This is a genomic window from Aeromicrobium sp. CF4.19, from assembly GCF_051262555.1.
Classification (GTDB): domain Bacteria; phylum Actinomycetota; class Actinomycetes; order Propionibacteriales; family Nocardioidaceae; genus Aeromicrobium.
In genome coordinates, this window is sequence record NZ_JBIMEU010000003.1 from 114,193 (window position 1) to 225,402 (window position 111,210).

Sequence of the window (111,210 nt, forward strand, 5' to 3'; positions counted from 1 at the left end):
GTCGCGCCTGATGCGGATGGCGGGGACGTCGGCGTCGGCCTCGATCGTCGCCTCGGCTGCAGAGATGTTGCGGGTCGTGCTCATGATGCGGTCCCTTCGTTGTTGGTTGTTTCCTCGTCCATCTGCGCCAGGACGGTGTCCAGGCGCTGGTAGCGCTGCTCCGCCTCATGGCGGTAGCGCTCGATCCACTTCTCCATGAGGTCGAACACCTCCGCCTCGAGCCGGACCGGACGGGTCTGGGCCTTGCGCCCCTTGCTGACGAGACCGGCGTCCTCGAGCACCTTGAGGTGCTTCGAGATCGCCTGGACGCTCACGTCGTAGGGCCCAGCAAGCTCGCCCACCGTGGCGTCGGCGACGGCCAGGCGCGCCACCATGTCGCGTCGCGTCGGGTCGGCCAGCGCCGAGAACACCCTGGAGAGCTGGTCGGTCATCGTCATCCGTCCTCAACTGATTGGTTGAACACCATGATGGTGCAGCACGCAGACAGCCCTTGTCAACCATGTGGTTGACAAGGGCTGTGGCCGCGGAGCGCCGGGGTCAGGCCGGCACGCTCTCCTTCTTCGGCTCCTGCGTGCGTGCCGCGAGCGACTCGCCCTCGATGTCGAGGTTCGGCAGGGCCCGGTCGAGCCAGCGCGGGAGCCACCACATCCGGCGGCCGACCAGCGCCATGAACGCCGGCACGAGCGTCATCCGCACCAGGAACGCGTCGGCGAGGACGCCGATGGCCAGGCCGAACCCGATCGACTTGATGATCGCGTCGTCACCCAGCGCGAAGCTGCCGAACACGCCGATCATGATGGCCGCGGCCGCGGTGACGACCCGGGCACCGTGCTGGAAGCCGTGCACCACGGCGTCGGTGGCCTCGGCCCCGTGGACGAACTCCTCGCGCATCCGGGAGACGAGGAAGACCTCGTAGTCCATCGCGAGGCCGAACAGGATGCCGGTCAGCAGCAGCGGCAGCATGAACAGCACCGGACCGGGCTTGTCGATGCCCAGCAGGTCCGCCATCCAGCCCCACTGGAAGACCGCGACCGTCGCGCCGAGGGCCACGCCCACCGACACCAGGAAGCCGGCCACCGCCTTCAACGGCACCAGGACGGAGCGGAAGACCACGGCCAGCAGGACGAACGCCAGGCCGACGACCACCAGCAGGTAGACGGGGAAGGCATCGGCCAGCGACTCCGAGATGTCGACGCCGAGCGCCGTCTGGCCGGTGACGAGTGCCTGCGCGCCCGTCTCGGCCTCGAGCGGCGCCAGTGCCTCGCGCAGGTCGTCGACGAGCTGCTGCGTCGCCGCGTCGGACGGCCCGCTCTCGGGGATGACCGTGACGGTTGCGTACTGCGCCTGGTCGAGCTGACCCTCGAACGCCTGCACGGCCTCGGCCGGGCTGCCCTCCGGCGGGATGGGCGAGACGACGGTCGCCACGTCCTCCTCCACGGACGACGCGATGGCCGTGGCCTGCTCGACGGCGGCCTGCGGGTCGTCGGCACCGGCGGTGTCGACCACCAGGAGCAGAGGACCGTTGGTCCCGGCGCCGAACTCCTCGGCGATCAGGTCGTACGCCTCGCGGGGGCCGGAGCCGTCGGCGGCGGTGCCGTCGTCGGGCAGCGCGAGCTGCATCGAGGCCACCGGGATGGCCACGACGGCAGCCACCGCCAGGCCACCGACGAAGGTGACGATCTTGTGCTTGGTGATGAGCTCGGCCCAGCGACGGCCGATGGTCCGGCGCCGGTCCGTGGACTCCGGATCGCGGGCCTTGAGGAACGGCAGGCGCCCGGAGGCCACCCGCCGGCCGGCGAAGCCGAACAGCGCCGGCAGCATCGTCAGCGCGATGAGCACGGCCACGGCCACGGTGGCCGCGGCGGCCAGGCCCATCTCGGTGAGGAAGGAGATGCCCACGACCGACAGGCCGGCCAGCGCGATGATGACGGTGAGCCCGGCGAACACGACGGCCGAGCCGGCCGTGCCCACGGCGCGACCCGCCGCCTCCTCGTACGAGCGACCTGTGGCCACCTCGTGCCGGTAGCGCGAGACGATGAACAGCGCGTAGTCGATGCCCACGGCCAGGCCGAGCATCGTGGCCAGGATGGGTGTCGTGGAGCCGAGGTCGACGAAGCCGGTCAGGGTGGTGATACCGGTGACGCCGATGCCCACGCCGACGAGTGCCGTCAGCAGCGGCATGCCCGCGGTCAGCAGGGAGCCGAAGGTCAGCACGAGCACGACCACGGCCACGGCCACGCCGGTGAGCTCGGCCGTCCCCGTCTCCGGGATCTCCTGCAGCGCGTCGCCACCGATGAACACGTCGAGCCCGGCCTCCTGGGCCTGCTCGGGTGCCGACTCGAGTGCGTCGCGGTCGGCCTGGGTGAGCTCGATCGACGTCCGGTCGTAGGAGACCGTCGCGTAGGCCGCGCCGCCGTCCTCGCTGACCGTCCCTGTCTCGAAGGGGTCGGACATCTCCAGGACGTGCTCGGTCCTGGCCTCCTCGAGCGCGTCGCCGATGATCTGCTGGTTCTGCGGCGACTGCAGCGACTCGCCCTCGGGCGCCTCGAAGGCGATCCGGGCCGTCGCGCCGTCAGGCGCGGCGTCCGGGGTGCGCTCCTCGATGAGGTCGAAGGCCTGGGTCGACTCGATGCCGGGCACGCTGAACTCGTCCGACGTCGTGCCGGACAGCGTCGCCGCGCCCGTGCCGCCGAGGATCAGCAGCAGGACCCAGGACACGACGACCATCGCGCGGTGCCTGAAGGCCCAGCGGCCGAGTCGATAGAGGTGCCACGCCATGGGATTCTCCTGGATGGTTCGGGGATTGAGGGGGGGGTTCGGGTGGTGGTCTGGTCAGCTGATGCCGAGGGCGGGAAGCACGACGGCGTCGAGGTAGGCGATGAGCTCGGCATCCTCGGGCTCGGCGCCGCACAGCGTGTGGTGCAGGACGAACGGGGCCATGAGCGCCGTGCCGATCTGCTCGATCGACGCTGCCGGTTGCGGGATCTCCCCGCGGTCCACCGCTCGGCCCACGACGAGCGCGAGGTCGCGCAGGACGCCGCCGGTGATGTCGGAGCGCACGGCGTCCGCCAGGTCCGGGTCGGTCTTGACCGCCTGCAGCAGCGAGGCGATGAGGTCGGCCGCGATGCCGGTCTCGTCCGGTCGCGGGCGTCGGCGGATCATCTCGTGCAGGTCGCCGGGGAGCGTCCCGGTGTCGGGCAGCTCGTCGTCCTTGCCGGCCATGGCCGCGATCGCCTCCACGACGAGCGAGGCCTTGCTGCCCCACTGCCGGTAGAGCGTTGCCTTGCTGCTGTGCGTCCGTTCCGCGATCTGGTCCATCGTGACGCGGTCGTAGCCCAGCTCGGCCACGAGCGCGAGCGCACCGCGGTGCAGCTCGGCGCGGCGGGCGGCGGTCAGGCGTGACATGGACTTCTCCGAGGAACGAAACTGTTTCGTTTCGATGCTAGGTCGCGCCTTCGGCCCACACCAGCCGGCTCGGCATGACCTCCGTCACGCGGTCGGCCATACTGTTCCCATGCCCGAGGACGTCGACCCGTTGCTCACCGGCCGCGGCGGTCTGTCCTACGTCGAGCTCGACGAGGCCGCTCACCGCCTGCACGGTCTGCTGACCAGCGTCGCCGAGGGACAGATCGGCCGCCCGCTGCTGCACGAGTTCCACATCGACGTCGACACGGCGGCCTCCCAGGAGCCGACCCCGCCGCCGGGCTACCGTCGCCCCGCCAGCGGCGCGATCACCACCACGGTCGACGTGCGCTCGCGCTCGGTGCCCGCCGCGCACACCCACGTGCGGGTGACGGTGTGGCCCGCACTCGGCGGCGCCGACGTCGTGGACCTGCTGGCCGAGCGCGAGGGCACCGACCACCGGCTCGAGGTCCGTCTGGACGAGATCCACCCCGAGGCCACCGACGCCGTGCGCGGCCGCGTCAACGACTTCGTCGCCCGCCAGGTCGCCCTCGTCGTCACCGAGCTGAACGTGGCGATGCAGCGAGCCCTCGGCCGCCCCGACTGACCCGGGTTCCCGCCGAGTGGCGCAGCCTTGCGATTCTGAGACGGCGTGTCGCGCAGATCTGCGCCACTCGGAACCAGGTTTGCGCCACTCGCGGTGCCCGTCGTCCTCGACCTGACCCGCGGTCGGTCCGTGGAGCGGCCCTGACAGGATCGGGCCGTGAGCCCGACCGATGCCGCCATCGCCCTGCTCGCCGGGCTGTGGGCCGGGACGATCAACACCGTCGTCGGCTCGGGGACCCTCGTCTCGTTCCCCGTGCTGCTCGGCCTGGGCCTGCCGCCCGTCGTCGCCAACGTGACCAACACGGTCGGCCTGTTCCCCGGATCGCTCGCCGGCGCCTGGGGATACCGGCGCGAGCTGCGCGGCCAGGGGCGTCGCATCGCCGTGCTCAGCGTCTTCACCGTCATCGGCTCCGTCACCGGCGCGATCGTCCTGCTGGTGCTCCCGCCCGACGCCTTCGAGCGCATCGTGCCCTGGCTCATCGCACTGGCTCTCGTGCTGGTGGTCGGTGGGCCACGCCTGACCGCCCACCTGCGTCAGACCCGCTACGCCCCGACGGAGCGCACCACGGTGGCGGTGGCCGTCGTCGCGACCCTGTGCGCCGTCTACGGCGGGTACTTCGGCGCGGCACAGGGCGTGCTCATGATGGGCTTCATGGGCATGCTGCTCGCGGAGGACCTGCAGCGCCTCAACGCCCTCAAGAACGTCCTCACCGGGCTCACCAACCTCGTCGCGGCCGTCGTCTTCGCGATCGTCGCCGACGTACAGTGGGGACTGGCCGCGATGGTCGCCGTCGGCGCGGTCATGGGCGGCCTGCTCGGGGCACGCATCGGGAGGCGGCTCCCGCCGAACGTCCTGCGCGGCGTGATCGTGGTCGTCGGGGTCGTCGCGATGTACGCGCTGCTGCGCTGACGCCCGGGTCAGGCGTGGGCGTCGCAGCGGTGGTCGACTGCGGCACAGGCGGAGCAGCGCACCATCCGGCGCACGCACGCCAGGTCGGCGCAGTCGACGACGTCCTTGCTGGCCGTCTCGCAGGCGTCGCAGCGGCCGACGACCGCCGTGTGGTCGGAGAAGTCCACCGTCGTGCGGTCGTCGAAGACGTACATCGAGCCCTCCCAGAGCCCGTCGTCGCCGTAGGCCTCCCCGTAGCGGGCGATGCCGCCGTCGAGCTGGTAGACCCGCTCGAACCCGCGGCGGCGCATGAGAGGGGTGAGCACCTCGCACCGGATGCCCCCGGTGCAGTAGGTGACGACGGGCCGGTCCTTGAGGTGGTCCCACGCCCCGGACTCCAGCAGGTCGACGAGCCCGCGCGTGGTCTCCACGTCCGGGACGACGGCGTCACGGAAGTGCCCGACCGCGCCCTCGACGGCGTTGCGCCCGTCCACCATGACGACGTCCTCGCGCTCGACGAGCTCGTGCAGCTGCGCGGGCGTGAGCCGCTGCCCACCCCCGACGACGCCCTGCTCGTCAACCTCCAGCTCCTCGGGCCGGCCGAAGGTGACCACCTCGTCGCGCACCTTGACGCTCAGCCGGGGGAACAGCGCCGTGGTGACGCCGTCCTCCAGCGCCCGGCCGACGCTCCACTTCACGTCGGCTCCGCGGAACGGGGTGTAGTCGCGCAGCCCGCGGACGTAGGCCTTGAGCGGCGCCAGGTCGCCACCCAGGGTGGCGTTGATGCCGTGCGGAGAGATGATGACGCGCCCTCGCAGGCCCAGCGACGAGGCGAGGCTGCGCTGCCACGCCCGGATCGCCTCGGGGTCGGTCAGGGGCGTGAAGACGTAGAACAGGATGACCTTCGGCGTGCCCACGCACCCCATTGTCCCTGCCACGAGCAGCTCAGTAGGGGCCGGTCAGCGACCAGGTGCGTCGGGCCTCGGAGTCCCAGCGACGCACGCCGGCCGCCGAGCCCGTCAGCATGCGCGGCTCCTCGGCCAGGGCCCGCATCGCCGCGTCGAGGTCCTCGCTGCGCAGGTGCCGCGAGGGCGTGACGTGCGGGGTCCACGCACCGGGCCGGAGGGTCGGGGGTCGGCCCTCCGCCTCGCCGATCGCCTCATCGACCCGTGCGTGCAGCGACAACAGCTCCGTCGCGGGAACCACGGCTCGCGACAGCACGCACCGGCGTCCCGGGAAGACGAGCAGACCACCGAGCGTCACCGCCAGTCCCTGCACAGACGCCACCGCTTCGCGGACCGCCTGCTCCTGCGCGTCGTCGAGCGTGGTGGCCACGGTCAGCGTGACGTGCGGGGCGTTGGAAGCGCCGGTGTGGTCGGCCTGGCCGGCCAGGCCGACCCGACGCAGCGCCTCCCACTCCCGGCGCACCCGGGCGTCGAGGGAAGGGTCGAGGACGATCTCCACCGACTGGGCCATGACCGTCAGCATGGCAGCCGGCCGCCGCGGTCACCCGGTGGTGCGCGGGTGGACACCCGGCGTCCACGTCGACCTCATCGGGTGGTCCCCCGGTGGGCCTAGCGTCGCGACCCATGCGTGCGACGACGAAGGCCCTCCTGCACCACTACGTCGATCACCTCGACCTCTCCGGCGAGGTGCTCGAGATCGGCGGGCACCGCTTGGCGAGCTGCCTCATCGAGGAGTTCCCTGAGCCGCGCTTTCGCTACCACGACCTCAACCTGGAGGCGTCGGACATCCCGAGCACGATCATCGCCGACATCACCGGGTGTGCCGACGAGATCGAGGACGACCGCTTCGACCTGGTCTTCTCCTCCGACGTGTTCGAGCACATCGACCGGCCGTGGCTCGCCGCCGAGGAGATCTCACGCATCCTCAAGCCGGGCGGGATCGCCGTCACCCACACCCTGTTCTCGTGGCGCAACCACCCCTGCCCCATCGACTACTGGCGCTACTCCGCCGAGTGCCTGGAGTTCCTCTTCTCCGGGCTGCAGACCCTGGAGAAGGGTTACGACCTGAGCCAGCGTCGCAACGACCAGCCCGGCTTCTGGGAGTCCGGCAACGACTCCGTCCCCGTGGACGGCCTCGGGGGCTGGCGCGAGCACTGGTCCGTCTGGCACGTGGGGCGCAAGGGCGACGGTCCGGACGTCCCGGCGTTCAGGGAGTCCGACCACCCCCAGGCGCACTGGTTGCGGATGGACTCCCAGGGCACCGTCACCAACCCCAAGCTGCTGGGATCACCCGCCGTGGTGCCGGCCGACGACGCTGCCCGTGAGCTGCGCGCGCTGCGGCAGGAGGTCACCGCCCTGCGCCGGCAGGTGCGCCACCAGGGGCCCGTGGGCGCGGTTCGCCGCGTGGCGGGAACCGCCCGCAGGGCAGCGCGCCGCGTCGGCATCTGAGGCCGGGGAGACTCAGTCCCGCCCCGTCAGTCGCGCAGCGTGAAGATGACCGGATCGTCCTCGGTGATCGCGATCGTGTGCTCGGAGTGCGCTCCCCGCGAGCCGTCGGCGCTGCGGATCGTCCAGCCGTCAGGATCCATCATGATCTCGTCGGTGGAGTGCAGGAACCACGGCTCGATGGCGATCACCAGGCCGGGCTCGAGCTTGAGCCCCCGGCCGGGCCGGGAATCGTTGGGGATGTGCGGATCGCCGTGCATCGTGCGACCCACGCCATGGCCACCGAACTGCGTGTTGATCGTGAGTCCGTGGCTGCGCCCGACGTCGCCGATGGTGGCACCGATGTCGCCGATCCGGTTCCCGGGGCGTGCCACCGCGATGGCGGCGTCCAGCGCCTCACGGGAGACGTCGATGAGCTTCAGGTCCTCGTCGCGCGGGGTGCCCACCACGAAGGAGACCGCCGAGTCGCTCACCCAGCCGTCGACCGAGACCGCGAAGTCGAGGGTGAGGAGGTCCCCGTCGCGCAGTCGGTAGTCGTGCGGGAGGCCGTGCAGGACGGCGTCGTTGACCGACGTGCACACGACCTTGCCGAAGGGCCCGCGGCCGAACGAGGGCGCGTAGTCGATGTAGCAGGACTCGGCGCCGCGCTCGGTGATCATCCGGTGCGCGAGGGCGTCGAGGTCGAGCAGGTTCACCCCGACGTCGGCGTGCTCCATCAGGGTCGTGAGCACCTCGGCGACGAAGCGACCCGCGGGTCGCATCTCGTCGATCTGTGCGGGGGTACGGAGCTCGATCGCCATGGCCCCAGCCTACGGACGGTCCGAGCGCAGCCGCGCATCGAGGCGCATCGTCACCGCCGCGGTGACGACGCCGACCAGACCCAGCAGCGCCAGCGGCAGCGAGCCGAAGAGCACGCCGCCCTCGGACCCGACGACGGACGCAGTCAGGGCGGCACCGCCCACAAGCCCACCGATCATGCCGATCGTGAGCAGCTGCGTGCGCGGCTCGACCGTGCTCCACGTCTGGTACGGCAGAGCCGCAGCCACGACGGCCGCCACGATGATGACGCCCTTGCCCGCAGTGAGCGCAGCCCCGGACCACGTGGGCTCCAGGAGCCGGTCGACGACCAGCAGCGCGAGGACGACTGCCTCGACCACGCTGACGATGATGGAGCGAAGGACCATGCGGCGAGACTACCGGCGGTGCGTCAGTGGGCGGTGAGCGCCGACAGCGCGGACGTGAACAGCCCGAGCCCGTCGGTTCCCGGGCCGCAGAGGTCCTCCACGGCGTGCTCGGGGTGCGGCATGAGGCCGACGACGTTGCCGCGCTCGTTGGTGATGCCCGCGATGTCCGCGACCGAGCCGTTGGGGTTGACGCCGACGTAGCGGAACACGACACGACCCTCCCCCTCGAGCCGCTCGATCGTCGCGGCATCGGCCACGAAGCCGCCCTCACCGTTCTTGAGCGGGATGGTGATCTCGGCGCCGGACTCGTACTGCGACGTCCAGGCAGTCTCGGTGTTCTCCACGCGCAGCGCCTGGTCGCGGCAGATGAAGGTGCGATGGTCGTTGCGGATGAGCGCTCCGGGCAGCAGGTGCGACTCGCACAGGATCTGGAAGCCGTTGCAGATGCCGAGCACGGGCATGCCCCCCTGCGCCGCCGCGACGACCTCGGTCATCACGGGGGCGAAGCGAGCGATGGCGCCGGCACGCAGGTAGTCGCCGTAGGAGAAGCCGCCGGGCAGGACGACGGCGTCGACACCGTGCCGACCTTTGGGCAGGTCGTGGTCGCCGTGCCACAGCGCGACGGGCTCGGCACCGGCCAGACGGACGGCACGTCGAGCGTCGACGTCATCCAGCGATCCGGGGAAGGTGACGACGCCGACCCTGGTCATGCGGGCTCCTCCACCCGGACGGCGTAGTCCTCGATGACGGGGTTGGAGAGCAGCGTCTCGGCGATCCTGCCCACCTCGGCGAGCGTGGCCTCGTCGGCCTGCTCCACCTGCAGCTCGAACCGCTTGCCCTGACGGACGTCGCTGACGCCGTCGAAGCCGAGCCGCGGCAACGCGCCGTGCACGGCCTTGCCCTGCGGGTCGAGGATCTCGGGCTTGGGCATGACGTCGACGATCACACGGGGCATATGACGATCCTACCCACTCGTTGAGTGTGACGTTGCGGCCCCATTCTGGCTGTTCCGAGGGCGATGACGTCACACTCAGCGGGGGTGGGGGCTCAGCTGATCTCGCGCTTGAGGATCTTGCCCGTCGCCGTCATGGGGAGCTCGTCGCGGAACTCCACGATGCGGGGGTACTTGTAGGAGGCGAACTGCTCCTTGCCCCACGCCAGGAGCGTGTCCTCGGTGACGTCGTCGTGATCCTTCTCCTTGACCACCACGGCCTTGATCTCCTCGCCGTGGGACTCGTGCGGGACGCCGATGACGGCGACCAGCGAGACGGCCGGGTGGGAGATCAGGATCTCCTCCAGCTCGCGCGGGTACACGTTGTAGCCGCCGCGGATGATCATGTCCTTGGAGCGGTCGACGATGAAGTAGAAGCCGTCGGCGTCCTTCTTGGCGAGGTCGCCGGAGCGGAACCAGCCGTCCTTGATCGAGTCGGCCGTCGCGTCGGGGCGGTCGTGGTACCCCTTCATGACGTTGTGGCCCTTGATGGCGATCTCACCGACGGCCTCGGGATCATCGGGGACGTCGGTCCAGTCATCGTTGATGAGCTTCATCTCCACGCCCGGGATGGGGACACCGATCGAGCCGACCTTGGGCTCCTCGCCGAAGCGGGCGAAGGAGGCCACGGGCGAGGTCTCCGACAGGCCGTAGCCCTCCAGGATGGTGACGCCGAAGCGCTCGGAGAACTGGCGGTGGATGTCGACCGGCAGGGCCGAGCCGCCGGCCGCGGCGACGCGCAGGTTGGCCGCGATCGTGGCCACGTCGGTGTTCTCGTCCAGCGCGCCCAGCAGGCCCCAGTACATCGTCGGGACGCCGGCGAAGTAGGTGACCTCCTCGGCCAGCATGAGCTTCAGCGCCGCCTCGGCCTCGAACCGCGGCAGCATCACGACCGTGCCACCGAAGGCCATCGAGCCGTTCTGGATGCAGGTCTGGCCGAAGGAGTGGAACAGCGGCAGGACGCACAGATAGGTGTCCGGGTTGTCCTCGCTCGCGCCGAAGAGGTCCTTGCCGGCGAGCGCGTTGTCGCGCATGTTGCGGTGCCTCAGCTCGGCGCCCTTGGGCTGGCCGGTGGTGCCGGAGGTGTAGAGGATGACGGCGGTGTCGTCGTCGTCGGTCTCGATGGTCTCGAACGTCGGCGGCTGCTGGGCGACGAGTGGTGCGTAGTACTCCGGCGGCTCCATCGGCTCAGGCGCGGCGGAGTCGAGCTTGATGAGGAAGAAGTCGGTGCAGGAGTCCGTGGCCTCGAAGCCCTCCCACGCGGCCTCGCCGATCGGCAGGTCCGGCGTGCCCTCGAAGGCGAAGAACGCCTTGGCGTCGGAGTCGTCCAGGTGGTAGGCCACCTCGCGACCCTTCAGCAGCACGTTCAGCGGGACGACCGTCGCTCCGGCCTTGAGGATTCCGTAGTAGATGATCGTGAAGTACGGCAGGTTCGGGCAGGACAGCGCGACCTTGTCGCCAGGCTGGATGCCACGCGAGACCAGCAGGTTCGCGACCTGGTTGGCGGCCCCGTTCACCTGGGCGTAGGCCAGGCGCGTGTCACCGAAGACGATCGCGGTGCGCTCGGGGTACTTGGTCGCGGACTGCTCCAGCAGGGCGGCGAGATTGGCCACGGTGTCTCCTCCGACGGGGATGTGCGTTGTGGATCACAGCCTACCGGCGAGTTCGACGCGTGGCCGGTGGGCCGACGGTCTGCTCGACAGGCTGGTCTCGACAGGCTGGGGCCGGCCCGCGACCATGGTCCGGTGCTCCCCCTGCGACTGGCCCCGAACCTCGTCGACCACTTCTACCGCGGGGGTGAGCGCATCGCGGCTCTGCGCGGCATCGCGACGACCTCGACCCACCAGCCGGAGGAGTGGCTCGGCGCCACTGTGGCCCGTGCCGACGCCTGGCCCGTCGGCCTGGCCACAACGCTGACGGGCGACGTCCTGCGCGACCTCGTGGCGGCGGACCCCATGGCCTGGACGGGTGCAGGCTCGGGGCCGGACACCGGGGTCCTGGTGAAGCTCATCGATGCGGGCCAGCGCCTGCCCGTGCACGTCCACCCCGATCGCGCCTTCGCCCGTGACCACCTCGACTGTCCCTACGGCAAGACCGAGGCGTGGTTCGTGCTCGAGGCCGAGCCCGACGCGTGCGTCCACCTCGGGTGGACACACGCCGTCGACCCCCTCGAGCTCGCACGTCGTCGAGACGACCAGGACGGCGCGTGGATGCTCGACCGGATGCACCGCGTGCCCGTTCGTCCGGGCGACGGGTTCCTCGTCCCGGCGGGGACACCACACGCGATCGGCGCCGGCGTGCTCGTGGCCGAGGTGCAGGAGCCGACCGACTTCTCCATCCTGCTGGAGTGGTCCGTGACGACCTCGACGCGCGAGGAGTCCCACCTCGGGATCGGCTTCGAGACCGCGATGACGGCCGTCTCGCACGAGGCCCTCTCGCCGCAGGACCTGTCGGCGCTGCGCACCCACGTCGACCTCGCCGCGCGTGACGACACGCCGCTGCCCTGCCTGCCGGCGGAGGCCGAACCGTGGTTCCGTCTGGACGTCGTCGCCCCGTCCGCGCGGTCCACCACGGTGCCCGCGGGGTTCGCGGTGCTCGTGGTCCTGGACGGGCCCGGACGGCTGCTCGCAGGCCAGCACGAGGTCACGCTCCACCAGGGCGAGGTCTGGGCCGTGCCCGCGGCCTTCGGGCCGTGGAGGGTCGACGGCACGGCGCGCGTGCTCGCCTCCCGCCCGGGGCAGGGCTGGCCCGACTCGCTCGGGGTGGGCTAGAAGCTCTCGCCGGTGAGCTGCTCGTACGCCTGGACGTATCGCTCACGCGTGCGCTGGACGACCTCCGCGGGCAGTGACGGCGGGGGGTCCTGCCCGTGCCTGTCCCAGCCGGAGTCCGGCGAGGTCAGCCAGTCGCGGAGGAACTGCTTGTCGTAGGAGGACTGCGCTCGACCCGGCTGCCACTCATCGGCCGGCCAGAAGCGCGAGGAGTCCGGAGTCAGGACCTCGTCGCCCAGCACGATGGTGCCGTCGGCGCGGGCACCGAACTCCAGCTTCGTGTCGGCCAGGATGATGCCCTTGGAACGGGCGATGCGCTCGGCGCGCGAGTAGACCTGCAGCGTGAGGTCGCGGAGGCGTTCGGCGACGGGCGCCCCGACGGCCTCCACCATCTGCTCGAAGCTGATGTTCTCGTCGTGGTCCCCCATCTGGGCCTTCGTGGCGGGGGTGAAGATGGGGGTGGGGAGCCGGGAGCCGTCGACGAGCCCGTCGGGCAGCGGGACGCCGCACACCTCGCCGGCCGCGTGGTAGTCCGTCAGGCCGGAGCCGGTCAGGTAGCCGCGGACGACGCACTCCACCGGGAACATGTCGAGCCGCTCCACGACGACAGCCCGATCACGGACCCGCTCCGGGACGTCCGTGGAGACCACGTGGTTCGGCACGACGTCCTGGAGCTGCTCGAACCACCACAGCGACATGCGGGTGAGGATCTCGCCCTTGTCCGGGATGCCCGGACTCAGCCCGAAGTCGTAGGCGGAGATGCGGTCGGAGGCGACCATGAGCAGGTGGCCGGTCTCCAGCGAGTAGAGGTCACGGACCTTGCCGGAGTGCAGGTGGGTCGCTCCGGGGACGTCGAGGGGCACGGCGCCAGCGTAGTCGGCCCCGTCCGCCGGTTTACCACGGTCCCGTGGCAAACCCGCACTCCCCGCGGGAAGGTCCCTTGGGGAGGTGCCAGTTCACCACGGGATGTGTTCCGGGAGCCCGCGGTGCGAGGGCTCAGAGGATGGAGCCGGGGGTGTAGCCGGCGGCTTCCGGGTCGGTGGCGAGCAGTGCCTCGACGGCGGAGACCACTCGAGCCACCTGCTGCGTCGCGGCACCGGTGAACTCCAGCGGGGCGGCGACCAGAGAGGCCAGGTCGGCCTCGGTGAGCGAGAGCCGGTCGTCGGCCGCGAGCCGGGTGAAGAGGTCGTTCTCGGCGGCGCCCGTCTCGCGCATCGCCAGGGCCACGCCCACGGCGTGCTCCTTGATCGCCTCGTGCGCGACCTCGCGGCCGACCCCGGCGCGCACCGCGGCCATGAGCACCTTGGTCGTGGCGAGGAACGGCAGGTAGCGGTCGAGCTCGCGCTGCACGACGGCCGGGAACGCCCCGAACTCATCGAGCACCGTCAGGAACGTCTCGAAGAGCCCGTCGGCGGCGTAGAAGGCGTCGGGCAGCGCGACGCGACGCACGACCGAGCACGACACGTCGCCCTCGTTCCACTGGTCCCCGGCCAGCTCGCCCAGCATCGAGGCGTAGCCGCGCAGGATGACGGCCAGGCCGTTGACCCGCTCGCAGGAGCGCGTGTTCATCTTGTGCGGCATCGCGCTGGAACCGACCTGGCCGGGCGCGAAGCCCTCGGTGACCAGCTCGTTGCCGGCCATCAGGCGGACCGTCGTGGCAAGATTGGACGGCGCCGCGACGAGCTGCACGAGCGCGGTGACGACGTCGTAGTCCAGGGAGCGTGGGTACACCTGGCCGACGCTGGTCAGCACCTCGTCGAACCCCAGGTGAGAGGCGACGCGGCTCTCCAGCTCGGCGAGCTTGTCCGCGTCACCGCCGAGCAGGTCCAGCTGGTCCTGGGCCGTCCCGACGGGGCCCTTGATGCCGCGAAGCGGGTAGCGGGCGAGCAGGTCGTCGATGCGTCCGACGCCGACCAGGAGCTCGTCGGCGATCGTGGCGAAGCGCTTGCCGAGGGTGGTGGCCTGCGCCGGGACGTTGTGGCTGCGACCGGCCATGACGAGCTCGGCGTGCTCGGCTGCCAGCCGACCGAGTCTGGCGGCCGTTGCGACGGCGCGTGAGCGGAGCACCTGCAGCGACGCACGGACCTGCAGCTGCTCGACGTTCTCGGTGAGGTCGCGGGAGGTCATGCCCTTGTGGATGTGCTCGCTGCCGGCCAGCGCGGCGAACTCCTCGATGCGCGCCTTGACGTCGTGCCGGGTGACCTTCTCGCGCTCGGCGATCGAGGTGAGGTCGACCTGCTCGACGACGGCCTCGTGGGCCTGGACCACCCCGTCGGGCGTCGCGATGCCGAGGTCGCGCTGCGCCTTCATCACCGCGATCCAGAGCTGCCGCTCCAGGACGATCTTGTGCTCGGGGGACCAGATGCGGGCGATCTGGTCCGAGGCGTACCGGGAGGCCAGGACGTTGGGCGTGGTCACGGCCCTCATCCTCCCACCCCGGCCGCCGCGACGGTTTACCACGGTCCCTCGGTAAACCGGCGTCGCGGGTCAGACCTCGATGTCGCCGAGCTGGGCGGCCAGGGCGATGTCGGTGCGGTGGTGTGCGCCGTCGATGATGATCGCGTCGACGCCGGCGTAGGCGCGGTCGCGGGCGTGCTCGAGCGTCTCGCCCGTCGCGGTGACGGCCAGCACGCGGCCCCCGGCCGTCACGAGGTTGCCCTCGTCATCCAGCGCGGTGCCGGCCTGGATGACGTCGACGCCCTCGATCGCCTCCGCGGCGTCGATGCCGAGGATGCGGTCACCGGTGCGCGGGGTGTCCGGGTAGTTACAGGAGGCCATCACCACCGAGAGAGCCACCTCCTCGCTCCAGGCGGGCAGGCCGACGTCGGCCAGCGTGCCGGTGGCGGCCCCGTGCAGCAGGGCCGAGAGCGGCGTCTCCAGCAGGGCCAGCAGCGCCTGGGTCTCGGGGTCGCCGAAGCGGGCGTTGAACTCCACGACGCGCACCCCCCGGGACGTGAGCGCGAGCCCGGCATAGAGCAGTCCTTGGAACGGCGTTCCCCGACGCGCCATCTCCAGCACCGTCGGCACGAGCACGCGGCGGCTCACCTCGGCCACGAGGCCGTCGGGCGCCCAGTCCAGCGGCGTGTAGGCACCCATCCCGCCGGTGTTGGGTCCCTCGTCACCGTCGAGCGCACGCTTGAAGTCCTGTGCAGGCTGCAGCGGCAGCACGGTCTCGCCGTCGGTGATGGCGAACAGGGAGACCTCCGGGCCGTCGAGGAACTCCTCGATGACGACCCGACCGCACGCGGCGGCGTGCTCGACGGCGACCCGCCGGTCCCGGGTCACCACGACGCCCTTTCCGGCGGCGAGCGCGTCGTCCTTGACGACGTACGGCGGCCCGAAGGCGTCGAGCGCTGCTGCGGCCTGCTCAGGGGTCTCGCACACGTGCGCCATCGCGGTGGGAACCTCGGCCGCCGCCATGACCTCCTTGGCGAACGCCTTGGAGCCCTCCAGCTGCGCCGCGGCCCGCGAGGGCCCGAAGCAGGCGATGCCGGCCTCGCGCACGGCATCGGCCACGCCGGCGACGAGCGGGGCCTCCGGGCCGACGACGACGAGGTCCGCGTCCACGCGCATCGCGAGGTCGGCGACGGCAGCGCCGTCCATCGGGTCGACGTCGTGCAGCGTCGCCACCGATGCGATCCCCGGGTTGCCCGGCGCGGCGTGCACCTCGGTGACGGCGGGATCGCGGGACAGGGCGAGGGCGAGGGCGTGCTCACGTCCCCCGGTTCCGATGACGAGGGTCTTCACGGCTGCGAGCCTAGCCGGAGCCAACCGTCACGCCGGCGACAGGCACCGATCTTCGAGATCAGACGATCCCGAAGATCTGCAGCACCCCGAGGGCGCCGACACCGACGACGACCAGGCCGCCGAGGACGTTGGCGGTCACGGTGTTGACGTGGTCGCCCAGGACGTCGCGGCGGTTCATGACGATGATCAGGAAGATCGCGAGCACCGGCAGGGACAGCCCGGCTGCGTACTGGGTGGCGATGATGAGCGCCACCGGGTCGGCGCTGAAGAAGGCCATGAGCGCACCACCGATCAGGACGGTCAACCACACGGCACGGAACCGCATGTCGGTCATGTCCCGGCCCCAGCCCAGGACTCCCGAGACCGCGATGGCTGCCGCGAAGGGGGCGGTGATCGCACTGGTGAAGCCGGCGCCGAAGAAGCCGAGGCCGAAGAGGACCTCTGCGGCGGTGCCGAGCGTCGGCTCCAGCTGCTGCGCCATGTCGACGGCGTTCTCGATGTTGCGGTCGCTGCCGAAGAAGGCGGCCGCGCCCGTGGCGAGGATGGCGACCGTGATGAGGCCACCGATGGTGATGGAGAACCACGTGTCGGTGCGCGCCTCGGCCAACGCCCTCTCGGTCGGCACCGAGGCCGGCCACTGCTCCTGCACGGAGCGGGAGTGCAGGAAGAGGTTGTAGGGCACCACGGCGCTGCCGATGAGACCGATGAGGACGATCAGGGAGCCTGACGGCACGCTCGGCACCACGAGACCGCGGAGCATCTCGCCCACGTCGGGTCGGACGATGACGGCGGTGGCGAGGAAGGTGATGCTCATCAGCATCACCAGCGCGATCAGCACCCGCTCGATCACCTTGTAGCGACCGAACCACAGCAACGAGGCGACCGCGACGACGGTGAGGACGATCGCGATCCGGGAGTCGATCCCGGTGAGGATCGAGATGCCCTGCGAGGCGCCGGTGACGTTGCCGGTGGCGAAGGAGAAGCCTCCGACGCCGATCGCCAGGAGCGTCAGACCGATGAGGAACGCCTTCACGATCGGGTTGGCGAAGGTCGTGCGCAGCGCCTCACCGAGGCTCTGCCGACCGACGACGCCGAGCCGAGCCGCCATCTCCTGCAGGATGATCGTCGCGACGGTGGCGAACACCACGGACCACAGCACCACGAAGCCGTAGTCAGCCCCCGCGACGCTCGCCGTGGTGACCGAGCCCGGGCCCATGAAGGCCGCCATGACGATCAGCCCCGGGCCCAGCTTCTTCAGCCGCTGGGGGAAGGTGCCGCGACCGCTGTCGTCGGTGTGCTCGGCGGACGACGAGCTGGCTGGGCGGTCGGACCCGTTCGGGTCGGAGGTCATGGCATGTCCTTCCGGGGGTGTGACGCAGGTGACACTTTATAAAATGCAAGATCGTTGGCGATCCGTCAACCCCACCCTCAGCGGCTGCCCTCGCCGATGACGTTGCGCAGGACTCCCAGGTTGGTCGCCGAGACCTCGACGACGTCGCCGGGCACGAGGTAGCGCGGCGGGTCGAAGCCCAGTGCGACGCCGGCCGGCGTCCCGGTGGCGATCACGTCCCCGGGCGCGAGGGTGATGCCGGCCGAGAGCGTCGCGACGAGGGTCGGCACGTCGAAGATCAGGTCGGTGGTGCACGCGTTCTGGCGCAGCTCGCCGTTCACCCGGCACTCCAGCCACGTCTCGGAGAGATCGACCTCGTCGGCGGTCACCGCCCACGGGCCCATGGGGCAAAAGGTGTCGAGGGACTTGCCCAGGAACCACTGCTTGTGTCGCTCCTGGAGGTCGCGCGCCGTGACGTCGTTGACCAGCGTGTAGCCCCAGACATGGTCCATCGCGTCCTCGGGGCGGATCCCGCGCCCGCCGCGACCGATGATGACCGCGATCTCTGCTTCGTAGTCCAGGGCGTCGGTCAGGCCCAGGTGGGGGTCGACGACGTCGTCGGGACCCACGACGGTGCTGGGGGCCTTGGTGAAGAAGATCGGCGCGGACGGGACGTCAGGACCCGAGCCGGTGGCGTCCCGGCCACTGCGGGCGAACTCCGCAGCGTGCTCGGCGTAGTTCTTGCCGACGCACACCACGTCGTGACGCGGGCGCGGCAGCGGCGCGAGCAGGCGGACGTCGCCGACCGACACCGGGGGCTCGGTCGCAGCGGCCGGCTCGCCGGCGGCGGCGTGGTCGACCACCGACAGGAGCCCCTCGGGTGCCGCGTCCGCGGGGAGCGGCGCGATCGTGCCCGCCTCCGCGTCCAGCACCCCCACGCGTGGCGTCCCGGTCCCCTGCTCGGCATAGGTCACGTACTTCATCGTTGGCCCCTCCCGGCGGTGTGGCCGCCTTCGTCGTCGGTGGTCCGATCCTATAAAGTGCAATCCTTCGACGAGACGGTAGCAAGAGCACGTAGGAGGCGCACATGCCCGCTCCCAAGGTCGCGGTCGGCTCGCTCGGCGGCACCATCGCGATGACGCCTGGGGCGAGTGCCCCGTCCCCCGGCAGGACCGCCGGCGCGGTCGTCCCGACCCTGCGTGCGGCCGACCTGCTGGCCGCCGTGCCCGCCCTGGCCGAGATCGCTACGGTGACGGCCGACGACGTCCGCACAGTCCCCGGGGCGAGCCTGACCGAGGCCGACCTCCGCGAGGCGCTGCTCTGGGCCCGGGCGCAGGTCGACGCCGGCGCGGTCGGCGTCGTGCTGACCCAGGGCACCGACACGCTGGAGGAGACGGCCTACCTGCTCGACCTGTGGTGGGACCGCGCGGCGCCGCTCGTGCTCACCGGTGCGATGCGCTCGGCCGCCGTCCCCGGCGCGGACGGACCGGCCAACCTGCTGGCGGCGGTGCGGACCGCCTCTGCACCCGCCGCTCGTGACTGCGGGGCCCTCGTCGTGATGGACGACCGGGTGCATGCCGCGTCGAGGGTCCGCAAGAGCCACGCCACCACCACCGGCGCCTTCACCTCCCCCGACACCGGCCCACTCGGGTCGGTGCACGAGGGCCGGGTGCTGGTCCGACCCTCCCGACGACACCCGTCGCTCCCGCTCCCGGTCCGCACCGCGCGCGTCGCGCTGCTGGAGACTCACCTGGGTGACGACGGCGCACTGCTGCGCGCATCCGCCGAGCTGGACCACGACGCGGTCGTCCTCGCGGCGTACGGGGTGGGCCACGTGTCGGCCGATCTCGCCGAGGTGGTCAGCGAGGTCCAGGCCCGGATCCCCGTGGTGGTGGCCTCACGGACCGGAGCGGGCAGCACCGCGCGCGCCACCTACGGCTTCCCCGGATCCGAGACCGATCTGGTGCGTCGCGGGGCGCTCCTGGCGGGCTGGTTGGACCCGCGCAAGGCGCGGGTGCTCACCTGGGCGGTACTTTCGTCCACGTCGTCACCAGACCGGCTCGCCAGCGAGCTGGCCACTCGCGGAGAGGAACCGATGTGAGCCTGGACCAGCGCGCCGACCGATCGCGGGCGCGGACCGCCCACGAGTACGTCCGCAAGGAGCTGCGCGCCGCCATCCTGGACGGCGAGCTCCCCGGCGGGACCCGGCTGCTGCAGTCGGAGATCGGCGAGCGGCTCGGGGTCAGCACCACTCCGGTGCGGGAGGCGCTGCGCGACCTGGTCACCGAGGGCCTGGTGTTCTTCGACGCCCACCGGGGTGCGGTCGTTCGCGCCCTGCAGCTGGACGAGGTCCGTGAGATCTACGAGCTCCGCATGACCCTGGAACCACTGCTGGTCCAGCGCGTCCTGGACCGCATCGACGACGCGGCCCTCGACCGCGCCCACGTGCTCTGGCAGCAGATGGAGGAGGAGACCGACCCGGCGGTGTGGGTCGAGCGCAACCACGCCTTCCACGCGATCTTCGCCGAGCCCGACGCCGACAGCCGCTTGAGCCAGATCCTCGCCGGCCTGCGCGACAGCGCCACGGCCTACGTCGCGCTCTCGCTCAAGGCTCGCCCGCAACAGATGCGGCAGGCCAACGCCGACCACGGACGGATGCTCGCCCTCTTCCGCGAGCGCGACGCCGAAGGGCTCGCCACGTTGACCGTCGACCACCTGCGCTCCACCCTCGCCGCGATCGAGAGTCAACACCCCGACGAGGAGTGACCGGCGACGGGCGGACGGACCGACCCGCCTCGACCCGGGCGCCGTCGCCCCGAGTCGGCGGGCCGCCAGGGGCTCAGAGCAGGTCGTGCACGACGATCGTCTGCTCGCGGTCGGGGCCCACCCCGATGGCCGAGATGCGTGAGCCACTCATGGACTCCAGCGCCTGCACGTAGTCCTGGGCGGTCTGCGGCAGGTCGCCGAGCTCCCGGCAGTGCGAGATGTCCTCGTGCCAGCCATCGAAGTACTCATAGATCGGCTTGGCGTGGTGGAAGTCGGTCTGCGTCATGGGCATCTCCTCCACCCGCTCGCCGTCGACCTCGTAGGCCACGCACACGGGGATGCGGTCCCACCCGGTCAGGACGTCGAGCTTGGTGAGGACGAAGTCCGTGACGCCATTGATGCGTGCGGCGTACCGGGCGATGGGAGCGTCGTACCAGCCGCAGCGGCGCGGCCGGCCCGTCGTCGTGCCGAACTCGCCGCCGTTGGCGCGCAGACGCTCGCCGTCACCATCGGGATCGTTCCCCTCACCGAGCTCGGTGGGGAAGGGGCCCTCGCCGACACGCGTCGCGTACGCCTTGACGATGCCGATGACGCGGGTGATGTCCGTGGGCGCGATGCCTGAGCCGGTGCAGGCGCCGCCGGTGGTGGCCGACGACGAGGTCACGAACGGGTAGGTGCCGTGGTCGACGTCCAGCAGCGTGGCCTGTCCGGCCTCCAGCAGCACGGTCTCGCCCCGGTCCAGCGCCTCGTGCAGGACGAGGGCGGTGTCGGCGACCATCGGGCGGAGGCGGTCGGTGTAGGAGGTGAGCTCCTCGACGATCTCCTCGACGTCGACCGCACGGCGGTTGTAGACCTTGGTGAGGATCTGGTTCTTGAGCTCCAGCGCGCCCTCGACCTTCTGGCGCAGGATCTTCTCGTCGAAGAGGTCCTGCACGCGGATGCCGAGCCGGTTCATCTTGTCCGCGTACGTCGGCCCGATGCCCCGACCGGTCGTGCCGATCTTGCGGCTGCCCAGGAACCGCTCGGCGACCTTGTCGAGCGTGCGGTTGTAGTCGGCGATGACGTGCGCGTTGGCGCTGATCAGGAGCTTGCTCGTGTCAATGCCGCGTGCCTCGAGCCCGTCGATCTCCTCGAACAGCACCGACAGGTCCACCACGACGCCGTTGCCGATGACCGGGGTGCAGCCCGGGCTCAGGATGCCACTGGGGAGCAGGTGCAGGGCGTACTTCTCATCGCCGATGACGACGGTGTGGCCGGCGTTGTTGCCGCCGTTGAACTTGACGACGTGGTCCACCCGACTGCCGAGCAGGTCGGTGGCCTTGCCCTTGCCCTCGTCACCCCACTGGGCTCCGACGATGACGACTGCGGGCATCGAGATGCACCCCTCGAACAGGAGACAAGCCCCGCGCGACGGGGCTCTGACCGCCACAGCCTACTGTCCGACCACGTCCGGCGACCAACCCGTGCACGCTGAGCCGCGCCCTTCCCCCGTACGCATAGGCTCTGCTCGGACAAGGGAGCGCACATGAGCGAGCGCGAGCGAGCGAACAAGGGAACACGAATGCGATCACGTTCCTACGGTGGTTCTTCTGAGGACGTGGTCGCATGAGCGAGCGACAGCTGGGGGTACCCCCGCGAGTTCTACGAGCAGGGGGCGCGAACAAGGGATCACGAATGCGATCACGTCCCTACGGTGGTTCTTCCGAGGACGTGGTCGCATGACCGAGTGGGTGGCGATCGCCAACGCGAACGCGGGCACGAGCAGTGCCGACGAGGTCGGCACCGCGATGGAGATCCTCCGGGCGGCGCATGACGTCCGGCTGGTCGAGACCGAGGACGCCGACGACCTGCGCGAGGCACTGGAGAAGGTTGCCACGGGCTCGACCATCCTGGCCCTGGGCGGCGACGGCAGCCTGCACGCCGTGGTGACCGTGCTGGACCGGATCGGCCGGCTGGGGGACGTCGTCCTCGCCCTCGTCCCGCACGGCACCGGCAACGACTTCGCCCGGACGATCGGGATGGACCGCGACGACTCAGCTGCCGCCGCTCGACAGCTGCTGGAGGCACGGGAGGTCTCGATCGACCTCGTGCGCGACGACCAGGGCCGACCCGTCGTCAACGCCGTGCACGTGGGCATCGGGGCCGAGGCGGCGGAGGAGGCCCAACCCTGGAAGAAGGCGCTGGGCCCCGTCGGGTACGGCATCGGCGCGATCATCTCGGGTGTGAAGCATCGCGGCTTCCACGGCACCGTCCTCGTCGACGGCGAGGCCCTGCCGCACCGGGGCCGCATCATCCAGGTGGCGATCGGCAACGGCCGGTACATCGGCGGAGGCGCCCCCCTGCTGCCCGAGGCCGACCCGGGCGACGGGTTGCTGGACGTCGCCGTCTCGTGGTCCAACCCGCGCCTGCACCGGGTCGCCTACGCCTGGCGGCTCCGCAAGGGCCGGCACCCGCAGCGCGACGACGTCACCTACACCAAGGCGACGTCGGTCAGCGTGACCGGCGACCCGACGCCCGGCAACCTCGACGGCGAGCTCTGCCCACCGTCGAGCAGCCATTCCTGGCGGATCGAGCCCGGTGCGTTCCGGATGCTGGTGCCCCGCGACGAGGACCGCGCCGAGCCGTCGGGCTGACGCGAGGTCGTCCGGTCGAGGTGTCCGGGACGGGCCTAGCCCGCGCGATGACGTCGGGCCGCTCGGGCCCAGTGCACCCCGGCGACGACCAGCAGCACGAGCAGACCGCGGGCGGCCCAGGTCGCCGCGAGCCGCCACGGCTCCTCACCGGTGTCCGTCAGGAGCAGCAGGGTCCGCTCCAGCCCCTGGCCCGCGGCGGTGCCGGGGCCGACGTCGTAGCCAGAGGTGGCGATGACGCCGGCCACGGCGAAGGCGACCGTGAACAGGAGGAACAACGATCCGGCCGTCACCAGGTCGTCCTCGTCGTCGCGCTCCCACCGCGAGGGAAGCACTCGACGGACCAGGTGGATGACCGGCCAGGCGACGAGCATGCCCACCAACGTCCCCAGCAGCCAGGCCAACGACATGAGCAGCCCCACCACGAAGAGCGCTGTCGGCACGATCGTCCCGTCGACCGAGTCGCCAACGACCACCTGGGCCACCATCACCAGCACCGAGACCACCAGCGCCACCACCAGGTGCACGGCGACCGTCGCGCCGAGCGGGCCGAACATCGCGAGGGCGACTCGACGGTCCGAGCCGTCGTACCGACCGACGTGGCGCATCGGGTCCCACCCGAGAGCACACGTCAGACCGCCGACCAGCCCCAGTCCCGCGTAGAGGGACAGCCCGAGGTCGAACCACCAGTCCTGTCCGGCCAGGTCGCTGACGAGCGACCCCACCAGACCGACCAGCGAGAGTGCCGACGTTGCCTGCGAGGTGCGAGGGGCCCATCGCTGCGCGATGCCCGTCGGCTCGGGCCACGCGCGGGCCAGGAGCCTCACCCGACGAGCGCGGCGTACGCCTCCGGGCTGGACTCCCGCAGGAACTCGCGGCACCGGTGGGCCTCGGCCTCGTCGCCGAGCCGCTCGGACCCGGTGGCCAGCGTCGCGAGCGATCGAAGGAAGCCCTGGTTGGGGCCGTGGCTCCACGGCACCGGGCCGTGGCCCTTCCAGCCGTTGCGTCGCAGCCCGTCGAGCGAGCGGTGGTAGGACGTGCGGGCGAAGGCATAGCCCTCGAGGTCACGTCCGTCGGCCAGTGCCGCCTCGGCCAGCAGTGCCCAGGCGAGCGTCGAGTCCGGGTGTGCCGAGGCGACCGACTGCACGTCGTCGCCGGCATCGAGGGCGGCGGCCCCGGGGTCCTCGGGCAGGAAGGTCTCGGGCGGCTCGCCCAGCAGGTTGGTCATGCTCCGACCCTAGCCGTGGGGCCCCGGCGTCCCGCGCGCCCGATGCGTCAACTCATGGTTGACACGCGTCCCGTGTCAACTTACGGTTGACGCATGGCCGACACCATCCGATCCCGCTGGACGCCCACCGTGCTGACCGCCGGCGTGGCCGCCGTCCTCCTGGGCGTCGGCTCCGGCGCCCTCTCCACCCTCTTCGACGGCTTCGTCAAGGGTCTCTTCCAAGGGGCCGGCGTCATGCTGATCATCGTGGGCGTCTATGCCGTCGGTCGCGTCGTGTTCCGCAGCGATGACGGCACGACGTCCGACGGCTGGCTGCCCAGCCGCGACGGCGACCGATGACCGTCACCGGCGGCCCCGACCACGCCCTGGCCGACGCCGTCGGTCGGGCCATCCTGGACAGCGGCGACGGGCCCGCGGGGCCCGACGACCCGTTGGCCCTCGTGCGGCGGGCCGCCGAGGCCGACGCCGTGGTGGGCGACCTGCTGCGCCAGGCCGTCGCCAGCGCTCGTTCGGCCGGACAGAGCTGGGCCAGCATCGGGCACGAGCTCGGGATGTCCCGACAGGCCGTGCAGCAGCGCTTCGGAGTGGTCGCCGAGCTCGACGATCCCACGGAGCGCTGGCTCGGACCCGTCACGGCCTTCGACGAGATGGCCGAGCTCGAGCTCGCCGGGCGGCTGGGGTGGCGCACCGTCGAGGCCGGCCTGCTGCGGCACCGGATGGTCCGCACCAGCACGCAGTGGGAGCATCGCCGGGTCGTCTGGACCAGGCCACCCACGGCGTTCGCACGGGACGGCTGGCAGATCGGCTGCCGCGCCTTCCCCTGGCTCTACCTCGTCCGCGACACCGGCCGTCCCGTCGAGGACTGACCGGGAGGCACGACCGGGCGAGATCTCGACTCAGGGGGTGACGGCCTCCATCGCCGAGACCGGGAAGCCCTCCTCGTCGAGACCCACCAGGGAGAACGGGAGCTCGGAGACCCCCTCAGCCGCACGCTCCGGAAGAGGAACGAACCCGATCAGGCCCGTGGCGTCGACGTCGCGACGGCCGACCCGGAGCTCCAGCGAGTCGACCTCCGAGGACGCCGCGTACAGGAGGAACGGCTGACCCTCGTGTCCCTGGTCCGGACCGATCCACGACGCGGCGAGGACCGGGCGGGGCGACGTGCCCCGACTCTCTCCCACGACGTAGGCCGCCAGGTCCGAGGAGTCGCCCACGGCAACGGCCACGACCGCGCCCGGCGAGCCGCGCGGGGGGTCGAGCGTCACGCGGACCGCAACGGCGACCGCCCCGCCCTCGGGGAGGCCGACGCCCTGCGGGCCCGGGCCGGTCCCGAGGACCTCGACCACGACGTCGTCCTGCACCCGGACCCCCGCGGCCGGACGTGGGCTCTGGATCCGGTCGAGCGCGTCGGCAACGGCTGCGGCGAACCCCACGCCGTCCGGCGACACCAGCGTCCCCCACACCTGCTCGGGGTCGCCCCTGTCGATGACGGCGACGTCGTCGACGGCACCGAACCAGAGGGTGGGCGTGTTGCCGGCCTCGCTGCCTCGCGCCACGCAGCCCGCAGCGACGGAGCTCACCAGTCCGTCGTCCACGGGGATGCTGGAGAGGAAGCCGCCGGCCGCCGGCTCCGCGTCGAGGGAGTCCTGACGCTCCGGGCACCAGATCTCGAGCTCGGTCTCGGCGAGCGTCTCGTCGAGCAGGAAGCCGGTGCCGGTGGCGAGCACCTCGCGCGAGCTCACGGTGGACTGGCCCTCGCGGATGTTCCAGCTCCCGTCGCCGTCCGGCTGCACCGCGGAGACCACCCCTCCACCGCCGGCGAGCACCACCGTCGTCGTCGGACCGAAGGGGCCGTCGGCCTCGCCCTCCCAGAGCACACGGATCTCGTCCAGGTCCTCGTCCTGCGCCCGCCAGGCCTCGACCGCGGAGAGCGCACGCTGCGACGTGACCTCCTGCCGGTCGGCGTCGAGCACCGGTGGATCGTCCTCGCCCAGTGCCACCACCCCGACCACCGCCGCCAGCACGGCGGCCACGACGACCACACCGACGACGATCACGAGGCGTCGGCGACCTGCTCCCCCGGCCATCTCATGCCCCCGAACCGTGCCCGGCCTCTAGAGTCGGGTGCCTGCGGAACGGAGGTTCTGGCAGGCCTCGACGACGCGGGCGGCCATGCCGGCCTCGGCGGCCTTGCCCCAGGCGCGCGGGTCGTAGACCTTCTTGTTGCCGACCTCGCCGTCGACCTTGAGCACGCCGTCGTAGTTCGCGAGCATGTGCCCGGCCACGGGGCGGGTGAAGGCGTACTGCGTGTCGGTGTCGACGTTCATCTTGACGACGCCGTAGTCCACGGCGGCGGAGATCTCCTCGGGCAGCGACCCGGAGCCGCCGTGGAAGACGAAGTCGAAGGGTGCGATCGCCCCGTACTTCTCGGCCACCGCGTCCTGGGCGGCCTTGAGCACCTCGGGGCGCAGCTTGACGTTGCCGGGCTTGTAGACGCCGTGCACGTTGCCGAAGGTCAGGGCCGTCAGGTACCGGCCCTTCTCGCCCAGGCCGAGAGCCTCGGCCGTGGCCAGTGCATCCCCCGGCGTCGTGTAGAGCTTGTCGTTCATCTCGGCCTCGACGCCGTCCTCCTCGCCACCGACGACGCCGATCTCGACCTCGAGGATGATGTGGGCGGCGGCCGCCTGGGCGAGCAGCTCCTGCGCGATCTGCAGGTTCTCCTCCAGCGGCACCGCCGAGCCGTCCCACATGTGCGACTGGAAGTAGGGCAGCCCCCCACCCTCGACGCGCTCGAGCGACGCGGCCAGCAGCGGGCGCACGAAGCCGTCGAGCTTGTCCTTGGGGCAGTGGTCGGTGTGCAGGGCGACGTTGACCGGGTACTTCTTGGCCACCTCCTGCGCGAAGGCGGCGAAGCCGAGGGAGCCGGAGACCATGTTCTTGACCGTCGGGCCGGACCAGTAGTCCGCGCCACCGGTGGAGACCTGGATGATGCCGTCGGACTCGGCCTCGGCGAAGCCCGCCAGCGCCGCGTTGAGCGTCTGCGAGGACGACACGTTGATGGCCGGGTAGGCGAACGAGTCACGCTTGGCCTTGTCGAGCATCTCGGCATAGGCCTCGGGTGTGGCGACGGGCATGGGGACTCCTCGGGCTGGTCGGTGCCGACCCGTTCAGCCTAGCGCCGGAGGAACGCTGCGTGACCGGTGCCTCAGGCCGGGTGGGGCGACCCCTCGGACAGCTCCTTGGTGAGGGCACGGGCGATGACCTGCACGGGGCTCCAGACCGAGGAGAACGGGGGAGCGTAGGACAAGTCGGTCATGACGATCTCGTCGACGGTGAGCTCGGACCACAGGGCCATCGCCGCCGTGTCGATCCGCAGGCCTGCGCCCTGCCCACCGGCGACCTGCACCCCGAGCAGGCGTCGCGTCTGCGCATCGGCGATGCCCAGCCCCCACATCGACTCCGCCCCCGGGTAGTACCCGGCCCGCGTGGTCGTCTCGATGGTCGCGACGACCGGGGTGAAGCCGGCCTCGCGCGCCTGCTCCTCACCCAGTCCGGTGCGGGCGATCTCGAGGTCGCAAAACTTGGTGATGGCCGTCTGCACGACCCCCGGGAACGTCCGTCTGCTCCAGGTCGCCCCGAGCGAGGCAGCGATCGACTCCCCCGCCACCAGCCCCTGCTTGTTGGCGTGGGTGCCGAGCGGGAGGTGCACGAGGCCGCCACTGATCCGGTCGAGCGTCACGACGCAGTCGCCCGCGGACCACACGTGCTCGCTCTCGGACACGCGCTGCTGGTCGTCGGTGACGATGCCGCCCTTGACGCCCTTCTCGGCGTCGGGCAGGAGCTCCGAGCGCGGGGTCACCCCGAAGGCGGCCACCACGATGTCCGCCGCATACGTGCCGTCTGCAGTGCGGACGGCCTGCACCCGGCCTTCGGCGTCGACGTCGAACCCGGTGACCTCCGCGTCGGTCACGAGCGTCACGTCACGCTCGGCCATCCGCTTCGCGATGACCTCGCCGACGTGGTCCTCCACGATCGGCAGCGGCGTCGAGTCACGCTCCAGGACGGTCGTGTCCAGGCCACGCGCCGCGAACGCCTCCGCCATCTCGATCCCGATGTAGCCGCTGCCGACGACGACGGCCCGGCGCACACCCTGCCCGAGATGGTCGAGCACGGCGTGCCCGTCGTGCAGGTCCTTGATCGTGTGGATGCCCTCGGCGTCGATGCCGGGCAGGTCGGGACGCACGGACCGGGCGCCGGTGGCGACGACGAGCCGGTCCCACGAGATCTCGTGCGTCCCGGCCTCGTCTGACCAGGTGACCGTCCGGCCCTCGACGTCGATGCTCTCCGCCGTCGACTCGAGCCGGACGTCGATGCCCAGCTCACGGTGCTGCTGCGGCGTGCGAGCGACGAGGTCGTCGCAGGAGTCGATGTCGCCGGCGATCCAGTACGGGACGCCGCAGGCCGAGTACGACGTGTAGGTCCCCCGCTCCAGCACGACGATCTCGACGTCGTCGACGAGGCGGTTGATGGCCGACGCAGCGGTCATCCCCGCGGCGTCGCCCCCGATCACGAGCACGCGTGGAGCCATGCCGCCGAGCCTACGAGGGGTGTGGCCCCTCCGCAGGGTCGACCGGCGTCTCGCACCGGTGCCCGCGTCGGGGCCGGTCGTCGTGACCGATGCTCACCCGGCGTGCTGTCGTACCCAGGCATGCATCGCGATGGCAGCGGCGGCGCCGGCGTTGATGGAGCGTGTGGACCCGAACTGCGCGATGCTCAGGGTCGTGGCGCACGCGGCCCGAGCGTCCTCGGAGAGTCCCGGCCCCTCCTGCCCGAGCACGAGGACGCACTCTCGGGGCAGGTCCGCGGCCTCCAGGGGGACGGCGCCGGGCAGGTTGTCGACGCCCAGCAGCGGCAGGCCCGCGTCGGCGGCCCATCCGGCGAGCGTCGGCACGTCGTCGTGGTGGTGGACGTGCAGGTAGCGGTCGGTCACCATCGCGCCACGTCGGTTCCACCGACGTCGGCCCACGACGTGCACGGCGGCGGCGTTGAAGGCGTTGGCGGTGCGCACGACCGAGCCGATGTTGAAGTCGTGCTGCCAGTTCTCGATCGCCACGTGGAACCCGTGCCGGCGCGAGTCCAGGTCGGCGACGATCGCCTCCACCGTCCAGTAGCGGTAGGCGTCGACGACGTTGCGTCGGTCGCCCAGCTCCAGCAGCTCCGGGTCCAGCCGCGTGTCGTCTGGCCACGGCCCTTCCCACGGGCCCACGCCGACGACGGGCTCCGTCACCCGACCCCGAACTCAGAACGGTAGGCGCGGACGGCCTCGAGGTGCTCGCCGTGCCGGCCGGTGGTCTGCAGGTACTCGATGATGTCGTCGAGCCGGATGATCGCCGTGACCTCCACGTCGAGGTCCCGCTCGACCTCCTCGATCGCCGACAGGGTCCCGGTGCCGCGCTCCTGCCGGTCGACGGCCACCACGATCCCCGCGATCCTGGCCCCCTCGGACTCGACCACCTGCTGGACCTCTCGGATCGCGGTGCCGGCGGTGATGACGTCGTCGACGACGAGCACACGACCCTGCAGTGGCGATCCGACGATCAGACCACCTTCGCCGTGGTCCTTGGCCTCCTTGCGGTTGAAGCACCACGGGACGTCACGGCCGTGCCGGTCCGCCAGCGCGACCGCCGTGGCCGAGGCGATCGGGATGCCCTTGTAGGCGGGGCCGAGCAGGACGTCCATCTCCACCCCGCTGCGCACTATGGCCTCGGCGTAGGACCGTCCCAGAGCGGCGAGCCGCTCGCCGGTGTTGAAGAGTCCGGCGTTGAAGAAGTAGGGCGAGCGTCGGCCGGACTTGAGCGTGAACTCGCCGAAGCGCAGCACCTCGTGGCGCAGGGCGAGCTCGATGAACTCACGCTGGTAGTCCTGCATCAGACCGGGCTCCTCAGGCTGGGCTCATCCGACTGGTCATCACGCTGGAGCCTCGGACTTGTCGACCGTCTCGACCAGGTCGCCGAAGACGACGTTGCGGTTGCGCGTGTGGAACAGCTCGGAGCACGTCAGCAACGTCAGCCTGGCCTCGGTGGGCTGCTCGCCGCGCAGGTCAGGATCCGGGACGGGCTGGAGCGGCCAGCCGACGGTGAAGTCCAGGGTGATCTCGTCACCGTTGTTCTCCAGCTCGTAGGTGTAGACGTGGGTCCGCGTTTCGACCTCCACGACGTCACCGGCGCGGAGCTCCAGGAAGTCCCGGAACGGCTCACCATGGGTGACGCGGTGGCCGGCGATGGCGAAGTTGCCGACCTCACCGGGAAGGACGCCCTCCTCGTACCAGCCGACACCGCGGGCGAGGTCGTCGTCGTCGAAGCCCTTGACGATCGGCACCTCGTAGTCGTCGCCGAAGCGCTCGACGCGCAGCAGGCCGATGGCGTCGGAGTCCAGGCCTTGGCCCCAGTCGTCGGCGATGACCTGTCGGATCTCGTTGTGCTCGGCCTTGGCGACGACGTTGGTTCCCCAGTACTGCCAGGCGCCCCACCCGAGGATGCCGAGACCGCCGAGCATGAGGGCGAGACCGAGCGCGGTGACCACGGGGTTGCGACGGCGCCGCGTGCTGCGGCGTCCGGGGCGGGAGGGGGCAGCGGCGCTCATCGAACCCATCATCTCACGCGGCACCGCGGACCTCCGGAGGGAATCTGCCAAATCGCTTGAACCACACGGGCACTGACCTAGACTGATGGTGCACGCCCCGCCGTTTCACCCCCCGAGAACGGCGGGGCGTTGCTTTGCCCGGAAGAAGTACCCAGCCACCCGCCGGTCTCGCCGGGCGAAGCCCGCAACCAGCACCCGAACGGCGGGGCGTTGCTCTGCCCGGAAGAAGTACCCAGCCACCCGCCGGTCTCGCCGGGCGAAGCCCGCAACCAGCACCGGAACGGCGGGGCGTTGCTTTGCCCGGAAGAAGTGCCCAGTCGCCGGCTCCCGGACGTGCGTACAGTCGATGCGATGAGGACGAGCAGTGAACGCCTGGCTGGGCTGGGGACGACGATCTTCGCGCGGATGAGCGCCCTCGCGCTGGAGACCGGCGCGGTCAACCTCGGCCAGGGCTTCCCGGACACCGACGGTCCCGACGCCGTCATCGAGTCCGCGGTGCGAGCCCTGCGCGGGGGTCGCAACCAGTACGCGCCCGGCTCCGGGGTTCCCGAGCTGCGTCAGGCGGTGGCCGATCACCAGCGTCGCTTCTACGGCATCGAGCTCGACCCCGACTCCGAGGTGGCGGTGACCACCGGTGCCACCGAGGCCATCGCGGCGGCCCTGCTGGGCCTGGTCGAGCCGGGCGACGAGGTGCTCGTGCTGGAGCCCTACTACGACTCCTACGTCGCGGGCCTGCAGATGGTCGGCGCGGTGCGTCGGCCGGTGACCCTGCGCGCCCCCGACTTCAGGGTGCCGGTGGAGGAGCTGCGCGCGGCCGTCACCGAGCGGACCACGGCCATCCTGCTCAACACCCCGCACAACCCGACCGGGACGGTGCTGACCCGCACCGAGCTCGAGGCCATCGCGGACGTCGCCCGCGAGAACGACCTGCTGGTCATCAGCGACGAGGTGTACGAGCACCTGACCTTCGACGTGCCGCACATCCCGATCGCCACCCTCCCGGGGATGGCGGAGCGGACGCTGACCATCTCCAGCGGCGGCAAGACCTTCTCGTTCACCGGGTGGAAGGTCGGCTGGGCGTCCGGCCCTGCCCCGCTGGTCTCGGCACTGCTGAGCGCCAAGCAGTTCATGACGTTCACGTCGGGCTCGCCGCTGCAGCCGGCCATCGCCGACGCTCTCGTCCTGGGGGATGAGTACTTCACGTCGTTCACTGCCGGGATGCGGGAGCGACGCGACCAGCTGTGTGCAGGTCTGGCCGACATCGGCTTCGACGTCACCATCCCGGAGGGCACCTACTTCGCGACGACGGACATCCGGCCCCTCGGGTTCGACGACGGCCTGGAGTTCTGCCTCGGGCTGCCGGAGCGGGCCGGCGTGGTGGCGGTTCCGCACCAGGTCTTCCACGACGACCAGGAGGCCGGCCGCCCGCTCGTGCGGTGGGCGTTCTGCAAGCGTCCCGAGGTCATCGACGAGGCGCTCGAACGCTTGTCCGTCCTGCGTTGACTGCCGTCGCGGTCAACCGTCAGCGGTAGCGGGGGGCCCGGCCACCGGCGGTGACGTCCCGGGCGAGCATCGGCAGGACGCGGGGGGCGACCAGCTCGCTGAGCACGACGACGCTCGTGGACCGCACGATCGAGCCGGACGTGCTCATGTGCAGCAGGACGTCCTGCAGGTCCTCGTGCGACGCAGCGGCGATCTTGCACAGGACGTCGGCGGACCCGCTCGTCACGTGGGCCTCGAGCACGTTCGGCAACGAGTCCAGCTCGGATCGGACGTCCTCCAGGCGGCCCTGGGCGATCTCGAGCGTCGCGAAGGCCAGGACGGGGTGGCCGGCGGCTGCGAGGTCCACGTCGGGGCCGTAGCCCGTGATGACGCCGGCGGCCTCCATCTTGGCCAGCCGCGACTGGACCGTGGCTCGCGCCACCTCCGTCAGGCGGGAGAGCTCCAGGTCGCCGGCCCGCGGGTGCTCGCGCAACGCGCGGACCAGGGCCAGGTCGAGAGCATCCATCGTCATCACTCCTGTGCAGATTGCCGAGACCACAACCACACTACGTGCGAGAGATGGCCAATTCGTGGAGCCGGACTACGCAGGGTTGTCATCGGTCGTGGTATCGGGTGACCTGAGCACATGACTCCCCCCACGGCCGCCACCGCCCTGACCGACTTCGAGCGCCTCGCCGACCTCGACCTGGACCAGCTGCAGCAGCTCGTGGGCCTGGTGGAGTACGACGCCTCCACCGACCCGTTCCCGGTCACCGGCTGGGACGCCATCGTCTGGGCCGTCGGCAACGCCACACAGTCGGCTGCGTTCTACCAGAGCGTCTACGGGATGGAGCTCGTCGCCTACTCCGGGCCCGAGACCGGCAACCGCGACCACCACGCCTACGTCCTGCGCAGCGGAGCGGTGCGCTTCGTGCTCAAGGGCGGCGTGGACCCGGACAGCGCCCTCCTGGACCACCACCGGCGGCACGGCGACGGTGTTGTCGACATCGCCCTGGAGGTCCCCGACGTCGACGCGTGCATCGAGCACGCCCGTCATCAGGGCGCGACGATCCTCGCCGAGCCCGAGGACCTGTCCGACGAGCACGGCACCGTGCGGACCGCCGCCATCGGGACGTACGGCGACACCCGGCACACGTTGGTGGACCGCAGCCGCTACGACGGCGCCTACCTGCCCGGCTACGTCGAGCGTCGCTCCGGCCTGCAGCGTCCGGAGGGGGCTCCCACCCGCGTCTTCCAGGCGCTCGACCACGTCGTCGGCAACGTCGAGATCGGTCGGATGGACGAGTGGGTGGACTTCTACCACCGCATCATGGGCTTCACGAACATGGCCGAGTTCATCGGCGACGACATCGCCACGGACTACTCCGCCCTCATGAGCAAGGTGGTGGCCAGCGGCAACCACCGGGTCAAGTTCCCGCTCAACGAGCCGGCCGTGGCCAAGAAGCGCTCGCAGATCGATGAGTACCTGGACTTCTACCGTGGCCCGGGTGCCCAGCACCTCGCGCTGGCCACCGGCGACATCCTCGCCACGGTGGACCACCTGCGCGCGCACGGCGTGGAGTTCCTGAACACGCCGGAGTCCTACTACACCGACCCCGAGCTGCGGGCCCGCATCGGCGAGGTCCGGGTGCCCATCTCCGAGCTGCAGAAGCGCGGCATCCTGGTGGACCGCGACGAGGACGGCTACCTGCTGCAGATCTTCACCAAGCCGGTCGGAGACCGGCCCACCGTGTTCTTCGAGCTGATCGAGCGGCACGGCTCCCTCGGGTTCGGCAAGGGCAACTTCCAGGCCCTGTTCGAGGCCATCGAGCGCGAGCAGGAGCGCCGCGGCAACTTCTGAGGCTCAGACGTCGATGCCCTGACGAGCGCCCATGGCGTCGGCGAGCGGAGAGGTCGCCTCCGCGCCGAGGCGGTGCCAGCGCACGAAGTCCGTGGCGAGGCCGGTGAAGGTGCTGCTGCGCGAGAGCATCGCGTGCTTGCCGCCGGAGACCCGGACCAGGCCGACGTCGGCGGAGCGGGAGAGGTCGCGCGCCACGAACTCGGCGTTGGTCAGCGGCGCGATCCGGTCGGCCGTGCCGTGGACGATGAGGATGCGGCGGGCCTTCAGGTCGGTCGCACCGTCGGCCGGGTAGAGGTAGGGGTTGAGCGCGACGACGCTGTCCACCGCCGGGTGGTCGGCGGCCAGCAACGCGGCGCGCCCCCCGAGGGAGTGCCCGACGAGCGTCGCGGGCAGGTCGGTCCCGAGGTCGTCCCGTACCTGGCCCAGTGCCCACTGCGCGTCCTTGACCGGCGTGTGCGTGGAGTCCCAGCCACGGACGGAGTTCAGGAGGCGGTAGACGGCGAGCCGACCACGTCCCACCCGGGCGAGCCTGCGGGCGATCGGCACCATCCTGAGCACCGACAGCTGCGTCGGGCTGACCATCATCGCCTCGCCGCGACTCCCCCCACCGTGCAGCACGAGGGCGACCCCCTCGGGACGCGTCGGGACCGTGACGGGGATGAGTCGGGGTGAGACGTCCATGGGACGAGTCTCGTGGCGAACGCATCCCCGCACACGTCGAGACGCGGTGCGGATCGAGCACCTTTGACGGTGACGGCGACCCGCGGCTGGACTTGCGGAGCCCTGCAGGTCCTCACAGATTGGACCCATGACAGATCCCACGCTCGAAGACGGGCTGCGAGAGTTCGTCGCGGACCGCGTCCGAGCCGTCGCCGCCCGCGATGCTGCTCCGCTCGTCGACGCTCACTCCCAGGACGTCGTGAGCTTCCCGGTCCTCCCACCGGCGGAGACCCACGGCACCGGCGATGTGGCCGACGCGCTGACGGCCTGGTTGGACTCCTACGAGGTCGGCCCCGGGTACGAGGTCCATCACCTGCGCGTGGCGGCCGGCGGCGACCTCGGCTACTGCTCCTTCCGCTACCACGTGAGCGGCACGCTCCACGGCGGTGGCGAGGTCGACATGTGGGTGCGCGCCACCCTGGTGTGTCGCCGCGACGACGGTCGGTGGCGGATCATCCACACCCACGAGTCGGTTCCCTTCGACCCGGAGACCGGCGCCGGACTGATCTCGGCCGGCCCCGAGGACGACTAGGCGTACTCAGCAGGGACGTTCATGACAGTCGGCTGATCGGCGGCTGATCTCAAGCTCTGCCGCATCGGTCGAATGGGCCGTGAGCGTGCAACCAACCCCAAGGCGATCGCTAACGACGTATCGCTGAGCGCGCGGCCTCCAACAGGCGCTCCGCAGCACGCTCCACGCGACCACGAGTGCTCACACTGATCGCACCCGCGGCATATTGAGCCTTGGTCTTGTTCTGGACCAGCAGCGTGAGGTCCTTCTTCAGTCCTTCAGCCCCCTGCACACCCCCTAACAACTTCACGGCCTCGGCGTGATTCCCACCCGAAGCTCGCTCGCCCAACGCGAGTCCGCAGACCACATCAGCGCCGGCGATGCCCGCCAGCACGAACGAGGAGACCGAGGCCCGGACACTGGCCGGCTCGTCACCCTGCAGATCCCGCGTCTCCAACCCCTGACTGAACAACGCCTCAGCGTCCGAGAGTCGGGAAACGCACTCCGCGCGTGAGACCTTAACCGTCTTCATGGCTTCGCCTTCAGCGCCGCCCTGGCAGCCTGGGAAAGCTCCAGCGTCCTTGTCATGTTGGCCAGGCTGCTCTTCATCTCCGGCGTGAACTCGATCGACGGCGCGAGCTCAGCCAGCATTCGCCTCATCGAATCCGAGATCTGCAGCTCAGCCACCGCGGGCAGTCCCTTGGCGAACGCCTCCAAGAAAGCCTTCGGAAGTAGCTCAGACGTCGAGACCCCGGCCACACGATGCCGTGCATCAGTCATCACCGGCGCTCCTGCCACCGCCAGATCCACGAGCTCCATCGGGCCCACATCCAATATGTCGACATCGTTGCCCGTCCACACCTGAACCGACTCCTGCAAGTCCTGGAGCTGCGACTCCCATCTATCCCGCTCCGCATCCTGCAGAGCAGGAGCGGCAACCAGAATGTCGACATCACTCTCAACGGTCGACTCTCCACGAGCCGAAGACCCGAACAACTCAACCGACAACGGCTGAATCTCCCACCCCGACACCTGGCCAGCAATGGCCTCATCGAGTCGATCCAGAGCGTTTGCCAACAGCTCGACCGCGGGCCAGGCGATGTGCTCCCGGTTCGCAGAGTAGGCATATGACTTACCCACGCGCAGCTCGCTGATCACGCCCTGCTCCACCAGCCGATGCAACACCTTCCGGATACCCGCCGGACTACCCTCCGCACACAGGTCAATCACCTGCTGCGTCGACAACGACCCAGCAGCCTGCGACAGCACGCGCAGCACGTGCCCATCGAGAGTGGGCGTGACCGCAGCGAACGGATTCCGGAGATCCATGTCTCTACTTTAGTAGATAATTGTGCACAAAAGTAGAACCAAGTCGGTCGAGGACACCCCCATCTGCGATGGAGTGAGGCAGCAGCCCTCCAGCGTCGAGACGTCGATAGTGGCGGAGGTCAACGTCCGGCGGAACTCGCGCTGGAGCGAAACGGTGGACGCAGTCGGCCCACCGGGCATTCGTGTCCACGATCTGCGGCACGCGGCCGCCAGTCTGATGCTGGTCCGGGCGAGCGGCGTCGACGTTGCCGCCGTCCTCGGGCACGCGAACAGCCACACCACTTTGACAGTGCACGCCCACCTGGTGGGTAGTCGTCTGGATGACGTGAGCACCCGGTTGAACCGGCTGCTCGAGGCACCGCACGGCCAAGAAGCGGCCAAGAACGCCACCGACTGATCCATCTGAACGCTGGATCTGAGTCCAGCCGCCTCGCTGACCAGCGAGACTGTGTGGAGCCGCCTGTCGGAATCGAACCGACGACCTTTTCATTACGAGTGAAACGCTCTACCGACTGAGCTAAGGCGGCGACGGTCCGCCGGGGATCGCCCGCCGAACCTCGATGAGTCTATCCGTCGGGCGGTCGGGGGACGAATCCGACCCTGTGCGTAGGATCGGCGCCGTGGCTGTCGAGGACGAGGACGTGCGAGCCGAGCTGGAGAGCATGCGCTCGAGCATCGACAACATCGACGCCGCGCTCGTGCACCTGCTGGCAGAGCGGTTCAAGTGCACCCAGCGCGTGGGCCGACTCAAGGCCGAGCACAACCTCCCTCCGGCCGACCCCGAGCGCGAGGGGCGCCAGATCGCCCGACTCCGGTCGTTGGCACTGGACGTCGACCTCGATCCTGCCTTCGCGGAGAAGTTCCTGACCTTCATCATCGATGAGGTCATCCGCCACCACGAGGCCATCCGCGACTCCTGACGACCGCCGCGCGCCGTCCGGGTCGCGCCCGACTGCCTCGACAGATCAGTCCGCAGGCCCCGTCGAGCGACGCAGGACCAGCTCGGTCGGCAGCGCGACGCGTGGCGCCTCCCCCGTCACACCGGAGCCCGCAGCCTCCATGAGCAGCTCGACGGCGGTCCGGCCGGCGTCGACATGGACCCCGCCCAAGGTCGTCAGGCTCGGCGTGCACAGGTCCGAGGCGAAGATGTCGTCGAAGCCCACGACGCTCATGTCCTCGGGGACCTTGACGCCCCGTTCCGCCAGTCGCTGCATGACGCCGATCGCCAGCAGGTCGTTGTGGGCGACGATCGCGGTGCACCCGGTGTTCAGCGCACCGTCGGCAGCGGCTCCGCCCTGGCTGACCTTGGGGGTGAACGGACCGATCCGCCGGGCCCCCAGTCCGAGGTCGTGGGCAGCGTCCTGCAGGGCGCTCCACCGCTTGGCCGCCATCCAGGCCTCCCGCGGCCCCGCCAGGTAGACCAGCTCACGATGACCGAGGGAGCCGAGGTGCTCCACGATGTGCCGGCACCCCTCGTCGTGGTCGAGCACGACGCTGGCCAGACCGGGGAGCTCGCGGCTGACCAGCACGACGGGACGCTGGCTCGCCACCTGGCGCAGCTCGTCGTCCGGCAACCGACTGGCGGCGAGGACGAACCCGTCGACCGACGAGACCAGGCGCTGGATCTGGTTCATCTCGACCCGGGCCGACTCCTCGCCGTTGACCAGCACCAAGGTGTACCCCGAGGACCGGGCGCGCGACTCCGCACCCCGGATCAGCTCGAAGTAGTGCGGATTGGTGATGTCCGAGACCACCATCGCCACCGTGTGGTGGCGGCCCGAGAGCAGTGCCCTGGCATGCGGGTTGGGACGGTAGTCGAGCTCGGCCGCCACCTGCAGGACCCGCTCCCGGGTCGCTCGACCCACCCGTTGGGGGTCGGAGAAGGCCCGCGAGACCGTTGACGTGGCAACGCCGGCCTCACGGGCCACGTCATAGATGGTCGGCCCTGGCACAGGGACATCGAAGCCGATGATGGCAACTCTTGGCAACCCCTTGCCGTGTCGTGGGTCACTTTCCTACGGTCAGGGCTGTGACCACCGCCACGGTGCGGCACGACCGTCCACGAGGAAGGAGCTCCAGTGGGGGCCTCGACGTTCTTCTCCGACCCGCCGCCGGCGGTGCGCCGTGTCATCCGCGTGGTGACGGCGATCGAGCTGTCGATCGGGTGCCTCGCCCTGGTGCTGATGTTCGCGCTCGTGCTCGTGCAGGCCGGGCAGCGCTACCTGCCCTTCCAAGGCTGGTCGTTCACCGGCGAGCTTGCCCTGTTCTGCCTGGTGTGGCTGACGTTCGTCACCGCCGGTGTCCTGGTCACCAGCGATTCCCACATCGCCATCGAGGTCATCGACGCCGCCCCCTCTCCGATCGTGCGACGCGTCGTGCGGGTCTTCGCGAGCCTGGTGGTCGCCGCGGCGGGCCTGGGCCTGACCGTGCAGGCCTGGGACCTCGTCGGCACGCAGGGAGTGATCTCCTCCCCGGCCATGGGCATGCCGATGTCCTGGCTCTACGCGATCTCCATCATCGGGTTCATCAGCACGACCATTCGAGCGCTCATCGCCGCCGCGCGGTTCGCCGTCCTCGGGGCTCCGGAGCGCGAGGACGACACGACTGCCGCGCCGGCACCCACTCATCCTGGAGGTCTCGCATGAGCGAGCGTCAGCAGAAGAACCTCATGCGGGCGCGCTCCTACGGTGGGGTGTCTGAGGACGTGACCGCATGAGTGTCCTGCTGCTGTGCGCCGTGATCGCGCTGCTGCTCCTGCTGCGCGTGCCGGTCGCCTTCGCGTTCATCGCCCCGTCCTTGGCCTTCATGCTCCTGACCGGGCAGTCGTTGGGGCTGGCGCTGCGACTCGTCGCGGAGTCGACGGCCAGCTTCCCACTGCTCGCCGTCCCGCTGTTCATCCTGCTCGGGTCCCTCGCCAACCATGCCGGGATCGCCGAGCGGCTCTTCGACTTCGCCCTCGCCCTCCTGGGCCGCGTACGGGGCAACCTCGGCTACGTCGCGGTCGGCACGAGCGTGGGGTTCTCCTGGATGAGTGGCTCGGCCGTCGCCGACGCTGCGGCCCTCGGCAAGCTCCAGATCCCCACGATGGTGCGCAACGGGTACTCCAAGCGGTTCGCGCTCGGCGTGACCGGAGCCTCCTCGCTCATCGCGCCCGTCATGCCGCCGAGCATCCCCGCGGTCATCTACGCCGGGCTCGCCGCGGTCTCGACGGGGGCCCTCTTCGCGGCCTCGGTCGTCCCGGCCCTGCTGATGGCGTTCGGGATGTGCATCGTCGTCTTCCTGCTCTGCCGGAACAACGACGACATCGTGCGCACCGAGTTCAGCTGGGCCAGCGTCGCGCGGACCGGCCGCCGCGTCGTCGCGCCTCTCGGCGCCCCGGTGATCATCCTGGGGGGCATTCTCGGCGGCCTGTTCACCCCCACCGAGGCGGCCGCCGTCGGTGCGGCCTACATGGGCCTGCTCGGCTTCGCGTACCGCAAGCTCACGCTGCGGACCATGCCGAAGGTCCTGGTCGAGGCCGTCGTCACGAGCGCGGCGATCATGCTCATCATCGCCTCCGCCAACCTGCTCGGCTACGTCTTCGCACGCGAGCGCGTCCCCCAGCTGATGTCGGACTTCGTGCTCGGCCTCACCACCAACGCCACGGTGTTCCTGCTGCTGGTCTTCCTGCTCGCCCTCGTGCTGGGAACCGTCCTCGACGCGACGGCGGTCCTCACCCTCATCACACCGATCCTCATCCCGATCAGCGCCGCCTTCGACGTCGACCCGATCTCCCTCGGGGTGTTGGTCATCATCTCGCTCATGATCGGGCTGCTCACCCCGCCGATCGGCACGGTGCTCTTCGTCCTGCAGGCCGTGGCCAAGGCCAGGATGAGCGAGGTGTTCCTCGGGGCGCTGCCCTTCACCGTGCCCCTCCTGCTCATCTGCGCCGGCATCATCTTCTTCCCCGACGCCGTGACCTATCTGCCCGAGAGGCTCGGGCTGTGACGGGGCGGACCACCGCGCGCCGCTCCCTGCTCGCGGGCCTGCTCGGCCAGGGGATCGGCACGTCCCTCACGCCGGAGCTCCACGAGCGCGAGGCTGCCCGCCACGGCCTGCGGTACGTCTACAAGACGATCGACCTCCCTCCCGTTCGTCAGGATCGCGACAGCCTCGCCGCTCTGCTCGAGCACGCCCTCCTGCTGGGGTTCGACGGCTTCAACGTCACGCATCCGTTCAAGCAGTCGATGGTCCCCCTCGTCGACGAGCACGGGCCCGAGGTGACGGCGATCGGAGCCCTGAACACGATCGTCGTCAGGGACGGCAGGACCTACGGCCGCAACACCGACGTCACCGGCTTCGGCGCCGCGTTCGCCGAGGGCCTGGGCGACGCCGACCGCGGGCACGTGGTCCTCCTCGGGGCCGGTGGAGCCGGCACGGCCGTCGCGCACGCCCTGCTCGAGCAAGGCGTGCGGCACCTCGACGTGGTCGATCCCGACGACGTGCGGGCGGACGCGCTGCTCGGCTCCCTGGACCGTGGTCGGGACGGCACCGCCGTCGTGCGAAGGCTCCCCACCGATGCGCTGCCCCGCGCCGTGCCCGACGCCGCGGGCCTGGTCAACGCCACCCCCGTGGGCATGGCGAAGCATCCCGGTGCCCCGATCGACACGGAGCTGTTGTCCTCACGTACCTGGGTGGCCGACATCGTCTACCGCCCCCTCGAGACCGAGCTGCTGTGTGCGGCGGCCGACCGAGGCTGTCGAACCTTGAGCGGCGCCGGGATGGCCGTGCACCAGGCGGCCGACGCCTTCGAGCTCATCACCGGCCGCACCCCTGATCGATCCGCGATGGTCGCGGACTTCGACGACCTGGTCGAGCGCGAGCGCTCGACAGCCCGTCGCGCCTGAGAAAAGAACCCGAGAGAGGAATCATCATGACCAGACATCCCCACCCCACCCTGAGGCGCCGACGTGCCGCCCTGACCTTGGCGGCGGCTGCACCACTCCTCGCCGCCAGCGCCTGCGGAGGCGGTGGCGACGGTGACAGCGTCGAGATCACCCTGGCCCACAGCTACACCGAGGACCAGCCACAGCACCGCTGCGGCGCCCAGGTCATCGCCGACGCGGTCGCAGACGCCGACGCCGGGATGACCGTCGAGATCTTCAGCAACAGCGAGCTCGGCGGTGACGCCGACCGCATCTCCTCCGTCGTCTCCGGCGACGTCGACATCGACATCCAGGGCGCGTCCGGGCTCGGCGCCGTCTACGAGCCCGTGAGCGTGCTCGACGCGGCCTACGCCTTCGACGATGCGGACCACCTCGCGCGGTACTTCGAGTCCGAGCCCGCCGAGGAGCTGATCGAGGCCTTCGCCGACGAGGCCGGCATCCGCACTCTCGGCGCCTGGTCCGCCGGCATGCGGCACTTCACCGCCAACCAGGAGATCCGCGAACCGGCCGACCTCGAGGGTCTGCGGATGAGGTTCCCGAACTCCTCCCAGTTCCTCCTGAACGCCGAGGCGCTCGGCGCCGACGCCACCGAGGTGGCGTACGAGGAGCTGTTCCTCGCCCTCCAGCAGGGCACGGTCGAGGGCCAGGAGAACCCGATCGTCAACGTCGACGCCGTCAGCCTCGACGAGGTGCAGGACTTCATCAGCCTCTCCTCGCACCAGGCGAACTCCAACCTCGTCGTGATCGGCGGCGTCTGGGAGGAGCTGAACGAGGAGCAGCAGCAGGTCCTCTCGGACGCGGTCGCGACCGCGGTCGAGGAGGTGCCCGGCTGTGTCGAGGAGGACGAGCAGGAGCTGCTCGAGGGCTGGAGCTCCGGTGACGAGATGCAGGTCGTGGACGACGTCGACGTCGAGGCCTTCCGGTCCCAGGCCGATGAGTTCCTGCGGGCGAACTTCAACGAGGAGCAGCTCGCCGTCTACGAGGGCATCCGCGAGTCGGCGCAGTGACACCGGCCGGTGAGGTCCAGACGTTCTCCGGTCCGGTCCCAGCCCACGACCTGGGCACGACCTTGGTGCACGAGCACATCTTCGTGACCCACCCGGAGCTCGACCTGAACCTCCCCCACCCGGAGTGGGACCGCGAGCACGCCCTCCGGACGGCTGTCGACGGGCTCGAGCGACTCTACGAGCTGGGAGTGCGCACGGTCGTCGACCTGACCGTGCTCGGCCTCGGGCGCGACGTCGCCCGCGTCGCGGAGGTGGCCCGCCACGTGCGGGTCAACCTCGTGGCCTCGACCGGCTACTACACCTCCAACACCCTGCCGCACTACTTCGGCACGCACGGTCCGGGCCGCCTCGTGGACGGCCCGGATCCACTGACCGAGCTGTTCCTCTCCGACATCGAGGACGGCATCGCCGACACCGGCGTCCGCGCCGGGATGCTCAAGGTCGTCACGGACCGGGAGGGGATGACCCCCGACGTCCAGCGCGTCATCGTGGCCGCCGCGCAGGCGCACGTCAGGACCGGGGTGCCGATCACCACCCACACGCACGCGCCCTCGCACGTCGGGCTCGACCAGCTCGACCTCCTCCAGGAGCACGGCGTCGACCCGGGGCGCGTCGTAATCGGCCACAGCGGAGACACCGACGACCTCGACTACCTGCACGCGCTCCTCGAGCGAGGGGCGTGGCTCGGGCTGGACCGGTTCGGCATGGAGCACGTCTTCCCCGACGATCGACGCATCGCGACGACCCTGCACCTGCTGCGCGAGGGGCACGCCGACCGGCTCCTGCTCTCTCACGACGCCGCGTTCTTCAGCCGCGTCACACCGCCCTCGTGGCGGGCACGCGAGACCCCCCACTGGACGATGGAGAACATCAGCACGCGCATCGTGCCGGCCCTGCTCGCCGGTGGCGCCACCGAGCAGGACATCGACCAGATGCTCGTGCAGAACCCGGCACGGCTGCTCTCCCCGAGCGCCGGGGGTGCGTGAGCCGTGCGGACGTCGATCGCCACCGTGTGCATCAGTGGCACCCTGACCGAGAAGTTGCGAGCCTGTGCCGATGCCGGCTTCGACGGCATCGAGGTCTTCGAGCCCGACCTGATCTCCAGCCCCGAGAGCCCCGAGGAGATCGCGGCGCTCGCCAGCCGGCTGGGCCTCACCCTCGACCTCTACCAGCCCTTCCGCGACGCGGAGGGGGTCGACGAGGCCACCTTCGTGTCCGTGCTGCACCGGGCGCGAGCCAAGTTCTCCCTGATGGAGCGGCTCGGCATCGAGACGATCCTGGTGTGCAGCAACGCCGGCACGGCCACCGTGGACGACGACGCGGTCAGCGCCGACCAGCTGCGTCGGCTGGCCGACGTGGCGCAGGAGCACGGCCGGCGTCTGGCCTTCGAGGCCCTCGCCTGGGGACGCTTCGTCGATGACTACCGTCGAGCCTGGCGCATCGTCGAGCAGGCTGATCATCCGGCCCTCGGCGTGTGTCTGGACAGCTTCCACATCCTGTCCCGCGGCCACGACCCGGCGGCGATCGAGCGGATCCCGGGCGAGAAGATCTTCTTCGTCCAGCTGGCCGACGCCCCCGCGCTCACCATGGACGTGCTCTCGTGGAGCCGGCACCACCGTCTCTTCCCTGGGGAGGGCTCCTTCGACCTTCCCGGCTTCATGGGCCACGTCATGCGCGCGGGGTATGACGGGCCGTGGTCGTTGGAGGTGTTCAACGACGTCTTCCGCCAGACCGACACGCTGCGGACCGCGCAGCAGGCACGACGCTCGTTGACGTGGTTGGAGGACCAGAGCACCGAGCGGGCGGACGGCGAAGGCACGATGGCGCTGCCCGCCGTCGACCAGCCGCACGACTTCGACTTCGTCGAGGTCAAGGCCGACGACACCTCCGCGGTCGAGGAGCTGCTGCGTCAGCTCGGGTTCACCTTCCGGGGACGGCACCGGAGCAAGCCGGTCCGTCTCTGGTCTTACGGGTCGGCGCGTCTGGTGTGCAACGAGCAGCAGGCCCGCGACCTCGAGCCGACCCTCGCGGCCGTCGGCTTCGAGGTCACCGATGCCGACGCCTCGGCCGACCGGGCCCGCCGACTCCAGGCTCCCGCCGTCAGCCGCCGGTCACTGGCCGGGGAGATCGACCTGGCGGCCTTCTCCGCACCCGACGGCACCGAGATCTTCCTCGCCGACGCGCCCGACGGTGTCGAGAGCGCGTGGGTCGGGGAGTTCGACGGTGGGAGCACGGCCGGCGAGCCGGCCCTCATCACGGGCATCGACCACGTCAACCTGGCTCATCCGTGGCAGAGCTTCGACGAGGCCGTGCTGTTCTACTCCAGCGTCCTCGACCTCGGCCTCGACGCCGGGCAGGACATCGCCGCACCCTCCGGCCTCGTCCGCAGCCAGGTCGTGCGCTCCGACGACTGCGCGGTCCGACTCGCCCTGAACGTCGCACCACTCGCCCACGACGGCGTCCTGGCCCAGCACGTCGCCTTCGCGAGCCCTGACGTCGTCGAGGTCGCACGGCGGGCTCGCGATGCCGGCCTCCAACCACTGCCCGTGCCGCAGAACTACTACGACGACCTTGCCGCCCGGTTCGACCTCGGCCGCGAACGCCTCGCCGAGCTCCGAGAGCTGGGAGTCCTGTACGACCGGGACCGGACCGGTGAGTTCCTGCACTTCTACACCGAGACGATCGGCGCGGTCTTCCTGGAGGTGGTGCAACGCGGCGGTGAGTACCGCGGGTTCGGGGCCCCCAACGCCCCCGTCCGGCTCGCCGCCCAGCACCTGCGCGATCGCCGGTGAGCACCCACGCCGTGCTCCCCGCGCTCTCGGCGTGCTGACGGCTGCCGTCGCCCTCGCACCGGTCGTGGGCGGCATGGCCGCAGGCCAGGCACTGCGCCGCCTGGGCACGGCCGGAGTGCGCGACGGCCAGTTCCTGCTGCTCCTGAACCTCTGGGTCTGCATGCCGGCGCTGGTCTTCCGGGCACTCAGCGGGGTCGAGCCGGCACGCGAGCTGGCACTCTTCCCCGCCCTGGCGGCCGGGTCGGTGCTGGCCGGCTACGTGCTCGGCCGTGTCGCCGTCAGCCGGTTCGACGTCGGCGGGTCACCCCAGCGCGGCGTGGTGCTGATGGCGTTCATGGTGGTGAACGCCGCCTTCGCGCTGCCGTTCGTCGATGCCCTGTACGGCGATGCCGGGGTGGCGCGGCTCGCGGCCTTCGACGTCGTCAACAACATCCTGGTGCTCACGGCCGTGTCCACGGTGGCCTCGCGCGCGGGATCGCGCCCGGGGACCCGCGGCTTGTGGCGTCCGCTGGTCGGCACCCCGCCGCTCTACGCAATCGCCGCCGGGCTGGCGGTCAACCTGACGGGGGTGGACGTTCCCGAGATCGCCGGGGGACCGATCGACACCTTCGCCGCGGCCAGCCCCTTCGCCGTGGCCATCGGAGCCGGGATCCTCTTTCGACCCACCCGCGACCGCTTTCGTCAGGCCGCCACGATCGCCGCCGGCCGGATCATCCTGGGTCTGACCCTCGCCGTGACCCTCGTCCTGCTGCTCGACCTGGACGGCGTGGACCGCGGCGTCGTGCTCCTGCTCGGTGCAGCACCCGTCGGTTTCGTGACCGTGGCCTTCGCGGCGCTCGAGCGACTCGACGACGACCTCGCCGCGCAGGTACTGGCGTGGTCGCTCCTGGGCGGTCTGGTGGCCTCCGTCGCCGTCGCCCTGGTCGCCTGAGGAACCAGGGCTACTCGGCGGGGCAGGTGAGGTCGTTCTCCGGGACGGTGCCCTCGGCGAAGAAGGCATCGACCGCGTCGGTGATGCAGGGGTTGCCCGAGGTGTAGGCCGTGTGTCCCTCGCCCTCGCGGGTCACCAGCACCCCGACGTCCTCACCGAGCTGCTCCACGAGCCGGCCGGCGTTCTCGTACGGCGTGGCAGGATCGCCCGTCGTGCCGATCACGACGATCGGTGGTGCTCCGGCGGCGTCGATCTCGACCTGGGGGGTCTGGGACTCAAAGCCCAGGTCGGAGCAGGCGAGCGTGCCCCAGCCCATCGGCCCGCCGAAGACCGGCGAGGCCTCGTCGAAGTCGTCGAGCAGGTCCTTGGTCTCCTCCAGCGAGGGCCGGTCGCGCTGGTCCAGGCACGAGATCACCGAGATGACCTCGCCGGTGTTGCCGGCGTACGTGCCGTCCGGCTGGCGCGAGAAGTAGGCGTCGGACAGTGCCAGCAGGACCGTGCCGTCACCCTCGAGCGCCGCCTGCAGGCCCTGCGTCAGAAGACGCCACGTCTCCTCGTCGTAGAGGGTGACGGCGATGCCGTAGAAGGCCTGACCCTGGCCGAGCTGGCGGTCGTCCAGGCGGCTGGGCAGGGGCTCGTCGGCGAGCCCGTCGAAGACGTCGACGAGGCGGTCCAGCGCGGCGTCGGCATCGCGGCCCAGGGGGCATTCCGCGGACTCCACGCAGTCGGCGATGTACGCCTCGACCGCCTTCTGGAACCCACGGGCCTGGCCCAGGCTGCCCTCGATGCCGTCCTCGGCCGGGTCCACCGCGCCGTCCAGCACCATGCGGCCCACGTTCTCGGGGAACAGCGTGGCGTAGGTGGCGCCGATCTGGGTGCCGTAGGAGACACCGAACCAGTCCAGCTCGTCCTGGCCCATCAAGGCCCGCGCGACGTCCATGTCGCGGGCGACCTCGGCCGTGGAGACGTGATCGGCGAGCTCGCCGGAGAGCTCTCGACACCCCTCCCCGAAGGCTTCGGTCTCCTCGCGCAGCGCCTCGATCCCGGTGGTGTCGTCGACGTCGGGGTCGGACTGGCCGGCGAGGTAGTCGTCGAAGTCTGCGTCGGACAGGCAGTCGATCGGGGTGCTCTCACCCACGCCACGAGGATCGACGCCCACGACGTCGTACTCGTCGGTGACCTCCTCGGGCAGGAGGCCGGCGGCGGTGCCGGCGAAGTCGATCGCCGATCCACCCGGGCCTCCGGGATTGACGAACATGACCCGGTTCCCGTCACCGGACGCCGGGATGCGCCGCATCCGCAGCTCGGTGACCTCACCGTCCGGCTCCTCGTAGTCGACCGGCACCTCGATCGTGGCGCACCGGTCGTCGCCGCAGTCCTCCCAGTCGACGTCCTGGGAGTAGAAGCGCTCCAGGTCCTCCGGGACCCCCTGCGCCACGGGTGCGGGGTCGGCGGCGGAGTCCTCACCCCTCAGGGCGACGTACGCCCCGGCACCGACCGCGGCGACGAGGACCAGGGCCAGGACGGTCCCGACGATGACGGTGCGGGCGGCAACGCCCTGCTCGGGACGACGCGGGGTGCGAGGCAGACGAATCATCGGGGCAGGAACTCCATCATCATGCGTTCGAGGACCAGCAGCGGCGCTGCGTTGGCGGTGAGGGACTCTCGGGCCTCGACGATCGCATCGATGCGGGCGACGGTCGACTCGACCGTCCACACCCCCGCAGCGGAGCGGACCGACTCGGCGACGTCGGCGTTGACCAGGGCGGCCCGGGGCGCCTGCTGGGCGACGACGACGTCGCGGCAGAAGGAGAGCAGGTCCAGCAGGACGCCGTCGATGGCGTCGCGGGTGAGCCTGGTCCGGCGGCGCTTCTGGTCCTTCTCCAGCGACGAGAGCGACCCGGCGTACCCGGTGGGTCGCCGACCACGCTCCTCCACGCCCCAGGACTGCTTGAGGTCGTCGAGCTCGCGCTCGTCCGCGGCGTCGGCGATGGCGGCGGACCGCTCACCCGCCTCCTCGTGGATGGACTGGGCGGCGGCCAGGCAGTCACCCAGCGTGCCCAGCCCGGCCGGCAGCGCGAGGATGCGACGGCGACGCTCCCGCGCCTGTGGGTCACGGGCCAGGCCGCGCGCCCGGCCGATGTGGCCCTGGGACGCGGCCGCCATGGCTCCGGCGAGCTCGGGCTCGACGCCGTCGCGCTCGACCAGCAGGCCGGCGATGGCCTCGGCGGAGGGTGTCCGCAGCAGGACGGGGCGACACCGCGAGCGGATGGTGACGATGACGTCCTCCATGGCGGGGGCGCACAGCATCCACACCGTGTACGCCGAGGGCTCCTCCACCGCCTTGAGCAGGGCGTTGGCAGCCTGGTCGGTGAGCCGGTCGGCGTCCTCGACGACGAGCACCTGCCGGCGGCCCAGCGCCGGCCGCAGCGCCGCCTTGCGGACGTACTCGCGGGCGACGTCCGTGCCGATGGAGAGGCCGTCGGTGCGGATGACGGTGATGTCGGGGTGGCTGCCTGCGCGGGCAGTGGTGCACGAGCGGCAGTGCCCGCACCCGCCCTCCTCGCACTGCAGGGCCGCGGCGAAGGAGAGCGCCGCGTTGGAGCGACCCGACCCCGGCGGCCCGGTGAACAGCCAGGCGTGGGTCATGCTCGCTGCGTCCTCGACCGCACGCTGCAGCGTCTGCACGACCGGTTCCTGACCCACCAGCTCGTCCCAGACACTCATCGGGCCTGCTCCAACCACGGCTGCAGCGCGGCGCGGACCTCGTGGTGGATCCGCTCGGCGGGGCCGTCTGCGGCGACGACGAGATAGTGCGCAGGGTCGGCAGCGGCGAGCTCGAGGAAGTGCTCACGGACGCGGTGGTGGAACTCCAGCGGCTCGGCCTCGATCCGGTCCGGGCTTCCGGCGCGACCCAGCCCGACGGTCGGGTCGACGTCGAGCACCACCGTGAGGTGCGGGCGCAGCCCCGCGGTGGCCCAGCGGGCGACCTGTTCGAGCTCCGCGGCGTCGATGGCGCGGCCGGCGCCCTGATAGGCCAGCGTCGAGTCGACGTAGCGGTCCGTCACGACCACCTCACCGCGCTCCAGGGCAGGGAGCACGACGGAGTCGACGTGCTCAGCCTTGTCCGCAGCGTAGACGAGCGCCTCCGTACGAGGGGAGAGCGATCCGGTGGCCGGGTCCAGCAGGATGCGACGCAGCTGGGCGCCCACCCCGGTGCCACCAGGCTCACGGGTCGCGAGGACCGCATGACCTTGATCGTGCAGCCAGTCCACCAGCAGCGTCGACTGGGTGGACTTGCCACCGCCCTCACCGCCCTCGAGGGCGACGAAGACGCCCGAGTCGGTGAACAACGGCAGCATGGGGCGAGCCTAGTCGGCCCCTGGGACGGGCGGGCCCGCGACGTCGCGGGCCCTCAGCGCCCGAGGGTCGCCCGGCCACGGAACCGCGACGCGAGCAGCAGCCCACCGACCGCGACCAGACCGAGACCGGCCAGCAGCAGCGGCGCAGACGCGCCTCCGGCGCTGGGCAGCCCCGAGGCCGTGCCCGGTCCGGGGGAACCGCCGCCGACCGGGGCTCCGGGAGCCTCCGGCTCGGGTGCGGACGGGTCCGGCGGCGTGGGCGCGACGTCGGTGGTCTCGAGAACGAAGTCGAGCTCGACGTCCGTGCCGTCCTCGTCGATCGTGACGACGCGCTCCCCGCCGCCGACCACCTCCGTGCCCTCGGGTGGGTCCACGGTGACGGTGTACTCACCCGGCGGCAGGACGGGAACCTCGTAGGAGCCGCCGACGTCCGTGGTCGCCGTCTGCTCGGACCCGTCCGGCCCCGTGACCGTGATCTCGACGTCGGCCACCGGATCACCGTCGGTGTCGGCGACGATGCCGCCCACGGTCCCGGTGACGGCCTCCAGCTCGACGTCGACGACGGCGTCGGTCTCGGAGAGGTCGGCGGTCTGCGTCGACTCCCCGACGGTCCGGCAGCCCTCGGGCGTCGCGACGGTGACGGTGTGGTCGTCGTACGTCGAGACGTCGTCGAAGCCGTACGTCCCGTCGTCGGCCGTCGTGGTGGTGGCCAGCTCGGTGCCGTCGGCCGCGGTCAGGACGACCTCCAGGCCGCCCACCGGGCACTCGGGCGTCCCGGCGACGGTGCCGGACACGTCGCGCGAGAGCGCGGCGAACCAGGTCTGGTAGGCGGGGTTGCCGCGCCGCTGCGTCGAGGTGACGGTGACCGTGCTGATCGGGACCGTCGGCTCGAACCACGCCGCCGCGCCGTTGGTGTCGACGTCGGAGGTCGTCTCGAGACGCCCGGTCGTCCCGTCCCAGCTCGGCACCGGCCGCTCGGAGTCATCGGTTCCGCAGACCGAGGTCCCGGGCCGCGGCGGCGCTGCACAGTAGTTGAAGCCCCCGCGGAACCCGAGGTCGGACAGCGCGACCGGCTGACCGTCGGGACCGGTCGCTGCCACGTCGAGGAACTCAGAATCGATGTCGCCGAGCACGAAGGTCCAGCCCTGGGCCGGGGTCGGCTCCTCGAAGGTGTAGGTGGTGGTCGAGGGCGACTGGGGGTTGTTGGCGGCGGGCCGCAGGCTCAGGTAGGGCCGGTCGCGGCTGGTGCCGTAGACCGCGCCGGGGTCGGTGGCCTCACCGAGCCAAGTGCTCCCACCCACGGCCACACGCGCCGGACCGGCGGTGTCCGAGAGAACCTGTGCGTCAGGGAATCCGAGCACCTCGGTGGCCACCACCTGACCGGTCGACTGCCGGTCGGCGTCGTCGAAGACGAACTCGATGTCGGACCAGTGCCCTGTGGTGTCGGCCGTGGCCGGCGCCGCACCCGCCAGCGCCGTCGTGGCCACCATGGACGCCGTCAAGACGCTCGCTGCCAGTCGTCTCATCGACGGCTCCCCCCGGACTCGTGTGTGCCAGAGTCTGGCACGCCCGATGCGGAGCTGACCATCACCCTGACCGCGGAGCGGCATGATGACCTCATGACGCCCTCCCCGGTGAGCCGCTGGACGCACGCCGGCCTCGCTGTCCTGGCTCTCGCAGCGCTCCTCGGGCAGGGCGTGCTGGTGCTGCGCGCGGGCGACAGCGTCGTCGACTTCTTCAGCTACTTCACGATCCAGTCCAACCTGCTCGTGCTGGCGGCCGCCGTGGTCATCGCCTCGGGTCGTCAGCCGGACACCACGTGGTGGCGGCTGCTGCGCCTGGCCGGCCTGGTGGGCATCACGGTGACCGGCATCGTGTACGCCACCCTCATCGGCCCGAACGTCTCCTTCGAGGGCGCGGCCTGGTGGTACGACAAGGTCTTCCACTACGTCGTGCCGATCGTCGCGGTGATCGGCCACGTCGCGTTCCGTCCCCGCACGACGTTCCGACGGGCCGACGTCGTCGTGCTCGTGTGGCCGATCGCCTGGCTGGCGTACACGCTGGTGCGGGCCCGGGTGGGATCGCCGGAGTTCGCGGCCGTCGGCGGTCCGTCGCGCTACCCGTACGACTTCCTGGACGTCGACGCCCACGGAGGCGCTGCCGCGGCCCTCGGCTGCCTCGTCGTCACTGCCGCGATGCTGCTCGTCGCCTGGCTCTACGTCCGCCTCACCCCGGCCCGAGCCTGACGGCTGCGCGCGGGACAGGTCAGCCGTCCTCCGCGGAGGCCGTCTCCTCGATCGTCAGCACGACGCCGAGGTCGGTGGCGCGGGTCCTGGCCGCCGTCAGGCTCCCGCCACCCGCCTCCGGCTCGATGCTCAGGGTCGGCTCCCTCTCGGTGGCGGCGACGGAGACCTGGGCGTCGTAGTGCACGACCGTGGTCTCGGTCGTGACGGCCTCGAGCACCTCGCCGATGTCCTCGAGCCCGGCGCACCCCTCTTCGGCGGGACTCTCGACCCGGGCCGAGTCCCGCGAGACGTCCCTCGGCTCCTGCTCCGCGAGGTCGACCGGCCCCGTCCTGACCTCCAGCCGCCTGACCTCGGACAGCAGGTCGGGGGCCGCACACAGCTCACGCCACACCTCGAGGGCGTCGGCCCCGGTGCTGAGCCGCGTCAGGGCCGGCGAGGGCTCCCAGATCGTGGGCCCGCTGCCGAGGGCCACGATGTCGCGCCCTCGCTCGATCCGTTCGGCGACGAGCTCACGGACCGCGGTCTCGTCCGGGGCGGGACGGCCGACGTCGAACGGCGCGGCCGCGACGGACTCGGCCCCGTCACCGGAGCGCGCAGGGAAGCGGGCGACGAGGTCGTAGCCGACGAAGTCATCGACGTCGTGGTGCATGACCGCCCAGACCTCCTCGACCATCTGCCGGGGCGTGAGGTCGGGCCGCAGGTCGATCGTGACCGTCGCCTCGCCGGACCAGGGCAGCGTGTTCTGCGAGGTGACCTCGAAGTCGGCCAGGCCCTCGCGCTCGACGAGGAAGGGGGTGAACTGGGCCTCGAAGGCCGAGCCGGCGTTCACCGGACCGCAGGCCGCGACCGACCCGAGGGTCAGGACGACGACAGCGGCCCCGACGGTCCGACGGCGCGTGGCCACACCGAGGCGAGGCGGTCCGACGTCGTGCACGTCCGGTCAGCCGGCGGAGGACGACTTCGTCGCGGCGGCCTTCTTCGCCGGAGCCTTCTTCGCGGTCGCCTTCTTGGTAGCGGCCTTCTTGGCCGCCGTCTTCTTGGCCGGGGCCTTCTTCGCCGTCTTCTTGGTGGTCTTCTTCGCGCCCTTCTTGGCCGTCTTCTTGGCTGGGCCCTTGGCACGGCGCTCGGCCAGCAGCTCCTGTGCGCGCTCGGCCGTCAGGGTCTCCAGGTCGTCTTCCTTGCGCAGCGTCGCGTTGTACTCACCGTCGGTGACGTACACCCCGAAGCGGCCGTCCTTGACGACGATCGGCTGACCGCTGACCGGATCGTCACCCAGCTCCTTCAGCGGCGGCTTGGCAGCAGCGCGACCGAACTTCTTCGGCTGGGAGTAGATGGTGCGGGCCTGCTCCTCGGTGAGGGTGAGCAGCTGGTCCTCGGTCTCCAGGGAGCGCGAGTCCGAGCCCTTCTTCAGATAGGGCCCGTACCGGCCGTTCTGTGCCGTGATCTCCGTGCCGTCGACGTCGGTGCCGACGACCCGGGGCAGGGTGAGCAGCGTGACGGCGTCCTCGAGGCTGAGCGAGTCCAGGTCCATCGAGGCGAACAGGCTGGCCGTGCGCGGCTTGGTGCCCTTGGCGGCACCCTCCGGCAGGGCCTCGGAGACGAAGGGGCCGTAGCGCCCGTTCTTCGCGACGAGGTCCAGACCGGTCTCGGGGTGCGTCCCGAGCAGCTTCTCCTGGCCGGCGGGGTTGGCGAGCAGCTCCTTGGCCTTCACCAGCGTCAGCTCGTCCGGGGGGAGGTCCTCGGGCACGTTGGCGCGAGTGGGGACGTCCTTGCCACCCTCGCCCGGCACCATCGGCGGACCCTCGACGTACGGGCCGTATCGACCGACGCGCAGGTCGATGCCCTCGCCGATCGGGAACGTGGCGAGCCCACGGGCGTCGATGTCCGGCAGGTTGTCGATGAGCCGCTTGAGACCCGTGTCGTCGTCGCCCTCGCCGGACCAGAAGCCCTGCAGCACGGTGACGCGGTCCTCTCGTCCACCGGCCACCTGGTCGAGCACGCCCTCGAGCTCGGCGGTGAAGGAGTAGTCGATCAGTCGACCGAAGTGCTGCTCCATCAGGCGGGTCACGCTGAAGGCGATCCACGCCGGGACGAGCGCGGTGCCCTTCTTGTAGACGTAGCCACGGTTCTGGATGGTGCCGATGATGGAGGCGTACGTGGAGGGCCGGCCGATGCCGCGCTCCTCGAGCTCGGTGATGAGCGAGGCCTCCGTGAAGCGCGCCGGCGGCTTGGTCTGGTGCCCGGCCGCGCCGAGCTCGACGGCGGCGACGGCGTCTCCCTCGGCGACGTTGGGCAGCCGGATCTGCTGGTCGTCGCCCTGCTTGTCCGCCTCGTCGTGGGACTCCACGTAGGCCTTCAGGAAGCCGTGGAAGGTGATGGTCCGTCCGCTCGCGGCGAAGACGGCGTCCTGGCCGGAGGTGGCCGTCGCCCCCAGGCGGATGGAGACGCTGTTGCCCTTGGCGTCCTTCATCTGGCTGGCGATCGTGCGCTTCCAGATGAGCTCGTACAGGCGCGCCTCGTCGCCGCGCAGGCCGGTCTGCTGGGGCGTGCGGAACGACTCACCCGCGGGGCGGATCGCCTCGTGGGCCTCCTGGGCGTTCTTGGAGGACCCGCCGTAGGTGCGCGGGGCGTCGGGGAGGTAGTCGCCGCCGTAGAGCTCCTTGACCTGCCGGCGGGCGGCGGTGAGCGCCGTCTGCGACAGCGTGCTGGAGTCAGTGCGCATGTAGGTGATGTGCCCGCCCTCGTAGAGGCGCTGGGCCACCTGCATCGTGCGGGCCGCCCCGAAGCCGAACTTGCGGGAGGCCTCCTGCTGCATCGTCGTGGTGCGGAACGGGGGGTAGGGCTTGCGCGTGTAGGGCTTGGACTCCACCGAGCGCACCCCGAACGCCTGGTCCCGCAGGCCCGTCGCGAGCTCGCCGGCAGCGGCCTCGTCGAGGTGGACGACGTCCGACTTGGCCTTCAGGGCGCCGTCTTGGCCGAAGCTGGAGCCGCCCGCCACGCGCTTGCCGTCGACGGTGAAGAGCTTGGCGGGGAAGCGGCTGGGGTCGTGCTGCTCACCGGCGTCGAACGTGGCCTCGAGGTCCCAGTAGTCCGCGACGCGGAAGGCCATCCGCTCACGCTCACGCTCGACCACCAGGCGCGTTGCCACGGACTGCACACGACCGGCGGACAGGCCGCTCATGACCTTCTTCCACAGCACCGGGCTGACCTCGTAGCCGTAGAGCCGGTCGAGGATGCGCCGGGTCTCCTGCGCGTCGACGAGGTCCATGTCGACGTCACGGGGGTTGGCGATCGCGCGCTGGATCGCCTCCTTGGTGATCTCGTTGAAGACGATCCGCTTGACCGGGACCTTCGGCTTGAGCTCGTCGAGCAGGTGCCACGCGATGGCCTCGCCCTCGCGATCCTCATCCGTGGCGAGCACTAGCTCGTCGGCGTCCTTGAGGAGCTTCTTGAGCTTGGTGATCTGCGGCTTCTTGTCCGCCGAGACGACGTAGACGGGCTCGAAGTCGTTGTCGATGTCGACCCCGAGCCGGGCCCAGGACTCGCCCTTGTACTTGGCCGGGATCTGGTCCGCACCCTTGGGAAGGTCACGGATGTGACCGACCGATGAGTCCACGACGTACCCGTCGCCGAGGTAGCCCGCGATGCTGCGGACCTTGTTCGGCGACTCGACGATGACGAGCGTGGTCACGATTCTCCCTCTGTCCGAACGAGTTGGGGGTCGGACGCGGCATACGCTAACGCGTCCTGTCAAGACTTTTCACATCGAGCCGCCGGGGGCGTGCGCCGGGGCGCAGGCGGAGCACCGGGCCAGACAGGGCACACGGCGACGCTCAGGGGCCCGACGCGGGTCGTCGCGGGGCAGGACGGCCTGCGGCTCACGAGCCCGCTGCCCCTCCGCAACCCTTCGACGCATGCCGCCGTCGCAGGGAGTCTGCGGGTTCGGCTCGCGAGTCGACATCGACCGTCACTACCTTCGTGAGAGGCACCCGACCCCGGTCCCGTGGCGGAGGACCGCGCCGGCGGCTGCGCCGAGGCCGAGGACCAGGTTGAGCCAGAGGGGGAGCTTGACGGGCGAGTCGAAGGTACCGATCGATGCTGCGATCTGAGGGATCTGCGATATGGGTTCGGCCGCCTGGAGCAGCCCGAGAACAACGCCGATGACCAACATGACCACCGAGATCGTCCCGACGAAGACGCTGGCAGTGGGGTGACGGCGAGCGAAACCCATCCGGCGCCCCTCGGCCGACTTCGGATCGGGCACCAGTGGCCGTTCCGTTCCATCATCCGCGACGAAGTGGCAACGTCGCATGCCATTCTGGCTGATGCGTACCTCGATGTGACCACCCTCGACCGGGAACCTCGCGGGCAACCTCGACGTGAACCGTAGAGCTCCATCGACGTACAGCCCGGCCCGCACCACGGAGTCGCTGTCACCACCGTGCCTCACCTCCACGGTGTGCACCACAGGCCGTCCGCTCACGGTGAGAGTGATCGCCAACACGGACCGTCGTGTCAGCTGCCACCACCGGAAGGGCTTGAGCGGGCGTCCGTCGGCGGGCTTCGAGCGCCGCGCCAAACGACGATCATTCCACCTTGGGCTCACGCTCGTCTTCCTTCCATCCGGGGGGCCCTCACTCGGCTCGCCGCCACGACGACTGCGCTCAGGACGCGGGCGTCCGTGCGGGGCCACTCTTGCGCGTCATCCACCAGACGATCGCCGTGGCGACGATGATTCCGGCGCTCGGAATCAGGTTCTCGATCGAGCCGACAGCTGTCTCACGGCCTTCTAGCTCCCCACCGAGGTCGAGGTGCAAGGTCGTCGCGAGCAGCAGGGCCAAGTTGTAGACGCCGTGGAGCACGACAGCGACCTCGAGGCCACCGGTGCGCCACGTCACGATCGCCATCGCCGCGAACAGGACCAGGTACGACGTCAACAGGTACGGGTCGACCGTGCCGTGGACCAAGGAGAACAACACGGTCGTCACGATGACGCCGAGCACGAGACCGACGCGGGCGCTGCGAGCCCATCCGCCCACCACTCGGAACATGAGTCCCCGGAACCCGTACTCCTCACCCGCCGCGGCGAGCGGGCTCACGAGGAGTCCACTGAGGAACAGGACGATGAGGTCCGAGTCCGTCCACTCGATCTTCGCGCCGCCCTGCAACGCCGCGATGGCGACCGTGATGAGGACGAGTGGCCCGAGGGCGAGCAACGTCTTGCCGAGCACTCCGACCCGGAACCGGCCCGTCACCGAGTGCAGGGATCCGGGCGATACTCCGTAGAGCACGCGCTGCAGCAGCATGGCCCACGGGATGAGCAGCGCCAAGGAGAGTGACCCGGCGACGTGACGCAGCGGCGTGAACTCCTCCGTGCGCCCGAACATCTCTTCGTCGATCACCTTCGACAGCTCGACGAAGATCACCGAGAAACCGATCATGCCCGCGAAGAGCAGCACGATGGTCAGCAGACCACGTCCGATCCGCCGCTTGTCACCGGCCAGTACCCGGTGGTACTCGACGTCAGCCGGCACGCCTCGCGCCGGCAACGGCAGATCTTCCCGTGTCAGCCATGGCTGCTCGGTGGTCGTCATGATGCTTCCCCTCAGGTGGTGTCCGGCGCTGTGCGCACTCGGAGGCGTTCAAGCGTTCGACGTGCTCGAGCGTCACCGCAGATGCGTTTTAGTACACTGTGCCAATGGCGCTTCGGACATTAGCACAGTGTACTAAAACGCACCGTGGAGGTAGGACACACAATGCGTGAATCTGCACCAAGCACCAGAGACAAAATTCTCATCGCCGCGGCCACGATGCTCGCGGAGAACCCGACCGCGCGACTCAGCGTCCGGGCCGTCGCTGCCCACGCTGGAGTCAGCGCCGGCTCTCTGCGGAACTGTTTCCCGACACAGCGAGAACTGATCGACACCGTGGTGGCTGGGTTGCACTCGCTCGATCTCCCGGACGATCCGATGGACACCGCCATGAGCCCGTCCGAGCGCCTCGAAGCCTGCCTCCATCTCCTGCTCGCCGAGGTCGGCGCTGGAGAGGCAGCCCGTCGATACGTCGACTCGCTCCACCGCGCCTACGTCGTCTCTCCCCCGGACGATGACGCCGTGCACACGTTCGCCGCACTCGAGCGCCTTGCCGTACAGCGAGTCGAGCGCTGGCTCACCGCGCTCCGCGACGAGGGTGCGCTGGTGACGGCTGACCTCGAGCAACAGGCACGGTTCCTCGTCTCCCTCGTGAACGGCCTCGCACTCGAACGCGCGCTCCCGGGAGCGCGGGCTCGGCACACGTACGAGCTGTCGACCCTGAAGATCGCCGTGTCGTCCGTGGTGATGACCGAGGGGACGAGCTCGCCGTAGGCGGACGACGAGGCGGTGGGCAGCTCAGTGTGTTCCGGTCGCCCTGTCGCCGCGGACGTGGCCGCTGTGTCGGCTCATCAACGCGCCCGGGGCGTCGTCACCTGGGGAGAGGTAGGTGCTGCCAGTGGCACGACTGTCCTCATAGACACCAGCCCGACCGTGCCCACCGTCGAAGTCAGCGCAGGAAGCCCTCGGCGACGAGCTCGTGCACGACGGGTCGGTAGGACTCGCGCAACTCGCCGGCGTCCCGGTCGAGCAGGGTTGCCAGGGCGTCGAGCACCTGGCCGGCCGTGAGGTCTCCGTCGAGCGCGCCCACCAGCCCCGCCTCCACGGTGTCGACCTGGCGGGCACGGCGTGGGCCGGCTCCGAGCCGCAGCACGATGGCCTCGGGATCGGTCGAGCCCGCCGGACCGAAGGTCTCCTCGACGAGCCCATCGCCCTGGCGCCAGTGCACGTCGAGCACGTCGTCCGTCGCCGTCAGGCGGTCACTGCGCTCCGCCCAGGCCAGGACCGCGTCACCCATCGGCGGGACGACCTCGTGCTGCCACGTCTCGAGCCCCACGACGGGAGCCTCCCGACCCGCGGCCCGCAGGCTGATCCAGCCGAAGGCCATCGCCTCGACGCCCTGCTCGGCGAACCAGGAAAGCCACTGGTCGTAGCGCGCCAGGTAGTCGGGACCGTGCCGCAGCCCGGCGTCGGCGAGCCACATCTCGACGTAGGCGGGCAGGTCCACCACCTCGCGCTGGACGACCCAGGCGTCCAGGCCCGTGGGGGCCAGCCAGCCGGAGATCCGCTCCTCCCACGGCTGCCCGTCGACGTGCATCCAGCTCCCCAGGACCTGGCACCAGCCTCCGGGAGCGAGGTGGTCCACCGCGCCGGCGACGACCGAGCGCACCACGTCGTCGCCCGGCAGTGAGCCCTCGCGGTAGACGAGCCGCTCGTCGCTCGGCGGAGAGACCACGAAGGGTGGGTTGGTGGCGATGAGGTCGAACCGTTCGCCCACGACGGGCTCATAGAAGGAGCCCTCCCGCACGTCGACCGCGACGCCGTTGAGCCGTGCCGTGAACCGCGCCGCCCACAGCGCCCGCGGGTTGACGTCGGTGGCGACGACGTCGGCCCCGTGGGCGGCGAGGTGCAGGGCCTGCACGCCGCACCCGGTCCCGAGGTCGAGCGCCCTGCCCCCCGTCTGCCCCGCCTGCCCCGGGCGCGGCGAACGCACCGTGAGCTGGGCCAACGAGCTGGACGCCTCGCTGATGCCGAGCACGTGCTCGGGGCCGACCTCGATCGGCGCAGTGTCCAGTCCGGGCGTCAGGTCGCAGACGATCCACCAGTCGTGGTCCTCGTCGCCATAGGGCCGGACGTCCACGAGGGCCCGGACGACGCCACCCTCCGCAGCGAGCAGTCCCTCGGCGGTCATCGCGTCGACGAGGCCGGGCAGCGCGCGGTCCGCGTCCGACCGCCCCACCGGCACCTGCAGCTGGAACAGCCGCACGAGCGTGGAGAGCGGCGAGCCGTCCCCGGTCGCGCGCCGCGCCGGGGTGGTCTCGTTGCGCAGCAGGGCGCCGTGGGCCGCCGGGCCCAGCAGCGCCTGCACGGCGTCGACGGTGAAGCCTGCCTGCTCCAGGGCGTCCCGCAGCCGTTCGATCATCGCCCCACCCTGTCAGAGCCCGGGACGACCGAGCCCGGCCACGACGACGCGTGGACGGGCCCGGCCGCAGTGGTCACGCGCTGGGCGTCGGCTCCGGGTCGTGCAGCGTCGGATCGACCGCCCCGGGCTCCTGCGCGTCGCCGATGGCGATCGGGCGGCGCTTGGAGATGTAGACCGCGACCACGATGATCGCCGCCGAGACGCCCGCGATGGAGTAGCGCACCCAGGGGCTGTCGTCGGCGCCGTAGCTGTACTGGACGATGAGCGGCACCGCCAGGAGGGCGACCAGGTTCATCACCTTCAGCAGCGGGTTGATCGCCGGTCCGGCCGTGTCCTTGAACGGGTCGCCGACGGTGTCGCCGATGATCGTCGCCTCGTGGGCGAGCGAGCCCTTGCCACCGTGGTTGCCGTCCTCCACGAGCTTCTTGGCGTTGTCCCACGCACCACCGGAGTTGGCCAGGAAGACCGCCATCAGCGTGCCCGCCCCGATCGCACCGGCGAGGTAGGCGCCCAGCGGGCCGATGCCGAGGCCGAAGCCGACCGCGATGGGAGCGAAGATCGCCAGGATGCCCGGCGTCGCCAGCTCGCGCAGCGAGTCCCGCGTGCAGATGTCGACGACCTTGCCGTACTCGGGACGGCCGGTCCCCTCCATGATGCCGGGGATCTCGCGGAACTGGCGGCGCACCTCGTACACGACGGCTCCGGCGGCGCGGCCCACGGCGCTGATCGCCAGGCCGGTGAACAGGAAGACCACCGAGACGCCGATCAGCAGGCCCAGCAGGTTGGCCGGGTCGGTGATGTTGATGACCCCACGCAGGACCTCGGCCGCCGCGGTGGTGTCGACCTGCTCGCCGAGCTCCTCGGCCGCGGCCGGGTCGGTGAAGGCCGCCGTGGCGATGGGGCTGAACGCGTCCCTGATCGAGTTGGCGAAGGCCCCGAACAGGGCCGTGGCGGCGAGCACCGCGGTGGCGATCGCGATGCCCTTGGTGATGGCCTTGGTGGTGTTGCCCACGGCGTCGAGCTCGGTGAGGATCTGCGCGCTCTCCGCATCGATGTCGCCGGACATCTCGGCGATGCCCTGCGCGTTGTCGCTCACCGGGCCGAAGGTGTCCATCGCGACGATCACGCCGACCGTCGTCAGCAGGCCGCAGCCGGCGAGCGCCACGGCGAACAGGGCGATCGTGATCGAGCCCCCGCCCAGCAGGAACGCCCCGTAGACCGCCGCGCCGATGACCAGCGCGGTGTAGACCGCGGACTCGAAGCCGACGGACAGGCCGGAGAGGATCACGGTGGCCGGCCCCGTCAGCGAGGTCTTGCCGACGTCCTTGACCGGACGCGTCTCGGTGCCGGTGAAGTATCCCGTCAGGGCCAGGATCACCGCGGCCAGGACGATGCCGATGAGCACGGCGATCATCGCGATGAGGCGCGGGTCGCCGTCGAACTCGGCGAGGTTCTCGGTCTGGAAGAACTGCACGAGCAGCGCGTCCTCCTGCGTCTCCGGCTCGCCGCCGACGCCCTCGAGGGCGCTGAAGCTGGAGGGCAGGTAGAACCACGCGAACAGCGATGAGGCGACTGCCCCGACGAAGGCCGTGATGTAGAAGGAGCGGTTGATCGTCGTCAGACCGCTCTCGCCGACCTTCCCGCGGGTCAGGAAGACGCCGAAGATGGCGGTGATCGCACCGATCGCGGGGATCACCAGCGGGAAGACCAGGCCCTGCTCGCCGAAGGCGACCGAGCCCAGGATGAGCGCCGCGACCAGCGTCACGGCGTAGGACTCGAACAGGTCGGCCGCCATGCCGGCGCAGTCGCCCACGTTGTCACCGACGTTGTCGGCGATCGTGGCGGCGTTGCGCGGGTCGTCCTCGGGGATGTTGTTCTCGACCTTGCCGACGAGGTCGGCGCCGACGTCGGCGGCCTTGGTGAAGATGCCGCCACCGACGCGCATGAACATCGCGAGCAGCGCGGCCCCGAAGCCGAAGCCCTCCAGGACGGTGGGCGCCTCTCCCTTGTAGATGAGGACGACGGCCGCCGCGCCCAGCAGGCCGAGGCCCACCGTGGACATGCCGACCGTCCCGCCGGTGCGGAAGGCGATGCGCATCGCGGACTCGCGCCCCTCGTTCTGGGCGGCGGCGGCCACGCGCACGTTGGCCCGCACGGCGAGCCACATGCCGAAGTAGCCAATCAGGGCCGAGAAGAGTGCCCCGAAGAGGAAGGCCACCGAGCGACCGATCTTGATGTCGAGGTCGCCGGGCAGCAGGAACAGCAGTCCGAAGGCCAGGACGACGAAGACGGCCAGGGTCTTGAACTGCCGGGTCAGGTAGGCCGAGGCGCCCTCCTGCACGGCCAGGCCGATCTCCTGCATCTTCGCCGTGCCCTCGTCGGCCGCCAGGACCTGGGAGCGGAACAGCACCGCGAAGACGAGGGCGAGGACACCCACTCCCGCGACGAGTGCCACGTAGGTGGTGTTGGCGGTGGAGAGACCCAGGTCCTCCGCCGCTGCTGCCGCAACCAGTGTCGCGTCGGACATGCCAATCCTCCAGTGCTCAGGGACGTACCGGAGCCTAGGCAACCACGAACGGTGTGACGCGCGCTACACCGTGTCCGGCGTGGCGTCGATCACGCGCTCTCGGCGCAGGCCTGCTCGACGCTCCCGTGCAGCCCGAAGACCTTGTCCAGACCGGTGATGTCGAAGATCTTCAGGATGCGCTCGTGCGTGCACACGATGTCCAGCGACCCGCCGTCGGCACGGACGCGCTTGAGGGCACCCACGAGGACCCCGAGACCGGTGGAGTCGAGGAAGTCGACCTGCTCGACGTCGATGATCAGCCGCAGGCGACCCCGGTCCACGGCCTCGATCACGGCCTCGCGCAGGCGCGGAGCGGTCATCACGTCGATCTCACCGCCGACCTCGATGATCTCGAACGGTCCCTCGGTGCGTGTCTTCAGCGACAGATCCATCGGTGTCCTTCCTCCCGCGCACATCCAATCACGCCGTCGGAGAGTCCGCCTCCGCATCGGCATGACCTGACCACGATGCACGCACCCCCGCCCTGTGGAGCCGGGAGGCGGCAGCGACTCCCGCCACGGGAAGGACCCCGCGACGCCGCCGCTCTGCGACCAACGTGCTACGTCGGGGATCTCGCTGCATCGGGATCACGGTCGCGATGCGTGACGACATAGTCATCAAGATCCACCCGCCGCGTCATCTCCCAGTACTCGAGGGTCGTCCACGGCATGTTCGTGGTCACCCGACCGTGGCGGTTGCGATACCACGTCCCCGCGGAGGTCACGCTCCACACCATTCCTGCGAGCCGTTCGTCGAGACTGCGGTTGTACCGTTCCATTGCCTCCGGTCGAACCTCCAGCTCGGACCACTGGCGCTCGATCATCGTCTTGATGGCCTCGACGATGTAGCGCGACCATGTCTCGGCCTGAAAGATGAGACTGCCGCCTGTGGCGATATTCGTGTTCGGGCCGTACATCACGAAGAAGTTCGGAAAGTCCGGGACCGTCATTCCCAGGTGCGCCCGGGGGTCGTCCTCGCCCCAGGAGTCCCGGATCGTCTGACCGCCGCGGCCGGTCACTTCATAGGACGCCAGCATCCTGCTCGCCTGGAATCCGGTCGCCAACACGCACACGTCTGTGGGCCGGCGCACGCCGTCCGGACCAACCACGTCTCCTCCGTCGAAGGCCAGCTCCCTTGCGCCTGGCACCAGCTCGACGTTCGGCCGACGCAGCATGCGATACCAACCGTTGTCACGCAGCATCCGCTTGGAGAACGGCGGATAGTCGGGGACGACTGCCGACACCAGGTCCTGGCGGTCTCCGAGCTCGGCGCGGATGTACGCGGTCAACTCGGCCCGAGCTTGCTCATTCTCGGCGCTGATCGTGTCGTGCTCACCTGTCCACTCAGGATCGACGAGCTGGGCTTGTCGGTTGACGTCGTTCTGCGAGAGCAGGGTCCGAGCCCGGAACCAGCGGGCATAGGCGGGGACGTTCTCCAGAAGCCAATGCTCGCCCTCGCTGACCGAGGTCAGATAGTTGTCCACCCCAGTGATCCAGTGCGCCGTCCGCTGGTAGATGGTCAGCTGCTCGACATCCGCGGCTATCGCCGGCCCGATCTGGTTCGCGCTCGCCCCGGTGCCGACCAGAGCGACGCGTCGGCCGTCGAGATCGATGTCGTCGCGCCACTGCGCAGCGTGCACGACCTCGCCGGTGAAACGCTCGATGCCTGGGTAGTCGGGGACGTGTGGCACTCCGAGCAGACCGGCCGCACTGATGACCACGTCACCGACGACCTTGAACGATTCGCCCGAAGCATCAGTTCCGCAGACGACCCACCCCTGGGCACCCTGGTCGTACGTGGCGGAGGAAACCCGCGAACCGAACCGGGTGTTCTCCGTGATGCCACTGTCACGAGCGGCCTCTTGAAGATAAGCGAGAATCTCGGGCTGCTTCGCGTAGAACTTGCTCCAGTGCGGGTTGGGAGCGAACGAGAACGAGTAGTAGTGGCTTGCGATGTCGACACCACAACCGGGGTAGGAGTTGTGCAGCCAGGTGCCGCCGAACGCAGGCGCGCTCTCGAGGATGGTGAAGGGGATGCCGAGCCGTCGAAGCCGGCGAGCGGCCGTGATGCCCGAGCTTCCGCCACCGATGATCACCACGTGGAAGTCCCCAGCTTCGGGGGGCCGGCCAGTGGACCAGAGGACCTCGTCCTCGGTGGACAGGGCCATCTCCTTGAGCAGAAGGTCTTCGTGGCCTGAAGGGGTCGAGGGGCCCGCGGCCATCGAGACCAGCTCGCGCACGACGTCCTCCGAAGCAGCTGCGCCGTCGTGGGCGAGGAGGGCATCGGCAAGGCGCTCCCGGATCCCCCGGGCGACCTCGTCCGGGAAGTTGTGCTCCCAGGGCGCCGGGCCGGTGACGTAGCGCGACCACAGTCGGACGTCGGGGTCACCGGTGAGCTCGGCGAGAGTCAGGAGCTCGGACGGCAGCTCGCCATGTTCGAGGACTGAGATGAGCTTCTCGCGACTCAATGCGGTCGACTCGGTAGTGGTCGACATGGTGGTTCTCCTCGTCGGTATACGAGCTGATGGCGGGACATCATGACTGCGCGGTCTCATCACGCCCCACCGTCCTCCGCACCCATCGCGTCGGAGATCACCTTGAGACCCACGTGCGCCAAGGTTCCGCCATCGACCGGGATGTCCGCTCCGGAAAGCCAAGCGGACTCATCGGACAGCAAGAAGCTCACCAGCGGTGCGACGTCATCGGGAGTCCCGACCCTGCCCATCGGCACGATGCTGACCCAGGCGTCGATGAAATGTTCCGGCGTCCGGGTCTGCATGGGCGTCTCGATGTAGCCGGGCATGATGCTGTTGACGCGGATTCCAGCGCTCCCCAGCTCCATGCTGGCGATGCGCGACAGTCCCCGCAGTGCCCACTTGCTCACTCCGTAGCCGGCGGCCAGGTGTGCCCCTGCACCGGCGACCGAGCCGATGTTGACGATCGACCCGCCCTCGGTCATCAGCGGGGCGAGCGCCTGAATTCCCAGCATCGGCCCCGTCGCGTTGACGGCCAGCAACGCGTTCCAGTCCTCAAGGCTCACATGCTGCAGACGCCCTGACTGACCCCGGGACCGAAGGATCCCGGCGTTGTTCACCAGTCCATGGACCGGCCCGTGCCGGTCCTGAAGTGTCCGGGCGAGCACGCCCCACTCCTGGGGGGAGGTGACGTCGAGCCGGTGGAACTCCGCACCCGGCGGCAGCTCGTCGACAGGCTCAATGACATCGGTGACCACGACCCGGGCATCATGAGCGGCGAGCACGGCGGTCACACACCTCCCCAGGCCGCCGGCCCCGCCGGTGAGCACCACGGTCTTGTCAGCCAGACTCGTCATCACTGCTCTCCTCCATCTTGGATGCCTCAACCGAGTGATGTGGCCGACTTTCGCCGGCCGAATCGAACCTAGGCGGCCGGATCCGGGCCGTCTAACTCCCATTTCTTCTGTCCCTCATAGGCGGCACTTATCCTCGAGATGGTTCGACGCCGTGGGGCACTGATGACGTGGCAGCATGCGGTCTGCTCCGCCGTCCAGTCGTCAACGTCAAGTCCACGAGGCCAGCACGACCGTGACCAGCGGCTCCGTGCGCGTCGCCAGCATCCAGGCGCGGCGTCGCGGAGGCTCGGACGTCGGACCCGCCGGGCGCGATCTTCCGGCGCCCTCCCTCCCCCGCGGCGCAAGCGTCTTCTCCCGGTGTTGCCGCCTCGGCCGAACCCGGCCAGCATCGAGCCATCCACAGCGACCGAGCAGCGGCACTCCGCACTCGATCGCCCCAGCGACGGAGGAAGACTCCATGGAAGTTCGACAGGCTCGCCATTTTCTGGCCATCGTGGACCACGGGACAACAGGGCGAGCGGCGGCAACGCTGCACGTGACCCAGCCTGCGCTGTCGCAGTCGATCGTGGCACTCGAGCGGGAGCTGCGAGCCCAGTTGTTCGTCCGCTCGACCCGCGGCATGACGTTGACCTCTGCCGGCGAGACCTTGGTCCAACCGGCTCGGAGCCTGATCGAGTCCTCGGTCCGGGCCATCGCTGCGATCGAAGGAAGCATGGATGTCCCTCGCGGTGAGCTGACCCTTGCCGTGACGCCCGCGTTGGCGTCAACTCCCGTCTCTCCCTGGGTCGCCCGTTTCCGAGCGCGCTACCCGCACGTGATGGTGCGCCTGCTCGCCTACTACGGCGACGAGAGCGTCGAGACGTTCTTCGACCGCCACGGCGTCGAGCTCCTCGTCACGTTCGACGGCGCCCCAGGTGCCGACCGGGTGCGGTGCGTGGAGGGTGGTGCACAAGAGATGGTCGTTGCTCTCCCGCCGGGCATGCCTGTCGGTGAGGGCCCGACCGTTCGACTCGACCAGATCGCGCACCTCCCGTTCGCCGTGGCCCCTCCGAACACTTCCATGAGGCGGCTCCTGCTTGCTGCGTTCGAGCAGATCGGCGCCCCGCTCCACGTCTCGGTGGAGTCACCGTTCATGGACGCACTGCCCAGCCTGGTCGCGGCCGGCGCCGGTGCCGCGATCCTGCCTGCCGAGACGGCAGGCACCCTGCGAGCAGCCGGGTCAGTCGTCAAGCATCCGGATCCGCCGATCAACCGGCACTACTACCTCTACTACTCCGAGCACCATCTCTCCTACGCCGCTCAAGCGTTCGTTCGAACGGTCTTGTCGGGCCTGTGACGGTCGGTCGAGGTCCCCGGACCCACACGCTATAAGGACCGGCTATGGGGGCCCTAGGCAGATTCGATTGGATGTGGGCCACCTCACAGCCCCACGATGTAGCAGCCCGGAACCCATCCCCTGTCGTCCACTGAGATCGTCGGACGCTCACTGGGACACCGCTCCGGCCCGCCACTACCAACGAGGTGCTTAGCGTGGACTCAGAACGCGAGACAGTCCGATCCCCACACAGTGGCGAAACGGCAGCTCCGATACAACGGACCAAGAAGGACACACGTCGGGTTGCTACCGCTAGCACCATCGGCACGGCGATCGAGTACTACGACTACTTCATCTTCGGCACGGCCGCGGCGACGGTCTTTCCGGCACTCTTCTTTCCTGCTTTCAGCCCTGCGGCGGGAACGTTGGCGGCCTTCGCTGCCTTCGGTGCCGGATTCCTGGCTCGCCCGCTCGGCGCTGCCGTCGCCGGACACTACGGCGACCGCATCGGCCGCAAGACCATGTTGGTCATCACGCTGTTGGTCATGGGTGTCGCGACGTTCCTCATCGGCCTTCTGCCGCCCTACAGCGCCATCGGCGTCTGGGCGCCGGTGATGCTCGTCGTACTCCGACTCGCCCAAGGTTTTGGAGTCGGCGGTGAGCTCCCTGGCGCACAACTGATGTGCGTGGAACACGCGCCGCCAGGACGTCGGGGCTTCTTCGGAAGCTGGCCACAGAGTGCGTCGCCGATCGGTCTGGCCATGTCGACCGGAGCCTTTCTCATCATGAGCGCCGCGGTGTCGGACGAGCAGTTCACCCACTGGGGGTGGCGGGTGCCGTTCCTGCTGACAGGCGTCTTGGTGGGGGTGGGGATGTTCATCCGGTTGAAGACGCACGAGACCCCGGAGTTCGAGCGCATGCGCGAGCAGAGCGCCCGGGAGAAGATGCCGATCACGGTGTTCTTCCGCGACGCGCGGTTCCAGGCCATGCGCGGGATCGGCATGTACCTCGGCGTCACGGTCGTCTACTACGTGGTCACGACCTTCTTGATCGCGTACGCGACCGGCACCCTGGCCATGCCACGCACGACAGTGTTGTTCGTGATCCTGGCGACCCAGCCGTTCTTCTTCGCCATCTGTCTCGGCGGCGGCGCGCTGTCTGACCGATTCGGGCGGCGATCGATCTACGTGATCGGCACCCTCACCACCGGGGTCGTCGCGTTCCCAGCCTTCGCGCTCATCGATCGGGCGACCCCGGTCTCACTCTTCTTGGGCATCCTGCTGCTCGGAGGGTTCCTGTTCCTCTACGTCGGTGTCCAAGGCGCGTTCTTTGCCGAGCTGTTCGATGTCCAGATCCGCTACACCGGGACGTCACTGTCGATCGGCATCGCAACGCTCGTGGGAGGGGCGTTCACCCCTGCGGTAGGAACACTGCTCGCTGAACGCTTCGGCAGCGTCGGCGTCGCGTTCCTTGTCCTCGGCGTCTCACTCATCGCCGCAACCGCCGCATGGGTCGGGGGAGAGGATCGGGCCGCGGCACAGCGGGAGCTCGGGGCGCCGGTGCCCGCCCGTCCGTCGGGCCAGATTTCCTGACGGGTCCGATGTCCGGAGGCGTACTGCCTCGGAACGGTGGGGCCTTGCTGGTCGTCGGCTCGGGTGTCCTGCATCCGGCGACCAGCCCGGCCCGGACGTGAACGGCTGTCGCTCGCATCGTCGACCTCAACCAGCTCAGCGCGCTCGCCAGGTTCATCGTTGGAGCCGGACGAAGCCTGTCCACGGGCCGTGACTCCGCAGCGACGCCAGACCACCACGTCTGCCACACTTCGCCCGGTGGACCCGGTCGAGCTGCTGACGCACCACGCGGACCGGCTCACGCACGTCGAGCACCGCCCGGCGCAGCCGGCCCGGCACGTGCCCTGGCCCACGTGGGTGGAGCCGCGGGTCCGTGACGTGCTCGTCGCCGAGGGCGCCGAGCAGCTGTGGTCCCACCAGGGCGAGGCGCTGGAGCACCTGCGAGCGGGGCGCGACGTCGTGGTGGCCACCGGGACCGCCTCGGGCAAGTCCCTGGTCTTCCAGGTCCCGGCGCTGGACGCGCTGGCCCGGGGGCGGTCCGGGGCCGCGCTGCACGGGCACCGTACCCCGACGGTCCTCTACCTCGCACCGACCAAGGCGCTGGCTGCCGACCAGCTCAGGCGTCTGCACCCCGCCCGGGAGCTGGTCAGGGCTGCGACGGTCGACGGTGACAACTCCCGCGAGGAGCGGGTCTGGGCACGTGACCACGCCGACTACGTCCTCACCAACCCGGACACGCTGCACCACTCCCTGCTGCCGGGGCACGAGCGCTGGAGTCGGCTGCTGCGGGGGCTGCGCTACGTGGTGGTGGACGAGTGCCACCACTACCGGGGCGTCTTCGGTGCCCACGTCGCGCACGTCCTGCGCCGGTTGCTGCGACTGTGCGAGCACCACGGCAGCAGCCCCCAGGTGGTCCTGTCGTCGGCGACGATCGCGCAGCCCGGGGACTTCGCTCGACGGCTCGTCGGGCGTGACGTGGTCGCCGTGGAGGAGGACGGGTCCCCGCGGGCGCGCCGGACCATCGCGCTGTGGGAGCCGCCCCTCATCGGTGCCGCACACGCCTCCCAGCCCCCCGTCCGCCGCTCGGCCACGACCGAGGCCGCGCAGGTGCTGACCGACCTGGTCGTGGGTCGGACCCGGACGCTCACCTTCGTGCGGTCGCGGCGCGGGGCCGAGCAGGTGGCCACCATCGCCCAGGAGCTGCTCGGCGAGGTGGACCCCGAGCTGCGCGGCCGCGTGGCGACGTACCGCGGCGGCTACCTGCCGGAGGAGCGCCGCGCACTGGAGGAGCGCCTCCGCTCCGGAGACCTGCTCGGCCTGGCCACGACCAACGCACTGGAGCTCGGGATCGACGTCTCCGGCCTCGACGCCGTCCTGACGGTCGGCTTCCCCGGCACCCGCGCCGCGCTCCACCAGCAGCTGGGCCGCGCCGGTCGCTCCGGTCGTGAAGCGCTCGGCGTGCTGATCGCCAGGGACGACCCGCTCGACACCTATCTCGTGCACCATCCCGAGGCGCTGCTGGGCGCCCCCGTGGAGGCCACGGTCTTCGATCCCGACAACCCGTACGTCCTGGGCCCCCACCTGGCCGCCGCCGCGCAGGAGCTTCCGCTGCGCGAGAGCGACCTCGAGCGTTTCGGCCCGCGGGCACGCGAGGGCGTGGACGCGCTGGAGCAGGCCGGCTGGCTGCGACGTCGGTCCGCAGGATGGTTCTGGACCCGTCGCGACCGGGCCAGCGACCTGGCCGACCTCCGCTCGGCCGGGGGCTCCCCGGTGCAGATCGTCGACGCCGACACCGGCCGGCTCATCGGCACCGTGGACGCCGGCACGGCCGACTCCGCCGTGCACGAGGGGGCCGTCTACGTCCACCAGGGCGAGGTGCACGTCGTGGACGAGTACGACGTCGACGAGGGGGTGGCCGTCGTGCACGTCGGGGACCCGGAGCACACCACGGCTGCCCGGTCCACCACCGAGATCTCGATCATCGACGACGAGCGCAGGCACGACTGGGGCGACGCGGCCATCACCACGGGCACCGTCGACGTCACGACCCAGGTGGTCTCCTTCTCTCGCCGGACGCGAACCGGGACGCTCCTGTCGGAGGAGCCGCTCGACCTGCCGGAGCGGACGCTGCGGACGCGGGCCGTCTGGTGGACGTTGCGGCTCGGTGCCGTGGCCGACGCCCTCGGGGACGGCGATCTCGGCGGGGCCGCCCACGCGGCCGAGCACGCCGCCATCGGGCTGCTGCCACTGCTGGCCACGTGCGACCGCTGGGACATCGGCGGCGTGTCCACGGCGATGCACGCGGACACCGGCACGCTGACGGTCTTCGTCTACGACGGCTACCCGGGCGGCGCGGGTTTCGCCGAGCGCGGGTTCGACGTCGCAGCCCGGTGGCTGCAGGTGACGCGTGAGGCCATCGCGGCCTGTGAATGCGTCAATGGCTGCCCCTCGTGCGTGTACTCCCCCAAGTGCGGCAACGGCAACGAGCCGCTCGACAAGGCCGGAGCCGTTCGACTCCTCGACGCCCTGCTGGCCGGCGCGCCCGCCCGGGAGAGACGGGCCGGCTGAGCGGTCTCAGGAGGCGGCCACCACCAGCGCGACGAGCTCCAGCAGGCACAGGACGGCGACGGCGGTCGCCAGGGCGGCGGTGTGGCCCGCGGCACGAGAGCGGCGACGAGGACGCAGGCCCGTGCGGTCGAGATAGGTCCTCCTGCCCTCCACCAGGACCCAGGCGGCCAGGCCGAAGGCGAAGGCCGCGCCGACGAGGGCCCACGCCCCCAGCACTTCGTAGGAGAGCCGGACGACCAGCAGGCTGCCGGCCATCAGGGCGAGCGCCGTGCGCTGCCACGACAAGGCGGTCCGCTCTCGCTGCAGGCCGGGAGGGACCGGTGTCATCGCCCGACCAGCACGACCACGGCCATGATCGCGACGACCAGGGCCACGACGACACCCAGACCACCTCCGGGGAGCGACTGCGACAACCGCATGCGCCGCTCCGTGCGCGCCCAGCGGAACCAGGCGGCGACGGAGATCACCAGCGCGAGGCTGACCAGCAGGATCCCCAGCACGAGCTGGACGGTGGGCGAGAGCCCCAGGTCGACGGCATCCACGGCGACCCCGGCAGCGAGCATCGCGAGCGCCGTACGGGTCCAGGCCAGGAGCGTGCGCTCGTTGGCGAGGGTGAACCGGTAGTCGGGCTCGTCCCCCGCCTGGTAGATCCACCCGGGCCAGCGGTCCATGGGGTCATGCTAGGCCGTGGGGTGGATCGCTCGGCCTCCGGTCACGGCAGGACGTAGGACGTCGGGGTCGCGCGGGCGTCCTGGGTCGTGATCCATTGCCCGCCCCACCAGGGGGTGGACTCCAGACGTGTGGTGACGGTGGCGACGTCGAGATCCATGCGGCACGTCTGCAGCCTCGCGTGGTTGCGACGGGCGATGACCTCGGCCGCGGCGCAGCCGTCGTCACCGCCGACGCTGGCCCGACTGGCGGCGAGGGCCGCGAGGTCCGCCGCGGACGCCGCCCGGTGCCGCAGCTGGACCAGCGCCACGACCTGCACGAGGAGCAGCGCGACGACGGCCAGGCCCACGACGACCCAGATGCCGTGCACGGAGACCGCCCCGCGCTGCGCGGACGCGATCCTCACGGTGCCTCGTCCGCGGCCACCGCGGCGGACGACAGCCGGTGCGATCCCACCTCGCGCAGACCCGGCAGCGGGAGCCGCGACGAGGCCTCGATCCTCACCTCCACGAGACCGTCCTTCCGCTCGACCACGACCGCGGCGCCTGCAGGCGCGAGGCGACGTGCGGTCGCGGTGGCCGACTCGACCGTCTCTCCCCGCGCCACGAGACGCGCGGCCTCCCGGGACGCGTCGACCAGGCGCACCTGGGTGACCCCGAGGGACACGATCCACAGCAGCAGCAGCGCGAGGGCGACACCGAACGGTGCGATGGTGGCGAGCTCGGCCGTGACCATCCCTCGCTCGCGCCTCATGGTGTGTACCTGAAGTACGGCCGGGGCGAGCCCAGCAGGTCCAGGAACGCCGTCGGGTCCAGGGCTCGCAGGATGATGTCCCGCACGATGTCGAGGAACCAGTCGTCCGCACCGAGATGCGCGAGCACACCCGCGAGGGTGCAGGCACCGAGCGTGCCGACGGTGTACTCCGCCGTGGTCATGCCTTCCTCGCCACGACGGGCCGCCGCACGCAGTGCGGCGCGAGGAGGGTGGGGGTGGGACTTGCTCATGGGCTCTCCTTCCCGGTCGGCGGGCCGGCCGGGAAGGGCCGGCCCGCACACCCCTCAGAACGGCAGCAGCGACGGGATGTTGCCGAGCACGTCCCGCACGAGGTCGCCGAACCAGTCGGACTGGCCGATCTTGACCAGCACGCCGCCGACGGTGCAGGCACCGAGCGTGCCGACGGTGTACTCGGCCGTGGTCATGCCGCGCTCGGAGCGCGGACGCAGGAACTTCTTCATGGGTGGTCCTCTCGAATCGAAACTGACACCGGAAGATCGCGTCGGCGAGCGTCACCCGGTCAACAACGCGCCAGGGCTGTGGACACACGGGCGCCGGGTGCCAGCCTGTGGAGGACCCTCAGAAGAGCTCCAGGCCCGAGACGACGCCGATGATGGTCGGCACGACGCCCACCAGGAAGAACGCCGGCAGGAAGCAGGCACCGAGCGGGGCCGCGGTCCGCACGCCCACGCGACGGCTGCGCTCTCTCGCCGTGGAACGGCGTGTACGGCGCGCCTCCACGGCCACCGAGGCCACGACCCGCGCGACCGGCATGCCCGAGACCTCGGCCCGTCCGAAGGCGCGCCCGACCGGTCCGAGCACCCGGTGCTCGGCCAGCAGCGCCCAGACCGCGCGTGGCTCACCTCCCGACTCGAGCCGGGCCGTCACGAGACGGAGCTCGCGGGCCAGCGGGTCCTCCACGACGTCGGCGACGAGAGCGAGCGCCGCCACCGGCGGCCTGCCCGCGTCCAGGGCGGCCACCACGAGGTCCAGCGCAGCGGGCAGCCGGCTCACCATGGCCTCGTCCTGGCGGCGCCGCGCGGCCGTCTCCAGCCCGGCCACGGTCGTTCGCACCACGGGCGTGAGGGCGGCGGCCACCAGCAGGCCGAGCCACAGGCCGAGCACGACCAGGCAGAGCACCGGCACCGTGATCGTGACGAGTCCCACCGGGCCCGGCCGACGCCGAGGGGGCGTGCGGTCGAGGACGACACGGGTCCGACGCGCGGAGGTCGGGGGCACGAGCAGCCAGACGGTGATCCCGGCCAGGATCGCGCTCACGGTGGAGCCTGTGCCCCGGCGACGATGCGTTCGACCCACCAGGTCCCCAGGCACGCCATCGCCGCCCCGGCGGCCAGGCACAGGGCTCCCGGGACGGTCCGGGTCAGCAGGTGCACCGGGTCGGCACCCATGCCGGCGCCGAGCCCGAGGCCCAGGACGGGGAGCATCGCCATGAGCCGTCCGGTGGCCCGTGCAGGGGCGGCCTCGGTCGCCACCTCGCGGACGAGGTCGAGGTCGTCCCGCACGGTGTCCGCGATCTGCTCGACGACGTCGGCCATGGGAGCACCCGCCCGTTCCGCGACGGCCCATCCCGCAGCGAGTGCGGCCCACGCGGCGGCGCCGGGCTGGGTTGCCGCCGCCCGCAGCGCCGAGGGCACGTCGCCCCCCTCGGCCGCCGCGCGACGCACCGGCCGCAGGGAGTCGGTGGCGGTCGCCGCGGAGAGCAGGGCGTGGCTCGCCAGGATGCCGCCCCGCAGCTCTGCCGCCAGCAGGTCCAACGCTCCGCACACCTCCACACGCGTCGCCTCACGACGCGCGCGCTGACGCTGTGCCCGGACCTGCTGCAGGACGAAGAGGGCGACGCCCGCCACGGTCACGGCCGCCAGGGCGGGCGCCGTCGCATCGATGGCCAGGACGAGGATCGTCACCGGCACCAGGGCGGCGAGCTGGGCTGCGCGACTCGACGGGAGCCTGCGCCCTCGGCCCCGGCCCGGCAGGCGCAGCCGGGTGGCGACCGACCAGGCCGCCGGGGGACGCCAGGACAGCACGGCGACCATGGCGCACGACGCCGCGAGGGCGCCCCACGCGTTCACGACGCCCGCGCACAGATGGCGCGCAGCCGCTCGTGCCCCGGGCCGGGGACCAGGGCACCGTGATCGAGCCGGAGTCCGGGAACGACGGTCACGAGCCCGTCCGCGGTCGTCTCGAGCACCGCGATCTCCTCGAGTCGTCGGGTCCCTCCCGGATGTCGACCGAGGTGCAGCACGACGTCCACGCTGGCGGCGAGCTGACTGTGCACGGCCTCCCGGGTGAGCCCGGCGGCCACCCCGAGGGCCTCGAACCGGGCCGGGACATCGGCAGCGGAGTTCGCGTGCAGGGTGCCGCAGCCGCCCTCGTGACCCGTGTTGAGCGCTGCGAGCAGGTCGACGACCTCGGCCCCACGGACCTCGCCCACGACGAGCCGATCGGGCCGCATCCGCAGCGCCTGGCGCACCAGGTCCCGGACGGTGACCAGGCCGGACCCCTCGATGTTGGCCGGACGCGCCTCGAGCCCGACGACGTGAGGGTGCGCCGGACGCAGCTCCGTGGCGTCCTCGACGACCACGATCCGCTCCTGCGGGCCGACCGCGGCGAGCATCGCCGAGAGCAGCGTGGTCTTGCCCGACCCCGTGCCACCGGTGATGACGAAGGCCGCCCTCGCGGCCAGCAGCCGCTCGACCCACTGTCGGGCGTCACCCGAGAGGGTGCCGACGCGCTCCAGCGCGTCGAGGTCGAAGGAGCGCCGTGCGGGCACGCGCAGCGAGATGAGCGTCCCCGGCCTCGCCAACGGGGCCAGCACGGCGTGCAGCCGGGTGCCGTCGGGCAGCCGAGCGTCCACCCACGGGCTCGCGTCGTCCAGCCTCCTCCCTGCACGGGCGGCGAGGCGCTGGGCCAGGCGACGAACGGCCGCCTCGTCACCGAGGACGACGTCGACCTGCTCCAGACCGTTGCCGCGGTCGAGGTGGACCGCCCCGGCACCGTTGACGAGCACGTCCGTCACGCCCTCGGTACCGAGCAGGGGCTCGAGGGCACCGGCCCCGCGCGTCTCACCACGCAGTGCGTCGACGATCGCGAGGACGGTGGCGCTGCCGTGCAGGCCGGCCTCGGCCCGCAACGCCGCGGCGACCGTCTGGGGCGTCGGTTCGGTGGTGTCGGCAGCGAGGCGTCGACGCACCCGGTCCATGAGCCCGGGGTCCGTGGCCGTCGTCTCGCTCATGGCGCCGCCAGCCCGAGCAGGTCGAGCACGGCGTCGGTCGACCTGGCGAGGGACCGCGACGTGCGCGGCCCGAACCCCTGCTCGACCGATGCGCGAAGCCGCCGGTCCGGGCGCAGACGGCCCAGGACGGGGCGGGCGAGCGTACGTTCCACCAGGGCGGGCCCGGGCCCGCCCGACCGTGCCACGCACAGCACGGCGATGGACGTGGTCAGTCCGCCGAGGGTCTCCAGCAGGGCCCGCGCCGCACCGAGGGCCCTGGTCTCCTCGGGGACGAGCACGACGCTGCAGACCGACCGCCCGACCACCTCGGCGGTGGCGCTGCCACCGTGACGCGGGGCGTCTGCGACGACCACGTCGAAGCCGCGGGTGGCGGCTCCGAGCACCGCAGTCAGTGCCGTCGGCTCCGTGACCGGCTCGTCCCGGGACCAGGTCAGCGCGGCCAAGCCGTCGTGACGGGGGAGGACCTGGGCCAGCGACCCGGCCGAGAGTGTGCCGTCCGCACCGGCGAGGCCCTGCCATCGTGCACCGTCGGCCTCCTCGGCCCCCAGCACGAGGTCCAGACCGCCGCCGAGGGGGTCGAGGTCGAGCACCGCCGCGTCCAGACCCCGCCGCACGGCCCGTGCTCCCAGCGCCGCCGTGAAGACGGACCCGCCGGCGCCGCCGACCGCACTGATGACGGTGACCAGGCATCCCTCACCACGACCGTCCACCGACCGCGCGAGGGCCTCCAGCGCGACGGTCTCGTCAGCGCTGGAGACGACCTCCACCGCACCGAGGGCCACGGCCGCCGCCCAGACGCGCTCGCCCGGGCGGCCGTCGTCGACGACGAGCACGTGGTCGCGCCGGGCCAGCCCGGCGGCGGCCAGCTCAGGTGCGAGATCGGCACCGACGACGACCAGCGCAGCACTGCGCCAGGACCGTCGCGCGCCGATGACGTCGGCCGCGGTGTGCGGCGTCGTCCCGAGCGCGGCGCACCAGCGCAGGGCGTCCTCGAGGATCTGCGCGTCGGCGGTCGCGACCAGGGGCACGGCGTCCATGAGCCCACGATGTCGCCGCAGCGACGGCCTGCACAGGGTGGGCGCCGACGCCTGTGGACGACCGGGACGGGACGCCTCGCCCTGTGGATGGCCCCGGGCAGCCGGTGGGCGTCCCCGCACGCACCTATCCTGATCACGTGCCTCCCGACGCGCGACCCGGCCCCCGCTCCGCGGCCTTCTTCGACCTGGACAAGACGATCATCGCGCGATCGAGCACGCTCGCCTTCAGCAAGGCGTTCTTCGAGGGAGGCCTGCTGAGCCGCCGCGCCGTCCTGCGCAGCGCCTACGCCAATCTGGTCTTCGGCGCCCGTGGGGCCGACCACGACCGGCTCGAGCAGATGCGCACCTACCTCACGACGATGATCGCCGGGTGGGACGTCGAGGTCGTGCGCCGCTCCGTCCGCGAGACCCTGCACGAGATCGTCGACCCGATCGTCTACGCCGAGGCCGTGGACCTCATCGAGCACCACCGGGCGGCCGGGCGCGACGTCGTCATCGTCTCCGCGTCGGGCTCGGAGGTCGTCGAGCCCATCGGCGAGCTGCTCGGGATCGACGACGTCATCGCCACCACCCTCGTGGAGGACGACGACGGCCGCTACACCGGCGAGGTGGCCTTCTACGCCTACGGACCGCACAAGGCCACCGCCATGGAGCGCCTCGCCCGGGAGCGTGGCATCGACCTCACCGCGAGCTTCGCCTACTCCGACTCCGAGACCGACGTGCCGATGCTCGAGACCGTCGGTCACCCGTTCTGCGTCAACCCCGACCGGGCCCTGCGCACCATCGCGGAGGAGCGTGACTGGCCGATCCTGCGCTTCGAGCGTCCAGTGGGTCTGCGTCGCCGGCTCGGCCTCGGTGCCCGGACGGGTCTGGCCGCCGTCACCGTCGTGGCGGTCGCGACCGGGGTCGCGGTGACCCTCGCGGTGCGTCGACGTCGCCGGCCGGCAGGCCCGTTCGAGCGTCTGCGTGCCGCCGTCGCCTGATGCTCGGCGGCCACGGCGCCTTGTGAACTGGGTCACAGAACATTACGAGGGGGTAGGGGTGTCGCCCGGGGATTCCCGGGGCCACACTGAGGACACAACTTCACAGCCGGCCCAGCACCACGGCACCCACGCGGCGATCTCCCGTCCCAAAGGGCAGTCGCACTCGGGACAACCGCACCACTCAGGGACAGCGGCCCCGGGGCGATGATTTGACGAAGGCACGCTCGGTAGCCGAAACGCTGGACCCAGGCGGCGTCGCTCTCGCAGCGGCGCCGTCGTCCTGCGTGCCGGCCGTCCGGCACGGGCACGGCGAGGGGCCGCCCCCTCAGCCCTGCGCGAGCTCGTCCCGCGTGAACCAGGCCAGCCCGAGCCCGTCGTTGTAGCGGTCGCGACGCACCAGGTGCAGGCCGGACTGCTCCAGGCGGGCCCTCAGCTCCTCGAAGTCGTGACCGGGCAGCGCGTGGTACTCCATGACGACGCGGCGCACCCCCGCCCACACGTCCGGCGACGCGTTCAGCACGATGTCGTACTCGGCGCCCTCGGCATCCATCTTGAGGACGTCGACCTCACCGCCGGCCTCGCGCAGCACGTGCTCCAGGCTGACGCTGGGCACCTCGATGCTGACCGCGCCCTCCTCGCCGAGGTGCAGCACGCCGTTGTGGCCGCTGCCGGCACCGTTGTCGGCCATGACGAGGACCCCGGAGGCGGCGGCGACGGCTTGGTGGTGCACCGTCACGCAGTCGGCCAGGCCGTTCTGCTCGACGTTGCGGCTCAGGTACCGGCCGGTGGACGGCGTGGGCTCGTAGCAGTGCACCCGCGCACCCTCGTGCCGCGTCGCGAAGTCGAGGGAGAAGCAGCCGATGTGCGCGCCGATGTCGACGAGCACGGGTGTGTCACCCAGGCCCTGTCCGAACCACGTCATGGAGTACTCGTCCTCGGCGAAGACCTCGTACACCGGCACCCGTGCACCCGGCGCGTTCGGTCCGGTGACGATCAACCCACCGACGCGGTAGTCCAGCTCCTCGTCGCGTCCGACGATCGCGCGCAGCACGGCACGGCCGTTGTCGAAGGTCGCCAGCGTCTGGCGCGTGCGGCGGGCGGCGAAGCGGGATCGTCGCAGCAGGCTCATCGGGTCACCAGCTTCTCTCGTGGGGCCTCGGACACGTCATCGGTCTCGGACGGGGCGGCCAGCAGGAACGGCAGGGCCAGGACGCACCAGATGTAGCGATCCCACAGCAGCGGGGTGAGGGGACCGATGAGGATGTAGGCGACGGCCGGCAGGACCAGCACGTGGTAGCGAGGCGGCAGGCGCAGGCTCTGCATGACGACGGCACCGAGGAGCACGAGGTAGAAGCCGAGCACCGCCAGCCCCCCTGCTGCCGCGACCTGCAGGTAGATGTTGTGTGCGTCGAGGATCTCCACGGTGAAGCCACCGCCGAAGACCGGGTGGGCGAGGAACTGCTCCACCGCCCCCTGAGCCTCGAGCTCGCGCTGCTGGTCCGAGGCTGACGCCGTTCCAGCACCCAGGATGCGCCCGATCGTGTTGGTCTCGGCCTCACCCGACGTCAGGGCATTGCCCACGAACCAGATCCCGGCGATGCCGGCGCCGAACAACGCGAGTGCTGCCGGGATGGACCGCGCGACGACCGGGTACAGCACGCCGACGGCGACCGCCACCACGAGGGCGGCCCGGCTGCCGCTCACCCACACGCCGTAGGCACACACCCCGCCTGCCACGAGGACGGCCCAGTGCCACCGGCGCGGCAGCTCGCGCAGGAGGAAGGGGATCAGCGCCAGGGCGAGCATCGCGCAGAAGCCCAGGATGTTGACGTGCATGGACAACCCGAGGTGCCTGCCCTCGGACGTGACGGTGCCACGGGCCAGGCCGTAGCCCACGTTGGCGATGTTGCCCAGGACGTACGCCGTCGCGAGCAGCACGACGACCTGCCGACGGGGTCGCCACACGGCGAAGACCATCGGCAGCGCCAGGGCTCCCACCACGAGGCGCGCGATGATGTTCAGGCTCACGAAGGTCTCCGACGTCAGCATCGATGCGACGAGGCTCATCGCGAAGACGCCACCGGCACCCACGAGGAAGAAGGCCTGACCCTTCAGTGGTCGCGACACCAAGCCGGGGACCAGCAGGAGGATCCCGACGAGCAGGAGCAGGTCGGAGGCGGTGGCGAACCCTGCCCCGGGCACCGGGCGGACGGAGTTCATCGGCGCGGAGAAGAAGGCGAGAGCCAGCATGAGGGTGGCACAACGCTCGAGCCCGAGCACGAGGACGAGGGTCACGCCGACGATGAGGGCGAGGCCGGCCAGGGCGGCGAAGAGCGACCCGGTCGCGAGCGGGATCCAGACGTACAGCACGGCGATGACGAGGGCGGCGGGCACCGCGGCCACGAAGCGCCGCACCACGTCGTTGCGAGCCGCGACGAGATCACGGGTGAGCCGGGACCGGCGATCGGTCGAGCCAGCCTGACCGAGGGGGGACACGACCGACCTACCGCACCGCGCGGCGCTGCCCGCGACCGGCGAGGCGCGCCGTTCGCCTGGGCTCCGACGGGTCGGCCTCGGGGAGCGTGCCGTACCCGTATCCGTATCCGTACCCGTAGGCGTCGCCGTAGCTACCGGTGGAACGTCGCGGGGTGCGGTTGAGGATCGTGCCGAACAGGCGTCCACCGATGGTCTCGATGCGTGCGACGGCCAGGCGCAGCTGCTCGCGGGTCGTGGAGCCGTGCCGGACCAGCAGCAGGGCGCCGTCGACCTCCGCCATGAGGATGGAGGCATCGGCCACCGGCAGCATCGGCGGCGCGTCGATGATGACCGTGTCGAACTCCCGCCGGACCGAGGCCAGGAAGTCGCGCATAGCCTGCGTCTCCAGGACCTCAGCCGGGTTGGGCGGGGTGGGGCCGGTGCCGATGAAGCTCACGCCGCTGGAGTGCTCCTGGATGGCGCCGTGGAGGGTGGAGCGCCCGACGAGCACCGTGACGAGGCCGACGGAGTTCTCCAGCCCGAGCAGCCCGGCCACGTTGGGGTTGCGCATGTCGGCATCGATCAGCAGGACCGACTTGCCGGACTGCGCCATGGAGATGGCCAGGTTGGTGGCGACGAGCGTCTTGCCCTCGTCGGGAACGGCACTGGAGACGAGCAACGTCTGCCGGTTGGCGTCGAGGTTGGCGAACTGCAGGTTGGTGCGCAGCACCCGGAGCGCCTCGGCCAGCGACCCGGACCGGTCGGTGATCAACGGCTCCTTCTTCACGCCCGGCTCGTAGGGCAGCGTGGAGAGAACCGCGGTGCCGGTGACCTTCTCGACGTCCTGACGGGTCTTGACGGTGCGATCGAGCAGGTCCCGCAGGACCGATCCGGCCACCGCGAGGAAGATGCTGAGCAGGATGCCGATGCCCAGCACGAGCGGGATGTTGGGCGAGACGCGACTGTCGCTGATGCTGGCCGGGCTCGCGATCCGGGCCGCGAGGGCCGGGTCCGATGCGTCACCGGCCGGCGCCTCCAGCCGTTCCACGAGCGCAACGAGCTCCTCGCCGGCTGCCTCGGCGATCTGCTGGGCGCCCTCGGGCGTGTCAGAGCGGACCTCCACCTGGACGGTCTGGGTGGACGGGATGACCACGGCCTCGACCTTGTCCTGCAGGTCCTCATAGCTCTCGTCGAGCTCGAGGCGGTCGACGACCCGCTGCATCGTGGCAGGGTCGGTCGCGAGGTCGGCGTAGGACTCCACGCGCTGCGTCACGATGAAGGCGGCGGCGTAGTCGGCGTTGCCTCCGGTCGGCGACGACACGAACAGCTTGACGTCGGACCCGTACTGCGGCGCAGCGAGGAAGAGGTACAGGGCGGTGGCGACGCTGCCGAGCACGATCGTCGCGAGCCCGAACTTCCACCGCGCACGCAAGATGCCCAAGAACTGCCGCAGATCCACGAGAATTCCTCCAAGACGGACCGTCGGACGCCGCACGGTCGGGGGCGAGTCTATGCGAGGTCGAGCGATTTGGCTGCGACCCCGGCGAACTCACGGAGGTCCCGCCGGGAATCGCCTCGAGAAGGTCATCGACGGGCATCAGCGCGAAACTTTGTCCGATCACGCTCGTTAGATCCGGCACACCGTCCCCGAACAGCTCTCGGGTCGGCCACCCCGAAGACGACGAGAAGGTGTGAGATCTGATGACCATTCTGGTGACGGGCGCGGGAGGCTTCATCGGAGGCCACCTCGTCGCCGACCTGCTGAGCTCCGGCCGCTCCGTCCGCGCGGTCGACAAGAAGCCCGAGGGCGACTGGTACCAGGTGCACTCCGGCGCGGAGAACATGGTCGCCGACTGCGCCGACCCCACCGACGCGCACAAGATGGCGGTCGGCAGCGAGGAGATCTACAACCTCGCCGCCGACATGGGCGGCATGGGCTTCATCGAGAACAACAAGGCCGAGTGCATGCTGTCCGTGCTCACGAGCACCAACATGCTCGTCGCCGCACGCGACGCCGGCACCCGCCGCTTCTTCTACAGCAGCTCGGCCTGCGTCTATGCCGGCGACAAGCAGACGGACCCGAACGTGACGGCGCTCAAGGAGGCCGACGCCTATCCCGGGGATCCCGAGGACGGCTACGGCTGGGAGAAGCTGTTCAGCGAGCGCATGGCCCGCCACTTCCGCGAGGACTTCGGTCTGGAGACGCGCGTCGCCCGGTACCACAACGTGTACGGCCCCGAGGGGACCTACGACGGTGGTCGCGAGAAGGCGCCTGCCGCGCTGTCGCGCAAGGTCGCCCGGGCGAAGATGAGCGGCGACCACACGATCGAGATCTGGGGCGACGGTGAGCAGAGCCGCAGCTTCATGTACATCGACGACTGCGTCCGCGGCACCAAGGAGATCCTGGCCGGCGACAACGTCGAGCCCGTCAACCTCGGCTCGGCCGAGCTGGTGACCATCAACCAGATGGTCTCGATCCTGGAGGACATCGCCGGCATCACCCTCGAGCGCAGGTACAAGCTCGATGCGCCCCAGGGCGTGCGTGGCCGCAACAGCGACAACACGATGTTCGAGTCCATCTACGGGTGGGAGCCGTCGATCTCGCTGCAGGACGGCCTGGAGAGGACCTACTCCTGGATCCACGACGAGCTCAGCGCCTGAGCCGATGCGGATCGCCGTCCACGACTTCTCCGGTCACCCCTTCCAGGCCGAGCTCTCCCGCAGCCTCGCGGCCGCGGGACACGAGGTCGAGCACCTGCACGCCGAGCAGTACGTCTGCGGCAAGGGGCACCTGGAGAGGTTGCCCGAGGACGCGCCGAGCCTGCGGTTCACGGGAGTGCGTCTGAGCCTGCCGTTCCTCAAGTACTCGCCGCTGGCCCGGCTGCGGTACGAGGTGGGCTACGGCAGGGAGTGGATCCGGCGGACCCGGACGGGGGAGAGCGACGCCACGATCGCCTCCAACGTTCCGCTGATCTCCCACTTCCGCTGGGCCGTGTGGGCACGGCTGCGCGGGCACCCGTGGATCTTCTGGCACCAGGACATCTACAGCGCGGGCCTGGCCGACGAGGCCCGCGCACGGCTGCCCCGCCCGCTCGGCGCCCTCGCCGCCCGCGTCTTCGACCGGATGGAGCGGTTCTGCGCCCGCACCGCGGCCCACGTCGTCGCGATCGGGGACGGGTTCACCGAGACGTACCGTCGCTGGGGCGTCCCGACCGAGCGAGTGTCGGTCATCCCCAACTGGGCGCCACTGGACAAGGTCCATCCGACCGAGCGGGAGAACCATCGGACCGAGGAGATCTTCGCCCAGGACTGCGGCCTGAGGCTGCTCTACGCCGGGACGCTCGGCCGCAAGCACAACCCGATGCTGCTCGTCGACGCGGTGCGAGAGACCCGCGACCGTGGCGTCCCGGTGTGCCTCACGGTGGTCTCCGAGGGCGAGGCGGCCGACGACCTGGCGGCCGTCGCCGCAGCGGAGCCCGACCTCGGGCTGCGCGTGCTCCCCTTCCAGCCCGCCGCGGACCTGCCCTACGTCCTCGGGTCCGCGGACGTGCTCGTGGCCCTGCTCGAGCCGGACGCCACCGCGTTCTCCATCCCCAGCAAGGTGCTGTCCTACATGGCGGCGGGCCGTCCCATCCTGGGCCTCATGCCGCAGGACAACCCGGCCGCCGCGGACATCCTGGCCACGGGCGGGCACGTCGACGTCCCCACGTGCGACGGTGCTCGTGGCGCCGTGGAGTGGCTGGAGAAGCTGCACCACGACCCCGAGTCCGTCCAGGTCATCGGCTCCCGGGCTCGCACTGTCGCCGAGGAGAAGTTCCACCTGCCGACCATCACCGCACGCTTCGAGACCGTCCTGGCCTCGAGCACCTGAGCGGGACGCTCAGCGCGCCTTGGACGGTGCGCGACCCCGTGCGTTGGCTCAGGACGTGAGTCAACGACGGGCGAGAGGAGAGGCCTCGGCTCCGCGGGCGAAGGCCTGCGAGGCGTAGCCCAGCCACTGGTTCACCCCGGCCGCGTCACCGCGACCGTAGGCCGTGAGTGCTGCGCGGTAGCCGTCGGGCTCGGCCGCGTGCCCGGCCTCGGGCACCGTGACGGAGGCGGGGTCGACCCCCCGCGCGACGACGACGAGTCGCTCCGCGGCCCGCGCGACGACGCCGTTGTGCGAGACGAACGCTCCCGCAGCGATGATCTCGGCGTGGACGAGCGCCGCGACCACCAGGGCCGGCGCCTGCGTCGGCAGCGCGAGCAGGCGCGCGAGCTCGGTGAGTCGGGCCACGCCCCCCGGCGAGGCCGGCCGGCCGAGGTCACCGTCACCGACCGACCCCGCGGCGGCGAGGGCGTGCAGCCGCGCCAGCACCTGGACCGGTGACCGGTTCCAGGTGGGGACCAGGCCCAGCAGCTCGGTGGACAGCCGCAGCCCGGCTCTGGCCGTCGCGTCACCGGCTCCGCCCGCGAGGGCCTCGGGGTCCACGTCGCTGCCCTCCAGTGACGCCGTGGCCGCCGCACCCAGCAGGAGCGAGCGGGCCGTGTCCTCCGGGCTGGAACGACGAAGCCCACGGTCACGCAGCAGCGAGTCGATGCCGTCACGGGTGGCCGCGAAGGCGGAGGGGACGCCCTCCATCGAGGCCGCGGCGATGAACGGGTCCGGCTGCTCTGACACGCCCGCAGGCTACCGGTGCCCATCGGCGGGGCCGGTAGCCTGCCTAGAGTGAGCCACTTCTTCGACCAGGACGCCGAGGACCGCCTCGACGGGGCGGACAGCCCCGCGTCCAGGGCGGCCAAGTGGCTGGTCGGCGGACGCCTCGCCTGCGTGCTGCACCTCGGGGACGGAGCCCTGGCCTACCGACTCAGCGACCAGGGCCACGACGTGGTGGTGGCCGGCCCCGACGTCAGCAGCGTGCGCAACCGCGACCTCAACTACGTCCGCACGAGCGACGAGACCCTGCCGTTCTCCGCCGACAGCTTCGACGCCGTCGTCTCGCCCCGGCTGGACGGCTCGGTGCGCGAGCTCTCCGAGATCGCCCGCGTGCTCAGGCACGACGGGCTGGTGTCGACGATCGCCAGAACCGATGACGACTCCATCCCGTGGATGCGCCGGCTCCGCGAGATCGTCGGACAGCGACCCACCTCCCCGCGTCGGCCCGACACGCTGAACGCCTCGGGCCTGTTCCACGAGCCGGAGGTCGAGGAGGTCGCCACCTGGGAGAGGCTCGACCGCGCCGGCCTGCTGCAGTACGCCAGGGCCACGGGGCGCACCGACCTCGACGACTCCACCCTGGCGCGCGTCCACGAGCTCTTCAGCACCAACGCCGGGCACACCGGCCACCTGAGGCTGCGCCAGGTCACCCGCTGCGTGCGGGCACGGGTCGACAAGAGCGAGGTCGCCGAGCAGCCGCCACCGCCGGACACGTTGCTGCTCGACTTCCGGTGAACCAGGTCGTCGTCGCCGTCGCCGGCGCGGCCGTCCTCGTCCTGGTGTGCGTGCTGCTCGCACGCCGGATGCTGCCGACCAGGCGCTCCCTCGGCTCGGCGGAGGACCGCGCCACGTACGAGACGCTGCACGCGGCCTCCCTCGCCGCACCGGCCCTCCGCGGTGGTCTCTCGCCCGACAGTGCCGCACGGTGCGTGCCCCACGTGCGCACTCTCCTGGGCACCGCGACGATCGCGATCACCGGGACGGGCGATCCCTTGGTCTGGGACGGTCCGGGGGAGGTCGGGGACGTCGCGCCGCTGGTCGACGCCGTCCTGGCCAGCGGAACCACGCAGGTGGCCGGGCAGGCCATCGTGGCTCCCCTGTCGGTCGAGGAGCGCGTCGTCGGCACACTCGTCGTGGTCGACGACGAGGCGTTCGCCGGGACGGTCCGCGCCACCACCGAGGTGGCCGCGTGGATGTCGACCCAGCTCGAGCTCGCCGAGCTCGACAAGTCCCGCACCGCCCTCATGGAGGCCGAGCTGCGGGCCCTGCGGGCGCAGATCTCGCCGCACTTCATCTACAACTCCCTCGGTGCGATCGCCTCGTTCGTGCGGACCGACCCGGAGCGCGCCCGCGAGCTCCTGCTGGAGTTCGCGGACTTCACGCGGTACTCCTTCCGGCAGCACGGTGACTTCACGACCCTGGCGGAGGAGCTGCGCTCCATCGAGCGCTACCTGGTCCTGGAGAAGGCCCGCTTCGGCGACCGTCTGCGCGTGGTGACCCGTGTGGCACCGGAGGTCCTGAGCGTGCGGCTGCCCTTCCTCACCGTGCAGCCGATCGTGGAGAACGCCGTCCGCCACGGCCTGGAGGCCAAGGACGGCACCGGCACCGTGACCGTGCTCGCCCTCGACGAGGGCACTGACTGCGTCATCTCCGTGGAGGACGACGGCGTCGGCGTCGAGCCGGAGACCGTGCGCTCCGCCCTGGCCGGAGCCGGCGACGTCGCGAGCGTCGGCCTGGCCAACGTCGACGAGCGGCTGCGGACGGTCTACGGCGACGAGCGCGGCATCGTGGTGGAGACCGGCCCCGGCCTGGGCACCAAGGTCACGCTGCGCATCCCGAAGTTCTCGCCGGCGTAACCCCGACCCACCGGCGGTGTTGGATGATGTGACGGCGGACGGTCCGTCGACTCCAGGAGGGGCATCCATGGGACTTCGCGGCGTCGCCTACACGGCCAGGCGGCTGCGGCAGTCGTTCACCCACTTCGAGAACGGCCGCGAGATCGTCACCCGCATGCTCCGGCCCGGCGACCTGACCTTTCGCACGCGCACGGGCACGACCCTGCACGTGCCGAACGCCGACGGGGCTCGGTTCCCGGTCTTCGAGGTCCATGCCGATGACGTCTACCGCATCGGCGACCTCGTGGACGGGCTGCGTGACGATGCCGTGGCGGTCGACATCGGCGCCCACGTCGGCAGCTTCTCCACGGCCGTGTGCGCGGCCCTCCCCCACGCCGTGGTCCACGCCTACGAGGCCTCACCCTCCACCGCGGACTGGTTGGAGCGCAACGTCGCCGCCAACGGGCTCGGGGAGCGCCTCCACGTCCACCGGGAGGCCGTCTCCGACCGCGACGGGACCCTGGGCCTCATCGACAACGGCCAGGCGAGCGCACACAACGGTCTGACCGCGCCGAACGGCCTGGGCAGCGTCGTGGAGGTTCCGTGCGTCTCCTTCGCCCGGGTGCACGCGGCCGCCGGCGGTCGGGTCGACCTGGTCAAGAGCGACGCGGAGGGAGCAGAGTACGGATTCATCCTGGACAGCGACCCGGCACTGTGGGCCGGCGTGCAGCGGATCGTGATGGAGTACCACCCCGTGGAGGGACGCTCCCTGAAGGACCTCGTCGACTACCTCGGTGCCACCGGTCTCGACCTCGTCCGCGACGAGCCCTCGCAGGACAAGCCCGGTCTCGGCAACGCCTGGTTCGCCCGGGCCACCTGACCCCATGACCCGCCTCCCCCCGGCCCTGCAGCCCCTGTGGCCCGCCGCCAAGGTCGTCCACCGCGCCGCGACCCGCTCGGTGGGCCGGGCCACCCGGTCCACGGGCGTCGGGGGCGATCGGGCCGTCCCGCGAACCGCCCTGCCGGACTCGCGCGCCACCACGGCCGCCGAGCCGGACCACGTCCGGATCCACGTCGGTGCCCCAGCCCAGGCGCTGCAGCGCCCAGCCGCGGAGGGTGGACCCGTGCCGCTGACGGTCTGGGACGAGGCCAGCAGCGTCGAGGTGCCCGAACGGTTCGTCCTCGCCGTGGATCACGGACGGCTCATCGGCGACTACGCGGCCACGGTCACGCCCGGCGGCATCCTGGACCTGCAGACCAGCCCATACTTCGGGATCCGCGGCTGGCACGAGCACCCGATCTACCTGCGCAGTCGCCTGCCGGAGACCACCCACCTGCCGGGGACGACGGCGTCCCTCGCCTCCCCCGCCTCGACGCGGAACTACTACCACTCGCTGATGGACGCCCTGCCCCGGTGGGCCGTCCTCACCGAGGCGCTGCCCGACGCCCGACCGGACCACGTCGTCGTCAGCCACCGCACCCGCTGGGACGCCCAGCTCGCCTCGCTCGTCGGCTTGGACCGCTTCCACCTGGTCGAGCCGGAGAAGCACCTGGCCGTGGACACCGACCGGCTCCTCGTGCCGTCCCTGAACAACGTCCGCAACCTCGCTCCCCGCTGGATCACCGACTGGTTGCGGCGGACCCTGCCCCCACGCGACGTCACCGGTCGGCCACGCCGGCTCTACGTCACGCGCGGGTCGGCGCCGAGGTCGCGCCGCTTGGTCCACGAGCCGGACCTCTGCCCACAGCTGGAGCGGATGGGCTTCACCCGGTTCGATCCCGGTGCGGTCACGGTGCAGGAGCAGATCGACCACTTCGCCGCCGCCGAGGTCGTCGTCGGTGTCCACGGGGCAGGCCTGGCGAACCTCAACTTCGCACCGGAGGGCGTCCGCGTCCTGGAGCTGTTCGCCCCCCGCTACGTGGACCCGGGCTACTGGGCGATCACCTCCAACATCACGGACTCCACCTACCGCTACCTCGTGGCGGACCCGGCGGAGCCGGGGCGACCGCAGCGGCGCATGAACCGGGTGCAGGACGACGTCGACCTCCCGGCCGACCGGGTGCTCGGCGCCGTCGAGGAGCTGCTGGCGACATGACGAACCAAGGAGCCCACCGATGACCGACCAGACGATGGCCAACCGTGCCCGCGAGAAGGCCAAGCTCGCCCTGCGCAAGGCGATGCAACGGGCCGACCTGGAGATCGGGCGTGGGTCGTTCGCCGGACGACTGGCCGCGACGCTCGACGCCCGGGACGTCGACACCGTGCTGGACGTCGGGGCCAACGTGGGACAGTACGCCGCACTGCTCCGCTCGGCCGGTTTCACGGGGCGGATCATCAGCTGCGAACCGTTGAGCGGCGCCTACGCCGAGCTCGGTCAGCGCGCGGCGAAGGACCCCCGCTGGACCGCCGTGAACACCGCGGTGGGTGCCGAGCCGGGTGAGATCACGATCAACGTCGCGGCGAACTCGTTCTCGTCCTCGGTCCGCGACATGACCGACGCCCATCTGCGGGCCGCCCCGGGGTCCGGCTACGTCTCGAGCGAGCGGGTCCCGCTCACGACGGTGGCCGAGCTGGTCGCCGAGCAGCGCGTCGACCCGACGCGCTGCCTGCTCAAGATCGACACCCAGGGCTTCGAGGACGAGGTACTGCGGGGTGCCGGCGGCCTCGTGGGCACGCTGGCGGCGGTCCAGCTGGAGCTGTCGTTCGTCGAGCTCTATGCCGGTCAGTCCCTCTTCGACGAGCTCGTGGCGCGCATGGCCGCTCTCGGCTACCGCATCCAGCAGCTCGACCCGGGCATCTCCGACCGCGACGGCCGCCTCCTGCAGGTCGACGGCGTGTTCGTGCTCGCCACCGACGGGTGAGCCTCAGCCGGCAGGGGCCTCGCCCGGCTCACGCGTGCCGACCACCCGGGCCGGCGCCGCCGAGACGACGGTGTACGGCGCGACGTCACGGGCCACCAATGCGTTCGCGCCGATGACGGCGCCGTCACCGATCGTGACCCCCCCGACCACCACCGCGTGCGTCCCGATGAACACGTCGTCACCGATGACCGTGTAGCGAGGCTCCGTCTGGTCCATGGGCTGCGGGCCGAGCACCACGCCCAGGTGGATCTTGCAGTTGGACCCGATGACCACCCTGGCGCCGATCCCCACGCCCACCGAGTGCGCCAGGTACAGGCCCGGGCCGATCGTCGCCAGCGGGTTGAGCTCGGCACCGGAGATCCGGATCGTGCGCGAGCGCATGAGCAGTGCGATGGGCAGCAGGCCCCTCGTGGCCAGCGCGTGAGCCACCCGGTAGGCGATCACGGCGCGGACGTTGGCACTGAAGAGTGTCTTGACCGCCGCCCTGGCCCAGAAGTGCGCCGGGGAGTAGAGGCGGAAGTTCGGGTGCGTCGTGGCCTCGATGTCGGACCTGATCAGGTCCGACAGGGGCAGCTCCTGCGCGACGGGCGGACGTTCCACGGTGACGACTCTCCTCAGGACGGACGATCGGGGCGGGGCGAACAGGGCGGGGCGAACGACGTCAGCCGCGGCGGCGCAGCCACAGCGACGAGGGAGGGTTGGGGTCCTCGTCCACCCTCCGGTAGTCGTCGAAGCGATCCTGCAAGGCCGACTCGTCATCGTGCCGCAGCAGCGGGGTGGAGAGCAGCACCTCGAACGCCGAGTTGAAGGCGAGGAAGGCCTGGACCACCATCGCCTCGTTCCAGTAGACCGGCCACCGCTCACCGAACAGCCACGTGTCGGCCGGGTAGGGCGTGTTGTAGGGGAAGTGGACGTCGTGGACGTGCACGAGGACCCCGGGCTTGACGCGCGGCACGACCTCCATGAACAGGTAGGCCACGTCGCTGTCGATCTTGAGCGCGTGCGAGGAGTCGATGAACAGGACGTCGCCGGCCTCCAGCTGGTCGAATCGCTCCAGCGGGACGTCCTGCACGAAGCCCTGGACGAGCTCGAAGTCGGGCAGGCGCTGGAGGGCGTCGAAGGGGTACGGCTCGATGCAGGTGATCGACAGCGGCGCGCCGTCCTCCGCGTTCCTGGCCGCAGCCAATGACGCGTAGTAGGTGGAGAGCCCCGAGCCGACCTCGAGGTAGCGGCGCGGACGGTGCTCGCGCAGCAGGTAGTAGAGCGTGCGGGCATCGAAGGCGGGGTAGCCGGGGCCGAAGCCGCGGGCGGTGTTGGCCGCGTAGCTGCCGGCCACGGTGGCGAACTCCTTCTCCCAGCGGTCCGCGAGGTCACCGAGAAGGGTGCGCATCGCCGGGACGTCGACCTCCACGCCCGTCAGGGGACTCGGCCGGTCCCACCGCTCCCGGGTCTGCTCGATCTCCGAGAGCACCGGCAGCGTCGAGTAGTAGTCCGTCCTTTTCACCACGTTCAGGCCCAGCCGCCCGAGCGCCCCGTGCACCGCGCGCACGCGCGCACGGCGAAGGCCGAAGACTGCGCGGTCGAGCCGCTCGACCACCGTGGAGGGCAGGATCCGCGCGGCCCGCTGCTTCAGGGAGGTGGGCGATGGGGCAGGAAGGTCCACGCGCAGCATCCTACGCATCGCCGCCGGCGGTCGAGGGGGATTGCCGATCCCCGCGGTCGCCGGTGAGCGGCGCCCGGGATGAGTAGGGTTCGGAGGGTGTCGGAGGTATGGAGACCGGGCGCCCCAGCCCCCCGTCAGATCAGGGACCGATTCGCCTTCCTGCTCATCGTCGGCGCGACCTTCGGCCTGCAGGCCCTGACCCTCGTCACCGGCATCATCATCGCCCGCACCCTCGGCGTCGAGGGCCGAGGCACCGTCGCCCTGGTCTTCGCCCTGGGACTGCTGGCGAGTCAGCTGACGTTCGGCGGCAGCCCACCGATCGCCCTGGCCAAGAACCTGGCGGAGCGTCAGGTCGCGGCCCGCGACGGGCTGCGCGGCATCGTGCGACGGCGAGCCGTCCTGCTGCTGCCCCCGAGCCTGGCCGTGGCCGCCCTGTTCCTGCTCATGGACGGTGGTGACCCCGGGACGCAGACGTGGGTCCTCGCGGGGGCGGTCGGCGTGATGGCCCTGCAGACGATGATCTTCCGCCTTCTCGCCGGCGGCCTGCAGGGTGAACGACGCATCCTGAGCATGGCCTGGGTCAGCGTGATGCCACAGCTGTTGTTCGCCGTGGCACTCTCCGTCGCCTGGGTGGCAGGCTGGGGGTGGGACGTCATGGACATGCTCGTCGCCTACTTCGTGTCGTGCCTGGTCGGGATCGTGCTGTCCTTCGCGTGCCTGGCTCGACCCACCCACCGCGTCGCCGATCGGCTGGACGAGAGCACGCTGTGGCAGGAGTCCCGCCGCAGCTACCTGAGCAGCGTCCGTCCCCTGGACGGGCTGGGCCTGGACCGCGTCGTGGTCGGCGGCGCCATGAGCCTGTCGGCGCTCGGTCTCTACTCCGCCGCGACGGCCGTCTCCAACCTCTGCAGCCTGGTGAGCAACGCCGTCGCCGTGGTCGTGCTGCCCCGCGTCGCCCTCCATCACGACGAGCCCGTGAAGCAGGCCGCCGTGATCCGGCGCTGGCTGCTGATCAGCGTGGGTCTCGTCGTCACGACCGTCGCGATGCTCCAGGTGCTCGTCGAGCCGATCATCCGTCTGGCGTTCGGGACGGAGTTCGTCGGAGCGGTGGAGTGCGCCCGCTGGCTCATCGTCGCCGACGGGCTGATGGCCGTGCGCAAGGTCATGATCGCCATGCTGCAGGGCCAGGGCCGCGGCGCCGCAGCATCCTGGGTTGAGCTGGCGTTGCTGCCCCTCATGCTCGCCGGCATCGTGACGGCAGCCGCGGTGGGCAGCCTCGTCGGGGTCGGCGTGGCCCTGACGGCCGTCGGCGTGCTGGCCTGCTCGGCGCTCGGCTGGCTGGTGGCCGGAGGCGGGCGGCGCGTCAGCTCGTGAGGCCGCCGTCGACCACGAGCACCTGACCGGTGAGGTAGGTGTTGCGCGGATCGGTGAGGAACTGGCAGACACGAGCGATGTCGTCGGGCTCGCCCAGGCGGCCGGAGGGGGTGCGCCGCACGATCTGGTCCAGCTGACCGCCGTCGAGCCCGTGACTCATCTCCGTGCGCAGGTAGCCCGGGGCGATGCCGTTCACGGTGATCCCCCGGGAGCCGAGCTCGCGCGCCATCGAGCGCGTGAGACCGTCCAACGCCGCCTTGGTGGCGCTGTAGACGCCGAGACCGCGATAGCCGGACCGGCCCACGATCGAGGAGATGTTCACGATGCTGCCGGAGCGCCGTGCGAGCATGCGCCGGCTCACCAGCCGCGACATGTACAGCGTGCCCTTGATGTTGAGGTCGACGACGAGGTCGATGTCCTCGTCGGTGGCCATCGCGAGGATGCCGTCCCGGGCGACACCGGCGTTGTTGACGAGGACGTCGACACGCCCCCATCGCTCGATGACCGCATCGACGAACGCCTTGGCGTCGTCGGCCACGGACAGATCCGCCCGCTGGAAGAGGAACCGGTCGGGGTGCTGCGACACCCAAGCCTCCACCTCGGCGGTCGAGGATCGCGAGCAGGTCGCGACGAGATCACCCGAGGCGAGGTAGGACTCCACGATCCCGGCGCCGAGGCCACGGCTCCCACCGGTCACGACGACGACCCGAGGCTCACTGCTCTCGTTCACTCGCTGGCGCTCGCTCATGCGATCACGTCCTCAGAACAACCACCGTAGGAACGTGTTCGCACGAGATGCCCCCTGGTCACTCGCTGGCGCTCGCTCATTGGGCCTGCCTCCTGAGGATCTTCCCGCCGGACGTGCTGATGTCGTCGACGAAGGTGATGCTGCGCGGCCGGGCGGCGGGCAGCAGGTCGTCGCACGCGTCGCGCAGGGCCTGCTTGAGCGCTGCCTGGTCCGCACCCGGGGCGGGGACCACCTCCAGGGCGACGATCGCCCCGGTCATCGGGTTCGGTCGGCCGTAGACACGGGCCATGTCGACGCCGGGGACGCCGCTCACGCGCTCCTCGATGGGCAGGGGGTGCACCTTGACGCCACCGACGTTGATGATCTCCGACGATCGGCCACGGAACTGCACCCGGTCGCCGACGACCTCCACGAGGTCACCGGTCGGTCGCCACCCGTCCTCGTCGACGGGCGCATCGCCGTAGTAGCCCAGCATCCCGATCCGGGACTTGATCCACATCTCCCCGTCCTGGACCTTCAGCTGCACGGGGGCGTCCGGCCCGCGCTCCAGCACCGACGCCGGAAGACCGGGTGCGTCGTCGCCGGTGGAGCTGGTGGTCCCCACCTCCGTCGACCCGTAGATCTGCGAGATCGAGGCCTCCGGGAAGGCCTCGCGCAAGGCCCCCAGCAGGTGGCCGGGCACAGCCTCCCCGCCCATCGTCACCTGTCGGGGCGAGGGCGCCGGAAGACCGTCAGCGCGCATGTCGGCCAGGACGAAGCGCCAGTACGTCGGCGTCGCGCTCACGTGCGTGACGTCGTGCTCGCGCATCGCCGCGAGTCCCTCGCGCGGACGCCGCGGGGTGGGCGCGACCAGCGTCGCACCTGAGGCGAAGACGTGGATGAGCACCTGCTGACCGCCGAACTGGTGCAGCCCATAGGCCAGCAACCAACGCTGACCGGCCCCGGACCGGGTGTGCTCCGTCGTGCGGAGCAGCCGGCTCCAGTCGTGCATGGCGCCCTTCGGGGCCCCGGTCGTCCCCGTGGTGAGCACGATGTGCGGACGGCGCGGCGGCGTGTCCGGCAGGCTCGACACGTCCGGTCCGTGCAGCACGTCGGCCGAGGTCAGCACCTGCACGTCGAGCCCGTCGAGGTCCGTGCGATCGGAGACCACGACGTCGTGGTCGAAGCGTTCGGCCAGCTCCCCGACGGCCTCCGCCGGCACCGGCGGGTACTGGCACGCCTCGGCGCCCACGAGGGCGGCCGCGGCCAGCAGGGGCAACGACACGTCAGCCTCGTGGTCGAGGATGGCGAAGCGGGTGACCCCGTGGTGCACGAGCCCGGCGGCCGCTCGCAGCGAGGCGTCGCGCAGCTCGGCGTAGGACGTCCGGCCCGCACCGGTGACCAGGGCCGGGCGGTCGGGATCCTGCGTCGCGACCCGCTCGAAGAGCTCGATCAACGCGTCAGGCCTGCGCGGCGGCGCCGTCGTAGAAGGCGATGATCTCGCCCAGCGTCTGCGGCATCTGGCCCTCGGAGTACGGGTCGGTGCCGAAGTCGTCCTCGAGCACGGCCGACAGCTCGGCGGTCTCCAGCGAGTCCAGGCCGGCGCCGTCGGCGTACAGCGGGGTCGAGGCGTCGAAGTCGTCGGGGAGCTTCGCGGCGCTGGACAGGAAGCCGCGGACGGTCTGCTCGACGCTGGCTGGGCTGCTGGTCATGGCGTGGGCTCCTTGGGGGCTGGACCGGGCTTCCGAGCGGGCGATCTCAGGTCTGAGTGGTGAGCAGGCTACACGAGCCGGACCGCCCCGATCAGGCCATAACCGAATGTTCCATCGCGCCACAGTCCCTCCAACAGGTCGCACGACCGCAGGAAGGCCTCATGACCTGCCTCACCGAGCAGGTCGGTCACCTCGTCATGGTGCTCGGCGGCATTGGCACGCCACCGGTCGAAGGTGGGCAGCGTGGCGCGGGTGAGGTCCTCGCGCACGTCGACGGTGAGGCCGTTCGCCTCGGCTGTCTCGGCGTAGTAGTCCAGGCTCTCGAAGTGGGCGTCCCCGAACCACTCGCGCAGCATCGCGAAGTCGGCGCGGCGCGCTCGGACCTCGGCGAAGGGGATCTCCCGCCACCGCAGGATGTCGCACAGCACCATCCGGCCGCCCGGCCGAAGGACGCGGGCGCACTCGGAGACGAGCGCTTCCCGATCGCGCATCAGGTGGGCGGACTCCATGACCCAGACGACGTCGAAGCTGGAGTCCGGGAACGCGTTGTCCGTGCCGTCCCGCTGCTCGAAGGACACCGCGTCGATGCCCTGCTCGGCGCTCAAGGCGCGAGCGGTCTGCACACCGACCCGGCTCGTCGTGATGCCCACGACGTCGACGCCGTGCTCGGTGGCCAGGCGCCGCGCCGGAGCTCCCGTCCCGCAGCCGACGTCGAGCACGCGGGAACCCGGAGGAGGCCCCTGGGGGGAGCCCAGGCGGGCGGCCCCGATCATGTGTCGGGTCAACGCGGCGGTGCCGGCCTCCAGCGACTCGTCCCCCTGCTCGAAGACCCCGTAGTGCAGCTCGTCGCCGAGGATCAACCGCCAGGCTGCGGTCACCTTGTCGTAGACGGCGGCAGGGTCGTACTGGACGGCTTCGGCACGAGAGGATGTCGAGTCGCTCATGGCGGCATCCTTCCACGAAACCTTTTAGGCGGGCCATGGAACCGGCACCGGTCGGGGCCGGGATCGAAGGCCCCGTAGTGCCACCCAGCAGGCTCCGGGGCGGGTATCCTCCGGTCTGTGGAAGGACCGCGCCAGACATCGGCGACGGACCGGCGTCGTCCGAGAGGGGCCCTGCGTGGATGAGGCGTTGCTGCGTGCCCAGCACGGTGAGGACCGGCTCCTCGCCGACCGCTTCGCGGGCAGGCGCCGCGGGTACTTCGTGGAGGTCGGGGCGCTCGACGGCGACGAGCTGAGCAACACCTTCTACTTCGAGAAGGCCCTCGGATGGACCGGCGTCCTGGTCGAGGCCAACCCGGTCCAGGCCGCGTCGTGCCGCAGGAACCGACCCGAGTCCCACGTGGCCGGGGTCGCCGCGGTCGCACCGGGCCAGGAGGGCACCGTCGTGCTTGAGGTCGCGGACGGGCACGCCGGCTTCTCCACTCTCTCCGCCAGCCGCACCTACCACCGGATCCTGCAGGAGCGCGGCATCAGCACGACGCCGGTGGAGGTCCCCGCCACGACGCTCGACTCGGTTCTGGAGCAGGCCGGAGCACGGGCGATCGACTTCGTGACGATCGACGTCGAGGGACACGAGCGGGCCGTGCTGGCCGGCTTCGACCTGCGCCGCTGGCGACCGGAGGTCATCCTCCTGGAGAGCGCCTCGGGGGCCCCGGACCCCCGGATCTCCTGGACGCTGTTCCGTGCCGGGTACGCCCGGGTGCGGCGGGTCGTGGTCAACGACTGGTACGAGGCCCGGCCGCTCCCGGCACGCGTCGGACGACTCGTCGCGGCCTACGTCGTGTCGCTGCCGGTCATGGCGCGGATCCTCGCCCGGGAGGCGCTCCGGGCGCTCGGCCTGCTCGAGCCCCTCCGCCGACGACGCCACGGACGTTGAGCACCCGATCATGCCCGCCCCCGGTGAACCAGGAGACCCCACGACGATGACCGATGCCGACTTCGGTGACGACCTGACCTTCACGGAGCTGGTGTTCTCGGACTTCCGGCGCTATCGGGACGTCGATGCGACCTGGTTCCTGGTGCTCACCCGCGCCGTCATGCTCCAGGGTCTCGCCGCGACCATCCTGCTGCGCGCCCAGCAGCGTCTGCACGCTCGCGGCCACGTGAAGACCCCCTCCCTCCTGCGCTCGGTGGCGAACGTCGTGTGGGCGGTGGATCTCGTGCCCGGGATGCGCGTGGGCCCGGGGCTGTACATGCCGCACCCGATGGGCATCGTGATCGGCGGACGTCGATGCCGCATCGGGGCCGACGTGACGATCCTTCAGGGCGTCACGGCCGGCGCCCGTCAGCCCGGCGGTCCCGAGCACGGCTTCCCCACCATCGGCGACGGGGCGATCATCTCGGCCCACGCGGTCCTGCTGGACGACGTGACGATCGGACGAGATGCTCTCGTCGGGGCGAACACCGTCGTGGTCAAGGACGTCGAGGAGCGAGCCATCGTCCTCGGCGTCCCGGCCAAGCGCATCGGCACGCGCGAGCCCAGTGACGCCCGGCCGCTCGACTGAGATCGGTCGGACTCAGGTCTGCTCCGTGTCACGAGCCGGGTCGTGACGGGCGATGAAGCCGGCGACGTCGGGGCTGTTGATCTCGTGCCCGAACCGGGCGAGCTTGTCCTGCGGCCAGTCCCACCACGCGATGCGCAACAGTGCCTCCCGGGTCGGCTCGTCGAAGCGGTACCGGATGTGCCGCGCCGGGTTGCCCCCGACGATCGAGTACGGCTCGACGTCGCGCGAGACCACCGCTCGCGCTGCCACGACCGCTCCGTGGCCGATGCTGACCCCGGACATGACGATCGCCTGGTAGGCGATCCACACGTCACTGCCGATCCGGACCGGCCCCCTGGAGAAGACGCGATCCCGCTGGACGGTCAAGGCGCCCTCTGCGTAGTCGAAGTGGCCCACGCCCACCCAGTCCACGTGGTGCAGGCCGCCCTGGAAGATCGTGACGCTGTGGTGGATGGCGCTCCACCGGCCGACCGTCACGGGCTCGCCGTCGGTGTCGAAGAACTGCACCAGTCGCATCGGGGCCCACGTCGGCTCCTGTCGCTCGATCTGGCGTCGTGGGTCGCCGGGACGGTTGACCTCGACCCCGTCCACCCAGATGCGGACGCGCCGCGCGACGGCCTCGCGCCAACGTTCGCGTCGGGTCTGCGGAGGCCCACCCCACATCGTCACCGATCCGCTCCTCTCACGAAGACACCGTCGATCTGCAGGATCTCTCCGGTCGGGGCAGCGTAGCCCTGCTCCACGACGGCGAGGTGGAATCCGTGGTCGTAGGCCCACGACACGGCCTCGTCGACGAGCATCCCACCCTCGTACAGGGGGACGAAGGACAGCTCCAGCTGCAGGCCGACGCACCGGGACACGACGTCGGGACCGCCGGCGAGCACGCTGCGCTCGAAGCCCTGGGTGTCGACCTTCAGGAACGGCGCCCGGTGGCCGTCGACCAACCCGCCCACCTCCGCGTCGAGCGTGGACATGGTGATCGACTCCGTGCCGACGTACTGCACCTGGGGCGCGGCGGCCAGGTGCTCCCCACGCATCGGGAGCAGGGAGCTGCTGGTCCGGTTCGAGGCGACGTTGATCGTGGCCACGCCGGGCTGCTCGCCGAGCGCCACCGGACGCGCCGACCACGCCGGGTCGGCGGCGACCTGCTCCTGCAGCGCCTCGTGGGCTTCCCGCCGAGGCTCGAAGGAGACGATCTCGCCCTGGTAGCCGAAGGAGCGCAGCTCGCGTGCGTACCCGCCGTCAGCCGCGCCGACGTCCAGGACGAGATCGACGCCGCGCGCCTCGAGCAGCGACTGGCGACGGCGCGCGGGGTGGCGCCTCAGCTCGAATCCTCGCCGGCCCAGCCGCGTGGCCACCGCCCGGACCGCTCGTTGCCTGGCGCTCATCGACCAGCCTCCTCGTGACGTCGGGCTCGGCGGCGTGCCAGGCGCGCCTCGAGCTGCTCATGCAGGTTCTGTGCCCAGAGCGTCGGGGTCATCCGGCTGCCGAGGGCGCGGCTGCCGTCGGACATCGCCTTGAGGCGGGCGTCGCCGGTCGTGGACAACCTCACCATGGCCTCCACGAGGGCGTCCACGTCCCCGGCGGGGAAGGCCCAGCCGTTGAACCCGTCCTGCAGCAGGTGCGGCGCGGCCCCCACCCCGTCGGAGCAGATGATCGGCAGCCCCGCGACAGCGGCCTCGTGCACCACCACGCCGTACCACTCGATGTGCGACGGCAGCAGGAAGCCGGAGGCCCGGTGCATGAGCCCGGCGAGGTCGGACGGCTGCACGAAACCGTGCAGCGTGACGCCGTCCAGGCCGTCGAGGTCCGTGCGCAACGGCCCGTCACCGGCGACGTCGAGATCCCACGGGTCGTCGACGAGCGAGCGGTAGCGGCGGTAGGCCTCGGCGAGCTCGGTCGGGGCCTTGTGCCAGATGAGCCGGCCGGTGAACAGGAAGCGTCGATGCGACGCCAGCTCGGCACCGTCACGCGCACCGCGCTCGAAGACCGGCGTGTCGGCGGAGTTGGCACCGCGGATGAAGTCCGTGAAGCCGATCCGGCGCGCGAACAGCTCCGAGCGCTCACCAGGCACCCAGGCCGTGTCGAACAACGGCAGGACGTAGGGGCGACCGGCCACGAGGCTCGCCCACTGCTTGGCGCTGCCGTGCCAGAAGTTGCTGGTGAAGAGGACGCGGTGGGCGCGGCCCTTCATGGCCCGCATGACCGCGCGGTAGCCCTTGCCGTCCCACGACCACATGATCACGACGTCGGGGTCGAAGGCGTCGACGATGGGCACCAGCTCGCCGGGAGCGGGCATCTCGTCGTCCCAGACGACGCGTTGCACGTCCTGGGCGAACGCCGCCTCGTCGAACGGGGCGAACGACATCGAGGCCGGGTGGACCATGAGCAGGTCGTCACCCAGCGCCGTGAGCTCACGGAAGCAGGCGTCTTGGTAGGCCGTCAGGCCGGTCATCAGGACGGCGATGCGCACAGGCGACACCTCATCTGTCGGGGGACGCTCCCTACAACGCTCGACGTCACCCGACGTTCCGCCCGTCACGCCCGATCATCGCAGCGACGTACGCCTCGACCGTGGCCTCGGGCACCCTCGAGGGGGCCAGCCCACCGCGCTCGAGCACGCGGTCCAGGGCCGTGCCGATCGACTCCGCGGTCATGGCGGCCGACTCTCCCCCACCGGTGGCGGCCACCTCCGACGCCCGGACGGTGGACCCCGCGGTGACGACGGGGACCCCGGCGGCGAGCGCCTTGCCCATGATCCCGCTGGGGCCGTTGTTGGTCATGACCAGCGCGACGGCGTCGGCGGCGGCGACGAGCTCGTCGAGGTCCTGGTCGGGCAGGAAGCCCGGACGCAGCACGATGCGGTTGCGGTCGCTCTGCCGGATCGAGTCGATCCAGGCCGTAACGCTCTCGGACAGCCCCCCGCCCAGCACCAGGTCGGCCTCCAGGCCCGAGGTCACGAGCGCGTCCCACACCAGGTCGGGATGCTTGCGCTCCGACACCCCGCCGAAGATCCCCACGAGGCGCCGGTCAACCGGCAGGCCGTGGCGCTCGCGCAGCGTCGCGCGGTCACGGGAGTGCGCGCCGCACCGCGCGGGGTCCCGGGTGCGCTTCACGATCCACCCGCGCGAGAGGTCGTCACGGCCGGCGAACCCGGCGACACGACGCAGCGAGCCCGACAGCATCGCCAGGACGGCCAGCGTCGCCTTCGGGATGCGCAGCCGCCAGCCGACGACGTCGGTGAGGTCCAGCCGAGCCGGGTAGCGCGTCAGCATGAAGACGATGCGGGGGCGGCGGCGCAGCCCGAAGGCCCGAGGCGCCTCCCACCACCACCGCTTCAGGGCCTGGTCGGCGTCGAGCACCACCACGGTGTCCGCCTCCCCGACTGCGGAGCGGCGAGCCACCTCGCGCACGATCGTCCGCGTCGGCGGGTACTCCTCGTCCAGCGCGCCCTCCACCCGGACCCCCTCCAGGTGGGCCAGGAAGGTCTCGTGGGCGGGGTCCTCGACGGCTCCGGCGGAGGTCAGCACCACCACGTCGTCGGTGCGGGCCAGCACCTCGGCGACCATCGCCACGGTCTGGAATCGGTGTCCGCTGGGCGAGGGCTCGACCAGCAGGGTCGTGGGGCGTACCCGGCCCGGTGAGGTCCCACGGTTGTCGTCCATCGGGCACCGACGATAGTGCCCGGACGGCTCCGACGGGCCCTCATGGTGCGATAGGTTCGGCGCGTTCGGCCGGGCACGGCCCGGACCAGGCGCACCGCGTGGCCCCCGAAGGAGACGACATGTCCTGCGACTGCTGCGGCGGTGGAGCGTGGAACCCCCTCTTCGTCGAGAACGGCGTCCACCTCGGGCAGTGCCCGGACTGCGCCCTGCTGTTCGTCGACGACATCCCTGCTCCGACGGCCCGGATGACCGAGATGGAGGAGGGGCACTATGCGGGCACCCAGCAGATCAACCCGGCGGACAGGCAGAGCTCCTCCGAGCTGATCATGCGAGAACGGTTCCAGGGCTTCGTCGACCTCGCCCGCAGGCACCGCGACGCCGGTCGCTGGCTCGACGTCGGGTGCGGGGGTGGCCTGCTCATGACCCTCGCTCGCGACGGCGGCTACACGGTGGAGGGCATCGAGCTCAGCGCCGACCGTCGCAGGCTCACCGAGACCGCCACCGGTGCCACGGTCCACGGTGTCCCGCTGGAGGACGTCGGCTACCCCGACGACTCCTTCGACGTCGTCAGCCTGATCAACGTCTTCAGCCACCTCATCAGCCCGACGCGGACGTTCGCCGAGCTGCACCGCATCCTGCGCCCCGGCGGCATCGTGGTCATGGCCACCGGCGAGTTCACCCCGGGCGTGCAGCAGGGCGACATGCTGCACTGGAACCTGGGCGACCACCTGTTCTTCCTGGGCGAGGGGACGATCGATCGCTACGCGGAGAAGACCGGGTTCACGGTGGCGCACCACCACCGCCGATGGCTGCCCGATGAGATGTTCAGCCGGGAGTGGCTGCGGGTCAAGGGGCGTTCCGGGGCCAAGAACGCCGTCAAGACCACGATCGACAGGACGCCCGGCGGCCTGGCGCTGCTGCGCACGGTGATGCTGCGGCGTCAGGCTGACAGCTCCGCCCACTCCGGCGTCTTCGTCCTGACGCCCACGGGCTGAGCGCAGAGCCTCGACTCAGCGGCGCGCCTCGACCGACAGCTGCGCGCCGCCCTCGCTCGTGCGGACGTCGAGGCCGCTGAGCTCGGGGTGCTCGCTCTGCCCGGTCGGGGTCCGCACGACGTCGGTGAAGCCTGCCGCCTCCAGCTCCACGGTCAGCGTCTCGAGGTCGAAGACGTAGCCCTCGTGGTGGCCGAACGCCCCGATCGGGATGCGCAGGACGTCGATCGGGTGCTCCACGACGAGGCCGAGGTCGCGGTAGTGCCGCGCCGCGGCCTCGTCGAGCGCCGTCGCGCCGGAGAGGTACATCTCGACGTGGGCGCGAACGTCCGGCGTGATGAGCCGGATGATCCCCCCGGGGGCGAGGCACCGGTGGGCCTCTCGGAGCATCCGTCGCGTCGCGTCGAGGGTGAGGTGCTCGATGACGTTGTCGGAGTAGACGTGCGAGAGGCTGCTCTGCTCCAGGGGCCATGTCGAGGTGGCGTCGAGGTAGAGACGCGTCACCGCGTTGACGTTCGTGACCACCCAGCCCTCGCGAGGGGAGAGTCCCCCGACCTCGAGCTTGAACGGACGCGGGGCCGTGGCGAACGCTCGGCGGGCACGAGCCCTCGCGAGCGGCGTGTTGCCCGTGAGCACCACGGCTCGGGCGAGCTTGCGAAACGTCGGGTTCACGGTGCGGAGACTACCCGCCGGCGACCGCCGGCGAGATCGGTTCCGGCCCGGACGCGCCGGTCGTGGCCGATGTCGTGATCTGTCCGTCCCGGTGCCTACCGTGGGTGGGGAGACGGAGGTGGACCATGCACGAGGCACCGGACCGGCATGCGTGGATCGGCGTACTCACGTGCGACACGTGCGAGGGCGAGATCGACGTGCCCGACGAGCACGCCGACCTCGGGCTCTGCCGTGCGTGCGGCGTCGCCTTCCTGCTCGACGTCCGGGAGGCCCGGCAGGCGGGGTGAGGACCGTACGATCAAGGGGTGAAGTTCCTCAACGACCTCGCCCCGGCGCACGACCTCACCTACAACGACGTCTTCATGGCGCCCGGACGCTCCGACGTCGTCTCGCGCTTCGACGTCGACCTCTCCACGAGCGACGGCACGGGAACCACGGTGCCGCTCGTCGTGGCCAACATGACGGCGGTGTCCGGCCGGCGGATGGCCGAGACCGTCGCACGTCGTGGTGGCATCGCGATCATCCCGCAGGACATCCCCGTCGACGTCGTCGCCGACACCATCGCCCGCGTCAAGGCGGCCCACCCGGTCTATGAGACCCCGGTGACGGTCTCGCCCACCATGACGATCGGCGAGACCCTGAGCCTGATCCCCAAGCGGGCCCACGGTGCTGCGGTCGTCGTCGAGGACGGCAAGCCGGTGGGCGTGGTCGCCGAGAGCGACGGCGCCGAGGTCGACCGCTTCACCCAGGTGCGCGACGTCATGAGCGAGGACCTGTTCACCGTCGAGGCCGGGCTCGACCCCCGGGAGTACTTCAACGCCCTGGCGAGCTCGCACGTGGCGGTCGCGCCCGTGCTGGACGGGGGCGCCCTGGCCGGCGTCGTGACCCGCAAGGCGGCGCTGCGCTCCACCATCTACGAGCCGGCGGTCGACCCCTCCGGCGGGCTCGTCATCGGTGCGGCCGTGGGCATCAACGGTGATGTCGGAGCCAAGGCCACCGCCCTGCTGGAGCTCGGCATCGACGTCCTCGTGGTCGACACCGCCCACGGGCACCAGGTCAAGATGCTCGACGCGCTACCGGTGGTGCGCGCCGCCCGCGACGCCCACGCCGAGCGGTCGGGACGTCGCATCCCGATCGCCGCCGGGAACGTCGTCACCGCGGCGGGGACCGCCGACCTCGTCGACGCCGGGGCCGACATCATCAAGGTGGGCGTCGGCCCGGGTGCCATGTGCACCACCCGGATGATGACCGGCGTCGGGCGACCCCAGTTCTCCGCCGTCCTGGAGTGTGCCCGCGCGGCCACCGAGCACGGCGCGCACGTGTGGGCCGACGGTGGCGTCCGGTACCCGCGCGACGTCGCCCTCGCGCTGGCCGCCGGAGCCGGCAGCGTCATGATCGGCTCGTGGTTCGCCGGGACCCACGAGAGCCCGGGTGACCTGCGCATCGGCGCGGACGGTCGCGAGTACAAGGAGTCCTTCGGCATGGCGAGCGCCCGTGCCGTGGCCAACCGCACGCGTGACGCGGCCGGGTTCGAGAAGGCCCGGATGGCGTTGTTCGAGGAGGGCATCTCCACGTCGCGGATGTTCCTCGACCCAGACCGGCCCGGCGTCGAGGACCTCATCGACACGATCGTCGCCGGGGTGCGCTCGAGCTTCACCTACGCCGGCGCCGGCACGCTGGCCGAGTTCGCCGAGCGGGCCACCGTCGGCCTGCAGAGCTCCGCCGGCTACGACGAGGGCCGTCCCCTGCACGTCTCTTGGTGATCCCTGATTCCCATGTCGACATCGGAATCATGAGGCCGGTGGGGCCGAATCAACGCAGGATGATGGCCAGGCCGCGGGCAAAGGAGGCGTCGAGATCCTCGTCGGGCTCGACGATGCCGACGGCGCTCGCCTGGCGGTGCAGCTGGGTGGCCTGGGTGTGGCCGACGACGTAGATGAACAGCGTGCGCGCCACGTCCGGCGCTGAGCGGGCGGCGAGCTCGGCCTCCAGCTCCGAGACCCCCAGCCGGAACGCCGAGGCCGTCGCCACGACCTCCGCGCCGTCGCGGATCGCGAGCATCGCCGAGCGCAGTCGGTGGGCGGTGACGGCCAGGTCCTCGTCGACCTCGACGTCGGCGACGATCCGGGCGGCCATCAGCCCCAGGAGCGTCTGCTTGTCCGCCACGTGGTGGTAGAGCGCACTGGGCTGCACGCCCAGCTCGGCCGCCACGCGCCGCATCGAGGAGAACTCCAGGCCGTAGCCGTCGAGCACGCGCAGCGCGCCGGCCACGACGTCCTCCAGCGTGTTCGCCACGACGCTCCTGCCCACCTCGACCGTCCGGCCCGGTTGTGCCACACTACCTGAACATCGTTCACCTGAACGCCGTTCAGGTCCCTGTCCCGAGGATCTCATGACCATCCCCACCCCCGCCTCCCCCGCTGACACCACGTCACGTCGCTCCCGGTCCACCAGCACCGACATCGCGCTCATCGCCGCCTTCGCCGCACTCATCGCCGTGTGCGCCATCCTGCCGGCGATCTCGGTCGGCGCGGGGATCGTGCCCATCACCCTGCAGACCTTCGGCGTGCTGCTCGCCGGCGCGGTCCTCGGTGCTCGACGCGGCTTCCTCGCCGTGCTGCTCTACCTCGCCGTGGGCGCCGCCGGCCTGCCCGTCTTCGCCGGGGGCAAGGCCGGGCTCGGCATCCTCACCGGCCCCACCGGCGGCTACCTCCTCGGGTTCGCCCTCGCCGCCCTGCTGTGCGGCCTCCTCGTCGAGCGCCTGCCCCGCGGCACCATCGCGTCCAGCGTGCCGGTGGTCTTCCTCGCCGGCATCGTGAGCAGCGCACTGTTCATCCACACCCTCGGCATGGCGGGACTGGTGCTGCGGGCCGACATGAGCTGGCAGGAGGCCTGGAACACCGACAAGATCTTCTGGATCGGCGACGTCGTCAAGAACGTCCTCATGGCCGTCGTGGCCACCTCGGTGCACCGCGCGTTCCCCGACCTGCTCCCGCGCCGACGCCGTTGAGCGTCCTGCAGCTCGACGAGGCCGCCGTCACGGCCCCCACGGCCGACGGCGACGTCGTCGTGCTGAGGCCCACGACGCTGACGCTGACCGAACCCCGCATCGCCGTGATCGGCGCCAACGGCTCCGGGAAGTCAACACTCGCCCGCCTGCTCAACGGGCTCGTCGAGCCGACGTCGGGACGTGTCCTCGTCGACGGCCTCGACGTCACGAAGGACGGCCGACTGGTCCGCCGCCGCGTCGGCTTCGTGTTCACGAACCCTGCCGCGCAGCTCGTGATGCCCACCGTGGCGGAGGACGTCGCCCTGTCCCTGCGTCGTGAGCACCGCGCCAAGGCGGCCCGACGCAGCGCCGCCCTCGCCGTGCTGGAGCGCTTCGGCCTGGCCGAGCTCGCCGACCGCAGCGTCCACACGCTCTCCGGCGGGCAGAAGCAGCTGCTGGCCGTCGCGGGTGTCCTGGCCACCGACCCCGACGTCGTGGTGGCCGACGAGCCCACGACGCTGCTGGACCTCGCCAACACCCGACGCATCGGCGACCTCCTGCTCGGGCTCGATCAGCAGGTCGTCCTCGTGACCCACGACCTCGACCTCGCTGCCCGCTGCGACCGCGGGCTCGTCGTCGATGACGGCGCCATCGCCTTCGACGGTCAGGCCGCCGACGCCGTGGCGCACTATCGGCAGGTCGCATGAGCGCGCCGTCCCTGCTGGGGCTCTACCACCCTGCCGACACGTGGCTGCACCGCCTGCCGGCGGGGGCGAAGCTCTGCTTCCTCGTCGTCCTCAGCCTCGTGGTGGTACTCGTGCGCGGGCCGGTGAGCGCGATGGCCCTGCTCGCCCTGACCCTGGTCCTGGTGCTGTGGTCGGCGACCCGCCTGCGCTCGGTCTGGTCCGCGCTGCGCGGCATCGCGATCGTGGCCGTGCTGCTGGGCGGCTACCAGGCCTGGCAACGGGGCTGGCCGGTGGCGATCGAGGTGGTGGCCGACCTGCTCGCCCTCGTCCTCGCCTCGCTCGTGCTCACCGCGACCACCCCGCTCGATGAGATGTTGCAGACCCTGACCCGCGCCCTCGGGCCGCTGCGGCGGCTGGGGGCGGAGCCCGAGCGGGTCGCCCTGGCGTTCTCGCTGATGCTGCGCGCCGTCCCCGAGACCCTGACGTTGGCCCGAGAGACCCGGGAGGCCGCGAAGGCTCGCGGGCTCGAGCGCAACCCGCGGGCCAATCTCATTCCCTTCGTCATCCGGGTGGTGGCCCAGGCCCGGGAGACCGGTCAGGCGCTGGACGCCCGCGGCATCGCCGACTGAGCCGGGAGCCGCCCCCGGGCGATCATCGACAACGGCCATGGGGAGGGCGGCTGCGACCTATGATCAGCCCATGACGTCGCCGACCACCGAGGGCCTGCGGGCACTCGTCGTCGACGACGAGCAGCCGGTCCTCGACGAGCTGGTCTTCCTGCTCGGGCGCGACGATCGTGTGACCCACATCGAGACCGCCCGCTCCGGCACGGAGGCCCTGCGGCGCCTCGACGGCGGCGACATGGACCTGCTGTTCCTCGACATCGCGATGCCCGGTCTGTCCGGCATCGAGATCGCCCGCTTCGTCGCCCGGTTCCGCACACCACCGCGCGTCGTGTTCGTGACGGCGCACGACGACCACGCGGTCGACGCCTTCGAGCTCGGCGCCGTCGACTACCTGCTCAAGCCCATCCGTGAGGACCGCCTGCGAGAGAGCGTGCGCCGGGCGACGGACGCACCCCCGCCACCATCGGAGGACGACGAGACGATCGCCGTCGAGCTGGCCGGCATCACCAGGTTCCTGCGGCGGACGCAGGTGACCTACGCCGAGGCCCAGGGCGACTACGTCCGTCTGCATACGGTCGAGGGCGGCGACGGCCACCTCGTCCGCACGCCCCTGAGCGGCCTGGCCCACGAGTGGGAGCCGGCCGGTTTCATGCAGGTGCACCGCAGCACCGTCGTCAACCTGGCGCACGTCGTCGAGGTCCGGATGCACTCCGGGCGCTGCACCGTCGTGGTCCCGGCAGGTGACGGCATCGAGGAGCTGCAGGTCGCTCGCCGCAACACCCGCAACCTCCGCGAGCACATCGGCGACCGGGCCCTGTGAGCGAGCAGCAGCCGCCGCCGACCGGTCGCGTCCGCATCACCAGTCCGCGGACGTCGGCCACCTCGACCACCCGCCGCTCCGTGGAGCAGGAGATCGATGAGTCCACGGGCGTCGGCGAGGTCTTCATGCGCTCGCTCATCCGCTCCCAGCTCCGCGCTGCGCTGACGGTGCTCGGGACGCTGATGCTGACGGTCGGCGCACTCCCGATCGCCTTCCGGGTGCTCGATGACCTCACGACGCTCGAGCTGCTCGGCATCCCGCTGCCGTGGCTGGTGCTCGGGGTCTTCGTCTATCCCGGGCTGATGCTGCTGGGCTGGCTCTACATCCGCCACGCCGAGCGCGTCGAGGCCGACTTCGCCGCGCTCGTCGACCCTGAGCACGACCACACCGGGCGCGTCGACTCTGGCCACGAGGACGCATGAACCCGGCCTACTCGGTCGTCGCGGTCACCCTCGTCGCCGTGGCGACCCTGGTGATCGGTGCCTTCGGGATGCGTCTGAGCCGCACCACGAGCGACTTCTACGTCGCGTCCCGCTCCGTCAGCCCGATGCTCAACAGCTCCGCCATCGGTGGCGAGTACCTCTCGGCGGCCTCGTTCCTGGGCGTCGCGGGGCTCGTGCTCGCCTTCGGCGCCGACATGCTCTGGTACCCCATCGGGTGGACAGCCGGGTACCTGCTGCTGCTGGTCTTCGTGGCCGCGCCCCTGCGTCGCTCGGGCGCGTACACGATCCCGGACTTCGCCCAGGTGCGCCTGCAGTCCGGACAGGTGCGGCGGGTGTGCACGCTGCTGGTCGTGGGCGTCGGCTGGCTCTACCTCCTGCCGCAGTTCCAGGGCGCCGGGCTCACGCTGCGCACCGTCACGGGAGCGCCGCAGTGGATGGGTGTCGTGCTCGTGGCCACGATCGTGGTGGTCAACGTGATCTCGGGCGGCATGCGCAGCATCACCTTCGTCCAGGCGTTCCAGTACTGGCTCAAGCTGACCGCCCTGCTCATCCCGGCCTTCTTCCTGCTGCACGCCTGGACGCTGGACGGCTCCCCCGCCCCCGTGGCCGACGGCGACTGGTTCCAGCCGCTCGGCTCGGGCGACGGCACCAGCCTGTACACGACCTACTCCGTGATGATCGCGACGTTCCTGGGCACGATGGGACTGCCGCACGTCGTGGTGCGCTTCTACACCAACCCGGACGGCCACGCCGCGCGCCGCACGACCCTCATCGTGCTGGGCCTGCTCGGCGCCTTCTACCTGCTGCCCACGGTCTACGGCGTCCTCGGGCGCATCTACGCGTCCGACCTCGTGGCCGCCGGCGCCGCCGACACCGTCGTGCTCGAGCTGCCCTCACGGATGCTCGGAGGCACGCTGGGCGAGCTCATGGCCGCGCTGCTCACCGCCGGTGCCTTCGCGGCGTTCCTGTCCACGTCGTCCGGCCTGACGATGGCCATCGCGGCGGTCGCGGGGCAGGGTCTCAGCAGCTGGGTCCAGCGGTCGGACCACCGGTTCGTCCCCCGACTCTCCTCGATCTCCGCGTTGCGCATCGCCGCCGGGACGTGCGTCCTCGTGCCGGTCACCCTCGCCCTGCTGGCTGAGCCCATCTCGGTGGCCAGCTCCGTGACGTTCGCGTTCGCCCTCGCCGCCTCCACCTTCTGCCCGCTGCTGGTGCTCGGGATCTGGTGGCGCGGACTCACCGCGCGGGGGGCCATCGCCGGGCTCGTGGGCGGCGGCCTGTGCGCCGGCGTCGCCCCGATCCTGACCATCGCCGTGCGCCCGGACGGCTGGTTCGGCGTCCTGATGGGCCAGCCGGCGGCGTGGTCCGTGCCGATCGGCTTCGCGCTGATGATCGGGGTCTCGCTCGCGACGCGCTCGGCGATCCCCGCCAACGTCTCGCGGACGATGGTGCGGCTGCACACACCCGAGCGGATCGACGTCGACCGGCGCTTCTGAGCGCCCGCGCAGCTCGCGCCGCCCACCACTCATCGACTCACCATGACCGTTCGTCACCTCGACGGCGCCACCGGAGATGAACCCGCCTGTGCGCTGGGACACAATGCAGACGTACCCCACCGAGGAGAGACCCCATGAGTGACGAGGGAATCAGCAACCTGTCCACCGAGGACCGCCGCTTCGACCCACCGGCCGAGCTGGCCGAGAACGCCAACGCCACCGCCGAGACCTACCAGCGTGCAGAGGCCGATCGGCTGGGGTTCTGGGCGGACGCCGCCCACCAGCTGGACTGGGGAACGCCCTTCGAGGAGGTCCTGGACTGGAGCGACCCGCCGTTCGCGAAGTGGTTCGTCGGCGGCAAGCTCAACGTCGCCCACAACTGCGTCGACCGGCACGTCGAGGCCGGCCACGGGGACCGCGTCGCCCTGCACTTCGTCGGCGAGCCCGGCGACACGCGCGACATCACCTACGCCGAGCTCAAGGACGAGGTCAGCAAGGCTGCCAACGCCATCGAGGAGCTCGGTGTCGAGGCCGGGGACCGGGTGGCGATCTACATGCCGATGATCCCCGAGACCGTCATCGCGATGCTCGCCTGCGCCCGTGTCGGCGCCCCCCACACGGTCGTCTTCGGCGGCTTCTCCTCCGATGCCCTGGCCAGCCGCGTCGACGACTGCGAGGCCAAGCTCGTCATCACCGCCGACGGCGGCTACCGCCGAGGCAATCCCTCGTCCCTGAAGCCGGCCGTCGACGAGGCCGTCGCGAAGCTCGGTGACGCCAGCCCCGTGGAGAACGTGCTCGTCGTGCGCCGTACCGAGCAGGACGTCCCCTGGGACGACGAGATCGACAGCTGGTGGCACGAGGCCGTCGGCAACGCCTCGAGCGAGCACGAGGCCCAGATGTTCGATGCCGAGCACCCGCTGTTCGTCATGTACACCTCCGGCACGACCGGCAAGCCCAAGGGCATCCTGCACACGAGTGCCGGGTACCTGGTCCAGACGGCCTACACGTTCTGGGCGACCTTCGACCACAAGCCGGAGACCGACGTCTACTGGTGCACGGCCGACGTCGGCTGGATCACCGGCCACTCCTACATCACCTACGGCCCGACCGCGGCCGGCGCGACCCAGGTGCT

Annotated in this window: 116 protein-coding genes, 1 tRNA gene and 1 pseudogene (2 of these 118 cut by a window edge); 48 read left to right on the forward strand and 70 right to left on the reverse strand. The window is 71.0% G+C overall.

Annotated elements, in window-relative coordinates; translation table 11 throughout:
- The 4 genes from ACHAAC_RS08185 to ACHAAC_RS08200 form a co-directional block, all read right to left on the reverse strand.
- A protein-coding gene (locus tag ACHAAC_RS08185) for an SRPBCC family protein (protein ID WP_435715633.1) crosses the window boundary here: on the reverse strand, positions 1–84 show its beginning. It extends 402 nt beyond the left edge of the window; only the first 84 of its 486 coding nucleotides appear in the window; it begins with the start codon at positions 82–84; its stop codon lies off the left edge, out of view.
- A complete protein-coding gene (locus ACHAAC_RS08190) occupies positions 81–431 on the reverse strand; it encodes an ArsR/SmtB family transcription factor (protein WP_435715634.1) in 351 nt (116 codons plus the stop codon). The genes ACHAAC_RS08185 and ACHAAC_RS08190 overlap by 4 nt, the downstream gene beginning before the upstream one ends.
- 106 nt (positions 432–537) lie before the next feature.
- Positions 538–2,778 carry an MMPL family transporter gene (locus ACHAAC_RS08195; protein WP_435715635.1) on the reverse strand — a complete coding sequence of 747 codons (2,241 nt, stop codon included), beginning with the start codon at positions 2,776–2,778 and terminating at the stop codon, positions 538–540.
- Between the two features lie 54 nt (positions 2,779–2,832).
- The gene (locus tag ACHAAC_RS08200; protein ID WP_435715636.1) at positions 2,833–3,405 is read right to left on the reverse strand and encodes a TetR/AcrR family transcriptional regulator; all 573 of its coding nucleotides are present in this window, start codon (positions 3,403–3,405) and stop codon (positions 2,833–2,835) included.
- Positions 3,406–3,514: 109 nt separating this feature from the next.
- Here ACHAAC_RS08200 and ACHAAC_RS08205 point away from each other — a divergent pair, with 109 nt between their 5' ends.
- Both ACHAAC_RS08205 and ACHAAC_RS08210 read left to right on the forward strand, forming a co-directional pair.
- Positions 3,515–4,009, forward strand: a complete 495-nt coding sequence (locus ACHAAC_RS08205; protein WP_435715637.1) for a hypothetical protein — start codon at positions 3,515–3,517, stop codon at positions 4,007–4,009.
- Positions 4,010–4,165: 156 nt separating this feature from the next.
- On the forward strand, positions 4,166–4,918 hold the full coding sequence (locus ACHAAC_RS08210; RefSeq protein ID WP_435715638.1) for a sulfite exporter TauE/SafE family protein: 753 nt from the start codon (positions 4,166–4,168) through the stop codon (positions 4,916–4,918).
- An 8-nt stretch (positions 4,919–4,926) separates the two neighbouring features.
- Here the strand turns inward: ACHAAC_RS08210 and ACHAAC_RS08215 are convergent, their stop codons facing one another.
- Complete coding sequence (locus tag ACHAAC_RS08215) at positions 4,927–5,814, reverse strand: rhodanese-related sulfurtransferase (RefSeq protein ID WP_435715639.1); 888 nt, start codon at positions 5,812–5,814, stop codon at positions 4,927–4,929.
- 28 nt (positions 5,815–5,842) lie between these two features.
- Positions 5,843–6,373: a 2'-5' RNA ligase family protein gene (locus ACHAAC_RS08220; protein ID WP_435715640.1), complete on the reverse strand. Its 531-nt coding sequence runs from the start codon at positions 6,371–6,373 to the stop codon at positions 5,843–5,845.
- A gap of 113 nt (positions 6,374–6,486) precedes the next feature.
- Between ACHAAC_RS08220 and ACHAAC_RS08225 the strand changes: the two genes are divergently transcribed.
- Positions 6,487–7,311, forward strand: a complete 825-nt coding sequence (locus ACHAAC_RS08225) for a class I SAM-dependent methyltransferase (protein ID WP_435715641.1) — start codon at positions 6,487–6,489, stop codon at positions 7,309–7,311.
- Between the two features lie 26 nt (positions 7,312–7,337).
- On the opposite strand, the gene map is transcribed toward ACHAAC_RS08225, so the two are convergent.
- From map to ACHAAC_RS08250, 5 genes are all read right to left on the reverse strand, one after another.
- A complete protein-coding gene (gene map, locus ACHAAC_RS08230; protein WP_435715642.1) occupies positions 7,338–8,108 on the reverse strand; it encodes a type I methionyl aminopeptidase in 771 nt (256 codons plus the stop codon).
- A gap of 9 nt (positions 8,109–8,117) precedes the next feature.
- The gene (locus tag ACHAAC_RS08235; protein ID WP_435715643.1) at positions 8,118–8,492 is read right to left on the reverse strand and encodes a hypothetical protein; all 375 of its coding nucleotides are present in this window, start codon (positions 8,490–8,492) and stop codon (positions 8,118–8,120) included.
- Positions 8,493–8,515: 23 nt separating this feature from the next.
- Positions 8,516–9,202, reverse strand: a complete 687-nt coding sequence (gene purQ / locus ACHAAC_RS08240) for a phosphoribosylformylglycinamidine synthase subunit PurQ (protein ID WP_435715644.1) — start codon at positions 9,200–9,202, stop codon at positions 8,516–8,518.
- Positions 9,199–9,447: a phosphoribosylformylglycinamidine synthase subunit PurS gene (gene purS / locus ACHAAC_RS08245; RefSeq protein ID WP_435715645.1), complete on the reverse strand. Its 249-nt coding sequence runs from the start codon at positions 9,445–9,447 to the stop codon at positions 9,199–9,201. Before purS ends, purQ begins: the two co-directional genes overlap by 4 nt.
- Before the next feature lie 92 nt (positions 9,448–9,539).
- Positions 9,540–11,096, reverse strand: coding sequence for a long-chain-fatty-acid--CoA ligase (locus ACHAAC_RS08250; RefSeq protein ID WP_435715646.1), 1,557 nt, complete (start codon positions 11,094–11,096; stop codon positions 9,540–9,542).
- 132 nt (positions 11,097–11,228) lie between these two features.
- Here ACHAAC_RS08250 and ACHAAC_RS08255 point away from each other — a divergent pair, with 132 nt between their 5' ends.
- A complete protein-coding gene (locus ACHAAC_RS08255; protein ID WP_435715647.1) occupies positions 11,229–12,254 on the forward strand; it encodes a class I mannose-6-phosphate isomerase in 1,026 nt (341 codons plus the stop codon).
- Here the strand turns inward: ACHAAC_RS08255 and ACHAAC_RS08260 are convergent.
- The 5 genes from ACHAAC_RS08260 to ACHAAC_RS08280 form a co-directional block, all read right to left on the reverse strand.
- Positions 12,251–13,114, reverse strand: coding sequence for a phosphoribosylaminoimidazolesuccinocarboxamide synthase (locus ACHAAC_RS08260; protein WP_435715648.1), 864 nt, complete (start codon positions 13,112–13,114; stop codon positions 12,251–12,253). The genes ACHAAC_RS08255 and ACHAAC_RS08260 overlap by 4 nt on opposite strands.
- A 133-nt stretch (positions 13,115–13,247) precedes the next feature.
- Positions 13,248–14,669 carry an adenylosuccinate lyase gene (gene purB, locus ACHAAC_RS08265; RefSeq protein ID WP_435715649.1) on the reverse strand — a complete coding sequence of 474 codons (1,422 nt, stop codon included), beginning with the start codon at positions 14,667–14,669 and terminating at the stop codon, positions 13,248–13,250.
- Between the two features lie 69 nt (positions 14,670–14,738).
- Positions 14,739–15,998: a phosphoribosylamine--glycine ligase gene (gene purD / locus ACHAAC_RS08270; protein ID WP_435715650.1), complete on the reverse strand. Its 1,260-nt coding sequence runs from the start codon at positions 15,996–15,998 to the stop codon at positions 14,739–14,741.
- A 58-nt stretch (positions 15,999–16,056) separates the two neighbouring features.
- Positions 16,057–17,349, reverse strand: a complete 1,293-nt coding sequence (locus ACHAAC_RS08275; protein ID WP_435715651.1) for an Nramp family divalent metal transporter — start codon at positions 17,347–17,349, stop codon at positions 16,057–16,059.
- A gap of 77 nt (positions 17,350–17,426) precedes the next feature.
- The gene (locus ACHAAC_RS08280; RefSeq protein WP_435715652.1) at positions 17,427–18,311 is read right to left on the reverse strand and encodes a fumarylacetoacetate hydrolase family protein; all 885 of its coding nucleotides are present in this window, start codon (positions 18,309–18,311) and stop codon (positions 17,427–17,429) included.
- A gap of 104 nt (positions 18,312–18,415) precedes the next feature.
- On the opposite strand from ACHAAC_RS08280, the gene ACHAAC_RS08285 reads away from it, so the two are divergent.
- Together ACHAAC_RS08285 and ACHAAC_RS08290 are read left to right on the forward strand one after the other, a co-directional pair.
- Positions 18,416–19,429, forward strand: a complete 1,014-nt coding sequence (locus tag ACHAAC_RS08285) for an asparaginase (RefSeq protein ID WP_435715653.1) — start codon at positions 18,416–18,418, stop codon at positions 19,427–19,429.
- On the forward strand, positions 19,426–20,094 hold the full coding sequence (locus ACHAAC_RS08290) for a GntR family transcriptional regulator (protein WP_435715654.1): 669 nt from the start codon (positions 19,426–19,428) through the stop codon (positions 20,092–20,094). Before ACHAAC_RS08285 ends, ACHAAC_RS08290 begins: the two co-directional genes overlap by 4 nt.
- Positions 20,095–20,167: 73 nt before the next feature.
- On the opposite strand, the gene ACHAAC_RS08295 is transcribed toward ACHAAC_RS08290, so the two are convergent.
- Complete coding sequence (locus ACHAAC_RS08295; RefSeq protein WP_435715655.1) at positions 20,168–21,466, reverse strand: adenylosuccinate synthase; 1,299 nt, start codon at positions 21,464–21,466, stop codon at positions 20,168–20,170.
- A gap of 346 nt (positions 21,467–21,812) precedes the next feature.
- Between ACHAAC_RS08295 and ACHAAC_RS08300 the strand changes: the two genes are divergently transcribed.
- On the forward strand, positions 21,813–22,727 hold the full coding sequence (locus ACHAAC_RS08300; protein WP_435715656.1) for a diacylglycerol/lipid kinase family protein: 915 nt from the start codon (positions 21,813–21,815) through the stop codon (positions 22,725–22,727).
- A 35-nt stretch (positions 22,728–22,762) separates the two neighbouring features.
- Here ACHAAC_RS08300 and ACHAAC_RS08305 read toward each other — a convergent pair whose 3' ends face one another.
- Together ACHAAC_RS08305 and ACHAAC_RS08310 are read right to left on the reverse strand one after the other, a co-directional pair.
- Entirely contained in the window at positions 22,763–23,551 is a 789-nt protein-coding gene (locus ACHAAC_RS08305; protein WP_435715657.1) for a hypothetical protein, read from the reverse strand.
- Positions 23,548–23,952, reverse strand: coding sequence for a DUF3151 domain-containing protein (locus tag ACHAAC_RS08310; RefSeq protein WP_435715658.1), 405 nt, complete (start codon positions 23,950–23,952; stop codon positions 23,548–23,550). Before ACHAAC_RS08310 ends, ACHAAC_RS08305 begins: the two co-directional genes overlap by 4 nt.
- Before the next feature lie 93 nt (positions 23,953–24,045).
- Here ACHAAC_RS08310 and ACHAAC_RS08315 point away from each other — a divergent pair, with 93 nt between their 5' ends.
- Both ACHAAC_RS08315 and ACHAAC_RS08320 read left to right on the forward strand, forming a co-directional pair.
- A complete protein-coding gene (locus tag ACHAAC_RS08315) occupies positions 24,046–24,291 on the forward strand; it encodes a hypothetical protein (protein WP_435715659.1) in 246 nt (81 codons plus the stop codon).
- Positions 24,288–24,818 carry a hypothetical protein gene (locus ACHAAC_RS08320; RefSeq protein WP_435715660.1) on the forward strand — a complete coding sequence of 177 codons (531 nt, stop codon included), beginning with the start codon at positions 24,288–24,290 and terminating at the stop codon, positions 24,816–24,818. Before ACHAAC_RS08315 ends, ACHAAC_RS08320 begins: the two co-directional genes overlap by 4 nt.
- A gap of 30 nt (positions 24,819–24,848) precedes the next feature.
- Here ACHAAC_RS08320 and ACHAAC_RS08325 read toward each other — a convergent pair whose 3' ends face one another.
- The 6 genes from ACHAAC_RS08325 to ACHAAC_RS08350 form a co-directional block, all read right to left on the reverse strand.
- Positions 24,849–26,039: a hypothetical protein gene (locus tag ACHAAC_RS08325; RefSeq protein ID WP_435715661.1), complete on the reverse strand. Its 1,191-nt coding sequence runs from the start codon at positions 26,037–26,039 to the stop codon at positions 24,849–24,851.
- 27 nt (positions 26,040–26,066) lie between these two features.
- Entirely contained in the window at positions 26,067–27,086 is a 1,020-nt protein-coding gene (gene fbaA, locus ACHAAC_RS08330) for a class II fructose-bisphosphate aldolase (RefSeq protein ID WP_435715662.1), read from the reverse strand.
- Positions 27,087–27,157: 71 nt separating this feature from the next.
- Positions 27,158–28,540, reverse strand: a complete 1,383-nt coding sequence (locus tag ACHAAC_RS08335) for an FAD-dependent oxidoreductase (protein WP_435715663.1) — start codon at positions 28,538–28,540, stop codon at positions 27,158–27,160.
- Between the two features lie 93 nt (positions 28,541–28,633).
- Positions 28,634–29,239: a TrmH family RNA methyltransferase gene (locus ACHAAC_RS08340; RefSeq protein ID WP_435715664.1), complete on the reverse strand. Its 606-nt coding sequence runs from the start codon at positions 29,237–29,239 to the stop codon at positions 28,634–28,636.
- Entirely contained in the window at positions 29,236–29,880 is a 645-nt protein-coding gene (gene pyrE / locus ACHAAC_RS08345) for an orotate phosphoribosyltransferase (RefSeq protein WP_435715665.1), read from the reverse strand. Before pyrE ends, ACHAAC_RS08340 begins: the two co-directional genes overlap by 4 nt.
- Before the next feature lie 39 nt (positions 29,881–29,919).
- Entirely contained in the window at positions 29,920–30,594 is a 675-nt protein-coding gene (locus tag ACHAAC_RS08350) for a sortase domain-containing protein (protein WP_435715666.1), read from the reverse strand.
- A 351-nt stretch (positions 30,595–30,945) separates the two neighbouring features.
- Between ACHAAC_RS08350 and ACHAAC_RS08355 the strand changes: the two genes are divergently transcribed.
- A complete protein-coding gene (locus tag ACHAAC_RS08355; protein ID WP_435715667.1) occupies positions 30,946–32,097 on the forward strand; it encodes a pyridoxal phosphate-dependent aminotransferase in 1,152 nt (383 codons plus the stop codon).
- Positions 32,098–32,116: 19 nt separating this feature from the next.
- On the opposite strand, the gene ACHAAC_RS08360 is transcribed toward ACHAAC_RS08355, so the two are convergent.
- Entirely contained in the window at positions 32,117–32,602 is a 486-nt protein-coding gene (locus ACHAAC_RS08360) for an Lrp/AsnC family transcriptional regulator (RefSeq protein ID WP_435715668.1), read from the reverse strand.
- 120 nt (positions 32,603–32,722) lie between these two features.
- On the opposite strand from ACHAAC_RS08360, the gene hppD reads away from it, so the two are divergent.
- On the forward strand, positions 32,723–33,937 hold the full coding sequence (hppD, locus tag ACHAAC_RS08365) for a 4-hydroxyphenylpyruvate dioxygenase (RefSeq protein WP_435715669.1): 1,215 nt from the start codon (positions 32,723–32,725) through the stop codon (positions 33,935–33,937).
- Between the two features lie 3 nt (positions 33,938–33,940).
- Here the strand turns inward: hppD and ACHAAC_RS08370 are convergent, their stop codons facing one another.
- Positions 33,941–34,618: an alpha/beta hydrolase gene (locus tag ACHAAC_RS08370; protein ID WP_435715670.1), complete on the reverse strand. Its 678-nt coding sequence runs from the start codon at positions 34,616–34,618 to the stop codon at positions 33,941–33,943.
- 127 nt (positions 34,619–34,745) lie between these two features.
- On the opposite strand from ACHAAC_RS08370, the gene ACHAAC_RS08375 reads away from it, so the two are divergent.
- Entirely contained in the window at positions 34,746–35,189 is a 444-nt protein-coding gene (locus tag ACHAAC_RS08375) for a YybH family protein (RefSeq protein ID WP_435715671.1), read from the forward strand.
- A gap of 109 nt (positions 35,190–35,298) precedes the next feature.
- Here ACHAAC_RS08375 and ACHAAC_RS08380 read toward each other — a convergent pair whose 3' ends face one another.
- Positions 35,299–35,700 carry a hypothetical protein gene (locus ACHAAC_RS08380; RefSeq protein ID WP_435715672.1) on the reverse strand — a complete coding sequence of 134 codons (402 nt, stop codon included), beginning with the start codon at positions 35,698–35,700 and terminating at the stop codon, positions 35,299–35,301.
- Positions 35,697–36,497 carry a nucleotidyltransferase domain-containing protein gene (locus tag ACHAAC_RS08385; protein WP_435715673.1) on the reverse strand — a complete coding sequence of 267 codons (801 nt, stop codon included), beginning with the start codon at positions 36,495–36,497 and terminating at the stop codon, positions 35,697–35,699. Before ACHAAC_RS08385 ends, ACHAAC_RS08380 begins: the two co-directional genes overlap by 4 nt.
- Positions 36,498–36,606: 109 nt before the next feature.
- Here ACHAAC_RS08385 and ACHAAC_RS08390 point away from each other — a divergent pair, with 109 nt between their 5' ends.
- The gene (locus ACHAAC_RS08390; RefSeq protein ID WP_435715674.1) at positions 36,607–36,894 is read left to right on the forward strand and encodes a hypothetical protein; all 288 of its coding nucleotides are present in this window, start codon (positions 36,607–36,609) and stop codon (positions 36,892–36,894) included.
- 54 nt (positions 36,895–36,948) lie between these two features.
- Here ACHAAC_RS08390 and ACHAAC_RS08395 read toward each other — a convergent pair.
- Positions 36,949–37,024, reverse strand: a tRNA-Thr gene (locus tag ACHAAC_RS08395).
- Between the two features lie 93 nt (positions 37,025–37,117).
- On the opposite strand from ACHAAC_RS08395, the gene ACHAAC_RS08400 reads away from it, so the two are divergent.
- Positions 37,118–37,417, forward strand: a complete 300-nt coding sequence (locus ACHAAC_RS08400; protein WP_435715675.1) for a chorismate mutase — start codon at positions 37,118–37,120, stop codon at positions 37,415–37,417.
- Between the two features lie 45 nt (positions 37,418–37,462).
- Here ACHAAC_RS08400 and ACHAAC_RS08405 read toward each other — a convergent pair whose 3' ends face one another.
- Positions 37,463–38,449, reverse strand: coding sequence for a LacI family DNA-binding transcriptional regulator (locus tag ACHAAC_RS08405; RefSeq protein WP_435715676.1), 987 nt, complete (start codon positions 38,447–38,449; stop codon positions 37,463–37,465).
- 126 nt (positions 38,450–38,575) lie between these two features.
- Here ACHAAC_RS08405 and ACHAAC_RS08410 point away from each other — a divergent pair, with 126 nt between their 5' ends.
- From ACHAAC_RS08410 to ACHAAC_RS08440, 7 genes are all read left to right on the forward strand, one after another.
- The gene (locus tag ACHAAC_RS08410) at positions 38,576–39,142 is read left to right on the forward strand and encodes a TRAP transporter small permease (protein WP_435715677.1); all 567 of its coding nucleotides are present in this window, start codon (positions 38,576–38,578) and stop codon (positions 39,140–39,142) included.
- Positions 39,143–39,209: 67 nt separating this feature from the next.
- Positions 39,210–40,484 carry a TRAP transporter large permease gene (locus ACHAAC_RS08415; protein WP_435715678.1) on the forward strand — a complete coding sequence of 425 codons (1,275 nt, stop codon included), beginning with the start codon at positions 39,210–39,212 and terminating at the stop codon, positions 40,482–40,484.
- On the forward strand, positions 40,481–41,383 hold the full coding sequence (locus ACHAAC_RS08420) for a shikimate dehydrogenase (RefSeq protein ID WP_435715679.1): 903 nt from the start codon (positions 40,481–40,483) through the stop codon (positions 41,381–41,383). Before ACHAAC_RS08415 ends, ACHAAC_RS08420 begins: the two co-directional genes overlap by 4 nt.
- A gap of 26 nt (positions 41,384–41,409) precedes the next feature.
- On the forward strand, positions 41,410–42,429 hold the full coding sequence (gene dctP, locus ACHAAC_RS08425) for a TRAP transporter substrate-binding protein DctP (RefSeq protein ID WP_435715680.1): 1,020 nt from the start codon (positions 41,410–41,412) through the stop codon (positions 42,427–42,429).
- Entirely contained in the window at positions 42,426–43,415 is a 990-nt protein-coding gene (locus ACHAAC_RS08430) for a phosphotriesterase family protein (protein ID WP_435715681.1), read from the forward strand. Before dctP ends, ACHAAC_RS08430 begins: the two co-directional genes overlap by 4 nt.
- Positions 43,416–43,418: 3 nt before the next feature.
- On the forward strand, positions 43,419–45,221 hold the full coding sequence (locus ACHAAC_RS08435) for a bifunctional sugar phosphate isomerase/epimerase/4-hydroxyphenylpyruvate dioxygenase family protein (protein WP_435715682.1): 1,803 nt from the start codon (positions 43,419–43,421) through the stop codon (positions 45,219–45,221).
- A 31-nt stretch (positions 45,222–45,252) separates the two neighbouring features.
- Entirely contained in the window at positions 45,253–46,152 is a 900-nt protein-coding gene (locus tag ACHAAC_RS08440) for an AEC family transporter (RefSeq protein WP_435715683.1), read from the forward strand.
- 10 nt (positions 46,153–46,162) lie between these two features.
- Here the strand turns inward: ACHAAC_RS08440 and ACHAAC_RS08445 are convergent, their stop codons facing one another.
- Genes ACHAAC_RS08445 through ACHAAC_RS08460 form a run of 4 tightly spaced genes read right to left on the reverse strand, consistent with a single transcriptional unit; the run spans position 46,163 to position 51,040 of the window.
- A complete protein-coding gene (locus tag ACHAAC_RS08445; protein WP_435715684.1) occupies positions 46,163–47,749 on the reverse strand; it encodes an alpha/beta hydrolase in 1,587 nt (528 codons plus the stop codon).
- Positions 47,746–48,879 (reverse strand): DNA polymerase III subunit delta', encoded by a 1,134-nt coding sequence (locus ACHAAC_RS08450; protein WP_435715685.1) that lies wholly within the window; start codon positions 48,877–48,879, stop codon positions 47,746–47,748. Before ACHAAC_RS08450 ends, ACHAAC_RS08445 begins: the two co-directional genes overlap by 4 nt.
- The gene (gene tmk, locus ACHAAC_RS08455) at positions 48,876–49,514 is read right to left on the reverse strand and encodes a dTMP kinase (RefSeq protein WP_435715686.1); all 639 of its coding nucleotides are present in this window, start codon (positions 49,512–49,514) and stop codon (positions 48,876–48,878) included. Before tmk ends, ACHAAC_RS08450 begins: the two co-directional genes overlap by 4 nt.
- A 53-nt stretch (positions 49,515–49,567) precedes the next feature.
- On the reverse strand, positions 49,568–51,040 hold the full coding sequence (locus ACHAAC_RS08460; RefSeq protein ID WP_435715687.1) for a carboxypeptidase regulatory-like domain-containing protein: 1,473 nt from the start codon (positions 51,038–51,040) through the stop codon (positions 49,568–49,570).
- Between the two features lie 93 nt (positions 51,041–51,133).
- Between ACHAAC_RS08460 and ACHAAC_RS08465 the strand changes: the two genes are divergently transcribed.
- A complete protein-coding gene (locus ACHAAC_RS08465) occupies positions 51,134–51,760 on the forward strand; it encodes a Pr6Pr family membrane protein (protein WP_435715688.1) in 627 nt (208 codons plus the stop codon).
- A gap of 19 nt (positions 51,761–51,779) precedes the next feature.
- Here the strand turns inward: ACHAAC_RS08465 and ACHAAC_RS08470 are convergent, their stop codons facing one another.
- The 4 genes from ACHAAC_RS08470 to ACHAAC_RS08485 all read right to left on the reverse strand — a co-directional run bounded on the left by ACHAAC_RS08470 (position 51,780) and on the right by ACHAAC_RS08485 (position 57,354).
- Positions 51,780–52,694 (reverse strand): hypothetical protein, encoded by a 915-nt coding sequence (locus ACHAAC_RS08470; RefSeq protein WP_435715689.1) that lies wholly within the window; start codon positions 52,692–52,694, stop codon positions 51,780–51,782.
- A 6-nt stretch (positions 52,695–52,700) separates the two neighbouring features.
- Positions 52,701–55,451, reverse strand: a complete 2,751-nt coding sequence (topA, locus tag ACHAAC_RS08475) for a type I DNA topoisomerase (protein WP_435715690.1) — start codon at positions 55,449–55,451, stop codon at positions 52,701–52,703.
- 279 nt (positions 55,452–55,730) lie between these two features.
- Positions 55,731–56,225 carry a hypothetical protein gene (locus tag ACHAAC_RS08480; protein WP_435715691.1) on the reverse strand — a complete coding sequence of 165 codons (495 nt, stop codon included), beginning with the start codon at positions 56,223–56,225 and terminating at the stop codon, positions 55,731–55,733.
- 199 nt (positions 56,226–56,424) lie between these two features.
- A complete protein-coding gene (locus tag ACHAAC_RS08485) occupies positions 56,425–57,354 on the reverse strand; it encodes a CPBP family intramembrane glutamic endopeptidase (RefSeq protein ID WP_435715692.1) in 930 nt (309 codons plus the stop codon).
- Positions 57,355–57,516: 162 nt separating this feature from the next.
- Between ACHAAC_RS08485 and ACHAAC_RS08490 the strand changes: the two are divergent.
- A pseudogene (locus ACHAAC_RS08490) lies at positions 57,517–57,672 on the forward strand (TetR/AcrR family transcriptional regulator); the annotation flags it as partial.
- A gap of 69 nt (positions 57,673–57,741) precedes the next feature.
- On the forward strand, positions 57,742–58,125 hold the full coding sequence (locus ACHAAC_RS08495) for a hypothetical protein (protein WP_435715977.1): 384 nt from the start codon (positions 57,742–57,744) through the stop codon (positions 58,123–58,125).
- Positions 58,126–58,300: 175 nt separating this feature from the next.
- On the opposite strand, the gene ACHAAC_RS08500 is transcribed toward ACHAAC_RS08495, so the two are convergent.
- From ACHAAC_RS08500 to ACHAAC_RS08520, 5 genes are all read right to left on the reverse strand, one after another.
- Positions 58,301–59,773, reverse strand: coding sequence for a DUF7059 domain-containing protein (locus tag ACHAAC_RS08500; protein ID WP_435715693.1), 1,473 nt, complete (start codon positions 59,771–59,773; stop codon positions 58,301–58,303).
- Between the two features lie 73 nt (positions 59,774–59,846).
- On the reverse strand, positions 59,847–62,300 hold the full coding sequence (locus tag ACHAAC_RS08505) for a sodium-translocating pyrophosphatase (RefSeq protein ID WP_435715694.1): 2,454 nt from the start codon (positions 62,298–62,300) through the stop codon (positions 59,847–59,849).
- An 89-nt stretch (positions 62,301–62,389) separates the two neighbouring features.
- Positions 62,390–62,731: an anti-sigma factor antagonist gene (locus ACHAAC_RS08510; protein WP_435715695.1), complete on the reverse strand. Its 342-nt coding sequence runs from the start codon at positions 62,729–62,731 to the stop codon at positions 62,390–62,392.
- 167 nt (positions 62,732–62,898) lie between these two features.
- Positions 62,899–64,578 carry a flavin-containing monooxygenase gene (locus ACHAAC_RS08515; protein WP_435715696.1) on the reverse strand — a complete coding sequence of 560 codons (1,680 nt, stop codon included), beginning with the start codon at positions 64,576–64,578 and terminating at the stop codon, positions 62,899–62,901.
- 314 nt (positions 64,579–64,892) lie between these two features.
- Positions 64,893–65,669: an SDR family NAD(P)-dependent oxidoreductase gene (locus tag ACHAAC_RS08520; RefSeq protein ID WP_435715697.1), complete on the reverse strand. Its 777-nt coding sequence runs from the start codon at positions 65,667–65,669 to the stop codon at positions 64,893–64,895.
- A gap of 457 nt (positions 65,670–66,126) precedes the next feature.
- Here ACHAAC_RS08520 and ACHAAC_RS08525 point away from each other — a divergent pair, with 457 nt between their 5' ends.
- From ACHAAC_RS08525 to ACHAAC_RS08535, 3 genes are all read left to right on the forward strand, one after another.
- Positions 66,127–67,005: a LysR family transcriptional regulator gene (locus ACHAAC_RS08525; RefSeq protein WP_435715698.1), complete on the forward strand. Its 879-nt coding sequence runs from the start codon at positions 66,127–66,129 to the stop codon at positions 67,003–67,005.
- A gap of 194 nt (positions 67,006–67,199) precedes the next feature.
- Positions 67,200–68,576 (forward strand): MFS transporter, encoded by a 1,377-nt coding sequence (locus ACHAAC_RS08530; protein ID WP_435715699.1) that lies wholly within the window; start codon positions 67,200–67,202, stop codon positions 68,574–68,576.
- Positions 68,577–68,813: 237 nt separating this feature from the next.
- Positions 68,814–71,123 (forward strand): DEAD/DEAH box helicase, encoded by a 2,310-nt coding sequence (locus ACHAAC_RS08535; protein WP_435715700.1) that lies wholly within the window; start codon positions 68,814–68,816, stop codon positions 71,121–71,123.
- Positions 71,124–71,129: 6 nt separating this feature from the next.
- Here the strand turns inward: ACHAAC_RS08535 and ACHAAC_RS08540 are convergent, their stop codons facing one another.
- The 10 genes from ACHAAC_RS08540 to ssd all read right to left on the reverse strand — a co-directional run bounded on the left by ACHAAC_RS08540 (position 71,130) and on the right by ssd (position 76,856).
- Positions 71,130–71,450, reverse strand: coding sequence for a DUF202 domain-containing protein (locus tag ACHAAC_RS08540; RefSeq protein WP_435715701.1), 321 nt, complete (start codon positions 71,448–71,450; stop codon positions 71,130–71,132).
- Positions 71,447–71,794: a YidH family protein gene (locus tag ACHAAC_RS08545; RefSeq protein WP_435715702.1), complete on the reverse strand. Its 348-nt coding sequence runs from the start codon at positions 71,792–71,794 to the stop codon at positions 71,447–71,449. Before ACHAAC_RS08545 ends, ACHAAC_RS08540 begins: the two co-directional genes overlap by 4 nt.
- Before the next feature lie 41 nt (positions 71,795–71,835).
- The gene (locus ACHAAC_RS08550) at positions 71,836–72,198 is read right to left on the reverse strand and encodes an Rv3654c family TadE-like protein (RefSeq protein ID WP_435715703.1); all 363 of its coding nucleotides are present in this window, start codon (positions 72,196–72,198) and stop codon (positions 71,836–71,838) included.
- A complete protein-coding gene (locus ACHAAC_RS08555) occupies positions 72,195–72,545 on the reverse strand; it encodes a TadE family type IV pilus minor pilin (protein ID WP_435715704.1) in 351 nt (116 codons plus the stop codon). Before ACHAAC_RS08555 ends, ACHAAC_RS08550 begins: the two co-directional genes overlap by 4 nt.
- A complete protein-coding gene (locus tag ACHAAC_RS08560; protein WP_435715705.1) occupies positions 72,542–72,796 on the reverse strand; it encodes a DUF4244 domain-containing protein in 255 nt (84 codons plus the stop codon). Before ACHAAC_RS08560 ends, ACHAAC_RS08555 begins: the two co-directional genes overlap by 4 nt.
- Before the next feature lie 54 nt (positions 72,797–72,850).
- Entirely contained in the window at positions 72,851–73,027 is a 177-nt protein-coding gene (locus tag ACHAAC_RS08565; protein WP_435715706.1) for a DUF4244 domain-containing protein, read from the reverse strand.
- Positions 73,028–73,145: 118 nt separating this feature from the next.
- Complete coding sequence (locus ACHAAC_RS08570; protein ID WP_435715707.1) at positions 73,146–73,844, reverse strand: type II secretion system F family protein; 699 nt, start codon at positions 73,842–73,844, stop codon at positions 73,146–73,148.
- A complete protein-coding gene (locus ACHAAC_RS08575; RefSeq protein WP_435715708.1) occupies positions 73,841–74,656 on the reverse strand; it encodes a type II secretion system F family protein in 816 nt (271 codons plus the stop codon). The genes ACHAAC_RS08570 and ACHAAC_RS08575 overlap by 4 nt, the downstream gene beginning before the upstream one ends.
- Positions 74,653–75,819, reverse strand: coding sequence for a TadA family conjugal transfer-associated ATPase (locus tag ACHAAC_RS08580; RefSeq protein ID WP_435715709.1), 1,167 nt, complete (start codon positions 75,817–75,819; stop codon positions 74,653–74,655). Before ACHAAC_RS08580 ends, ACHAAC_RS08575 begins: the two co-directional genes overlap by 4 nt.
- Positions 75,816–76,856, reverse strand: coding sequence for a septum site-determining protein Ssd (ssd, locus tag ACHAAC_RS08585; protein WP_435715710.1), 1,041 nt, complete (start codon positions 76,854–76,856; stop codon positions 75,816–75,818). The genes ACHAAC_RS08580 and ssd overlap by 4 nt, the downstream gene beginning before the upstream one ends.
- Before the next feature lie 137 nt (positions 76,857–76,993).
- On the opposite strand from ssd, the gene ACHAAC_RS08590 reads away from it, so the two are divergent.
- Positions 76,994–77,839 (forward strand): HAD family hydrolase, encoded by an 846-nt coding sequence (locus ACHAAC_RS08590; RefSeq protein ID WP_435715711.1) that lies wholly within the window; start codon positions 76,994–76,996, stop codon positions 77,837–77,839.
- A 325-nt stretch (positions 77,840–78,164) separates the two neighbouring features.
- On the opposite strand, the gene ACHAAC_RS08595 is transcribed toward ACHAAC_RS08590, so the two are convergent.
- From ACHAAC_RS08595 to ACHAAC_RS08605, 3 genes are read right to left on the reverse strand one after another with little or no spacing between them, the layout of a single operon-like run.
- On the reverse strand, positions 78,165–78,968 hold the full coding sequence (locus tag ACHAAC_RS08595; protein WP_435715712.1) for an FkbM family methyltransferase: 804 nt from the start codon (positions 78,966–78,968) through the stop codon (positions 78,165–78,167).
- Positions 78,965–80,335 (reverse strand): O-antigen ligase family protein, encoded by a 1,371-nt coding sequence (locus tag ACHAAC_RS08600; protein ID WP_435715713.1) that lies wholly within the window; start codon positions 80,333–80,335, stop codon positions 78,965–78,967. The genes ACHAAC_RS08595 and ACHAAC_RS08600 overlap by 4 nt, the downstream gene beginning before the upstream one ends.
- Positions 80,336–80,342: 7 nt before the next feature.
- Positions 80,343–81,773, reverse strand: a complete 1,431-nt coding sequence (locus ACHAAC_RS08605) for a polysaccharide biosynthesis tyrosine autokinase (protein ID WP_435715714.1) — start codon at positions 81,771–81,773, stop codon at positions 80,343–80,345.
- A 242-nt stretch (positions 81,774–82,015) separates the two neighbouring features.
- On the opposite strand from ACHAAC_RS08605, the gene ACHAAC_RS08610 reads away from it, so the two are divergent.
- Positions 82,016–82,975 carry an NAD-dependent epimerase/dehydratase family protein gene (locus ACHAAC_RS08610; RefSeq protein WP_435715715.1) on the forward strand — a complete coding sequence of 320 codons (960 nt, stop codon included), beginning with the start codon at positions 82,016–82,018 and terminating at the stop codon, positions 82,973–82,975.
- Positions 82,976–82,979: 4 nt separating this feature from the next.
- Complete coding sequence (locus tag ACHAAC_RS08615; protein ID WP_435715716.1) at positions 82,980–84,185, forward strand: glycosyltransferase family 4 protein; 1,206 nt, start codon at positions 82,980–82,982, stop codon at positions 84,183–84,185.
- Between the two features lie 60 nt (positions 84,186–84,245).
- Here ACHAAC_RS08615 and ACHAAC_RS08620 read toward each other — a convergent pair whose 3' ends face one another.
- Positions 84,246–84,974, reverse strand: a complete 729-nt coding sequence (locus ACHAAC_RS08620) for an oxidoreductase (RefSeq protein WP_435715717.1) — start codon at positions 84,972–84,974, stop codon at positions 84,246–84,248.
- Positions 84,975–85,022: 48 nt separating this feature from the next.
- Here ACHAAC_RS08620 and ACHAAC_RS08625 point away from each other — a divergent pair, with 48 nt between their 5' ends.
- The 5 genes from ACHAAC_RS08625 to ACHAAC_RS08645 all read left to right on the forward strand — a co-directional run bounded on the left by ACHAAC_RS08625 (position 85,023) and on the right by ACHAAC_RS08645 (position 89,707).
- Positions 85,023–85,745 carry a methyltransferase domain-containing protein gene (locus ACHAAC_RS08625; protein WP_435715718.1) on the forward strand — a complete coding sequence of 241 codons (723 nt, stop codon included), beginning with the start codon at positions 85,023–85,025 and terminating at the stop codon, positions 85,743–85,745.
- Positions 85,742–86,866 carry a sensor histidine kinase gene (locus tag ACHAAC_RS08630; protein ID WP_435715719.1) on the forward strand — a complete coding sequence of 375 codons (1,125 nt, stop codon included), beginning with the start codon at positions 85,742–85,744 and terminating at the stop codon, positions 86,864–86,866. Before ACHAAC_RS08625 ends, ACHAAC_RS08630 begins: the two co-directional genes overlap by 4 nt.
- Positions 86,867–86,933: 67 nt before the next feature.
- Positions 86,934–87,725, forward strand: a complete 792-nt coding sequence (locus ACHAAC_RS08635; protein WP_435715720.1) for an FkbM family methyltransferase — start codon at positions 86,934–86,936, stop codon at positions 87,723–87,725.
- 4 nt (positions 87,726–87,729) lie between these two features.
- Positions 87,730–88,941 (forward strand): glycosyltransferase family 61 protein, encoded by a 1,212-nt coding sequence (locus ACHAAC_RS08640; protein ID WP_435715721.1) that lies wholly within the window; start codon positions 87,730–87,732, stop codon positions 88,939–88,941.
- Between the two features lie 19 nt (positions 88,942–88,960).
- Positions 88,961–89,707 carry an FkbM family methyltransferase gene (locus ACHAAC_RS08645; RefSeq protein ID WP_435715722.1) on the forward strand — a complete coding sequence of 249 codons (747 nt, stop codon included), beginning with the start codon at positions 88,961–88,963 and terminating at the stop codon, positions 89,705–89,707.
- A 3-nt stretch (positions 89,708–89,710) separates the two neighbouring features.
- On the opposite strand, the gene ACHAAC_RS08650 is transcribed toward ACHAAC_RS08645, so the two are convergent.
- Positions 89,711–90,307 (reverse strand): serine O-acetyltransferase, encoded by a 597-nt coding sequence (locus tag ACHAAC_RS08650; protein ID WP_435715723.1) that lies wholly within the window; start codon positions 90,305–90,307, stop codon positions 89,711–89,713.
- Positions 90,308–90,368: 61 nt separating this feature from the next.
- Positions 90,369–91,370 carry a class I SAM-dependent methyltransferase gene (locus tag ACHAAC_RS08655; RefSeq protein ID WP_435715724.1) on the reverse strand — a complete coding sequence of 334 codons (1,002 nt, stop codon included), beginning with the start codon at positions 91,368–91,370 and terminating at the stop codon, positions 90,369–90,371.
- Positions 91,371–91,466: 96 nt separating this feature from the next.
- Between ACHAAC_RS08655 and ACHAAC_RS08660 the strand changes: the two genes are divergently transcribed.
- A complete protein-coding gene (locus tag ACHAAC_RS08660) occupies positions 91,467–92,744 on the forward strand; it encodes an oligosaccharide flippase family protein (protein ID WP_435715725.1) in 1,278 nt (425 codons plus the stop codon).
- Here the strand turns inward: ACHAAC_RS08660 and ACHAAC_RS08665 are convergent.
- The 4 genes from ACHAAC_RS08665 to ACHAAC_RS08680 all read right to left on the reverse strand — a co-directional run bounded on the left by ACHAAC_RS08665 (position 92,734) and on the right by ACHAAC_RS08680 (position 96,127).
- The gene (locus ACHAAC_RS08665; protein WP_435715726.1) at positions 92,734–93,492 is read right to left on the reverse strand and encodes an SDR family NAD(P)-dependent oxidoreductase; all 759 of its coding nucleotides are present in this window, start codon (positions 93,490–93,492) and stop codon (positions 92,734–92,736) included. The genes ACHAAC_RS08660 and ACHAAC_RS08665 overlap by 11 nt on opposite strands.
- 76 nt (positions 93,493–93,568) lie before the next feature.
- Positions 93,569–94,927, reverse strand: coding sequence for a class I adenylate-forming enzyme family protein (locus ACHAAC_RS08670; RefSeq protein WP_435715727.1), 1,359 nt, complete (start codon positions 94,925–94,927; stop codon positions 93,569–93,571).
- A gap of 4 nt (positions 94,928–94,931) precedes the next feature.
- Positions 94,932–95,183, reverse strand: a complete 252-nt coding sequence (locus ACHAAC_RS08675) for an acyl carrier protein (protein ID WP_435715728.1) — start codon at positions 95,181–95,183, stop codon at positions 94,932–94,934.
- Between the two features lie 68 nt (positions 95,184–95,251).
- Positions 95,252–96,127, reverse strand: a complete 876-nt coding sequence (locus tag ACHAAC_RS08680; protein WP_435715729.1) for an SAM-dependent methyltransferase — start codon at positions 96,125–96,127, stop codon at positions 95,252–95,254.
- A 175-nt stretch (positions 96,128–96,302) separates the two neighbouring features.
- Here ACHAAC_RS08680 and ACHAAC_RS08685 point away from each other — a divergent pair, with 175 nt between their 5' ends.
- Positions 96,303–97,061: an FkbM family methyltransferase gene (locus tag ACHAAC_RS08685; protein WP_435715730.1), complete on the forward strand. Its 759-nt coding sequence runs from the start codon at positions 96,303–96,305 to the stop codon at positions 97,059–97,061.
- 46 nt (positions 97,062–97,107) lie between these two features.
- The gene (locus ACHAAC_RS08690; RefSeq protein WP_435715731.1) at positions 97,108–97,689 is read left to right on the forward strand and encodes a serine O-acetyltransferase; all 582 of its coding nucleotides are present in this window, start codon (positions 97,108–97,110) and stop codon (positions 97,687–97,689) included.
- A 12-nt stretch (positions 97,690–97,701) separates the two neighbouring features.
- On the opposite strand, the gene ACHAAC_RS08695 is transcribed toward ACHAAC_RS08690, so the two are convergent.
- From ACHAAC_RS08695 to ACHAAC_RS08710, 4 genes are read right to left on the reverse strand one after another with little or no spacing between them, the layout of a single operon-like run.
- Complete coding sequence (locus ACHAAC_RS08695; RefSeq protein ID WP_435715972.1) at positions 97,702–98,352, reverse strand: CatB-related O-acetyltransferase; 651 nt, start codon at positions 98,350–98,352, stop codon at positions 97,702–97,704.
- A gap of 2 nt (positions 98,353–98,354) precedes the next feature.
- Positions 98,355–99,077: an FkbM family methyltransferase gene (locus ACHAAC_RS08700; RefSeq protein WP_435715732.1), complete on the reverse strand. Its 723-nt coding sequence runs from the start codon at positions 99,075–99,077 to the stop codon at positions 98,355–98,357.
- A complete protein-coding gene (locus ACHAAC_RS08705) occupies positions 99,074–100,162 on the reverse strand; it encodes a glycosyltransferase family 4 protein (protein ID WP_435715733.1) in 1,089 nt (362 codons plus the stop codon). The genes ACHAAC_RS08700 and ACHAAC_RS08705 overlap by 4 nt, the downstream gene beginning before the upstream one ends.
- A 46-nt stretch (positions 100,163–100,208) precedes the next feature.
- The gene (locus ACHAAC_RS08710; RefSeq protein WP_435715734.1) at positions 100,209–101,354 is read right to left on the reverse strand and encodes a hypothetical protein; all 1,146 of its coding nucleotides are present in this window, start codon (positions 101,352–101,354) and stop codon (positions 100,209–100,211) included.
- Between the two features lie 98 nt (positions 101,355–101,452).
- Here ACHAAC_RS08710 and ACHAAC_RS08715 point away from each other — a divergent pair, with 98 nt between their 5' ends.
- Entirely contained in the window at positions 101,453–102,349 is an 897-nt protein-coding gene (locus ACHAAC_RS08715; protein ID WP_435715735.1) for a class I SAM-dependent methyltransferase, read from the forward strand.
- A gap of 15 nt (positions 102,350–102,364) precedes the next feature.
- Here ACHAAC_RS08715 and ACHAAC_RS08720 read toward each other — a convergent pair whose 3' ends face one another.
- Entirely contained in the window at positions 102,365–103,018 is a 654-nt protein-coding gene (locus ACHAAC_RS08720; protein ID WP_435715736.1) for a class I SAM-dependent methyltransferase, read from the reverse strand.
- Between the two features lie 125 nt (positions 103,019–103,143).
- Between ACHAAC_RS08720 and ACHAAC_RS08725 the strand changes: the two genes are divergently transcribed.
- Together ACHAAC_RS08725 and ACHAAC_RS08730 are read left to right on the forward strand one after the other, a co-directional pair.
- Positions 103,144–103,305, forward strand: a complete 162-nt coding sequence (locus ACHAAC_RS08725; protein ID WP_435715737.1) for a hypothetical protein — start codon at positions 103,144–103,146, stop codon at positions 103,303–103,305.
- Positions 103,306–103,323: 18 nt separating this feature from the next.
- On the forward strand, positions 103,324–104,781 hold the full coding sequence (locus ACHAAC_RS08730) for a GuaB1 family IMP dehydrogenase-related protein (RefSeq protein WP_435715738.1): 1,458 nt from the start codon (positions 103,324–103,326) through the stop codon (positions 104,779–104,781).
- A 49-nt stretch (positions 104,782–104,830) separates the two neighbouring features.
- On the opposite strand, the gene ACHAAC_RS08735 is transcribed toward ACHAAC_RS08730, so the two are convergent.
- On the reverse strand, positions 104,831–105,313 hold the full coding sequence (locus ACHAAC_RS08735) for a TetR family transcriptional regulator (protein WP_435715739.1): 483 nt from the start codon (positions 105,311–105,313) through the stop codon (positions 104,831–104,833).
- A 97-nt stretch (positions 105,314–105,410) separates the two neighbouring features.
- On the opposite strand from ACHAAC_RS08735, the gene ACHAAC_RS08740 reads away from it, so the two are divergent.
- The 7 genes from ACHAAC_RS08740 to acs form a co-directional block, all read left to right on the forward strand.
- Complete coding sequence (locus ACHAAC_RS08740; protein WP_435715740.1) at positions 105,411–106,028, forward strand: biotin transporter BioY; 618 nt, start codon at positions 105,411–105,413, stop codon at positions 106,026–106,028.
- Positions 106,025–106,714, forward strand: a complete 690-nt coding sequence (locus ACHAAC_RS08745) for an energy-coupling factor ABC transporter ATP-binding protein (RefSeq protein WP_435715741.1) — start codon at positions 106,025–106,027, stop codon at positions 106,712–106,714. Before ACHAAC_RS08740 ends, ACHAAC_RS08745 begins: the two co-directional genes overlap by 4 nt.
- Positions 106,711–107,322, forward strand: a complete 612-nt coding sequence (locus ACHAAC_RS08750) for a CbiQ family ECF transporter T component (protein ID WP_435715742.1) — start codon at positions 106,711–106,713, stop codon at positions 107,320–107,322. The genes ACHAAC_RS08745 and ACHAAC_RS08750 overlap by 4 nt, the downstream gene beginning before the upstream one ends.
- 70 nt (positions 107,323–107,392) lie before the next feature.
- Positions 107,393–108,139, forward strand: a complete 747-nt coding sequence (locus ACHAAC_RS08755; RefSeq protein ID WP_435715743.1) for a LytR/AlgR family response regulator transcription factor — start codon at positions 107,393–107,395, stop codon at positions 108,137–108,139.
- Positions 108,136–108,561 (forward strand): hypothetical protein, encoded by a 426-nt coding sequence (locus tag ACHAAC_RS08760; RefSeq protein WP_435715744.1) that lies wholly within the window; start codon positions 108,136–108,138, stop codon positions 108,559–108,561. Before ACHAAC_RS08755 ends, ACHAAC_RS08760 begins: the two co-directional genes overlap by 4 nt.
- Positions 108,558–110,078, forward strand: a complete 1,521-nt coding sequence (locus ACHAAC_RS08765) for a cation acetate symporter (RefSeq protein ID WP_435715745.1) — start codon at positions 108,558–108,560, stop codon at positions 110,076–110,078. The genes ACHAAC_RS08760 and ACHAAC_RS08765 overlap by 4 nt, the downstream gene beginning before the upstream one ends.
- Positions 110,079–110,212: 134 nt before the next feature.
- Positions 110,213–111,210: the 5' portion of an acetate--CoA ligase gene (gene acs / locus ACHAAC_RS08770; RefSeq protein WP_435715746.1), read on the forward strand. The gene runs 994 nt beyond the window's last position; only the first 998 of its 1,992 coding nucleotides appear in the window; the start codon lies at positions 110,213–110,215; the stop codon falls past the right edge of the window.

Excerpts from the sequence above, each read along its gene's own strand:
- tmk (WP_435715686.1), bottom strand. The coding sequence starts at position 49,514 with ATGCTGCCGTTGTTCACCGACTCGGGCGTCTTCGTCGCCCTCGAGGGC.
- ACHAAC_RS08565 (WP_435715706.1), bottom strand. The coding sequence starts at position 73,027 with ATGAAGAAGTTCCTGCGTCCGCGCTCCGAGCGCGGCATGACCACGGCC.
- ACHAAC_RS08665 (WP_435715726.1), bottom strand. The coding sequence starts at position 93,492 with ATGAGCGAGCGCCAGCGAGTGAACGAGAGCAGTGAGCCTCGGGTCGTC.
- ACHAAC_RS08495 (WP_435715977.1), top strand. The coding sequence starts at position 57,742 with ATGAGCCCGTCCGAGCGCCTCGAAGCCTGCCTCCATCTCCTGCTCGCC.
- ACHAAC_RS08595 (WP_435715712.1), bottom strand. The coding sequence starts at position 78,968 with ATGAGCCTGCTGCGACGATCCCGCTTCGCCGCCCGCCGCACGCGCCAG.
- ACHAAC_RS08415 (WP_435715678.1), top strand. The coding sequence starts at position 39,210 with ATGAGTGTCCTGCTGCTGTGCGCCGTGATCGCGCTGCTGCTCCTGCTG.
- ACHAAC_RS08500 (WP_435715693.1), bottom strand. The coding sequence starts at position 59,773 with ATGATCGAACGGCTGCGGGACGCCCTGGAGCAGGCAGGCTTCACCGTC.
- pyrE (WP_435715665.1), bottom strand. The coding sequence starts at position 29,880 with ATGCAGGACTACCAGCGTGAGTTCATCGAGCTCGCCCTGCGCCACGAG.
- ACHAAC_RS08645 (WP_435715722.1), top strand. The coding sequence starts at position 88,961 with ATGACCGACCAGACGATGGCCAACCGTGCCCGCGAGAAGGCCAAGCTC.
- ACHAAC_RS08375 (WP_435715671.1), top strand. The coding sequence starts at position 34,746 with ATGACAGATCCCACGCTCGAAGACGGGCTGCGAGAGTTCGTCGCGGAC.
- ACHAAC_RS08560 (WP_435715705.1), bottom strand. The coding sequence starts at position 72,796 with ATGAGCAAGTCCCACCCCCACCCTCCTCGCGCCGCACTGCGTGCGGCG.
- ACHAAC_RS08380 (WP_435715672.1), bottom strand. The coding sequence starts at position 35,700 with ATGAAGACGGTTAAGGTCTCACGCGCGGAGTGCGTTTCCCGACTCTCG.
- ACHAAC_RS08580 (WP_435715709.1), bottom strand. The coding sequence starts at position 75,819 with ATGAGCGAGACGACGGCCACGGACCCCGGGCTCATGGACCGGGTGCGT.
- ACHAAC_RS08200 (WP_435715636.1), bottom strand. The coding sequence starts at position 3,405 with ATGTCACGCCTGACCGCCGCCCGCCGCGCCGAGCTGCACCGCGGTGCG.
- ACHAAC_RS08300 (WP_435715656.1), top strand. The coding sequence starts at position 21,813 with ATGACCGAGTGGGTGGCGATCGCCAACGCGAACGCGGGCACGAGCAGT.
- ACHAAC_RS08525 (WP_435715698.1), top strand. The coding sequence starts at position 66,127 with ATGGAAGTTCGACAGGCTCGCCATTTTCTGGCCATCGTGGACCACGGG.
- ACHAAC_RS08740 (WP_435715740.1), top strand. The coding sequence starts at position 105,411 with ATGACCATCCCCACCCCCGCCTCCCCCGCTGACACCACGTCACGTCGC.
- dctP (WP_435715680.1), top strand. The coding sequence starts at position 41,410 with ATGACCAGACATCCCCACCCCACCCTGAGGCGCCGACGTGCCGCCCTG.
- ACHAAC_RS08275 (WP_435715651.1), bottom strand. The coding sequence starts at position 17,349 with ATGACCTCCGACCCGAACGGGTCCGACCGCCCAGCCAGCTCGTCGTCC.
- ACHAAC_RS08235 (WP_435715643.1), bottom strand. The coding sequence starts at position 8,492 with ATGGTCCTTCGCTCCATCATCGTCAGCGTGGTCGAGGCAGTCGTCCTC.
- ACHAAC_RS08350 (WP_435715666.1), bottom strand. The coding sequence starts at position 30,594 with ATGAGCGCCGCTGCCCCCTCCCGCCCCGGACGCCGCAGCACGCGGCGC.
- ACHAAC_RS08295 (WP_435715655.1), bottom strand. The coding sequence starts at position 21,466 with ATGCCCGCAGTCGTCATCGTCGGAGCCCAGTGGGGTGACGAGGGCAAG.
- ACHAAC_RS08385 (WP_435715673.1), bottom strand. The coding sequence starts at position 36,497 with ATGGATCTCCGGAATCCGTTCGCTGCGGTCACGCCCACTCTCGATGGG.
- ACHAAC_RS08315 (WP_435715659.1), top strand. The coding sequence starts at position 24,046 with ATGGCCGACACCATCCGATCCCGCTGGACGCCCACCGTGCTGACCGCC.
- ACHAAC_RS08190 (WP_435715634.1), bottom strand. The coding sequence starts at position 431 with ATGACCGACCAGCTCTCCAGGGTGTTCTCGGCGCTGGCCGACCCGACG.
- ssd (WP_435715710.1), bottom strand. The coding sequence starts at position 76,856 with ATGGACGCCGTGCCCCTGGTCGCGACCGCCGACGCGCAGATCCTCGAG.
- ACHAAC_RS08750 (WP_435715742.1), top strand. The coding sequence starts at position 106,711 with ATGAGCGCGCCGTCCCTGCTGGGGCTCTACCACCCTGCCGACACGTGG.
- ACHAAC_RS08320 (WP_435715660.1), top strand. The coding sequence starts at position 24,288 with ATGACCGTCACCGGCGGCCCCGACCACGCCCTGGCCGACGCCGTCGGT.
- ACHAAC_RS08280 (WP_435715652.1), bottom strand. The coding sequence starts at position 18,311 with ATGAAGTACGTGACCTATGCCGAGCAGGGGACCGGGACGCCACGCGTG.
- ACHAAC_RS08465 (WP_435715688.1), top strand. The coding sequence starts at position 51,134 with ATGACGCCCTCCCCGGTGAGCCGCTGGACGCACGCCGGCCTCGCTGTC.
- ACHAAC_RS08755 (WP_435715743.1), top strand. The coding sequence starts at position 107,393 with ATGACGTCGCCGACCACCGAGGGCCTGCGGGCACTCGTCGTCGACGAC.
- ACHAAC_RS08195 (WP_435715635.1), bottom strand. The coding sequence starts at position 2,778 with ATGGCGTGGCACCTCTATCGACTCGGCCGCTGGGCCTTCAGGCACCGC.
- ACHAAC_RS08520 (WP_435715697.1), bottom strand. The coding sequence starts at position 65,669 with ATGACGAGTCTGGCTGACAAGACCGTGGTGCTCACCGGCGGGGCCGGC.
- ACHAAC_RS08675 (WP_435715728.1), bottom strand. The coding sequence starts at position 95,183 with ATGACCAGCAGCCCAGCCAGCGTCGAGCAGACCGTCCGCGGCTTCCTG.
- map (WP_435715642.1), bottom strand. The coding sequence starts at position 8,108 with ATGGCGATCGAGCTCCGTACCCCCGCACAGATCGACGAGATGCGACCC.
- ACHAAC_RS08445 (WP_435715684.1), bottom strand. The coding sequence starts at position 47,749 with ATGATTCGTCTGCCTCGCACCCCGCGTCGTCCCGAGCAGGGCGTTGCC.
- ACHAAC_RS08615 (WP_435715716.1), top strand. The coding sequence starts at position 82,980 with ATGCGGATCGCCGTCCACGACTTCTCCGGTCACCCCTTCCAGGCCGAG.
- ACHAAC_RS08725 (WP_435715737.1), top strand. The coding sequence starts at position 103,144 with ATGCACGAGGCACCGGACCGGCATGCGTGGATCGGCGTACTCACGTGC.
- ACHAAC_RS08510 (WP_435715695.1), bottom strand. The coding sequence starts at position 62,731 with ATGGATCTGTCGCTGAAGACACGCACCGAGGGACCGTTCGAGATCATC.
- ACHAAC_RS08450 (WP_435715685.1), bottom strand. The coding sequence starts at position 48,879 with ATGAGTGTCTGGGACGAGCTGGTGGGTCAGGAACCGGTCGTGCAGACG.
- ACHAAC_RS08545 (WP_435715702.1), bottom strand. The coding sequence starts at position 71,794 with ATGGACCGCTGGCCCGGGTGGATCTACCAGGCGGGGGACGAGCCCGAC.
- ACHAAC_RS08360 (WP_435715668.1), bottom strand. The coding sequence starts at position 32,602 with ATGGATGCTCTCGACCTGGCCCTGGTCCGCGCGTTGCGCGAGCACCCG.
- purS (WP_435715645.1), bottom strand. The coding sequence starts at position 9,447 with ATGCCCCGTGTGATCGTCGACGTCATGCCCAAGCCCGAGATCCTCGAC.
- ACHAAC_RS08765 (WP_435715745.1), top strand. The coding sequence starts at position 108,558 with ATGAACCCGGCCTACTCGGTCGTCGCGGTCACCCTCGTCGCCGTGGCG.
- ACHAAC_RS08225 (WP_435715641.1), top strand. The coding sequence starts at position 6,487 with ATGCGTGCGACGACGAAGGCCCTCCTGCACCACTACGTCGATCACCTC.
- ACHAAC_RS08505 (WP_435715694.1), bottom strand. The coding sequence starts at position 62,300 with ATGTCCGACGCGACACTGGTTGCGGCAGCAGCGGCGGAGGACCTGGGT.
- ACHAAC_RS08285 (WP_435715653.1), top strand. The coding sequence starts at position 18,416 with ATGCCCGCTCCCAAGGTCGCGGTCGGCTCGCTCGGCGGCACCATCGCG.
- ACHAAC_RS08610 (WP_435715715.1), top strand. The coding sequence starts at position 82,016 with ATGACCATTCTGGTGACGGGCGCGGGAGGCTTCATCGGAGGCCACCTC.
- ACHAAC_RS08640 (WP_435715721.1), top strand. The coding sequence starts at position 87,730 with ATGACCCGCCTCCCCCCGGCCCTGCAGCCCCTGTGGCCCGCCGCCAAG.
- ACHAAC_RS08695 (WP_435715972.1), bottom strand. The coding sequence starts at position 98,352 with ATGTGGGGTGGGCCTCCGCAGACCCGACGCGAACGTTGGCGCGAGGCC.
- hppD (WP_435715669.1), top strand. The coding sequence starts at position 32,723 with ATGACTCCCCCCACGGCCGCCACCGCCCTGACCGACTTCGAGCGCCTC.
- ACHAAC_RS08335 (WP_435715663.1), bottom strand. The coding sequence starts at position 28,540 with ATGGCTCCACGCGTGCTCGTGATCGGGGGCGACGCCGCGGGGATGACC.
- ACHAAC_RS08540 (WP_435715701.1), bottom strand. The coding sequence starts at position 71,450 with ATGACACCGGTCCCTCCCGGCCTGCAGCGAGAGCGGACCGCCTTGTCG.
- ACHAAC_RS08325 (WP_435715661.1), bottom strand. The coding sequence starts at position 26,039 with ATGGCCGGGGGAGCAGGTCGCCGACGCCTCGTGATCGTCGTCGGTGTG.
- ACHAAC_RS08485 (WP_435715692.1), bottom strand. The coding sequence starts at position 57,354 with ATGACGACCACCGAGCAGCCATGGCTGACACGGGAAGATCTGCCGTTG.
- ACHAAC_RS08205 (WP_435715637.1), top strand. The coding sequence starts at position 3,515 with ATGCCCGAGGACGTCGACCCGTTGCTCACCGGCCGCGGCGGTCTGTCC.
- ACHAAC_RS08635 (WP_435715720.1), top strand. The coding sequence starts at position 86,934 with ATGGGACTTCGCGGCGTCGCCTACACGGCCAGGCGGCTGCGGCAGTCG.
- ACHAAC_RS08220 (WP_435715640.1), bottom strand. The coding sequence starts at position 6,373 with ATGGCCCAGTCGGTGGAGATCGTCCTCGACCCTTCCCTCGACGCCCGG.
- ACHAAC_RS08700 (WP_435715732.1), bottom strand. The coding sequence starts at position 99,077 with ATGAGCGCCAGGCAACGAGCGGTCCGGGCGGTGGCCACGCGGCTGGGC.
- ACHAAC_RS08680 (WP_435715729.1), bottom strand. The coding sequence starts at position 96,127 with ATGAGCGACTCGACATCCTCTCGTGCCGAAGCCGTCCAGTACGACCCT.
- ACHAAC_RS08710 (WP_435715734.1), bottom strand. The coding sequence starts at position 101,354 with ATGGACGACAACCGTGGGACCTCACCGGGCCGGGTACGCCCCACGACC.
- ACHAAC_RS08355 (WP_435715667.1), top strand. The coding sequence starts at position 30,946 with ATGAGGACGAGCAGTGAACGCCTGGCTGGGCTGGGGACGACGATCTTC.
- ACHAAC_RS08370 (WP_435715670.1), bottom strand. The coding sequence starts at position 34,618 with ATGGACGTCTCACCCCGACTCATCCCCGTCACGGTCCCGACGCGTCCC.
- ACHAAC_RS08555 (WP_435715704.1), bottom strand. The coding sequence starts at position 72,545 with ATGAGGCGCGAGCGAGGGATGGTCACGGCCGAGCTCGCCACCATCGCA.
- purQ (WP_435715644.1), bottom strand. The coding sequence starts at position 9,202 with ATGACCAGGGTCGGCGTCGTCACCTTCCCCGGATCGCTGGATGACGTC.
- ACHAAC_RS08460 (WP_435715687.1), bottom strand. The coding sequence starts at position 51,040 with ATGAGACGACTGGCAGCGAGCGTCTTGACGGCGTCCATGGTGGCCACG.
- ACHAAC_RS08310 (WP_435715658.1), bottom strand. The coding sequence starts at position 23,952 with ATGACCAACCTGCTGGGCGAGCCGCCCGAGACCTTCCTGCCCGAGGAC.
- ACHAAC_RS08690 (WP_435715731.1), top strand. The coding sequence starts at position 97,108 with ATGACCGATGCCGACTTCGGTGACGACCTGACCTTCACGGAGCTGGTG.
- fbaA (WP_435715662.1), bottom strand. The coding sequence starts at position 27,086 with ATGCCCGTCGCCACACCCGAGGCCTATGCCGAGATGCTCGACAAGGCC.